Source organism: Nocardioides dokdonensis FR1436 (genome assembly GCF_001653335.1).
In the GTDB taxonomy this organism is placed as follows: domain Bacteria; phylum Actinomycetota; class Actinomycetes; order Propionibacteriales; family Nocardioidaceae; genus Nocardioides; species Nocardioides dokdonensis.
Map to the genome: position 1 here is coordinate 1 of NZ_CP015079.1, position 113,810 is coordinate 113,810.

The 113,810-nt window shown below is 72.5% G+C and carries 110 protein-coding genes, 1 tRNA gene and 1 pseudogene (1 of these 112 running past the window's edge); 34 read left to right on the forward strand and 78 right to left on the reverse strand.

Annotation, left to right across the window (positions count from 1 at the left end):
- Positions 1–682: 682 nt before the first annotated feature.
- Positions 683–859, forward strand: coding sequence for a hypothetical protein (locus I601_RS20965; RefSeq protein ID WP_157519769.1), 177 nt, complete (start codon positions 683–685; stop codon positions 857–859).
- Here I601_RS20965 and I601_RS00005 read toward each other — a convergent pair.
- From I601_RS00005 to I601_RS21940, 30 genes are all read right to left on the reverse strand, one after another.
- Complete coding sequence (locus I601_RS00005) at positions 856–1,215, reverse strand: M48 family metalloprotease (protein WP_169834642.1); 360 nt, start codon at positions 1,213–1,215, stop codon at positions 856–858. The two genes, I601_RS20965 and I601_RS00005, sit on opposite strands and share 4 nt — an antisense overlap.
- Positions 1,128–1,676 carry a hypothetical protein gene (locus I601_RS00010; RefSeq protein ID WP_068104868.1) on the reverse strand — a complete coding sequence of 183 codons (549 nt, stop codon included), beginning with the start codon at positions 1,674–1,676 and terminating at the stop codon, positions 1,128–1,130. Before I601_RS00010 ends, I601_RS00005 begins: the two co-directional genes overlap by 88 nt.
- 147 nt (positions 1,677–1,823) lie before the next feature.
- On the reverse strand, positions 1,824–2,177 hold the full coding sequence (locus tag I601_RS00015; RefSeq protein ID WP_068104871.1) for a hypothetical protein: 354 nt from the start codon (positions 2,175–2,177) through the stop codon (positions 1,824–1,826).
- 11 nt (positions 2,178–2,188) lie between these two features.
- Complete coding sequence (locus I601_RS00020; protein ID WP_237089500.1) at positions 2,189–2,887, reverse strand: hypothetical protein; 699 nt, start codon at positions 2,885–2,887, stop codon at positions 2,189–2,191.
- On the reverse strand, positions 2,884–4,362 hold the full coding sequence (locus I601_RS00025) for a type IV secretory system conjugative DNA transfer family protein (RefSeq protein ID WP_068104873.1): 1,479 nt from the start codon (positions 4,360–4,362) through the stop codon (positions 2,884–2,886). The genes I601_RS00020 and I601_RS00025 overlap by 4 nt, the downstream gene beginning before the upstream one ends.
- Complete coding sequence (locus I601_RS00030; RefSeq protein WP_157519771.1) at positions 4,359–4,964, reverse strand: hypothetical protein; 606 nt, start codon at positions 4,962–4,964, stop codon at positions 4,359–4,361. Before I601_RS00030 ends, I601_RS00025 begins: the two co-directional genes overlap by 4 nt.
- 76 nt (positions 4,965–5,040) lie before the next feature.
- The gene (locus tag I601_RS00035; RefSeq protein ID WP_068104876.1) at positions 5,041–8,184 is read right to left on the reverse strand and encodes a VldE C-terminal domain-containing protein; all 3,144 of its coding nucleotides are present in this window, start codon (positions 8,182–8,184) and stop codon (positions 5,041–5,043) included.
- A 21-nt stretch (positions 8,185–8,205) separates the two neighbouring features.
- Positions 8,206–9,753 (reverse strand): ATP-binding protein, encoded by a 1,548-nt coding sequence (locus tag I601_RS00040; protein WP_068104878.1) that lies wholly within the window; start codon positions 9,751–9,753, stop codon positions 8,206–8,208.
- Positions 9,753–11,258 (reverse strand): SCO6880 family protein, encoded by a 1,506-nt coding sequence (locus tag I601_RS00045; protein WP_068104879.1) that lies wholly within the window; start codon positions 11,256–11,258, stop codon positions 9,753–9,755. The genes I601_RS00040 and I601_RS00045 overlap by 1 nt, the downstream gene beginning before the upstream one ends.
- Positions 11,259–11,323: 65 nt before the next feature.
- A complete protein-coding gene (locus I601_RS00050) occupies positions 11,324–13,390 on the reverse strand; it encodes a type IV secretion system protein (protein WP_068104882.1) in 2,067 nt (688 codons plus the stop codon).
- The gene (locus I601_RS00055; RefSeq protein WP_068104883.1) at positions 13,387–14,184 is read right to left on the reverse strand and encodes a hypothetical protein; all 798 of its coding nucleotides are present in this window, start codon (positions 14,182–14,184) and stop codon (positions 13,387–13,389) included. The genes I601_RS00050 and I601_RS00055 overlap by 4 nt, the downstream gene beginning before the upstream one ends.
- Before the next feature lies 1 nt (position 14,185).
- On the reverse strand, positions 14,186–15,061 hold the full coding sequence (locus I601_RS00060; protein WP_068104884.1) for a hypothetical protein: 876 nt from the start codon (positions 15,059–15,061) through the stop codon (positions 14,186–14,188).
- Complete coding sequence (locus tag I601_RS00065; protein ID WP_237089504.1) at positions 15,061–15,345, reverse strand: hypothetical protein; 285 nt, start codon at positions 15,343–15,345, stop codon at positions 15,061–15,063. The genes I601_RS00060 and I601_RS00065 overlap by 1 nt, the downstream gene beginning before the upstream one ends.
- Before the next feature lie 47 nt (positions 15,346–15,392).
- Positions 15,393–16,241, reverse strand: coding sequence for a hypothetical protein (locus I601_RS00070; RefSeq protein ID WP_068104888.1), 849 nt, complete (start codon positions 16,239–16,241; stop codon positions 15,393–15,395).
- Complete coding sequence (locus tag I601_RS00075) at positions 16,238–16,456, reverse strand: hypothetical protein (protein ID WP_068104889.1); 219 nt, start codon at positions 16,454–16,456, stop codon at positions 16,238–16,240. Before I601_RS00075 ends, I601_RS00070 begins: the two co-directional genes overlap by 4 nt.
- A 61-nt stretch (positions 16,457–16,517) precedes the next feature.
- The gene (locus tag I601_RS00080) at positions 16,518–17,471 is read right to left on the reverse strand and encodes a hypothetical protein (protein ID WP_157519773.1); all 954 of its coding nucleotides are present in this window, start codon (positions 17,469–17,471) and stop codon (positions 16,518–16,520) included.
- Between the two features lie 527 nt (positions 17,472–17,998).
- Positions 17,999–18,877: a hypothetical protein gene (locus tag I601_RS00085; RefSeq protein ID WP_157519775.1), complete on the reverse strand. Its 879-nt coding sequence runs from the start codon at positions 18,875–18,877 to the stop codon at positions 17,999–18,001.
- A gap of 23 nt (positions 18,878–18,900) precedes the next feature.
- Positions 18,901–19,464: a hypothetical protein gene (locus tag I601_RS00090; protein WP_068104903.1), complete on the reverse strand. Its 564-nt coding sequence runs from the start codon at positions 19,462–19,464 to the stop codon at positions 18,901–18,903.
- The gene (locus tag I601_RS00095) at positions 19,461–19,736 is read right to left on the reverse strand and encodes a hypothetical protein (protein WP_068104906.1); all 276 of its coding nucleotides are present in this window, start codon (positions 19,734–19,736) and stop codon (positions 19,461–19,463) included. Before I601_RS00095 ends, I601_RS00090 begins: the two co-directional genes overlap by 4 nt.
- 22 nt (positions 19,737–19,758) lie before the next feature.
- The gene (locus tag I601_RS00100; protein WP_068104910.1) at positions 19,759–22,998 is read right to left on the reverse strand and encodes a LysM peptidoglycan-binding domain-containing protein; all 3,240 of its coding nucleotides are present in this window, start codon (positions 22,996–22,998) and stop codon (positions 19,759–19,761) included.
- Positions 22,995–23,429 (reverse strand): TadE/TadG family type IV pilus assembly protein, encoded by a 435-nt coding sequence (locus I601_RS00105; protein ID WP_237089505.1) that lies wholly within the window; start codon positions 23,427–23,429, stop codon positions 22,995–22,997. Before I601_RS00105 ends, I601_RS00100 begins: the two co-directional genes overlap by 4 nt.
- Positions 23,429–23,827, reverse strand: coding sequence for a TadE/TadG family type IV pilus assembly protein (locus I601_RS00110; RefSeq protein ID WP_237089506.1), 399 nt, complete (start codon positions 23,825–23,827; stop codon positions 23,429–23,431). Before I601_RS00110 ends, I601_RS00105 begins: the two co-directional genes overlap by 1 nt.
- 56 nt (positions 23,828–23,883) lie before the next feature.
- Positions 23,884–24,279 carry a TadE family protein gene (locus I601_RS00115; RefSeq protein WP_084526929.1) on the reverse strand — a complete coding sequence of 132 codons (396 nt, stop codon included), beginning with the start codon at positions 24,277–24,279 and terminating at the stop codon, positions 23,884–23,886.
- A gap of 8 nt (positions 24,280–24,287) precedes the next feature.
- Positions 24,288–24,494, reverse strand: a complete 207-nt coding sequence (locus I601_RS00120) for a hypothetical protein (protein ID WP_068104919.1) — start codon at positions 24,492–24,494, stop codon at positions 24,288–24,290.
- 55 nt (positions 24,495–24,549) lie between these two features.
- A complete protein-coding gene (locus I601_RS00125; protein ID WP_068104922.1) occupies positions 24,550–25,467 on the reverse strand; it encodes a type II secretion system F family protein in 918 nt (305 codons plus the stop codon).
- Positions 25,464–26,381 (reverse strand): type II secretion system F family protein, encoded by a 918-nt coding sequence (locus I601_RS00130; protein ID WP_068104925.1) that lies wholly within the window; start codon positions 26,379–26,381, stop codon positions 25,464–25,466. The genes I601_RS00125 and I601_RS00130 overlap by 4 nt, the downstream gene beginning before the upstream one ends.
- Complete coding sequence (locus I601_RS00135) at positions 26,378–28,078, reverse strand: CpaF family protein (RefSeq protein WP_084526933.1); 1,701 nt, start codon at positions 28,076–28,078, stop codon at positions 26,378–26,380. Before I601_RS00135 ends, I601_RS00130 begins: the two co-directional genes overlap by 4 nt.
- Positions 28,075–28,917 carry a CpaE/TadZ family protein gene (locus tag I601_RS00140; protein WP_068104928.1) on the reverse strand — a complete coding sequence of 281 codons (843 nt, stop codon included), beginning with the start codon at positions 28,915–28,917 and terminating at the stop codon, positions 28,075–28,077. Before I601_RS00140 ends, I601_RS00135 begins: the two co-directional genes overlap by 4 nt.
- Before the next feature lie 3 nt (positions 28,918–28,920).
- Complete coding sequence (locus tag I601_RS00145) at positions 28,921–29,478, reverse strand: SAF domain-containing protein (RefSeq protein ID WP_237089507.1); 558 nt, start codon at positions 29,476–29,478, stop codon at positions 28,921–28,923.
- A gap of 429 nt (positions 29,479–29,907) precedes the next feature.
- Positions 29,908–30,372: a helix-turn-helix domain-containing protein gene (locus tag I601_RS21940; protein ID WP_084526937.1), complete on the reverse strand. Its 465-nt coding sequence runs from the start codon at positions 30,370–30,372 to the stop codon at positions 29,908–29,910.
- 299 nt (positions 30,373–30,671) lie between these two features.
- Between I601_RS21940 and I601_RS20970 the strand changes: the two genes are divergently transcribed.
- From I601_RS20970 to I601_RS20980, 10 genes are all read left to right on the forward strand, one after another.
- On the forward strand, positions 30,672–31,016 hold the full coding sequence (locus I601_RS20970; RefSeq protein WP_068104934.1) for a hypothetical protein: 345 nt from the start codon (positions 30,672–30,674) through the stop codon (positions 31,014–31,016).
- Positions 31,017–31,083: 67 nt separating this feature from the next.
- The gene (locus tag I601_RS00155) at positions 31,084–32,373 is read left to right on the forward strand and encodes an ATP-binding protein (protein ID WP_068104937.1); all 1,290 of its coding nucleotides are present in this window, start codon (positions 31,084–31,086) and stop codon (positions 32,371–32,373) included.
- A gap of 395 nt (positions 32,374–32,768) precedes the next feature.
- Positions 32,769–33,176 (forward strand): hypothetical protein, encoded by a 408-nt coding sequence (locus I601_RS00160; protein WP_068104940.1) that lies wholly within the window; start codon positions 32,769–32,771, stop codon positions 33,174–33,176.
- A 134-nt stretch (positions 33,177–33,310) separates the two neighbouring features.
- Positions 33,311–33,478 (forward strand): hypothetical protein, encoded by a 168-nt coding sequence (locus I601_RS20975; protein ID WP_157519777.1) that lies wholly within the window; start codon positions 33,311–33,313, stop codon positions 33,476–33,478.
- On the forward strand, positions 33,475–34,188 hold the full coding sequence (locus tag I601_RS00165) for a hypothetical protein (protein WP_068104943.1): 714 nt from the start codon (positions 33,475–33,477) through the stop codon (positions 34,186–34,188). Before I601_RS20975 ends, I601_RS00165 begins: the two co-directional genes overlap by 4 nt.
- Before the next feature lie 14 nt (positions 34,189–34,202).
- Positions 34,203–35,141 carry a helix-turn-helix domain-containing protein gene (locus tag I601_RS00170; RefSeq protein WP_068104945.1) on the forward strand — a complete coding sequence of 313 codons (939 nt, stop codon included), beginning with the start codon at positions 34,203–34,205 and terminating at the stop codon, positions 35,139–35,141.
- On the forward strand, positions 35,138–35,662 hold the full coding sequence (locus I601_RS00175; RefSeq protein WP_068104948.1) for a thermonuclease family protein: 525 nt from the start codon (positions 35,138–35,140) through the stop codon (positions 35,660–35,662). The genes I601_RS00170 and I601_RS00175 overlap by 4 nt, the downstream gene beginning before the upstream one ends.
- 12 nt (positions 35,663–35,674) lie before the next feature.
- A complete protein-coding gene (locus I601_RS00180; RefSeq protein ID WP_068104950.1) occupies positions 35,675–36,127 on the forward strand; it encodes a hypothetical protein in 453 nt (150 codons plus the stop codon).
- Positions 36,128–36,257: 130 nt separating this feature from the next.
- Positions 36,258–36,488 carry a hypothetical protein gene (locus tag I601_RS00185; RefSeq protein ID WP_068104952.1) on the forward strand — a complete coding sequence of 77 codons (231 nt, stop codon included), beginning with the start codon at positions 36,258–36,260 and terminating at the stop codon, positions 36,486–36,488.
- Between the two features lie 9 nt (positions 36,489–36,497).
- Positions 36,498–36,659 carry a hypothetical protein gene (locus tag I601_RS20980; protein WP_157519779.1) on the forward strand — a complete coding sequence of 54 codons (162 nt, stop codon included), beginning with the start codon at positions 36,498–36,500 and terminating at the stop codon, positions 36,657–36,659.
- A gap of 35 nt (positions 36,660–36,694) precedes the next feature.
- Here I601_RS20980 and I601_RS00190 read toward each other — a convergent pair whose 3' ends face one another.
- Positions 36,695–37,549 (reverse strand): hypothetical protein, encoded by an 855-nt coding sequence (locus tag I601_RS00190; RefSeq protein WP_157519781.1) that lies wholly within the window; start codon positions 37,547–37,549, stop codon positions 36,695–36,697.
- A gap of 229 nt (positions 37,550–37,778) precedes the next feature.
- Between I601_RS00190 and I601_RS00195 the strand changes: the two genes are divergently transcribed.
- The 4 genes from I601_RS00195 (at position 37,779) to I601_RS00205 (ending at position 41,430) form a co-directional block, all read left to right on the forward strand.
- The gene (locus I601_RS00195; RefSeq protein WP_068104956.1) at positions 37,779–38,144 is read left to right on the forward strand and encodes a hypothetical protein; all 366 of its coding nucleotides are present in this window, start codon (positions 37,779–37,781) and stop codon (positions 38,142–38,144) included.
- Positions 38,134–39,705 (forward strand): hypothetical protein, encoded by a 1,572-nt coding sequence (locus I601_RS20985; RefSeq protein ID WP_068104959.1) that lies wholly within the window; start codon positions 38,134–38,136, stop codon positions 39,703–39,705. The genes I601_RS00195 and I601_RS20985 overlap by 11 nt, the downstream gene beginning before the upstream one ends.
- A 64-nt stretch (positions 39,706–39,769) precedes the next feature.
- A complete protein-coding gene (locus tag I601_RS21445) occupies positions 39,770–40,225 on the forward strand; it encodes a helix-turn-helix transcriptional regulator (protein ID WP_179948551.1) in 456 nt (151 codons plus the stop codon).
- Positions 40,226–40,251: 26 nt separating this feature from the next.
- Positions 40,252–41,430, forward strand: coding sequence for a tyrosine-type recombinase/integrase (locus I601_RS00205; RefSeq protein WP_068104960.1), 1,179 nt, complete (start codon positions 40,252–40,254; stop codon positions 41,428–41,430).
- Between the two features lie 186 nt (positions 41,431–41,616).
- Here I601_RS00205 and I601_RS00210 read toward each other — a convergent pair.
- The 6 genes from I601_RS00210 to I601_RS00235 all read right to left on the reverse strand — a co-directional run bounded on the left by I601_RS00210 (position 41,617) and on the right by I601_RS00235 (position 47,340).
- Positions 41,617–41,690, reverse strand: a tRNA-Met gene (locus tag I601_RS00210).
- 82 nt (positions 41,691–41,772) lie between these two features.
- On the reverse strand, positions 41,773–44,811 hold the full coding sequence (locus tag I601_RS00215; RefSeq protein ID WP_068104962.1) for a UPF0182 family membrane protein: 3,039 nt from the start codon (positions 44,809–44,811) through the stop codon (positions 41,773–41,775).
- A gap of 63 nt (positions 44,812–44,874) precedes the next feature.
- Positions 44,875–45,468, reverse strand: coding sequence for a PPA1309 family protein (locus I601_RS00220; RefSeq protein ID WP_218917724.1), 594 nt, complete (start codon positions 45,466–45,468; stop codon positions 44,875–44,877).
- Complete coding sequence (locus tag I601_RS00225) at positions 45,465–46,517, reverse strand: YlbL family protein (protein WP_068104964.1); 1,053 nt, start codon at positions 46,515–46,517, stop codon at positions 45,465–45,467. The genes I601_RS00220 and I601_RS00225 overlap by 4 nt, the downstream gene beginning before the upstream one ends.
- Before the next feature lie 70 nt (positions 46,518–46,587).
- The gene (locus tag I601_RS00230; RefSeq protein WP_068114038.1) at positions 46,588–46,818 is read right to left on the reverse strand and encodes a hypothetical protein; all 231 of its coding nucleotides are present in this window, start codon (positions 46,816–46,818) and stop codon (positions 46,588–46,590) included.
- A gap of 63 nt (positions 46,819–46,881) precedes the next feature.
- On the reverse strand, positions 46,882–47,340 hold the full coding sequence (locus tag I601_RS00235) for a molybdenum cofactor biosynthesis protein MoaE (RefSeq protein WP_068104967.1): 459 nt from the start codon (positions 47,338–47,340) through the stop codon (positions 46,882–46,884).
- A 64-nt stretch (positions 47,341–47,404) separates the two neighbouring features.
- Between I601_RS00235 and I601_RS00240 the strand changes: the two genes are divergently transcribed.
- Entirely contained in the window at positions 47,405–48,799 is a 1,395-nt protein-coding gene (locus tag I601_RS00240) for a zinc-dependent metalloprotease (RefSeq protein WP_068104968.1), read from the forward strand.
- Positions 48,796–49,413 (forward strand): NUDIX hydrolase, encoded by a 618-nt coding sequence (locus tag I601_RS00245; protein WP_084526947.1) that lies wholly within the window; start codon positions 48,796–48,798, stop codon positions 49,411–49,413. Before I601_RS00240 ends, I601_RS00245 begins: the two co-directional genes overlap by 4 nt.
- Here the strand turns inward: I601_RS00245 and I601_RS00250 are convergent.
- Together I601_RS00250 and I601_RS00255 are read right to left on the reverse strand one after the other, a co-directional pair.
- On the reverse strand, positions 49,347–49,934 hold the full coding sequence (locus I601_RS00250) for a M48 metallopeptidase family protein (RefSeq protein ID WP_084526949.1): 588 nt from the start codon (positions 49,932–49,934) through the stop codon (positions 49,347–49,349). The two genes, I601_RS00245 and I601_RS00250, sit on opposite strands and share 67 nt — an antisense overlap.
- Positions 49,935–49,944: 10 nt before the next feature.
- The gene (locus tag I601_RS00255; protein ID WP_068104969.1) at positions 49,945–50,997 is read right to left on the reverse strand and encodes a PHP domain-containing protein; all 1,053 of its coding nucleotides are present in this window, start codon (positions 50,995–50,997) and stop codon (positions 49,945–49,947) included.
- Positions 50,998–51,291: 294 nt separating this feature from the next.
- On the opposite strand from I601_RS00255, the gene I601_RS21295 reads away from it, so the two are divergent.
- Positions 51,292–51,450 carry a DUF5679 domain-containing protein gene (locus tag I601_RS21295; protein WP_011754982.1) on the forward strand — a complete coding sequence of 53 codons (159 nt, stop codon included), beginning with the start codon at positions 51,292–51,294 and terminating at the stop codon, positions 51,448–51,450.
- Positions 51,451–51,554: 104 nt separating this feature from the next.
- Positions 51,555–52,514, forward strand: coding sequence for a hypothetical protein (locus I601_RS00260; protein WP_068104972.1), 960 nt, complete (start codon positions 51,555–51,557; stop codon positions 52,512–52,514).
- A 4-nt stretch (positions 52,515–52,518) separates the two neighbouring features.
- Here the strand turns inward: I601_RS00260 and I601_RS21300 are convergent, their stop codons facing one another.
- From I601_RS21300 to I601_RS00280, 6 genes are all read right to left on the reverse strand, one after another.
- Entirely contained in the window at positions 52,519–52,680 is a 162-nt protein-coding gene (locus tag I601_RS21300; protein ID WP_169834643.1) for a hypothetical protein, read from the reverse strand.
- Positions 52,681–52,777: 97 nt separating this feature from the next.
- Positions 52,778–52,972, reverse strand: a complete 195-nt coding sequence (locus I601_RS00265) for a hypothetical protein (protein ID WP_068104974.1) — start codon at positions 52,970–52,972, stop codon at positions 52,778–52,780.
- Positions 52,973–53,006: 34 nt separating this feature from the next.
- Entirely contained in the window at positions 53,007–53,171 is a 165-nt protein-coding gene (locus I601_RS21305; RefSeq protein ID WP_169834644.1) for a hypothetical protein, read from the reverse strand.
- Positions 53,172–53,229: 58 nt separating this feature from the next.
- Entirely contained in the window at positions 53,230–53,544 is a 315-nt protein-coding gene (locus I601_RS00270) for a WhiB family transcriptional regulator (RefSeq protein ID WP_068104977.1), read from the reverse strand.
- 145 nt (positions 53,545–53,689) lie between these two features.
- Complete coding sequence (locus tag I601_RS00275; protein ID WP_068104979.1) at positions 53,690–53,890, reverse strand: hypothetical protein; 201 nt, start codon at positions 53,888–53,890, stop codon at positions 53,690–53,692.
- Between the two features lie 137 nt (positions 53,891–54,027).
- On the reverse strand, positions 54,028–56,070 hold the full coding sequence (locus I601_RS00280; RefSeq protein ID WP_068104982.1) for an ATP-dependent DNA helicase UvrD2: 2,043 nt from the start codon (positions 56,068–56,070) through the stop codon (positions 54,028–54,030).
- A gap of 80 nt (positions 56,071–56,150) precedes the next feature.
- Between I601_RS00280 and I601_RS00285 the strand changes: the two genes are divergently transcribed.
- Positions 56,151–56,438 (forward strand): mycoredoxin, encoded by a 288-nt coding sequence (locus tag I601_RS00285; RefSeq protein WP_068104986.1) that lies wholly within the window; start codon positions 56,151–56,153, stop codon positions 56,436–56,438.
- Between the two features lie 18 nt (positions 56,439–56,456).
- On the opposite strand, the gene nudC is transcribed toward I601_RS00285, so the two are convergent.
- Positions 56,457–57,365: an NAD(+) diphosphatase gene (nudC, locus tag I601_RS00290; protein WP_084526951.1), complete on the reverse strand. Its 909-nt coding sequence runs from the start codon at positions 57,363–57,365 to the stop codon at positions 56,457–56,459.
- Between the two features lie 54 nt (positions 57,366–57,419).
- On the opposite strand from nudC, the gene I601_RS00295 reads away from it, so the two are divergent.
- Positions 57,420–58,487, forward strand: coding sequence for an NAD(P)-binding domain-containing protein (locus tag I601_RS00295; protein ID WP_068104991.1), 1,068 nt, complete (start codon positions 57,420–57,422; stop codon positions 58,485–58,487).
- Here I601_RS00295 and I601_RS00300 read toward each other — a convergent pair.
- The 4 genes from I601_RS00300 to I601_RS00315 all read right to left on the reverse strand — a co-directional run bounded on the left by I601_RS00300 (position 58,472) and on the right by I601_RS00315 (position 68,827).
- The gene (locus I601_RS00300; protein WP_068104993.1) at positions 58,472–59,149 is read right to left on the reverse strand and encodes an SDR family oxidoreductase; all 678 of its coding nucleotides are present in this window, start codon (positions 59,147–59,149) and stop codon (positions 58,472–58,474) included. The two genes, I601_RS00295 and I601_RS00300, sit on opposite strands and share 16 nt — an antisense overlap.
- 9 nt (positions 59,150–59,158) lie before the next feature.
- Positions 59,159–62,401 carry an ATP-dependent DNA helicase gene (locus I601_RS00305; RefSeq protein WP_084526953.1) on the reverse strand — a complete coding sequence of 1,081 codons (3,243 nt, stop codon included), beginning with the start codon at positions 62,399–62,401 and terminating at the stop codon, positions 59,159–59,161.
- Positions 62,398–65,688: an ATP-dependent helicase gene (locus I601_RS00310; protein ID WP_068114049.1), complete on the reverse strand. Its 3,291-nt coding sequence runs from the start codon at positions 65,686–65,688 to the stop codon at positions 62,398–62,400. The genes I601_RS00305 and I601_RS00310 overlap by 4 nt, the downstream gene beginning before the upstream one ends.
- Before the next feature lie 157 nt (positions 65,689–65,845).
- A complete protein-coding gene (locus tag I601_RS00315; protein WP_157519783.1) occupies positions 65,846–68,827 on the reverse strand; it encodes a M14 family zinc carboxypeptidase in 2,982 nt (993 codons plus the stop codon).
- A gap of 224 nt (positions 68,828–69,051) precedes the next feature.
- On the opposite strand from I601_RS00315, the gene I601_RS00320 reads away from it, so the two are divergent.
- Positions 69,052–69,729 carry a TIGR00266 family protein gene (locus I601_RS00320; protein ID WP_068104997.1) on the forward strand — a complete coding sequence of 226 codons (678 nt, stop codon included), beginning with the start codon at positions 69,052–69,054 and terminating at the stop codon, positions 69,727–69,729.
- Between the two features lie 19 nt (positions 69,730–69,748).
- On the opposite strand, the gene I601_RS00325 is transcribed toward I601_RS00320, so the two are convergent.
- From I601_RS00325 to moeZ, 6 genes are all read right to left on the reverse strand, one after another.
- Positions 69,749–70,459, reverse strand: a complete 711-nt coding sequence (locus I601_RS00325) for a lysophospholipid acyltransferase family protein (RefSeq protein WP_237089508.1) — start codon at positions 70,457–70,459, stop codon at positions 69,749–69,751.
- Positions 70,460–70,496: 37 nt separating this feature from the next.
- Positions 70,497–71,321, reverse strand: coding sequence for a sulfotransferase family protein (locus I601_RS00330; protein ID WP_068104998.1), 825 nt, complete (start codon positions 71,319–71,321; stop codon positions 70,497–70,499).
- A 187-nt stretch (positions 71,322–71,508) separates the two neighbouring features.
- Positions 71,509–73,377: a SpoIIE family protein phosphatase gene (locus I601_RS00335; RefSeq protein ID WP_068105000.1), complete on the reverse strand. Its 1,869-nt coding sequence runs from the start codon at positions 73,375–73,377 to the stop codon at positions 71,509–71,511.
- Between the two features lie 11 nt (positions 73,378–73,388).
- Positions 73,389–74,303, reverse strand: coding sequence for a hypothetical protein (locus tag I601_RS00340; protein ID WP_218917725.1), 915 nt, complete (start codon positions 74,301–74,303; stop codon positions 73,389–73,391).
- A gap of 62 nt (positions 74,304–74,365) precedes the next feature.
- Complete coding sequence (locus tag I601_RS00345) at positions 74,366–75,247, reverse strand: serine protease family protein (RefSeq protein ID WP_068105001.1); 882 nt, start codon at positions 75,245–75,247, stop codon at positions 74,366–74,368.
- A 153-nt stretch (positions 75,248–75,400) separates the two neighbouring features.
- A complete protein-coding gene (gene moeZ / locus I601_RS00350; protein WP_068105003.1) occupies positions 75,401–76,603 on the reverse strand; it encodes an adenylyltransferase/sulfurtransferase MoeZ in 1,203 nt (400 codons plus the stop codon).
- 287 nt (positions 76,604–76,890) lie between these two features.
- On the opposite strand from moeZ, the gene I601_RS00355 reads away from it, so the two are divergent.
- Both I601_RS00355 and I601_RS00360 read left to right on the forward strand, forming a co-directional pair.
- Complete coding sequence (locus I601_RS00355; RefSeq protein WP_068105004.1) at positions 76,891–77,478, forward strand: TetR/AcrR family transcriptional regulator; 588 nt, start codon at positions 76,891–76,893, stop codon at positions 77,476–77,478.
- Between the two features lie 51 nt (positions 77,479–77,529).
- Positions 77,530–77,751 (forward strand): DUF3107 domain-containing protein, encoded by a 222-nt coding sequence (locus I601_RS00360; RefSeq protein WP_068105006.1) that lies wholly within the window; start codon positions 77,530–77,532, stop codon positions 77,749–77,751.
- A 30-nt stretch (positions 77,752–77,781) separates the two neighbouring features.
- Here the strand turns inward: I601_RS00360 and I601_RS00365 are convergent, their stop codons facing one another.
- Positions 77,782–78,507, reverse strand: coding sequence for a ferritin-like fold-containing protein (locus I601_RS00365; protein WP_068105007.1), 726 nt, complete (start codon positions 78,505–78,507; stop codon positions 77,782–77,784).
- Between the two features lie 203 nt (positions 78,508–78,710).
- Here I601_RS00365 and I601_RS00370 point away from each other — a divergent pair, with 203 nt between their 5' ends.
- Positions 78,711–80,186, forward strand: coding sequence for a DEAD/DEAH box helicase (locus tag I601_RS00370; RefSeq protein WP_068105008.1), 1,476 nt, complete (start codon positions 78,711–78,713; stop codon positions 80,184–80,186).
- 130 nt (positions 80,187–80,316) lie between these two features.
- On the opposite strand, the gene I601_RS00375 is transcribed toward I601_RS00370, so the two are convergent.
- Positions 80,317–80,961 (reverse strand): L,D-transpeptidase, encoded by a 645-nt coding sequence (locus tag I601_RS00375; protein ID WP_157519785.1) that lies wholly within the window; start codon positions 80,959–80,961, stop codon positions 80,317–80,319.
- 6 nt (positions 80,962–80,967) lie between these two features.
- Positions 80,968–81,759 carry a ParA family protein gene (locus I601_RS00380; RefSeq protein ID WP_068105013.1) on the reverse strand — a complete coding sequence of 264 codons (792 nt, stop codon included), beginning with the start codon at positions 81,757–81,759 and terminating at the stop codon, positions 80,968–80,970.
- Between the two features lie 61 nt (positions 81,760–81,820).
- Between I601_RS00380 and I601_RS00385 the strand changes: the two genes are divergently transcribed.
- A complete protein-coding gene (locus tag I601_RS00385; RefSeq protein ID WP_068105016.1) occupies positions 81,821–82,612 on the forward strand; it encodes an SDR family NAD(P)-dependent oxidoreductase in 792 nt (263 codons plus the stop codon).
- Positions 82,613–82,615: 3 nt separating this feature from the next.
- On the opposite strand, the gene I601_RS00390 is transcribed toward I601_RS00385, so the two are convergent.
- A complete protein-coding gene (locus tag I601_RS00390) occupies positions 82,616–83,488 on the reverse strand; it encodes a PHP domain-containing protein (protein ID WP_068105019.1) in 873 nt (290 codons plus the stop codon).
- Between the two features lie 37 nt (positions 83,489–83,525).
- Positions 83,526–84,164, reverse strand: coding sequence for a DUF6758 family protein (locus I601_RS00395; RefSeq protein ID WP_237089510.1), 639 nt, complete (start codon positions 84,162–84,164; stop codon positions 83,526–83,528).
- Positions 84,165–84,297: 133 nt separating this feature from the next.
- Between I601_RS00395 and I601_RS00400 the strand changes: the two genes are divergently transcribed.
- From I601_RS00400 to I601_RS00415, 4 genes and pseudogenes are all read left to right on the forward strand, one after another.
- Positions 84,298–84,981: a GAF and ANTAR domain-containing protein gene (locus tag I601_RS00400; RefSeq protein ID WP_068105022.1), complete on the forward strand. Its 684-nt coding sequence runs from the start codon at positions 84,298–84,300 to the stop codon at positions 84,979–84,981.
- Positions 84,982–85,076: 95 nt separating this feature from the next.
- Positions 85,077–85,970, forward strand: a pseudogene (locus I601_RS21945) (sensor histidine kinase); the annotation flags it as partial.
- A gap of 127 nt (positions 85,971–86,097) precedes the next feature.
- Positions 86,098–86,784 (forward strand): response regulator transcription factor, encoded by a 687-nt coding sequence (locus I601_RS00410; protein ID WP_068105029.1) that lies wholly within the window; start codon positions 86,098–86,100, stop codon positions 86,782–86,784.
- A gap of 102 nt (positions 86,785–86,886) precedes the next feature.
- Positions 86,887–88,293: an exopolysaccharide biosynthesis polyprenyl glycosylphosphotransferase gene (locus I601_RS00415; RefSeq protein WP_068105032.1), complete on the forward strand. Its 1,407-nt coding sequence runs from the start codon at positions 86,887–86,889 to the stop codon at positions 88,291–88,293.
- A 45-nt stretch (positions 88,294–88,338) separates the two neighbouring features.
- Here the strand turns inward: I601_RS00415 and I601_RS00420 are convergent, their stop codons facing one another.
- Both I601_RS00420 and I601_RS00425 read right to left on the reverse strand, forming a co-directional pair.
- Positions 88,339–88,995, reverse strand: coding sequence for a helix-turn-helix transcriptional regulator (locus I601_RS00420; RefSeq protein WP_068105034.1), 657 nt, complete (start codon positions 88,993–88,995; stop codon positions 88,339–88,341).
- Positions 88,996–89,218: 223 nt separating this feature from the next.
- Complete coding sequence (locus I601_RS00425) at positions 89,219–90,568, reverse strand: DUF4910 domain-containing protein (protein ID WP_237089511.1); 1,350 nt, start codon at positions 90,566–90,568, stop codon at positions 89,219–89,221.
- A 49-nt stretch (positions 90,569–90,617) separates the two neighbouring features.
- Between I601_RS00425 and rfbG the strand changes: the two genes are divergently transcribed.
- Positions 90,618–91,676 (forward strand): CDP-glucose 4,6-dehydratase, encoded by a 1,059-nt coding sequence (gene rfbG, locus I601_RS00430; protein WP_068105037.1) that lies wholly within the window; start codon positions 90,618–90,620, stop codon positions 91,674–91,676.
- On the opposite strand, the gene I601_RS00435 is transcribed toward rfbG, so the two are convergent.
- Positions 91,673–93,010, reverse strand: coding sequence for a glutamate-1-semialdehyde 2,1-aminomutase (locus tag I601_RS00435; RefSeq protein ID WP_068105041.1), 1,338 nt, complete (start codon positions 93,008–93,010; stop codon positions 91,673–91,675). The two genes, rfbG and I601_RS00435, sit on opposite strands and share 4 nt — an antisense overlap.
- On the reverse strand, positions 93,007–93,669 hold the full coding sequence (locus I601_RS00440) for a PIG-L deacetylase family protein (RefSeq protein WP_157519787.1): 663 nt from the start codon (positions 93,667–93,669) through the stop codon (positions 93,007–93,009). The genes I601_RS00435 and I601_RS00440 overlap by 4 nt, the downstream gene beginning before the upstream one ends.
- 170 nt (positions 93,670–93,839) lie before the next feature.
- On the opposite strand from I601_RS00440, the gene I601_RS00445 reads away from it, so the two are divergent.
- The gene (locus tag I601_RS00445) at positions 93,840–95,414 is read left to right on the forward strand and encodes a right-handed parallel beta-helix repeat-containing protein (protein WP_157519789.1); all 1,575 of its coding nucleotides are present in this window, start codon (positions 93,840–93,842) and stop codon (positions 95,412–95,414) included.
- A 25-nt stretch (positions 95,415–95,439) separates the two neighbouring features.
- Positions 95,440–95,886 (forward strand): SRPBCC family protein, encoded by a 447-nt coding sequence (locus I601_RS00450; protein ID WP_068105043.1) that lies wholly within the window; start codon positions 95,440–95,442, stop codon positions 95,884–95,886.
- 33 nt (positions 95,887–95,919) lie between these two features.
- Here the strand turns inward: I601_RS00450 and I601_RS00455 are convergent, their stop codons facing one another.
- Together I601_RS00455 and I601_RS00460 are read right to left on the reverse strand one after the other, a co-directional pair.
- Positions 95,920–96,750 carry a sugar phosphate nucleotidyltransferase gene (locus I601_RS00455; RefSeq protein WP_068105046.1) on the reverse strand — a complete coding sequence of 277 codons (831 nt, stop codon included), beginning with the start codon at positions 96,748–96,750 and terminating at the stop codon, positions 95,920–95,922.
- Between the two features lie 33 nt (positions 96,751–96,783).
- Positions 96,784–98,013: a class I SAM-dependent methyltransferase gene (locus I601_RS00460; protein ID WP_068105049.1), complete on the reverse strand. Its 1,230-nt coding sequence runs from the start codon at positions 98,011–98,013 to the stop codon at positions 96,784–96,786.
- A 165-nt stretch (positions 98,014–98,178) separates the two neighbouring features.
- Between I601_RS00460 and I601_RS00465 the strand changes: the two genes are divergently transcribed.
- The gene (locus I601_RS00465; protein WP_068105052.1) at positions 98,179–98,736 is read left to right on the forward strand and encodes a dTDP-4-dehydrorhamnose 3,5-epimerase family protein; all 558 of its coding nucleotides are present in this window, start codon (positions 98,179–98,181) and stop codon (positions 98,734–98,736) included.
- Here I601_RS00465 and I601_RS00470 read toward each other — a convergent pair.
- The 11 genes from I601_RS00470 to asnB all read right to left on the reverse strand — a co-directional run.
- Complete coding sequence (locus I601_RS00470; RefSeq protein ID WP_068105055.1) at positions 98,696–99,916, reverse strand: glycosyltransferase family 4 protein; 1,221 nt, start codon at positions 99,914–99,916, stop codon at positions 98,696–98,698. The two genes, I601_RS00465 and I601_RS00470, sit on opposite strands and share 41 nt — an antisense overlap.
- On the reverse strand, positions 99,900–101,219 hold the full coding sequence (locus I601_RS00475; RefSeq protein ID WP_068105057.1) for an MATE family efflux transporter: 1,320 nt from the start codon (positions 101,217–101,219) through the stop codon (positions 99,900–99,902). Before I601_RS00475 ends, I601_RS00470 begins: the two co-directional genes overlap by 17 nt.
- Positions 101,216–102,412, reverse strand: a complete 1,197-nt coding sequence (locus I601_RS00480; RefSeq protein ID WP_068105059.1) for a polysaccharide pyruvyl transferase family protein — start codon at positions 102,410–102,412, stop codon at positions 101,216–101,218. Before I601_RS00480 ends, I601_RS00475 begins: the two co-directional genes overlap by 4 nt.
- Positions 102,409–103,386, reverse strand: a complete 978-nt coding sequence (locus tag I601_RS00485; RefSeq protein WP_068105061.1) for a glycosyltransferase family 2 protein — start codon at positions 103,384–103,386, stop codon at positions 102,409–102,411. The genes I601_RS00480 and I601_RS00485 overlap by 4 nt, the downstream gene beginning before the upstream one ends.
- 3 nt (positions 103,387–103,389) lie before the next feature.
- Complete coding sequence (locus I601_RS00490) at positions 103,390–104,649, reverse strand: glycosyltransferase (protein ID WP_068105064.1); 1,260 nt, start codon at positions 104,647–104,649, stop codon at positions 103,390–103,392.
- The gene (locus I601_RS00495; RefSeq protein WP_157519791.1) at positions 104,646–105,860 is read right to left on the reverse strand and encodes an O-antigen ligase family protein; all 1,215 of its coding nucleotides are present in this window, start codon (positions 105,858–105,860) and stop codon (positions 104,646–104,648) included. Before I601_RS00495 ends, I601_RS00490 begins: the two co-directional genes overlap by 4 nt.
- Positions 105,857–107,458 (reverse strand): hypothetical protein, encoded by a 1,602-nt coding sequence (locus tag I601_RS00500; protein ID WP_068105066.1) that lies wholly within the window; start codon positions 107,456–107,458, stop codon positions 105,857–105,859. The genes I601_RS00495 and I601_RS00500 overlap by 4 nt, the downstream gene beginning before the upstream one ends.
- Positions 107,455–109,038, reverse strand: coding sequence for a hypothetical protein (locus I601_RS00505; RefSeq protein ID WP_068105068.1), 1,584 nt, complete (start codon positions 109,036–109,038; stop codon positions 107,455–107,457). The genes I601_RS00500 and I601_RS00505 overlap by 4 nt, the downstream gene beginning before the upstream one ends.
- Entirely contained in the window at positions 109,031–111,067 is a 2,037-nt protein-coding gene (locus I601_RS00510) for a heparinase II/III family protein (protein ID WP_084527936.1), read from the reverse strand. Before I601_RS00510 ends, I601_RS00505 begins: the two co-directional genes overlap by 8 nt.
- Positions 111,064–113,238 carry a bi-domain-containing oxidoreductase gene (locus tag I601_RS00515; protein WP_068105074.1) on the reverse strand — a complete coding sequence of 725 codons (2,175 nt, stop codon included), beginning with the start codon at positions 113,236–113,238 and terminating at the stop codon, positions 111,064–111,066. The genes I601_RS00510 and I601_RS00515 overlap by 4 nt, the downstream gene beginning before the upstream one ends.
- Before the next feature lie 69 nt (positions 113,239–113,307).
- Positions 113,308–113,810, reverse strand: the 3' portion of a protein-coding gene (gene asnB, locus I601_RS00520) for an asparagine synthase (glutamine-hydrolyzing) (RefSeq protein ID WP_068105077.1). The gene runs 1,408 nt beyond the window's last position; the window shows 503 of its 1,911 coding nt (coding positions 1,409–1,911); the start codon falls outside the window, past its right edge; the stop codon is at positions 113,308–113,310.

The window sequence follows — 113,810 nt, forward strand, 5'->3', positions numbered from 1 at the left end:
TGGCCCGCGAGCTCGACCCGCGCCTGCTCGAGCAGGGCGACTGGCCGGCCACCGCAGCGATGCTGCAGCAGGCCCACGAGCACGGTCACGACGTCGGCGCCGCCACCCGTGCCATCGTCGCCGAGAAGCCCCTGGGCGACAGCCCCGCACGCGACCTGCGCTACCGGATCGTCTCCCGTCTGGAGATCCCGATCGACACCGAGAGATCCCGGCGCCGACCACGTCGCAGGGAGCCGCGCGCGACCGGCAGGACGTCAACCGCCGCGGCCGCCGCGGCGCGGCACTCCGCGACGCTGACTGGACGGACTGTCCGGCTTCCGTCAGTAGTCTTGGGCGCCCACTCCCCCGGCCGATCAAGGTGTCATGTCTGCCACGAAGCGACCCCGGCGTGCGACGCGCGCTCAGGTGCGGCAGTTCCTTGCCGTCGCCGGCTACGCAGGTACCCCGCCGGACGAGCTGGTCGACGCGTAGGTAGATCTGGTGGGCGCCGCAGGGCGCCCCGGGCTGCCGCGGCACCGGCTGGCGGTGCATCTGACCGCCAGTCTCCGGGCTGGGTCGCCCCCGAATAGACGTCTTCGAGACAGGGTGGCGAGAGCAGCAGCAGGCGCGCGAAGAGGCCGCCGCCACCGCGCGGACCGCAGTCGATCGTGACGCCGAGCGGGCCAAGGCGTACGTCGCCGGCGTGTGGGAACGCACCGGCGCCGGCCCGACGTGGACCGAGCTCGGTGACGCGCTCGGCTGGGCGCCGGCCTTGCGGGAGCGGATCATCCGGACTCTCGCGCGTGAGGGAGTGCTGTCCTACAGCCCCGAGCCGCGGTCGCTGGCCGTGGCCGGTGGTGCCGGCGGCGTCGAGGGCTAGTCGGCCGCCTGGTCGACCAGGTGGCGGCGCATGGCGGCGAGCCGTGCCTGCGGCTCAGGGTGGGTGGCGAACCAGCGTCGCTCGAGCCGCGCCCACGCTCGGCCGAGACCACCATCAGGCAGCAGCCGGGCGACGTTGTCCTCGTAGAACCGCATCAGCTCGGCGGCCGCGTCCAGGTCACGCGTCAGGTCGACGGCGAACAGATCGGCGGCGATCTCCTCCCGCCGGTCGAAGGCGACGCGCAAGCCCAGGAACGCGACGGCGGCAGTCATCGTGGCCAGCATCGCCGGGCCGGCCAGCTGCGGCGCAGCCGCGAGCGCCGTGATCGTGAGGCCGCCGCCGGCGAGCACGAGCACCAGGTAGCCGAGCAGCCACGCGTAGTGCGCCGCGCCGAGGTCCGATCACGTCGGATGACGTGGGCGAGCTCGTGGGCAGCCAGGCTCTGCACCGCGGCACAGCTGAGCCCGGTGAGTGCGGCCCGTGCGAACACCACGGTGGCCGGGTGTCCCGCTCGGAAACGGGTCACCGCCAGTCCGCCGTCGCCCACGACGCGGTCCGCGTCGCCGGTAGGCGCACCGAGGATCGCGACGACGTCGGTGCCAGGCGCTGCGATGTCCGCGAGCTCCGCGACGGCCGCCATCGCCGCGGCGGCCCGCTGCTGCAGCGCCTGGTCGACCGGCTCGGCGCCGCGGCGGGTGCGCCAGCCCTCCGACCAGGCGACCAGGACCTTGGCCAGCGTCGCGACCACCAGGACGGCGCCACCCAGGTAGGCGATCGCCGCGACGATGAGGAGGGCGTAGGCCACGGGGTCGGGCATGGCTCTAGGCCTTGACGGCCGCAGTGGCGGGATCGCTCAGAATCGCTCGGAGACAACGCGCTGGCGCCACCGTGCCCGGTAGGCCGGGTTCCCGGTCTCTCAGCGGCGTTCTGAGGCCGATTCGCGCACCGGGTGCAGGCGTCGGCATCATCTCGACGCGGTGGGAGCGAGTCCCACATCGTGCGCCGGCGTCGTCGACACAGGCGCACGGTCCTCGGCCGCGCGGCCGCGGGCGGCTGTCGCGGGCTCCTCGAGGTCCTCGCTCGGCTCCACCAGCTGGCGGTGCTCCTCGGCGCTGGGGACGCCGTAGCGACGCTCGGCCATCGCCTCGACCTGCGCCACGGCGTTCCACACGTGTTCGCCGGAGCTGTGGGAGTAGCAGGCGTTGAGGTGCTCGCGCGCGTGGCCGAGCTCCTTCTTGCTCGAACGCGGGTGCTCGCCGAGGGCCTTGAGAGCGCGCTGCGCGCGACCGATGGCCTCGGAACGCTCCTTCGTCTGCATCGTTGCCTCTGTCATTCCCTCGGTCCCTTCTCAGTTCGGGTGCGCGGCTGCGCACCGAGCGGGTCGTCCTTGATCTCGCCGGTGTCCAGGTCGACCTCGACGAGACGCGGTCGACCGACCGGCTCGGGCTGCTCATACGCCCGTCGGCTGGCGGGCAGCGCGTCGACGTCGTGGGCGAAGGCGTTCTCGCGCCGCTGGGTGCTGGCCTCGCCCAGGTGCTCGTTGTGTCGCGGCTTGGCCGGCCAGTTCTTGTGCTCGTCGTCGCAGTGGGCCCGCAGCCTGTTCCGCATGCGGTCGGTGAAGCCGGGCAGGCAGTAGCGGTGCCACTCCTCGAGCGCGTCGCTGGTCATCGCCAGTCCGGCGCGGCGGCGCTGGTCGGCCAGCACCGCGATCTCGTGGACCAGGTGCGGGTGCAGTGGCCAGCAGCTGGGGATGAGCCCGGAGACGTCCCAGGTGTACTCGCGGTTGAGCCAAGCCACGACATCCTCGAGCCACTCCCACAGCTGGTGCCGCAGCTCGGGGTCCAGGCACATGGCCGGCTCCCAGGGCCGCGGCAGCAGGGCGTGGTTGCCCAGGACCTTCTTCTGCTCCTCGGTGCCGTTGATGGCGATGTGGAGCTCGCGGTAGGCCAGCCGGACCCGCTCGCCGGGCACGGGGAACGGGAACACCATCGGGCTGGGTGCGGCCCGTCGGGCCTGTTCGGTCGTCACAGCTCACTCCTTGTTGGTTCGGTCTCGTCGTCGACGAAGCCGAGGCGGCGCGCCTCGACGAGGGCGGCGGTGGCCCGGGCCTCGGGGGTGATGACCATGCGGCGGTCGTTGGTGAGCCGCGCGCGCAGCGTCCGCTGGTCGGCCAGGAGCCGCTCGCCGGCCTTGCCCTCCACGCAGCGGTGCAGCTTGGCGATGATCGGCTTGCCGTTCTCGGCGATCACCAGTGCCCGTCGCTCGGGGAGCTGGCGGACCTCCTCGGGACGCATGATGGGGATGTCGTCGCCGGAGAAGTTGCGGCTACCGCCGTTGAACCCCCCGGTGGAGTGGGTGACGCGACCGATGCGGACTGTTCCGAGCAGGTCGGAGATCTCCTGGTTGAACGCGACGTCCTTCGACCCGCCGAACATCACCAGGGTGTTGGTGAGCCCGAGCAGTGCCCGGGCCTCGTGCTCGCCGAAGATGCTGGTCAGCTGGGGACGAGTCTGGGCGGCCCAGATGAACGACAGGCCCAGGGCGCGCTCGTTGGCCATCCGGGTGCGCAGGGTCGGCAGCGGTGCGGTCGATGGCAGCTCGTCGAGCACCGAGACCAGCGGCGGGCACAGCCGGCCGCCCCACGGTGAGCTGTTGGCCAGCAGCAGCCCGGTGTCCAAGACGTGCTCGGCCACCGCGGTCATCAGCGGGCTGGCCGAGGCGTAGGGGTCTTCGCGGCCCAGGAGGTAGATGGTGCCGCGTCGACGGATCACGTCGGCCAGGTCGGTAGCCGGGTGCCCGTGGCTGGGGACGCAGCGGCGGCGGATGTCGGCCTGAAAGAACAACGACACCGCCTGCTGCACCGTGGTGATCGTGTTGCCGGCGGTGCGGTCGTCGCCGTTGAGCGCCCCGTGCAGCAGGCCGTGCCAGAACGGCTCGGCGTGCGGGTGCCGGCGCAGGATCTCCATCGGCTGGCTGGCCGCGGTCGGGTTCGCGACCCACTGCAGGACGTCCTCGAGGGTCTTCCCGGTCAGGGCCGCGGCGTGGAAGTAGCCCTGCAGCACCTTCGCCGACTCCGCGGCGTAGAACCGGGCGGCATCGTCCCCGGTGCCGCCGGTGATCGCACCCTTGACGGTGCCGGCGGTGAAGGCCTTGGCTCGCCGCTCGGCGACCTTGGGGTCCACACAGCCGGCGATCGGGTCCCAGATCAGCTCGTCGACGACGCCCTCGGCCAGCCCGAACGGGTCGAGGACCACGCACGGCCGGTCGTCGCGGGAGCGTTCGGTGAGGCTCAGCACCAGGTCCTCGACCTTCGTCAGGGTGACCAGGGCAGCGCCCGGGGCACTGAGCAGCGCCGGGGTGAGCAGGTCGAGGGTCTTGCCGGAGCCCTGCGGGCCAATGACGCCGGCGGTGCGGTCCCACGGCACCCACAGCTCGCCGCCACGCGGCTCGTGCGCGTCCCCGATGCGCCAGCCCACGTCCCACGGGTTAAACCTCAGCTTCATCGCTCCTCCTCCTTCGTCCGGCGGCCGTTCAGGAGCCACGGGCTGAGCCCGTGGCCGAGCTGCGGCCCGGTCTGTTCGGTGAGGTCGCCGGCGGTGCGCTGAACGGGTGCCCCCGTGGCGGTGGCGTGCTTGCCGTAGAGGTCGGGGCGGACGATGCCGGCGACCTTGCGCAGCCGAGTGACGCCCAGGATCTTCTCGGCCTCTGCGGCGGTGGCCATGCCGCGCATGCGTCCCGGGCCCCACCGCTGGTAGGCCCAGACGCCGACCCAGATGCTGGCGCTCAGCAGCGCGACCTCGGTCATCGCGAGGCTGACCCACACCAGGCCGCGGCCAGCCAGGCCGTCCGGTGTCGGTGTGGGCAGGCCGGCGTCGGCGTGCCCGCCGACCACGCCGGGGAGGCTGGTCCAGAAGGCGGTGCCGATCGGTGAGGGGAACGCGCCGGCGTTGGCGTCGGGCCAGGTCCAGCCGGCGCCGGTAAGTAGGTTCGCGACGGAGCGGCCCAGCTGGATGCCGATCACGACGACGAACAGGGCCGCCAGGGCCACGGCTACAGGGATCTCCCAGGTCCAGGGGTAGGGGTCGCGTCGTCGCTCTCGCTGCATTGGATTCCACCTCCAGGAATCGTGGGTGGTCGAAGTTCTGGCTGGTCACCTATGTGTCGGGAGGGCCCGGCAGCGATCACACAGACCGGCTCGACTTCGAGGCGTTTTCAGCCAGCCAGGTCGAGGGGTCGACGTTGTCGGGTCCGTAGATGGAGCCGTTCTCGAGGTGGACCTCGAAGTGAAGGTGGCACCCGGAGCCGTTTCCCTCCTTGCCGACCTCACCGATCGGCTCGCCGGCAGCGACGGTCTGGCCGCGGCTGACGGTGACGCTCTGCATGTGCGCGTACCAGGTGGTCAGAGAGCCGGCGCCGGTGGTGACCTTGACCAGCTGCTTGCCGGCCCAGCTCTGGCTGGTGTCGATCTCGATGGTGCCGGCGTGGGCGGCGTAGACGGTCGTGTCGCACGGGGCGGAGAAGTCGGTTCCGGTGTGCCAGTTGGTCCAGTAGGGGCCGGTGTCGTGCCAGTTCTTCCGGTCCGTTCCGATGTACTGCGCGGGAACCGGGTAGACCACCTCGTCGCAGGACGCGCCCTCGAGGCCGACCGGGGAGACCTGGGCGTTGGGGAGCACGTTGATGTGCGGGTGGTCCAGGTGGTTCGCGGTAGCCGAGCCTCGGTCCTCCATCGGCCGCCAGCCCTCGTCGGCTCGCGCGACCGACCAGATGCGCTGGTACCAGATGATGTAGTCGATCCCGAGCTCGCGGGCGTGGGCCTGGGCGTACGCCACGAGCGCGTCCCCCTGGGCCTTGCCGGCGGGAGTCAGCGGGACCATGAAGTCGGCCGCCAGGCCGGCCGGGTGGCCGTGGGGGTCGGTGGCGCTCTCGCGGTAGCCGCCGACGGTCTTGATGTCGAACATCGGGCCGAGGATGTTGACCAGCTGCGTCAGCTGCGGCTTGACCGGGCCGAGGTTGTAGTTGGTCTCGGTCGCCACCGCGCAGCCCGCGCTGCTGCCGGCGGTGGTGGCGGTCACCAGCGGGTGGTCAGCGATCTTGTTGGCCTGGGTGCTGTTGTCGACCTCGGCGCTGGCCCAGGTGAGGTTGGCGCCGTAGATGTGGTCGATCGGCGCGTCCTGCTTGGGCTTCTTGCAGGGCTCCGCTGATCCGCCGAAGGCGTTGCTCAGTTCAGGGGTCAGCGCGCAGTGTGAGGAGTTCTGGCCGTCCTTGCCGTCGTTGAAGTCGCCCAGGATCACCGCCGGGGTGCCGGTGCCGGCGAGCTCGGTCATGGTGGCCAGCTGGCGGCGCAGCGCCTCCTGGCGGTGCCCGGAGGCGTTCCCTTGCGTGTTGGCGGGGTTGTGGATGCTCCAGACCCAGATGACCTGCCCGGCGTTGACGCTGTCGGCCGCACCCGTCAGCTGGACGACCGGCATCCCGACGTCCTTGCCGTTGAAGTACGGGATCTGGACGAGGCGTGAGTCGGTCATCTGCCAGCTGCCGCGATCCCAGATCACCTTGTTCTGGGTGTTGCCGGTGGCCGGGTACATGCCCCACTTGGCCGAGTAGCGCTCAGCCAGGGCCTTGGCCTGGGGGCCATGGACCTCCTGGAGGCCGGCGATGGAGACGCCGGCGTTCTCGATCGCGCTGAGTGCCCCGGGCAGACGCTTGTCCCAGGTGGCGTACCCGGCCTTCTCGTTGCCGCCGCCCGCCTGGTTGTCGGTGTGGCCGGCGCCCAAGATGTTCAAGGTCCCGACGGTGATCGGGTTGACGGTGTCCTCGCAGTTGCTCGCGTTCGAGACCTCGCCGTCGACGCCTGGCAGGTCGGGTAGGTCGCCGCCGAGCAGCTCGGTGATGTCGCCGGCGACGCCCTCCCACTGGGCGTAGGCGTCGGGGAAGCCGGAGCGCTGCACAGCCTGGGCCGCCTGCGTGAGCGGCATGTCCTGCCAGCCGGGGATGTCGAGCAGGCCGGGGTTGCCGGTGTGCTGGGCCTTGCCGAAGAAGGCACGCGCGGCGAGGACGGGGTTGGTGACCTCAGCACGGCTCCCCCAGCCGGTCGAGGGACGCTGCTGGAACAGGCCGCCGGAGTCGCGGTCGCCGCCGGTGAGGTTGACCAGCTTGGACTCCTGGATCGCGGTGGCGATCGCGATCTGCAGCCCGTAGCGGGGAACCTGGAGGTCGCGGGCAACCTGGGCGATGGTGATCGCATTGCGGGCCTGCTCGGTGGTCAGGGTCGGGTAGCTGGAGGCGAACCGCAGCTGCATCAGCTGGGCGAGCACGTCGCCGGACGGGGGCTCGGCCGACGTCCTTGTGGTGTGGGCGGCGTTCACCACACCTTCGCTGGTGGCCGCGGTCGTGGGGGCGCTCTCGGGGCCGGCGCCGTTCATGGCGATGCGGGCGGCGATCCAGTGGTGGTCGGAGACCATGGTCCCGTCCCAGCCGCCCTCGAGCCGCACGCCCTGGTACTGGGGGAAGAAGATGAAGTCGACCGAGTGGTTGTGCCAGCCGTAGCCGGCGGCCTTCATCTTGGCGGCCGCCGTCCACGGGAGGTCGGTGTAGGAGGCGTGGGTGTTCATGTCGCCGCCGATGAGCACCGGGCCGTGGGTGGCCAGGGAGTTCCGCAGCTGCAGCAGGATGTCCATGCCGGCGCCGTACTGCTGGGGCCGGGTCAGCGGCGGGTTGCTGTGCTGGCGGGGGTACTTGTGCGGGTTGGTCATGTGGTGGGTCGAGATCACCGACACCACGGCGCCGTCGGCGCGCTCGAGGATCACCCAGGTGGCGAACCGATCCCAGGTGACCGGGCGGCCCTTGTAGTAGGTGTTGTCGTCGACGGCGAGGGTGACCCGGCCACCGTTGGCCTTGGACCAGGTGTCGCGCTTCCACAGCACGACGTTGCCCATCGAGTTGTTGTCGCCGGTGTGGTCGGCGACCCGGAACGCGTCGTAGCCGGGGGCGGCCGCCTCGATCTGCGCCAGGCTCCAGCCGCTGGCCTCGTTGAGGCTCACGAAGTCGGGGTTCGTCGACAGCACCCGGGGCATGGAGGCCCGGAAGCCGTCGAGACCGGAGCGGCGCGGGATGTTGGCCTGCGCCATGGTGACCTTGCCCTTGACCGGACCGCCCACGGGACCGTCGATGACACCGAGGTCGCCGAGCTCAGTGGGTGCGGTCTCGCTGGTCTGGGTGCGGCACTCGGCTGCCGCGGTCGTGGTCATGACCACCATCAGGGTGACGACGAACGGCAGGGCCATGAAGACGATCAGGACCGGCAGTCCGGCGAGGAGTAGCTTCTTCACGACAGGTCAGTCCCGAGCGCCTCAGCCGGCGGCCTCGATGGCCTCGTTGGTGTAGTAGAGCTTCTTCTCCAGCGGGTGGAGCACCGTCTGGACCTTGTAGGTGGCGTCTCCGACGCACCACAGCGCGCGGCCCTTGTCCTGCATCGCCCACCCGGAGACGAGGTCCTGGGCGATCGGGCCGAAGCCGAGCATCGAGTCGAGCTCGCGCGCGACGCGCGGCTTCTGCCCGCCGAGGATCTTGATGTCGGCCAGTTCGAGGAGGTCCTTGGCGATCATCGCGGCCTGGGAGTCGGCATCGCCGACCGAGAGCAGGTCGGAGGGCTTGTGGAGGTTGGCGAACTGGATGTCGCCGCCCTTGCCGGCCATGCCGCGCGAGAGCCGCAGGTCGGCGTCGAAGCTCATTACCGCGGAGACGCCGAGGCGCATCTGCTTCCAGACCTCGTCGCGCACGACGATGCGCAGGTCGCCGGGCTCGGCGATCTCGCGCAGCCCGCGGCCCCAGGAGTTCATGCACAGCAGCGCGATGCCCACGGCCTCGTCCCCGAGGCCGTCGAGCCGGGAGAGGCTGAACGACTGGATCGGGGCGCGCCAGTCGACCTCGATGTTGGTGAAGTCGTCGAAGAGGCCGGCCAGGGTGCCGGTGACCAGCTCACCGAGCGCGTTGCGCAGCAGCCGGGTCTGGTCGAGGAACTGGCGGGTGTTCCCGTACTCGCACGCCCGGACGAGTTCCTCGGTGGGGTTGCGCAGCAGGTCCCACAGCCGCGGGATGGTGGTCTCGGTGAGGATCGAGTTGCCGGCGGCGTAGCCGGTGAGGATCGCCAAGGCGTTGCGGACGACGTCGCTCTCGTCGGGCCCGAACGGCACTCGGCGCTGGTCGTCGAGCTTCATGCTGCCGACCAGGCCGCGGATCAGGACCAGCCAGCGCTTGAAGATGATCGTCGTGCGCCGTTGGGCTTCCTCGGCCGAGAGCTTCTCCCAGTCGTGGCCGAGCGGGCCCATGGCCAGGGGGTTGATTCGTGCCCAGAAGCCGGGGGCGATGACGAACGGCTCGACACCGAGCGCGCGGCACAGCGACTCGTACTCGTCCTTGGGGTCACCCAAGACCAGGGTGCGGTAGCCGAAGGGCATCATCCGGGTGCAGAACGCCTTGGTGGTGCCGGACTTGCCGGTGCCGGGCTTGGCGAACTGGAAGATGTTCGGGTTGGTCGCCGACACGTCGTCGCGCAGCACCCAGCCGAACGGGTCGCAGTAGAACGAGCCGCCGGAGAGCTGGTCGACGCCCATCTGCGCCCCGGTCGGCGGCAGGGCCGGCGCGGACACGAACGGCCAGAACACCGGTGCTTGGTCACTGGTCATCCGCCAGGCCTGCGCCGGGGCCGTGACGGGCGCCCAGCCGCGGCCGCGACGAGCTGCACCGCGGCGCGGGGCGTACTTGAAGATCCGGGGCTCCTTGGCCTCCGGGGCGAGCGGGGGGATCGTGGGCAGGTCGTGGCCGAAGTCGGACAACAAGGCCGCCATGTCCCTGCCTCGATCGGCGCCGCCGCGGTTCCGGCGGGTCGTGGTGGGCATCAGGCGTCTCCGCTCCGGGTCAGGCTCATCCCGACGGGGATGGTCGAGGCGGCGAAACCGACGTCCTGGGCCAGGTCGAGCCGCAGGGGCGCAAACCCGGCGCGTCGGATCGAGGCGTCCAGGCGACGGCCGAACTCGGTGATCCGCAGCGTCTTGGGAACCGTGACCGTGCACACCGCGTAAGGCCGGACCAGCGCGTTGCCGTGGGCCAGCTTGGCGTCCAGGCCGCGGGCCTTGTGGGCCTCGTCGCGCTGCTTGGCACGGGTCTTGCGGCCGAGCTTCTCGTTCATCCCCTCAGCCAGGTCTGCGGCCCACTCGGCGTTGCCGGACTGCCGGTCGGCCTTGGACTGGGACACGATCGGGAAGGAGACGACGAACGAGCGCCGCTCACCGGACTCGCTCGGGGTGAGGATCGGCGCCAGGGCGCCCATCGCCACGCCGCGGGTCGGGAGCTTGATGGTGGAACTGATCGAGTTCCACGCGTCGTGGCTGTAGTGCCGCACCGTCGCATCCGCGCCCGAGGGCCCGGCCAGCGCCCACGGGACGTCGGCGTTCACGCTCGGGTCCTTCTCCCGCATGGCGAGGGCCTCGACGATGCCGGCGCGATCGCCTGGGGCGAACCCGGTCCGGGACGCCAGGGCGAGCTCCGGCGAGGTGAGCCAGCGGACCGACGTCATCCCCATCGGGCCCCGCAGCTGGGCCTCGATCTCGGCCATGAGCAGGTAGAGCTCGCGGCAGCGGCCCTCGAAGCCGCCCCCGGACTCCTTGGCCGACCGGGCGATCCGGGTCTCCGGGACGACGATTGTCACGAACTGCTCGGTGCGCACCGACGCCTGCGTGAGGCCCACCGCGAGGTCGCTGTTGACGACCTCGGACAGCTGGGGGGCGTTGTCGCGGCGGTGCTTGTTGACCCACAGATCGCGCTCGGCGCCGTCCTCGGGGACGGTGCGGACCATGAACAGGATCTCGTCGACCTTCTCGGTGCGGCCGGCGACGTCGAGCAGCCCGGCCAGCGCCTCGCCGTAACGGCTGCGCTCCTCGGTGTCCTTCATGCCGATGCCGGGGTGGACGATCGAGGCGGTGACTGCCCAGGTCTTCGTCGCGTCATCGTGGATCACTCCGACCCGCTGCAGCTGGGAGCCGTGCGGCGGGCCGTCGTGGATCTTGATGCCCTGCAGCACCCCGGGGAGATCGGGGGTGTCGAGGTCCTCGGCGCGGCCCTCGGTGGCCTTGGCACGGAACGAGGTCCAGCCGAGCAGCCCGCCGACGGCGTACATCGTCGAGGCGAACACCCAGCCCGTGGCCGAGCGGCCCCGGACCGGGACGACGGTGATGGCCAGCAGGAACAGCCAGACCAGGGCGAACAGGAACGCAGAGAACCACGCTCCGCGGCTGATCGCCCAGAACGCCGGCAGGCTGGCCAGCGCCAGGAACATCAGCTGGCCTCCGGAGAGGCCGAAGAACCAGCCGATGCGGTCGCGCTGGTAGTCGGCGTAGATGGTCATCGTCGGTTTCCTTCCGGGTCACTGCATGTCGATTGGGGCTGGGGGCAGGTCGTGCGGCGCATCGGCTACACCGCCACCGGGGGGATCGCGCCGCCTGCTGCACCGGCTCCGCCGGCACCTCCGGCCGCTCCCCCGCCGCCACCCGCGGCCGGGGTCTTGGGCGCTGCTCCGGCACCACCGCCGCCCTGTCCGCCAGAGCCGCCGCCCTGCCCGCCCGAGCCGCCACCCGAGCCACCGCCGGGTCCGCCGCCGGTGGGCAGCGTCGGCGGGGTGGGCGGGGCAGGCGGGGCAGGCGGGGTCGGCAACGGCGAGTCGTCGTCCCCGCTGTTCTGCGAGCCCGGGTGCGTGCCGCTGCTCTGGTCGCCCGACTGGCCGCCGGACTGGCCGGACTGGCGGCCACCCATGTTGCTGAAGTCGGGTCCGTAGGTGCTCTGCCCGACGCCGGCCTGGTTGGTTTCGTCCGACATCAGGGACGTGGCCTTCGCTCCGGCGCTGCTGACCATCCCGAGCCCGGCAGCGAACGCCTGTCCGACCGGGCCGAAGCTGCCGAGGACGCCCTGGGTGGACTTGCTGAACCGGTCGCCCGTCGAGGCCTCGGCGCTCTGCTCACCCGACGAGCGACCGTTGCCGTCGGTGGTCGAGGCGGCCGACGAGCCGCCGCCGGCACCGCCGCCGCTCAGCAGCCCCTGGAGGCCGCCCTGGATGGCCATGCCCTGCCGGAACGACGCGCCGCTGGGGGTGCCGGGGTCGACGAAGGCCAGAAGCTTGAACAGCGCCAGCGGCGCGACGACGCTGATCAGGATCGTCATGACCGCCGGCAGGGCCGTGCCGAACGCCTTGGCGGTGCCGTCTGCGAGGTGGGCAGCGACGCCGTTGGCGAACTGCACGCCGATGCCCAGCACCATCACCATCAGCACCGGGGTGAACGCCGCGGCGTGGAACCAGCGCAGCGACTTCCAGAACCAGGAGCGGGTGAAGTCGGAGACCAACCCGGCCGCGGCGAGCGGGCCGGTGGCGACCAGGACCAGCAGCGAGGCCGCCCTCGCGAGGTAGACCAGGACGTGTCCGATCGCGGCCAGCCACAGGAAGATGCCGAGGAAAGCCAGCGCGGTGGCCACGCCGGCCTCGGTGATGTCGTCGACGCCGAGGCCGCCCAGGGGATCCCAGTCGGGCCAGGTCTGCACCTTGAGCAGCGACTTCATCAGCGCTTTCGTGATGGCGCCGCAGGCCGCGACGATCATGACGCAGTAGCCGAACCAGCAGGCGCAGACCAGGACGAACTGGCCGGCGCCGATGAACGCCCGCGCGAGGCCCTTGCCCTCGCGTTTGAAGGCCGCCGCGCCGAGCTGGATCATCGCCAAGATGACCACCAGGGCGAGCGCGAGCCAGAGGGTGAAGGCGTAGACGTCCTTACCGGGTCCGTCGTCGCTGAGGTCGGGGGTCAAGAACAGCTCGCTGAACGTGAGCACGATGCGCAGCACGAACAGGCCGGAGCTCCACACCGCGAGCATGGCTGCGGTCCAGGCATCGGCCGCCGCCTTGGCGATGACGTCCCCGATGTTCTCGAACGGGTTGGGGATGTCACCGAGGCCGGGGATGCCGGCGCCGAAGAGGTCCCCCACGTTCGGGAGTCCGGGGATGCCGGGCACCCCCGGGACGCCAGGGAGTCCGATCCCCGGGAGCCCGGCGTCGCAGATCGCGTCGAGCAGCCCACACCCGCTGACTCCCGGCACCACTCCCCCGACTCCCTTGGCGCAGTCGGTGAGGCTGGGGTTTTCCAGGCACTCCTGGACGCCCTCGACCTGGTTCTCGATCTCGTCCTTGACGCCACCGGCCGCGTCCTTGCCGCAGTCGACCGGGTCCTCCGCGCACTCGAGGGCGTCTCCGCCGATGTCGCACAGTTCGTCGGGACCAAGGCAGCCCATCTTGAGGGTGCGGGCCGGCAGCTGGCTGGTGGTCTCGACCGTGGCGACCTGCGCTGTGCTGGCCGCCGTGCTGGTCGCCGGCTCGGCCGCGGCGGCGGTTGGCGGCTGGATGGTCGTGGCGGCTCCGAGAAGCGTGGTGAGGACCAGGACCGCCAGGGCGTCGATGCCCAGCCTGGTGACCCGGTGGAAGAGGTCGGCGGTGCTCACTGGGGTGCTCCGTTGATCGGGATCCAGCCGGCCTGCTTGTACTCCGGAGTGCCCGGCGCGACCGCCTTGGGCTGTCCGGTGGAGACCAGGTGCTCGATGTCTGCGGTGCTGCCCTGGACCAGGCACCAGTCGCCCACGCCGTCGACCTCGAGCCACCGCATCAGCTGGGTGCCGGCGTAGAGGCCGTCGCTGACCTTGCCGTTGGCGGTGGTGAGGGTGACGTAGCTGAGCAGGTTCACCGCGTAGTAGCCGGTGTCGAGCTCCTCGAGGGTGTACGCGATCGGCGTCACCGCGTACGACGCGGGCGGGGGGACGTCCCCCTCCTTCGGGACGCCGGCTTGCTGGCGGCGCAGCGCGACAGCGTCGCGGGCGCGCTGCTCGAAGACGGCCGTGTCCTCGGGGTTGGCGTACAGGCCGGCGACGGCGGCGGCCTGGTCGTAGTCGAACCCGACCTGCGCCTTGGCGACCTCGACTTGCAGCGCGACCGCGCCCAGGTCGGTCTGGGGGAACCGGGTCGGGTAGCCGTCGACCTGGTCGGCGCCGGTCGGGATCACGACGCCGTCTGCGGGTGCGCTCTCCGGGGCGACCTGGTCGACCGAGACGTTCTGCCCCTGCTGCCCGGTCTGGCTCGAGGAGTCCCCGGATGTCTTGTCGGTTCCGCTGCTGTCATCGGTCCGGCCGCGCGCTCCGAGCCAGACGGCGGTCGCCACGAGGACGGCGATCGCCACCAGGACCCCCACGCGCAGCAGGGTCGTGCGGGACTCCCCCATCGAGTCGTTGATCCGGTTGCTCATCTCAGTGCTCCCCTTCCGTGTCGCCGGGGTGGGCGGGTTCGGTGGTGTGGTCGGTGGACCAGGTGCGCCAGCCGGCCTCGTGTGCCAGCTGGGTGCCGGGCCAGGTCGCGGGTGCGGGTGCCGGCGGGGCGCCGGGGGCGACCATCCAGCGGCCCCCGACCCACTGCATGCGCTCGCAGTGCGCGAAGGCGATCTGTCCTTCGGACTTGTAGGTGGCGCTGACCTTCATCAGCACGCAGACCGTCGCCCAGTCGGGGCCGTCGGTGCCCTTGACCAGCGCGGCGGCCGGCTCCAGGGTCACCGAGGCGCTGGGGTCCTTGACTTCGCCCATCCCGGTGCTGGAGAGGAACGCGCGGACGCTGGCGGTGATCCACCAGTCCTCCGCACGGACCCCACCGGGCAGGGCCCAGGCGTTGTAGACCTCCTCGGCGGTGCTCAGGCTCATCGACTGCAGCACCGCGAGGTCGATCTGGGCGAGCTGTCCGATCGCGCCCTCCGGGCTGTGCGGGAACCCGGTCATCACGAACGCGGGTCCGTTGACTCCGGTCCCGGTCGGGATTTTGATCTCCGGTGCCTTAGCGCTGGTGGTCTCGCCCGGGAAGGCGGCGCTCACGGGCACGGTCAGCATCGGCTCGGCCGCGATCTCATCGCGATGCGCGGCACCGCGGGCCACCGTCGAGCGCTCGGTCTCGCCGGTGGCCACGCCGGTGTTCGCGCTGGCCTCGTCACCGATGCCGGCGATCGCCAGGTAGACCGCGTAGGCGAGGCCGCCGAGCAGGAGCACAGCCACGGCGACGGCGGCGGCCAGGATGCCGAGCAGCCGGCGCCGGCTCCACTCGCTGGTGCCTTCTGCCTTCTTCGTGGCTGCGCGCCGCATCAGATGCAGCCCTTGCCGAGGATCCCGTTGAGCATCCCGGGCAGCACCAGGTAGGCGATCGCGCAGGCGAACACGACCACCACCGAGATCACGCCGACCTTGGAGGCGTGCGGCAGGGAGAACACTCGGCCGGCGATGATCGCGCCGATGGCGATGATGATGCCGAGACCGAACAGGACGATGACGCCCCACAGCACGTAGCTGGTGATCTCGTTGGTGGGGCCGACAGCACCCGGGGGCGCCTTCGGGCAGACGGCCGTCACGGTGGTTGCGGTTGCGGTCATGACGTCCATGGGTGGACTTCCTTTCTGGGTTGCTGACCCCGGGCGGGTCAGGCGCTTTCGCTGGTGTCGGTGGGCAGATGTGCGGGCTCGAGCAGCTGACGTGCTGCCGAGATCAGGGGGGCCGGGACGGGTCGGGAGTCCAGGCCGTTGACCGCGAGCTCGCGGTCCTCGGGGATCTCCACGCACCGGTCCGCGTCCAGGGCACGGCGGACGGCTGGGCCGCCGGCGTGCTCGAGGCCGCGCGGCCACTTCTTGCGGCGGGGCCCGCGGACGGCGAGGACGATCTGCTCTGGCTGCCAGTAGCCGGCCAGCAGGTCCATGGCGACCCCGGCGCGACGCATCCCGGGGACGGTGGCGGTGGTGACCAGGACGATCTGATCGGCGGCGCGGACGGCTTCGGCCAGCCAGCAGTCGGTGGCCAGCAGCTGGCCGGCCTCCCAGCCGACGTCGAGAATGGTCAGCTGGGTCTCGTTCTGTGCCTCGGTGGGCAGCGGGACCTCGTCGACGCCAGCGAGGACCTCGCTGGCGCGCTCGAGCAGGACGTGGTCGCGCTTGCCCTGACGCCAGTCGGTCGGGTGCAGGCCGAGCTCGGCGGTGCTCGCCGCGGCGAGTCCGGAGGCGGTGACCGAGCAGCACTCGATGACTCGGACCGGGGCGGCTGCCGCCAGGCCGGTGGCCAGGGCGACGGTGCTCGCGCCGACCGAGCCTGCGGACCCGATCACGGCGATGGTGTGCTCGCCGTCGGCCGGTGACCAGTTGTCCTCCGCGGCGGTGCCGCGGCCGCGGGGGCCCTTGCCGGCGCCGGGACCGGTGCGGAACTCGCCGGCGTTCAGTGCGTGCCAGGCGCGCTTGAGCTCGTCGATACCGACCGGGCGGCTCGGGGTCTGGGTGCTCACTGGGCCTCCCCGAGGGTGCCGCGGCGGAACTCGAGCGCGGCGCGGACCTCGGCCGGGGTCAGGGTCGCCAGCTGCGCCTTCGCGGCCTGGACTTCGTGCAGCTGGGCGACGCAGCCGGTCAGCTGCTCGATCGCCTCGATCTCGCGGCCGGCGATCGCGAACAGCTCGGCGATCTGCTCCGGCTTACGGGTCTCGCCGTCGTGGGTGTTTGTCATGGGCTTCACCACCTCCAGTCGCCTATGTGTCGCGGGGTGGCGCGAGCGATCACTTCCGGGCTTATTCGTCATGGCCGAACTTCCTCGGGGCGGCCGCGGCGAGGGCGCGCATGGAGCGAGAGCCGTGGCGACGGACGGTCGCCTCAGAGACCCCGATGCGGGGCGCGACCCGGCTGGACACCTCGTTGCTGAGCAGGCCGCCATACCCGCGCGCCAGCCTGCGGGTCTCGACTCGGTCGGCCTCCTCGACCAGGCACAGCAGCAGGTACCGGTCCGCGGGGCTGATCACCTTGTGGTCGCAGGCCCACGCGAGCAGCTCCAGGAGCTCCTCAGTGGCCGACGGCTCCTCCTGCTCGGGTCCGGCGTCGGCGAGGATCTCGGGGCGGTGGAACAGCGCGCCGGCGACCCGCTCGGTCGGCATCTCGGCCGAGTAGCCGGCACCGCCGTCGACGCTCGTCAGGTCGCCAGCCGAGAAGGACTCGACGAGGGTGGTGTTGGCCCAGGTGCGGTCGGCGCGGGAGACGTAGAAGAAGTCGCCGACCTCGCGGAGGACACCGACGCGGGTGTTGATCAAGATGTTGGCCGCGACCTTGCGGGTCCGGCGCCACTTGAAGCTGCGGACCTCGATCCACAGCTGGGAGGCCACGAGCTCGTCGACCCGCTCGACTGCTGACCAGGTGCCGGCCATCACCGGCTGGCTGTCGCGGAAGACCTCGCGTGGCGGGAGGGTGCTCAGCCAGCCCGCGAGCCGGCAGGCGCCGGGCAGCAGGCACTTGGCCAGAGCGGCCGCAGCGGCGATGTCGCCGCCGCCGTCGGGGGCCGCCAGCATGGCCAGCGCGAGGAGGACCGGGTCGGAGGTTTCGTGGTCCACCGTCGGAAGCCAGGAGCGGAGATCGTCGAAGTTGTCGACCACACCGAGGCGCGGATCGGCGGCCACCCAGGCCGGCCACTTCTGGCGGGCCTGGTCGAGCAGTTCGCTGTTGTCGTCGAGGCCGAGCTGGTCGCCCACACTCATCGCGCTCGCTCCTTTCGTCCGTGGCTGAGCACGGCAGAAAGATCGCGAGCAGGCGTCCCCGCATCCGTCCCCCCAAACCCCTGATTTCGAGGGGGGACGCCTGCTCGACGGGGATACGGTCGTTGCGTTTGCGCAGGTCAGAGAGGGGGGGACGCCCCCGCCCCCCGAAAAACAAAAAAGTTCCCGGCCGACCCTTGCGCGGCCTTCCTTCTCATGCGCGGTCGAGCGGCCCCGGACGGCAGTCGACGCGACGCCGGTCCGGCGCCGGCGCAGCCTCTCCCCGGCCTGGACGCCGTGAGTTTCTGGATCTCCTGCGCTGCTCGATCGGCCGTGCTCTACTAGGCGCCGAAGCCCCAGGTGACCCGAGACGCCTGGGGCTTTCCCCTTCGCAAAGGTGGCCCGCGCAGGCCGGATACTCGCCGCCGGCCAGGCTCGATCCGAGGCCCTTAGAACGAGAACAGGTCCCCGTCCTGCTCCGAGGACGGGGACCTGTCTCCTGTGGTCGCTGAGTGACTACCGACCACTCACTACGTCAGCACCTGGGCCTCACCGATGCGGATCGGCAGCGCGTCGGTGGTCAGGTCGAACTCGATGGTTCCGGACTGACCTCCGCCGGCCCACTCGACGACCCAGTGGCTCGTGGCGGTGACCTGGTAGGCCCCATCGGGCTGGTCCGTTGACATCTTCTCGTAGCGGTGCCCACACGTCGGCGAGTCCTGCTTGCCGTAGTGGTCGGCGTACGGGGTGCCCTTGCCTGTGCAGGTCACCGTGGTCCCGTCACCCATGTCCCAGACGATGCTGGAGACGCTGGCGGTGGCACTGACCGACACCGACCCCTCGCTGGCCGATGCAGTGATCGGGCCGAACGTGTCGTCCGTCGGGCTGTCGACCCACATCCACACCGGGAGCCCGACAAGGCCAACCCGGTTCGGACCCGATTCGGGGACGATGCCGATCTGGATGGGATCCAGGTCCATCGAGGCGATCGCGCGCTGAGCGAGCACCACAGGGTCGATGGTGACTACTTCGCCGGTCTGCACCCACGTGTACTCCCAGGACGATCCGGGCGGCGGGAAGTAGCAGACGTGCCAGGCGCCATCTTCCTTCGTCTGGCCCGCGGGCGGCTGAAGATCTTCGCCCAGCTCACCAGCCGAAGGTCCGATCCAGCACTCGTGAAGGCTGCTCCACACCGACCCTCCGGGGCCGGTGCACGGAATCTCTCTCCCGTTGTAGTTGCAGGTGGAGGAGCCGCCGGTGTCGCCCCCGTCACCGCCGTTGCCGCCGTTGCCGCCACCATCCTCCTCGTCCTCACAGACGACCTCGCCCGTCTCCTCGTCGACGTCGCAGCCATCAGCGTTGGCCGCGGGTGCCATTGCGACCACGACCACGAACGACGCGCCGAGCATCGCCAGCAGAGCGATGATGCGCCTTAGCATGACTCCTCCCACAGGAGGTCAGATTCGGTCACCTTCCACGTGCCCTTGTCCTTGACGAGGGTGTACTTGACGGGCGCTGGGTTGCGGAGAGGGTTGCCTTCAGGAGTGGTGTAGTCGGGCGTCCGCACCTTGCCCTTCACCTTCACGGTTACTCCTGAACGGTCCTCGCAGTCCGTGATCTCGATCGAGCTGCCGCGGTTTCGCGGCTCCCCGAGCGTGTGGACGTAGCTGCCGGTCTTCGTGACGTCGGCAATCTTCATGTCGACGACCGCTTCCTGCAGCTCAAGAAACTCCTCACCCGTCGCGACCGGGTTGAGGGCCTTGAAGTCGATCGTCCGCTTCCGGTGGGCCAGGTCCCTCACCTCGAGGTACTTCGTCAGCTGGGCCGCCGCCTTCTCCTCCGGTGTCTTCGGAGTCGGCGTGCTGGTGGGTGTCGGCGAGGGGGACTGGCTCGGGGTCTCCTGGACCGTGGGCTCGGTGTCGTCGCCGCCGCAGCCCGTCAGGGTCAGTGCGAGGGCGAGGGCCCCTCCCCCGAGTGCGGAGTGGTGCTTCCTCATGTGGTGTCTCCTCCTGTGGTGGGCGACGCCATGACTGACCGCTGGCTGACGTCGTTGGCAATGTGCTCGAGGTGTTCTTCGGCTGCGTCGACGAGCTCGGCCAGCGAGCCGTTGTCGGCGGGGTCGATCCCGAACTTCTTGTCGGCGTTGTAGAGCGTGCGGATGGTGTCGCGCACGAACACGGGCCGCGCGACGCGGCGGGCGTCGAGATCGGGGCGGTCGCCGCCGGCCGCGACGTATCGGCCGGTGAGTTCCTGGTCGAACGTTGTCATGTGCTGGTGCTCCCTTCCCGAGTCAGCTCGCGAGCCAGCCGTGTGTACGGATGATGGTCTTCGTGCGCTCCGACAATTCCATGGGTGCGTCGCCGTCGTCGGACCGGTTGCAGATCTCTTCGCGCAGGATCCGGTCGGCCTCGAGCTGGTCGCCCTCGGCCTTCATGACGTGGGCAAGGCACAGTCGGGTGCTCTCGCCGTCGGGGTCTGCGCGGTTGGCGACGTAGGCGGCGGAGCGGGCCTTGATCAGGTCGCCGGCCGCGAGAGCCTCGGTGACGACGATGAGGGCGACGTCGGCGATCCACCCGCCCGCCATGAGGTCGACGCGGTCAGGCTCGTTGGCGAGCCATGCCCACCCTTCCTCGCGCAGCTGGCTGAACGGCTGGGCCTCCCCGACGAGCTCGAGCGCAGTGCAGAGGTCGGCGACACCCTCGGCGCCGCCTCGACTCTGCCCGCGCTTGCGGAGGCGGATGAACAGGTCCAGGTCGACGAGCAGGCCGTCGTCGACCTGGTAGACGTTGACCCCGGTGAGCTTGGCGGCCGGCGCCTTGTCCGCGTAGGGCAGGTGGTCCTCGCCGGTGCGGGGGTTAGGACCGAGCCAGTCGCGGACGACGTTGGTGTAGTCGCGCACCTTGCCGTCGGAGATGGAGAAGGCCTCGCGGATCTGCTCGCGGGTGGCGCCGTGCTTGCGGTGCAGGGCGAGGAACGCCAGGAGCTCGGTGAAGTAGGGCTTGCGCTTGGCGAGTGCCTTGCCGTGGGTGCGTGCGGTGACCGGGCCGAGCATGGTGAGCCGCGGGCGGTCGCAGTTGGGCGAGAACCAGTCGGCGATGTCCTGGTCGAGAGTGGGGTCCTTCTCCTCGACCTCGGCGCGGACGTGGGCTGGCACCTTCGGCGCCAGGGCCTCGAGGTCCTCCTGCACGATCGCGCTCTCGCGGATGTACTCCTCGTCCTCGCCCTCGAGCAGAGAGGACAGCGGCTCGTCGACGGCTCCCTCGGGGGTGTTGCGGGGCAGGGTGTACTCGCGACGCAGAGCTCCGGAGGAGTCGGTGTAGGCCTCCCAGCCGTCGGTGGCGGTCTCGTCCACGGGCGTGTCGACGTACTCCGGGGTCTCGCTCTGGGCGTAGACCAGAGCGCAGCCGCGGGCTTCGTCGCTGGTCAGGCCAACGGCGATGAGGTTGAGGCCGACGTGCTCGAGGACGACGCGACCAGTGTTGGTCATGTGCAGCACCGCGCCCGGCGTGTTCGGGCGTTCGCCGGCAACGACGATGGAGGTCGCGGACTGGCCGACGTGATCGTTGACCAGCTGCAGCAGCTGCTCGAGGTCGTCGGGGTCTCCGGCTGCGGCGTCGAGGAGCAGCATCCTGGCGGGCCAGGTGTCGTCGTCGACGCTGCCGGTGCGGGCCGTGGACACGTCAGTGTCGTGTCGCTTCGCCCGGTCGACCGTGGTCACCGCGGCGGCGAGGATCTCCGCGGTCGCGGGCGTCCCGGCCGCACCGGTCGGGTAGTAGGTGATCCGCTCGTCCATGGCGACGGTCTCCTCGGCCACGCCGATGCAGTCGACCTGGACGCGGCGCGACCACGGGTTGACGGCCAGCTGAGCAGCGAGGTGGCGGGCGAAGTCGCGGCCGTAGGTGGGGTCGCCGCTGATGGTCAGCGTGGAGAGCTCCTCGCAGTTCAGCAGCCAGGTCTCGCCGGCGTCGCTCATGCCGATTGTGGCCAGCAGCGGGTAGGGCGGCTCGACGTTGCCGGTGTCGGGGCCGAGGTCCTCCACCGCGGTGTCCGTGCTGACGTGCCAGTGGGTCTGGTCGGGGCTACCCACCCAGGGACCCGGGACGGCGGCCGGGGCGCTCAGGTGCAGCGTCAGCTTGCCCTTCGCGAGCTCGACGGCCGCCAGCGGCGGCATCGTGGTGCCCTGGGCGCCCACGGCGGCCGCGAGGCGCCTCAGGGCCTCGTCGGCGAACTCCACGGTGGCGGCCGCGGCGGCACCGGTCGCGTTCAGCGTCATCTCCACCGGCGCCAGCTCGGGCGGCGGGGCGGCGATCGCTCGACCCGGCGGCCGGTTCCGGTAGGCAGAGCGCCGACGGGAGCGCAGCGCCATCAGCAGTGCCCCGGACAGCAGCACGCCCCCGCCGGTGAGACCGGCGAGGACCCAGGGCGCCTCGAGGATCGAGTCGTCGGCTTCGTCGACCTGGTCGACGTCGGCGGCCGGCGCCGTCGGCTCCTCGGCCTGCGGGACCTCGGGCGCGGCAGTCTCCGGGGCCTCGGTCTCGGGGACCGGCGGCGTCTCCTCGGCCGGCGGGTCGACCGGCTGCTGCTCGGTCTTGGGTTCGGCGGGGGTCTCGGGCTTGTCCTCGCGAGGCTGCGGCTGCTGCTGCCGGTCGCCGTGATCGGCAGGTGCCTGGGCTTCGGGGATGTTGAGCTGCCAGCCGACGTCGATCATGTCGGGGTCGGCGAGGTGGGCCCCGCCGGGCTGGGTGATGCCGGTGGAGGCCTTGTAGATCTCCGGCCACCGGTCGGCGTCGCCGAGCTCGTCCTGGGCGATGTCGCTGAGCGTGTCGTTGGGCTGCACGGTGTAGGCGTGCGCCGGCGCTCCGCCGGCCGGGGCGGGCAGCTTGAGCACCCAGCCAGGCTCGAGGAAGCTGGGCCGGGAGCCGAGGAGGTCGCGGTTAAGCTCGGCGATCTCCCTATAGCGCGCGCCGTCACCGAAGTGGTCCTCAGCGATCGACCACAGGCTCTCCCCCGGCTTGACCGAGTGATCGACCGTCGCGCGCTCCTGCTTCGCCTCGACCTTCACCCCGTGCTGGGCAGGCGTCTGGTCCACGGTCCCAGCCTGGACATGGCCCACCGCCGCCGGCGCAGACGCGGCGGCGGGGCCGGCGTTGGCAGCCTGCGCGGCGATCGGCGCTGCGATGAACAGCAGGGCAGCGAGTCCGACCAGTCCGTGGGCCGCGGCCTGCGGGCGACCCAGACCCGGCAGCTTGGGCGCCTCGACCCTGCGGAGCCGGGCGATGGTCTCCACCACCAGGGCGAGGGTCATGAAGGCCCACGCGACCCAGCCGACCACCTTGAACAGGCCCAGGACCAGGGTGCCGTCGTCGGGTGCGAGGAGTGCGTCCTTGACACTCTCCCAGCTCGGCGCCTGGTCGGGGATCGGGTTGGCTCCGATCGCCAGGAAGAGGGCCGGCAGACCGAGGATGAGGCCGAGGACGGCGACCGTGGCGAGGAGCCCGGTCAGCCGCTGGCGCAGGGTGGGCGTAGTCATCGTTCGATGCCTCCTTGAGCGCGGATGAGCCGTGCAGACGCCTCCCCGGTGACCCTCATCGAGTCCAGCCCGATGATCCCGAGGAACTTGCTGTCGTAGGTGTCGGTGGTGCGCACGATCAGGGTGTCGCCGTTGACGACGGTGACGCTGCCCTCCACGCCGGCGGCGTTGAGGTAGCCCTGCGCGGCGGACTTGGCGGCGTTGATGTCGACGCGGAGCTCCTCGCCGCGGATGGCGGTCGAGCCCTGGACCTCCTGGGCGCCGGTGCGGGCGGCCTGGGCCGCAGCACTGCGGGCCTGCTGCTGGGCGTGCACCTTGCCGCCGACGTCGACGGTCATCCCGACCAGGATGATCATCACCAGTGACGCGGTGGCGAACCAGACGCTGATGGCGCCGCGCTCGTCGCGTTGTCGTCGGACCGGGTGCCTCATCATCGGCGCTCCCGGTAGGCGTCGACGGGGCTGCTCGCGGTTGCGGTGATCGTGCGGGTGCCGGGTACGCCGGGGATGCTCAGGTCCGACAGGTTGACCGTGCAGGTCACCGTGACGTCCACCTGGGCGGTGTTCCCGATCGGTGCGTTGAACGCCGCAGCGTTGACCGTGATGTTCGTGCTGGTGCAGCGCACGTCCTGGTCGTGCAGGCTGCTTGCGGCCGAGGACCTGCCTGCGGCGATCGCCTCGCTCTGGGTTCGCTCGATCGAGGCTGCCCGTGCTGCCTCGTACGCGGCTGCTTCCACGGACTGCTTGGCGATCTCGACGCGGCCGCCGAGGACAATCATCGCCACAAACAGCCCGAAGGCCGGGACGCCGATCGCGGCCTCGATGGCCACCGACCCGCGCTCGTCCCGGCTGCGGTTGAAGGCGCGTGCCCAGATGCCCTGCCCCATCATTCGGTGAGTCTCTCGACCGGGACGCTGGCGCTCTGGCGGACGGTCACGTGCCAGCCGGGGATCACGCTCATGGACTTGCCGGTGACGGTGATCGTGGCCGTTGTCGTGGTCCGTGCCCCGGAGACGCTGGTCGACGTCATCACGTCGGATCCGCCGGCGTCCCGGAGGAAGCCGTTCGCGGCCGCCACTCCGGACTCACGGCTGCCGTTCTCGCTGCCCGCCTCGCGTGCGCCCTCCTGCGCGGCCGCGAGCGCTACTTCGCGGGCGTGGTAGTACAGCGCGCCCTGGACACCGAGGAACATCACCAGGAAGAGCGCCGGCATCAGGAAGACCATCTGGATGGCCACTGAGCCGCGCTCGTCCCGGCGTCGGCGGCGAGAGCTGGAGAACATGGACGGACCTACTTGATCTTTCCGGCCTCACTGGTCACGAACGCCCTGATCGCGGCGACGACGATGCCGACGATGAGGATGACCGCGCCGGCCCAGATGACCTGCTCGATCGTGACCGAGCCGCGCTCGTCGCGTCGGTGCTCGACGATGCGGTCCTCCATGCTGGCGATCACGGCGAGGGCCGTCACCTGGAGGGTGATGAAGAGCTTCAACATCGGGTTGTTCCTTTCTGGGTGGTGGAGTTCGGGTGTCCGGGGATTGACGTCGGTGTTAGGTCGCGAATCGGAGCATCGACGGAGTGACGAGGATCGCCATGAAGACGATGCCGAGCAGGCTGGCGGGGATGTACATGCGCTCGGAGACGGCGTTGGCCTTCCCGAGTTCGGCGCTGAGCATCGCCGAGCGGAGTGCGGCGGCGCGGGCGCGGAGGTTGTTGTAGATCTGGGCGCCGTCCTGGCCGGACTGCTGCATGATGTCGGCGAGGTCGTCGAGCTCGGGGACGCCGAGGTCATCGGCGAGCGCGTGCAGGGAGTCCCAGGGGGCGCGGGTCATGTAGCGGGCGCGGCGCAGCTCGCTCTCGATCCGCTTGAACACCCAGGTGTCGCCGACCTCGGCCGCGGAGCGCAGCGCCTGCTGACCGCTGGAGCCGTCGCGGACTCCGGTGGCGACCATGTCGATGTAGGCGCCCAGGGCCCGGCTGAACTCGATGCGGGCCTTTTTGGCGTCGTCAGTGGCGTTGTAGTTGGGCATGAACCAGAACAGTGCGGCGAGCCCGAGCGACCCGAAGGTGGGGATCGCGAACGGGAGCGGAAGCCCGATCAGTGCGAAGAACGCCGCGAACAGCGGCGGCATCGCCAGGCCGAGCAGCGCCCAGACGACCTTCTCGCCGTAGAACCTGGTCTCGCTGATCTGGAGGATGGCCAGGTCCTTGCGGGGCGTGTGTGCCCACGCTCCCCCGGGCAGGTTCTTGATCGCCCACACGCCGATCCGGTCGACGAGCGATCCGGATTCGGTGCTCTCCTGGACGTCGAGCGGGCCGGCGCTGCGGCGGGGCACGACGTGGCCGGGCGAGAGCCGGTCCAGGGCGTCGGTGAGGTCGGGGTCGGACGGGGCCATGCGCCATACGAGCAGGGCAACGGCGAGCCCGAGGAGGGTGCCGCTGGCGAGCGCGAGCTGGAGGCCGGTCATGCGAGTGCTCCTTCCCTCTCCCCGTGCGCCGCTCGGTGCGCGTTGCGGGCCTGGAGGTCGAGGAAGCGCGGGAGCGGCTTGGCGACCGCCATCCGGCGCATCCACAGCAGCGTGGCCACGTAGGCAGTCAGCAAGACGGCGAGGATGACTTGGCCGAGCGGGCTGCCGTACGGCTCGATGTAGTCGCCGGTGAGGGCGAGCATGCCCAGGACGCCGAGGGTGATCACGGTGACCGTGCGGGCGGTGGTGCGCGGCTTGGCCTGGTCGGCGGCGATCTGGCGGCGGGCGCGCACGTCGGCGGCGACGGTCTCCGCGAGCGCGTCCAGCGCCTTGGCCAGGCCGGCCTGCCCGCGCCCGCTGGCGGCGAGGATCAGCTGGCTGGCCACCACGTCGCCGGTGGAGTCGTTGAGGTCCTCGGCGAAGGCGCGCAGCACGTCCTCGGTGGTGGCGGTATTGTTCCAGAGCCGGGAGACCATCAGGCCGACCTCGCGCTCGATGGGCGCCGGCACCGACTGCAGCGACTTGATGAGACCCGAGCGCAGCGACTGTCCGGCGGTGAGCTTGCCGGACAGTGACCGGGTCCACTCCTCGAGCGCCTCGAGCTTCTCGATGCTCGCGGCCGCTGGCGGGGGCGTAAGCAGCAGTGGGATGCCGACGATCGCGGCCGGGACGAGCACGATCGCGATCACCCAGCCGGTCAGCAACGCGACCAGGAGGCCGGCGACGGCGCCGCCGATGACCAGCATCCGGGTGCGCGGGTTGAGCCGGGCGAACCAGCCACCCGCCCGGCCGAACGGGGTGAGGGTCCGGGCGGGCCGCGGCGGCTTGGGGGGTGCGGGGATCAGGGCGTAGACCATGCCGATCAGGCCGATGACGATGAGCGCACCGAAGACGGCGGGCAGGAAGGCGGTCATGATGTCGCCACCCCCGGGTTTGCCTGGGACTCGGCCTTGTACGCCTCGAGGTCGAACCCGTGGCGGGCGAGCTCCTGGGCGAGGAAGTTGTCGAGCTTCCCGGTGGCGACGGCCTGGCCGAGCTGGTTCGGGGCGAAGATCGGGGTGGTCGCATACCCGCGGGCCGCGTCGATGCTGGGCTGGACGACCAGGACCTCCTCGACCCAGCGGTGCTTGCGGAAGGTGCCGTCGCCGTTGGGGACGACCTCGGAGCGCAGGTACATCACGATGTCGATGGCGGCGGCGAGCTTGCTGATCGCGAGCTCGCGGGTGACCTGCGGGCCCTTCTCCATGGCGCAGGAGACGAGCTTCTCGATGGTGTGCTCAGCGCTGCGGGCGTGGGTGGTGCTGATCGAGCCCGGGCCGGACTCCATGGCCTTGAGCATGTTCCAGACCTCCGGACCGCGGACCTCGCCGACGATCTGGCGGGCGAGGTTGAACCGGAAGGAGTGGTGGATGGCCTCCTCGAGGCTGAACTCACCGGCCTGGCGACCGTCGATGCCGACCTCGCCGGATCCGGGCCGGTGCTCCCAGGCGTGGACGATCTTGTGCCGGTCGACCAGCTCGTGCAGGTGCAGCTCGAACTCGGTCTCGAAGGTGCCGATCATCTCCCAGGGCGGGATGCACGAGCACAGGGCGCGGACCCAGGTGGTCTTGCCCGAGCCCTGGACGCCGGAGACGACGATGCTCTTGCCGGCGCGGACGCAGGCGGCGAGGAAGTCGGCCAGGACCGCGCCGCACGCCTTGCGGTCGTAGACCATCTCGTCCATCGACACCTCGCGCATCCCGTGCCGGCGGATCACCACCGAGGTGTAGGCCATCACCCAGGAGCCGGCCGCGAGCCGGGCGCCGCCGGGCAGGCGCAGGTCCAGGTGCGGACGCGCTTCGGTGAAGGGCCGGTTCTGCCGGGAGCCGAGGTCGGCGAGGAACTCGCGCAGCTCGTCCTCGGAGTCGGCGATCGGGGCGGCCTCGACCAGGGTGCCGTCGACGAGCTCCAGCCACACGGCGCACTCCGGGCCGCGGGCGATGACGATGATGTTCTCCACGTCCTCGCGCTCGACCAGCGGCTGCAGCCGGCCGAGACCGAACAGCGCGGCCTTGAGGGCGGCCTTGAGGGCGGCCTCCTGCTGGCGGCTCCACGGTGGCCGGCCGGTTGAGACGAGGGTCTCGGCCTCGGACTTGATGAACTCCTCGATGACGTCGAGGCCCATCTGTTCGCGGTCCTCGTCGGTGACCCGGCCGCCTTCCTTGTCGAGCCGGGCGGTCAGCCGGGAGGAGATCTCGGCCCGGTACTGGGCGATGAGCTCCCAGTCCAGCTCGACCTCCCCCACGTCGGCGCCGTCGTAGTAGTTGGTGGCGGCGATCGCGTGAGGCTGGTCGTCGGAGCTGGCGACGAGTGGGCGCAGCGTGAAGTCCGAGCGGGTACGGCCCGGCTGCTGGTCCTCGCTGGTCCAGGAACCGGCGAAGATCGGCAGCGACGTCGGGTCGTGGTCCTCGCTGGTCGGCGCCGGCGGCGGGGGCGGCTGGTTCCCGTTGGTGCCGCGGCCGCGGGCGAACGGGGAGCGCGGGCTGCGGTCTGCGTGTCGCGCCGCGAGCCATTCGTCGGCGCGGAGCGGCTCGCGGTCCTGGGCTTCGGGCTGGTGTCCGTTGTTGCTCATGCTCGGCCTCCGATCGGGTGGGCGAGGGCGGCCTGGTTGGAGGTGAGGACGGAGTGGATCAGGGAGACTGCGGTGCGGTAGCTGCGCACCAGGTCGGAGGACTCGAACTTGCGCGGCTTGCGGGCGCCATGGGAGTAGACCTCCGCGGCCTCGGGATCCCAGCCCACCGATGCTGTGACGGAGATCTGGAGCGCCTTGGCGATGTGGCGCGGCGTGTAGGGACGCACCCGCGGGACGCCCGTGGGCGTCGCCGGCCACCGGCGGTCCTCGTCGACGAGAAGGAGGCCCAGTCGCGAGAGGCCACCGACGGCGGCGAACTGGTCGCGCAGCATCTTGGCCCACGAGCGTGCTCCAGCCAGCGCGGGCAGCGAGCTGCGGGTGACCAGCAGGGTCAGGTCGGAGGCAGCGACGAGCGGCTGCGGCCACCCCGCGAGACCGAGCCGGCCGGCGTCGACGATGACGTCTTGGCCGTTGCGGTCCAGCGCGCGCAGCTGCTCGGCGAGCGGCTCCCACAGCGGCAGCAGGCTCGGGGCCTGCTCGTGGGCGCGAATGCCAGGCAGGAACCAGGGCGCGCGCTCGGCCGGGGGCTCGGGGTCCAGCAGCAGCGCCTCGCGAGGGAGGGCGGCGGCCAGTGTCCCCTCGCGCAGCGCGAGGGCGAGGTTGATCAGCCCGCCGGTGGGTTCCTGGGTGCCGCGGAAGTAGCCGGCGAAGACCGCGGAGGAACCGGTCGGGTCGGCGTCGACCAGGAGCACAGGACGGTGCCAGTTGAGGGTGAGTCCCAGCGCGGTGGTGGAGACGCCGGGCGCACCGCTGGCCGAGGCGAGGACGATCAGCGCCATCGCTCAGCGCTCCCGAGTGTCCAGGACCAGTGCGACCCGCCCGGTTGCGGCGCGGGCGGCCAGGTCGGCGGCGTCGCCTTCGGGGACAGAGACGTCGACCACGGTCTCGCCGGTCTCCTGTACGCGGCTAACAGCAACGACGACTGCCTCGACCGTGACCGGATCCTCGTTGGTGACCTCGCCCTGGTCGCCGGGCGTGGTGACGATCCGGACGGCGTCACCGGCATAGAGCGGCTCGGACGGCATCTGCGCGGGGGTGAGGCTGATGCCCACCAAGGATTCCCCCTCCCCCGGCACCAGGCTGTCGGTGGTGGCCTCCTCGGTGAGCAGGGTGCCGGCCCACAGGTCGACGGCGGCGCGGCTGCCCTCGAGCTCGGCCTTCTGGCTCCCGGCGACCGGGCTCAGTGCCGGGTCGACGCTGACCCGCACCACTGAGAGGTCACCGGCCTCGATGGTCTCGCCGCGCTTGATGTCCTGGCTGACCACGAGGACCTCTTGCGTGTCGTTGATGGAGGTGAAGGCGAACGCGGTGCCTAGCGCGCCCGCGGCGACAAGGGCCACACAGAGTGCGAACACCCATGGTCTGCGGCGCTGCTTGGGTCGTGGTCGTGGACTGTTGTTGAGTGTGGGCATGGGACGGCTGGTGGGGGTTGCCTCGCCTGACAGGCCTTGAGCGGTGTTCTGTGACATGGATCCCGAGTCCTCTCGTGTCTCGATCACCTACGTGTCAAGACGGGCCCGGAGCGATCAGCGCGAGCCCAACTCGATAGTGACACACTAGTGCATTCCTATCGAGAGTCTCGTTATCCACAGGTGACCGCTTCCGAGATGCCATCGCCCAGTCCTGACCGGAGGGTCGCGCGGCTCAATCCCCCCGATGGGACCGAGCATCAACGCCTCCAAACGATCCGGAGTCCATGGGACCACAAAATCGTCCGGGTCTCCCGGAACAAATTCTCACCTGTGGATAAGGGTCAAACCCGCCTGCGCCTACGAACTCGGTCGGGCCGAGGCTGTTCCGCTGCGCCGGCGTTGCCGTTGCGCCTCATGGAATGCTGCGACAACCAGTTCGACGGACTCCCCGAGTGCGCGGGTTAGCGCTTCGAGCGACTGTGGTGCAGGGAGTCGGGTCCAGCGCCCTTGCTCCCAGGCGTAATAGGTCGGCACAGCCACGTTCACGGACGTGGCGAGTTCGGGAACGGTGAGCCCTGCCTGCAGGCGCAGCGCTCGGAGATCGGGGACATCACCTTCGAGGTGAATTAGCCGCAGCGCCGGGATGTCGAGGGCATTGGCGAGTCTGACCAGGAAGTCGGGGCGCGGAGATGACGTGCCCAACTCCCAGCGAGAGATGCGCTCACCCCCGGCCGCTCCCACCAGACGCGCCAACTCATGCTGAGTCAACCCCGCTTCCTCGCGAGCAGCCCTCAACGCGTTGGGATCGATTCCGGAGGCCATCGCCGACGAACACTAGCGGTGCCGATCCTCTGCGGGACAGGTCAGTCTGGGCTGCCCCGGACCGACGACCTGGGACCGCGGAGCCCGTCCGTCTCACTCAGCGATGGCGCCGCTCGCGACGCGGACACTCCTCGCCGCATGGCCAATGACCTTGGGCCCGACATCGCGCCCAGCCTCGGTGTCATACAGGGCCGTGAGTTCTCCCGCGCTATGGCCGTCGGATTCCCCTCGTGTCGCAGATCGGGCTGATCGCTTACCAACCTCCTTCGCACCTAGGTGACCAGAAAGCGAGGTGGACCATGAGCACTTCCCGAGCCGAGAACCCGGTCCCCGGTGTCGTCACCTTCACCGCCCGCGGAGACGCCGCCCTCGATCGTCTGACCGACGCCCTGGTGGCCGAGTGCGACGGCTCCCCAGGGGGCATCGCCGACATCCTCGAGCGGGTCCTGGATGCCGACGTCGAGGACCTAGTCGAATGCCTCAGCGAGACGACCGAGCCGCACGCCGATCGACCTGGCCGCGGCGTCGACGAGGTCGATTCCGCAGGCGAGAGCCTCGACGATGCCGCCCGCCGTCGACTCGGAGCGCGCACGCCAGGCGCTGCCAGCACGCCTGGAACACGCAGCTTTAACGTGGGGCGGTGATCCCGATCGACGGCATACACTTCGTTACACAAGCCCGCTGTGTAACAGAATGTATAGGAGACCTCTGATGCTGCCCAACCCCTACGCCCCGGGCGAACTGCCGCGGGTCCTGGCCGGGAGGGAACAACAGCAAGACAGGATCAGAGGCTACCTGAGCCGGATCGGCACCTACGGCGAGATGGGCGGCCCGCTCTTGGTGTTCCTGGGCCCGCGCGGGGTTGGGAAGACGTCCCTGCTGCGCGAGGCGCAGCGTGACGCCGAGGAGCACGGGTTCATCACCGCATGGGTGGCATGCCGGCGCAACGCGCCGTTCCTTCCCGACCTGGTCAGTCGCGTCGGAAAGGCCGTCGAATCCGCGGACATCCTCCCCCGAGCCGAGAAGGGCACCTGGAAGCTTCGCCTGGAGAACATCGGCCTGGAGTTCGGGCTGCCGAGCGTGGTGAAGGTGAGCGCGATGGCGGCCGCCGACCGCTCCGAGGCTGAGGCACCTCCACGAGGGGCCCAGATCTCGGCGATGGAGGACCTCCTGCACGAGACCAGCTCCCAGATCCGTGCACGCGGTGGCGCTGGACTCGTGGTCTTCGTCGACGAGCTGCACGCGGCCACCCGCGATGACCTCGCGGTCCTGCTCAACGCGATGCAGAACTTGGCTGGACGGCGCGAGGACAACCCCCTCGCCATCATCGGCGCCGGCCTGCCCTCGACACCGGGAGTCCTGGTCAACGCTGCCACCTTCGGGGAGCGCAGCACCTTCCTCACGCTTCCCCGACTCGAGCCGGCCGCAGCGGCCGCCGCCGTGGCCGAGCCGGCCGCAGAGCTAGGCGTGACCTGGACGCCCGCCTCGCTGCAGACGGTAGCGGCCGAGGCCCAAGGATTCCCGTACCTGCTGCAGGTCCTCGCGCACGCGACGTGGGAGGTGGCCAAGCCCTCAGGAACCGGTGACGTGCTCGACGTCGACCAGGTGCGGTCCGGCCTGCCGCTGGCCGATGATCAGCTGAGCTCCATGTACGCCGCCCGGTGGGCGGCCGCGACCGAACTGGAGAAGCAGATCATGTCCGTGATGGCGCAGGCCGGCACTCCAACGGTGACGCGGGCAGAGATCGCCGCGGCGCTCGGCCGGCCCACGCAGGCTCTGGGTGTTCCGCGTGAGCGCCTGATCGACAAGGGCATCATCGAGCCCGCCAGTCGCGGCGAGGTCCGGTTCACGATGCCTGGCTTCGACCGCTACATCCGCGAGACCCTGGCCACCGGAGCACCCTCGCCCGCCGACCCGGCACCCGGCAGTCTCGGTGCCGGCCGCCGCCCGCGTGAACTCCCGCCCGCCTCCGAGGGCGGCCCCGACGCGCCGCGGCGTTAGAGCTCACGGCAAGCCTGCCGACGTAGGACCGCCTCGAGCTCGTCGACGTCGCCGAGTGGCATCGGGGACGCGACGTGGGCGGAGGTCGTCGAGCAGCTCGTCGACGTCGCCGTCCTCCAGCTGCGGTGCGCTGTAGGCGTTCCACTTCCCCACCGCGTCGGCGAGTCGGCGGTAGGCCTCGACGTCGGCCGCAGCGTTGACCAAGCGGCCACCGCCAGTGCCACTCGCCTTGCGATCAAGGCGGCCTGGTCGTCCATGGCCGCTCAGTCTCCCGCTGGAGACCCCGGAGGGAACCCCTGCGGTTATCCACAGCCCGCCGCCGGCGGCCGAGCGTACGCCGGCGAGATCCGCGAGACTCAGGCCAGCGAGACCGCTCGGCAGGAAGGACAACCTTGGTGGACGACAACGACCAGCTCGAGGCGAGCGGGCACGCGACGGCGGCACGCCGACACGTCTACGGCTTCAACCGCGCCACGATGTGGGCGCGCGACCAGATCCCGGCCGAGACCTCCGACGAGCTCGCGGAGTTCGCCGACCTCGCGGCCGCGCTGCCCCAGGCGTTCTCGCAGCTGTCGAGCACGCTCGAGCAGGCATTGGCCGACCAGGTGCTCAGCATGGACGCGATGACCGACGAATCCGACCCCGCCATGGCGATCGGCGTCGCGCGTCTCCACCTGGAGGAGGCCCGCGGACTCGCGGTCGACCTCCACAAGCACCTGAACGCCGCCCGCAACGCCACGGCGCACATCATCAGCGAGGGCGTCGACGACGGGCAGGAGTCGATGCCCTGGGACCAACCCTGACCTGGTGGTCCCCGGCCCTCGGTGACCCGCGGCGCCTGAGGCCCGCGAGATTTCTTCGCGCTCGGTGATCGCCCGAGCGGGTCGACCTTCCTTTGGTGACTGAGACATAACCCCGGTCAACCAAGGAGCTGCCCGTGAGCACGCCCACCGATTCTCCCTCCGCCGCGGCCGACCGTGACCCGGTTCAGGAGGCCGGCGACCACCTCGAGCGGGCACTGGCGGCTCTCGACCGCCTTCGCGAGGTCCTGCCCCCGTCGAGCATTACGCCCCCGTCCGACACGGGAGGCGGCGAGCCGGCATGACCACCGACACCGCTCTGCAAGCCGCAGACGCAGTCTTCATGGCCGAGCAGGCCGTGGGACGCGCCCGCCGGGTCGTCGACGAGCTCCACACCACGATCAACTCCGCGCTCCGGGTTCTCGATGACGCCGAGCTCGACTCTGCGAAGGCCCGCCTCAGCGACCGCGGTGACTACTACCTCGAGGCCGCCGGCGAGCACTTGAGCCGCCTGCAGCGGCGCTGCAGCGACAACGCCGAGCTGGTCGACGAACTCACAAGACACCTGGAGCGTGCATCGCAGGCGATCGCCGATGCCCACGATCTCCTCCAAGACGCCGACACCTCCGATCCTGAGCTCGCCAGCGAGGTCGCGCAGTTGAAGCCACGCCTCGCCGTCGTGGGCGAGATGATTGACCTTGCCAAGCCGATGGCCCGGTTGACCGCTCAGCACGTCGACAGCGCGCAGCTGGCGGCCCAGCACGTGACTCCGCCGTCGCTGCTGGAACCGGTCACCCTCGAGCGGAGCATCGCGACGGCCGGCAAGGAGCTCGGCCGCGCCGATGAGGACGTGCGCCTGCTCGAGAACGTCGTCAACCACGCCGCGGCCAACGCCCGGCAGTCGGCCGGCATCGCCAGCGAGATCACCGACAACGCCCGCCGGCGTATGGCCGAGCAGGGCCGTGGCCAGGTTCCTCGCCAGGCGGCCCCGGCCGGCGGGTCGCTGGCGCGGTAGGCGGGAGGACGGGCATGGACTTCGATCAGGGCGGCCGCCAGCTGGCTGGCCTCGTCCTCGATGCCGCCGGCCGCAGGCAGCACGACCAGGTCGCCGACCTGATCGCGCCGCTGGACGCCGACCAGCTGCGGTCGCTGGTGACGGTCCTGGCCGTCCAGGTCGACCAGACCATGCCGTCGGCGCCGGCAACCGGCCCGGCTGCGGTGTGCGAGCTGGCCATCAACGCGGCTGCACCGATGTTCGGCACCACGCCGGAGGCGATCCTGAGCGCCGAGCGCAGCCGTCCGGTCAGCGACGCCCGCGCCGTGGCCATGACCGCCGCCCGCGAGGTCGGCCTGTCCCTGCCGGCGATCGCCGAGCACTTCAACAAGGACCACGGTTCGGTGATCCATGCCGTGCGCCGCACCGCCGAGCGACCCCGGCTGGCCGACGCCGCGGCCCGGGTCAGTGAGCACGTCAACGACCGCTACACCGCCCGGCTCTCCAGCCCCGAGGCCACGGTGGTCAGCCTCCACCAGGATCCGCCGGCGTCGACCTTCGAGCCTGATGGCCCGGTCGAGCATGCAGTCGTGGCGGCCGCGGAGGCCTTCGGCACCACGCCGGAGGTCCTCCTGGGTACGGACCGCAGCCGGGCGGCAGCGGACGCCCGTGCGGTGGCGATGACGGCGGCCCGCATCCACGGGCACAGCCTGCCGACGATCGCGCGTCACTTCGACCGCGACCACACGACCGTGCTCCACGCGACCCGGCGCATCGAGAAGACCCCACCGCTGCGCGACCTCGCCGCGAAGATCGCCGGCGAGCTCCCCGAGGAGCCGGCCGACGCCGGCACGAGCGTGGCAGACGGCGTCGAGCAGATCCCCGAGCCCGGCTACCGCTCCCCCGGCGCCCGGGCGCAGGAGCGCGCGGTTCCCGTCGCCGGCGAGCGTCCGCAGTTGAGGGTCGCCCGGTGAAGGCCCTCATCGGCCTCGCCGGCGTGGCGATCGCCGTGCTCACCGCCGGCGGCATCAAGGCAGCCCTCCCCCGCGCTCCCACGGGCCCCGACCCATCGGAGGGCAAGGCCACCCAGGTCCGGGTGACGGCCGTGGTCGACGGTGACACGCTCCGCGTCGAGGACCTCGGCGGCCGCGAGCTCGGCCGAGTCCGCCTGCTCGGCATCGACGCCCCCGAAGTCGCCCACCCGCCGGCGCCGGAGGAGTGCTACGCCGACCAGGCAACAGACCTGCTCGTGGAGCTCGCGCCGGTCGGCAGCACCGTCCAGCTGGTCACCGACAGCGACCAGCCCGACCGCGACCGGTACGACCGGCTGCTGCGATACGTCGACCACGCCGGCGTCGACGTGGCCCACGAGCTCCTGGCCCGCGGCGCCGTACGCCGCTACGAGGCTGCTCAGGACCTTGCCCGCGAGGAGTCGTACTCCGCGGCCGCCGCCGATGCCCAGGACGCCGATAGCGGTCTGAGGGGCACCTGCTGAGGGACGGCCGGGATGGACGACGAGCAGCTGATGACGGCCGCGAAGACGCTGGCCCGGTGGTGCTACAGCCGCGGCGTCGACGAGCGAGTTCTCGGCTGCAGGGCGCTGCTGCTCAAAGCGGCGGTCGACCAGGCGTTCGGCCGGCCGGCGCCGGCACACCTCGAGCACGCGCTGTGGGAACAGGTCGCCACGCTGCTGCGCCAGCGGCGCGACTGGGACCGCGACCACCAGGTGACTCCCCCGCCGCCCGCGGCGTGTCTGCCCTGCGCCGTGGCGGTTGACGAGTGCCCCGCCCACGCCGGACGGCGCTGTCGTGCCTGCGGTGGCCACCTGCACCGCATCGTCGTAGACGAGGGCTTCGATACCCATCCGTGCTGCGACCGCCCGGGCGGGACCGGTTCCCACGGCGTCCTCGAGCACGCGGCACAGATGCTGGGCGCCACGCTGCTGGCCCAGCCGGCCTGAGCACCGGCAGTGCCCCGCGACTTTCCAATCCAGTCGGGCCGCGGTGATCGCCCGGGCCCTTGGTCCGCACATAGGTGACCAGGAGGACCGGCGGAGCCGGTGCCGGTCCACGGAATCCATGGGAGTTCACATGAGTGACGCCGCTCGCGAGGAAGCCGCGCTCGAGGAGGAGGCGCGACAGCGCGCCGAGGAGATCAGGGCCAGCGGGGAAGCAGCTGCCCAGGCCGCGGACGCCGACACCGGCCCCTCCCCCGACGCCGAGATCGCACTGGTCCACCAGTCCGGTCGCCAGCACGACCACACCGACACCGCCGCCTACCAGCGGCCTCAGCTCGGCCGCCGCGGCGGCCCGCGCCGATAGGAGGCCCCGATGGCTACCGCACTCGCGCCGACAACCGGATCCTCGACCGTCCGCTGGGTCGACTGCTCACACAAGCTGGGGTCGCTGCCCTGCATGAACCACAAGCCGCACGAGGGCGACGGCCGCGGCTGCGTGCACCACTCCACGTCCGGCTTCCAGGACGACGAGTAGCCCGCCACCGGCCGCCGCACCGCCAGAGAACAGCCTCAGCCGTGCACCAGGTGAAGCCGCGGCCGCTGAGGCTGCTCGACGGCCGTCTCCAGGCGCTGCATCCGCTCGAGGGTCATCGGGTGCCCGTAGCGACGCAGCAGACCTGCCAGCACGGGACCGAGGCCGAGCGAGAGCACGAACTGGTCCGCCTCGGCCTCCGCGTATAGCTCGATCCGCCGGCCGGCCGCCGGCACCAGATAGGTCAGCGCGATGACTGTGCCCCCGAGCAAACCGGCCCAGGCCCGGTCCTCGACGACCGACTGCACCACGCAGATCACCCCCACGACGCCGCGCAGCGTCCAGGCCAACCGCGTGAACGGAAGCCAGGCGAAGGCCCGGCCGACGCCGCGGAACGTCGCCACCAGCATCCGCCACGGCGTCATCGCCGCGAGCACGGCCAGCTCCAGCCGCGGCCGGATCGCCTGGCGCCGACCGACCGCATGAGCCAGCGCGGCGGCCGCCTCCGCGCCGGTCACACCGCCGCGGTACGTCGCCTCGACCAGCCCAGGGCTGACCACAACGGTGCGCCGGCCGATCGCCACCGCCACCGGGGTGCTCGGTCGCTGGATCCGGCGCACGAACAGCGCACCGACGTCGACACCGCGGCAGCCCAGCTCGGCCAGCACCGGCGCCATCACCCGGAGCTCCGCCTCCGTCGCCGGCCGCGACCTGGTCAACGCTGCGACCGCAGGCTCCTGCAGTTGGCCCAGCGCCAGCGCGACCAGCACGCCGCCCGCAGCCATGAACGCCACGAGGCCCAGCGCCGGCGGGAGCAGGGCGCACACCACCACGGTGAGGACGAAGCTCACCAGCAGTGCCGGCGCCAGCGTCACGGCTCTCAACACGGTCATCGGGAACCTCATCTCGACCCTCCTCCATCTAGCAGCACTAGTGCGGGTCTCTTGACTTTGCTCGCGGTGATCGTCCGGCAACCACCGAACGACATAGGCGAACGAGACCAGTTTGTGCCCAGGTGCCGACAGCACCCCGAGTTATCCACAGCCCGCCGCTCGGCGCTGCGGGCCGCGGCCGGGACGTGGGTTCATGGGCCAGACCGACCTCCGGCTGAAAGGAACACCCGTGGACACCCTCAACGCTGACGGCACCTGGGACCGCCTCGGCTCGATCGCCCAGCTGCTGCACCAGGCCGCTGCCCAGGTGTGGAGCGACGCCGACGAGGCCGCCCCCGACTCCCCGCTCCACGACCTCGGGCTGGGTGTCTACCTCGCGCACTCCCAGGCCAGCGCCCTGCTGCCCGACGACTACGAGCTGCCCGACATCGACCCGCTCCCTGACCTCGAGGAGCGGACGCCGCTGCAGCTGCTCAACGAGGCCGAGGAGCTGACCCGCCCGCTACCGCTGCACCAGGCCGACCTGGTCCACGGCTGGCAGCTGGTCCTCGACCTGTGCGACCTCATCCGGGAAGCCCGCGGCCTTGGCTACTGACCTGCGCCTGGCGTACGCCGACATCGACGAGGAGCTCTTCGACGTCGACCAGATCCCGGTGACCTCGCGCGACGTACGCAGCGTCGGCGAGATGCTCTTCGCCGTCGACTACCTGGCTCGCCAGCTGCTCATGGACGTCGCCGGCGATGATGCCGGCACGCTCCTGCGGAGCTGGCCGACGATGGTCGCGGCCGCGGAGGACCTGTGGGCCTCGCTACCGGGTCGCCTGCCTGGCGTCGACGAGCGCGATCGGCCCATCACCAGCCTGGCGGCGCAGGCCTCGACCATCGAGTCCAGCCTGTCCGGCCGGAAGGCCTGGCCAGGTCCGGGACCGACCAACCCCCGCGTCGACCAGATGACCCAGACCCTGCTCAACGCTGCGGCTCTGGTACGCCGGTACGGCGCCGAGGTCCCTCACGAGCGGACCGAGGCCCACCGCGACCTCGAGGCAGCCCGGACCAGGATCATGCACGGTCTCTACCTGACCGCCCACGCCGTCAACGTCGCCCTGCACGCCAACGGCCGCGACCGCGTCAACGAGGCCCGTGGGTCGGGCCGCCGAGTCCAGCTGGCCCAGCACCACTCCCCCTACGCGATCGCACCCACCGGGGTCTGGGTCGATCGGATGTCGGCGTGCGAGAACACCGCACGCAGCTACCTGACCGACCGGTTCGCCCAAGCCCTCGCCGGCGAGGCGATCCGGCCGGTCGACGACCCCGGCCGCCTTGCGCAGGCCCTGGCCAGCTGGGACATCGAGTCCCACCGCGCGCTGGCAGGCGACCTCGAACCGTCCAACATCCTGCTCATCACCCGTACCCAGGGACTCATCGCCGGCGCCAGCATGGTGCTGGTCGACGCGGCCGCCGCCGCCGGCATCCTCGAGCCCTCGGACCGCCTGGTCCCCGCGATCGCCGAAGCAGGGCGCTCCTGGAGCAACCTGGCCAGCCGCTGGGGCGACCTCGCCCCCCCGGGCGCCCGCCTCGAGGAGCCCTTGGCACGCGCGGCCGCGGAGGTCCGCGCCGCGTACCGCCAGATCACCCACGACGCCACCACCCTCGCGACACCAGAGGTCATCGCCACCCGGCGAGGACTCCCCCAGGTCACCGTGGCGACACTGCGTGCGATCGGGGCAGGCTCCGAGCTCGCGCACGTCATCGCCGAGAAGGCCGACACCCCCAACCTCACCGGCCCAGCTCGAGCCCTATCCCGCCGAGCGCACAACGACGTCGCGGCCGGCCTGGCCACCCCGCCGACCGAGGGCGACGTCGTCTGGGTCTCCCCCGCCGACATCCTCGCCCGACGCGCCGTCACGGTGCCGCAGCCCGTACGGGAAGCCTTGCGTTCGGCGAGTACGGCAACCGCGTCCGCGGCATCCACCGCGGCATCCTCTGCCATGCTCGCGCACTCCAACGGCAGTAGCCATCGCCACGCTTGGCTCTCGGCAGCGGACAACGCGCAACATGGCGGCCACTGCACCCCAGCATCTTCGCCGGACCACGGCATGCCATGCAGAAAGTCTGCGGGCATTGATCGCTCAGCACCTGTCGGACCACTTAGGTGACCATCAGACACCAGGTGGGCTGCGACCACCGAGATCCACCACCGCAGGTCGGAGGAGACACGAGATGGAAACGGTGAAGGAGACCCTCAGCGTCGGCGGCCGCCGACCGCTAGCTGCTCAGGAGAGCGAACGCATCCTTGAGGATGTCGTCACAGACATGAGCGAACACGCCACGCCGCCTTCCGACGAGCCCCTCCCGACAGAACGCCGCCGGCTCGCACTCACCCCTGCCACGATGAACATTGCGCAAGCGGCTGCCTACATCGGGATCGCGAAGTCGACGCTCTATACCTGGCGCACGCGACGCCCGGGGTTCGGACCACGCGCGGTGAAGGCGGGCGGTGCACTGCGGTACCGCCGTTCGGATCTTGATGCTTGGATCGAGGCCCACGCCGAGACACTGGATCTCGAAGCGGAAATGGACATCGACGACAACGGCCGGGGCTCGAGGGGTGACCACCTAGCAACATCCAGCACGCTAGGTTCCATGTCGCGACGGTCCCGTCCACGGCGTCGGTAGCGCTCAGACCTCAAGAAGGAACGCCCATGGCTCGCCCCCCGCTGCCCATCGGAACATTCGGGACCATCACGACGAAGGAGGTGCGTCCCGGCGTGTATCGCGCGCGAACGCGCTTCCGCGACTTCGACGGCGTCACGCGCGAAATCAAGGGGACCGGTCGAAGCGCCGCCGCCGCAGTACGAGAACTCAAAGTCAAGATCGCCGACCGAAGCGCCCCATCCGGTGACCTCATCGGCCCCGACATGCGAATCAGCCAAGTGGCCGACATCTGGCTCTCGCTGTATCGCGCCGAACAGCGCTCCGAGGCAACTACCGCGAACGAGTACCAACGCATCATCGAAAACGTCATCAATCCAGCCATCGGCAACATTCGCCTGCGCGAGGCAACAGCTGGGCGCCTGGAACGGCTCATCAGGTCGCAGGACTCCCACAGCCGCCGAAAGAAGACCAAGACGGTCCTCAAGATGATGTTCGACGCCGCGGTTATCGACGATGCGCTCCCGGCCAACCCGGTCTCCTCCACATCTCGGCTTCGAGGGCAGAAGAAGGACGTCCAAGCGCTCTCGGTGGAGGATCTCAATGCCGTCCGCTCTGCTGTAGACGCCTGGATGACCAAAAAGCGACCCGGTCCAAAGCCGAACCAGGACATGCCCGACATCGTTGACCTGCTGCTCGCCACGGGCTGCCGGATCGGAGAAGTGCTCGCGATCCGATGGACAGACATCGACTTGAGTGCGACCCCGCCGACGGTGTCAATCAGTGGCACGATCAAGACGGAGACGGGAAAGGGCACGTACCGGAAGCCCAAGCCGAAGTCGGACGCTTCAAAACGCACCATCGCGCTGCCGCCGTTTGCTGTCGATGTTCTGATGAGGCGGCGTATCGAGCAACGACCAAATCACTACAACGCGGTCTTCGCCACCCGTAACGGCACCTGGCACCAGGTCGGCAACATCGAGCGGCGGTGGCGCACGATCCGAGCAGACACAGGCTTCGACTGGGTGACGCCACACACGTTCCGCAAGACCGTCGCGACCTTGATCGACCGCCTGGTCGACTCGGACACCGCAGCCCGCGTCCTGGGCCACTCCTCAGATGCGATCACCAAAGAGTTCTACATCGAGAAGGACAGGACCACACCTGACGTGACGCACATCCTTCAGTCCTTCGCCGGCAAGGCCACGACGACCCCATCAGACGACTGACGTCCTCGGGGTGTTTCGAGCCACCAGCCCTGCATCTGCTTGGCCCCAACGCCGGCCCCAACTCGGTATCAGAGTGGGTCACCCGCGCGAAGGTTTCTGGGACATAAACGCGACATAAGGCAATGTGACTCAAGAAGCCAAGTGGCCCCCGATCTGCGTTTCCGCAGGTCAGGGGCCACTTTCTTGTAGCGGGGGCAGGATTTGAACCTGCGACCTCTGGGTTATGAGCCCAGCGAGCTACCGAGCTGCTCCACCCCGCGTCGGTGAATCAGACACTACACACAGCGCCGGGCCCATCCAAATCAGATGGGCCCGGCGCGGGTGTGATGTGCGGCGCGTCACTCAGCCGCCGCTGGAGTCCTCGGTCGGGCTGTCGCTCGGCGCGTCGGTGGAGCCGTCGCCGGCCCCCTCCCCCGCGCTGCTCCCGGAGCCGGCGCTCGAGAGCTCGAGCGCCTGACCGATGAGGTCCTGGGCCTCCTTGACGCTGTCCTGGTAGGCGCCCAGGTCGCCGTCGGCGAAGGCCTTGTCGGCAGCCTCGAACGCGGCCTCGGCCTGCGCGAGCAGGTCGTCGATCTGCTCGCTGACAGGACCACTCGGGGCCTCGGGGTCCGTCTGACCGCCCTGGTCCCCCTTGTCACCCTTGCCGCCACCGGTGCCGCTGGTGTCGGGAGTGATGCCGGAGGAGCGGATCAGGTCCTCCAGCGAGTCGCGCAGCGTGGTGCCGAGCCCGATGTTGTCGCCGTACTTGGTCAGCACGTAGCGCAGGATCGGGAAGCTGGCGTCCGACAGCTCACGCAGCGCGTAGACCGGCTGCACGTACATCAGCCCGTCGTTGACCGGCAGCGTCAGCAGGTTGCCCCGCAGCACACGGGCACCCGAGCGGTTGAACTGGGCCAGCGCGTCGGCGACGTCCTGGTCGGAGGAGAACTGGTTGGCCACCAGGGCCGGGCCCGGGGTCTGCTCGTTGGGCAGCTGGAGCACGCTCATGTCGCCGTACTCGTCGCTGGCCGCGTCGGAGTTCACCGACACGAACGAGGCCAGGTTGTTCTTCTTGTAGGGCACGTAGACCGAGGTCAGCGCGAACTTCTCGTCGTTGCCCGCCACCAGCGGGTTGTCCACGAACACCCGGTACGGCGGCTGGAACGTGCCGCTGACGTCGGGGTCCTCGGGCACCTCCCAGCGGTCGTTGCTCTGGTACCAGTCACCGGGGTCGGTGACGTGGTAGCGGGCGAACTGGTAGCGCTGCACCTTGAAGAGGTCCTCGGGGTAGCGCAGGTGGTCCAGCAGCTCGTCCGAGATCTCCTCGCGGGGCTCCACGGTGCCCGGGAAGGCCCCCTGCCACGCCTTGAGGATCGGGTCCTCGGTGTCCCACTCGTAGAGGGTCACCTGGCCGGTGTAGGCGTCGACCGTCGCCTTGACCGCGTTGCGCATGTAGTTGATCTCGTCGGTCGGCAGCGTCTGGAGACCGGTGGTCTCCGTGGCGAGCGCGTCGTCGGTCATCTCGTCGAAGGACTCCCGCTCCGAACCGGGGTAGCGGTCGGTGACGGTGTAGCCGTCGACGATCCACAGGATCCGGCCGTCGACGACCGCCGGGTAGGGGTCGGAGTCGACGGTCAGCCACGGCGCGGCCTTCTCGACGCGCTGGCTGGGGTTGCGGTCGTAGAGCACCTTGGACCCGGAGTTCACCCGGTCGGAGAGCAGGAAGTTCGGCTCCCCGAACTTGATGGCGAACATCAGCTTGTTGAAGACGCTGCCCACCGGCGCGTCGCCGTCGCCCGTGAAGGTCGTGAGCGTCGAGTCGTCCTCGGAGCCGACGGTCGGCAGGTTGAGCTCGATGTCCTCGTCGCCCTCCTCGGCCTTGCCGACCACGGAGTACGTCGGGCTCTGCTCGCCGTAGTAGACCTGCTGCTCGAACCCGCCGGTGGCGTCCTGCAGGTCCTGCTCGCTGGACTGGGTGCCCTGCGCCCACTCGATGCCGACGTCCTCTCCGGAGTCGGCCTCGGTGTCGATCTGCTCGGAGTCGGTGCGGTCGCGCTGGTTGGCGTAGGCGGCGATGATGCCGTTGCCGTGGGTGTAGACCGTGGCGAGGTTCGACCAGTTCTGGTCGGGCACGCCCGCGGGGTTCAGCTCGCGCACCCCCAGGACCAGGGCTCGCTCGGTGCCGTCGATGTCGTAGCGGTCCACGTCGAGGACGTCGGCCACGGAGTAGTAGGACCGCACCTGCTGGGTCTGCTCGAAGGCCGGGCGGACCACCTGCGGGTCGACCAGCGGGATCGACTTGGTCTCGCCGTCCAGCTGGGCCAGCGACGAGCCGAGCGTCGCATCGGGTGTGTACTGCTCGACTTCCACGTCGGTGAGGTCGTACGCCGCCCTGGTCGCCTCGATGTTGCGCGCTATGTAGTCACGCTCGCGGTTCGGCTCCGAGGGGTTGACCTGGAACTGCTGGACGATGCCCGGCCAGATGACGCCGAGCAGGATCGCCGAGAGCGCCAGCAGGGCGATGCCCACCGAGGGCAGCATCCAGGTGCGGCGCCACACGTTGAGGAAGAACAGCACCGCACAGATGATCGAGATGCCCAGCAGGATGTTCTTCGCCGGCAGCACCGCGTTGTCGTCGGTGTAGGTGATGCCGGTGATCAACCCTCCTGCCTGGCTGACCAGGTCGAAGCGGTCCAGCCAGTAGTCGGCACCCTTGGCCAGCACGAACAGGCCGAGCAGGAGCGAGAGCTGCGCCTGCGCGGCCCCGCTCATCCGGTCGCCGGGCGTCTGCAGCGAGATGCCGCCGTACAGGTAGTGGGTCAGCGCCGCGGCGAGCAGCGAGACGACGAAGACCGCCATCGCGAAGTCGACCATGAAGTGCAGCCAGGGCAGGTCGAACACGAAGAAGCCGATGTCGCGGCCGAACTGGGCGTCCTCGGTGCCGAAGTCGCTGCCGTTGCGCCACAGCAGGTAGGTGCGCCAGGCGCCGGCGCCCGAGGTGCCGGAGAAGACTGCCAGCACGGCGGCGATGCCGAGCACCACCCAGCGCCGGATCGGGCTGATCGCGTCGCGGTAGCGCCCCATCCCGTTGGCGTCGGGCATGCCCACGAACATCGGCCGCAGCCGGTAGGCCACCATCACGTTCACCGCCACGACGACGGCCATCACCAGGCCGAACACCGCGAACAGCGCCACCCGGGTCCACAGCATCGTCGAGAAGACGCTGCCGAAGCCACCGGAGCGGTACCACATGCGGTCGGTGTAGAAGCCGGAGAAGGTGGTCAGCCCGAAGAACAGCGCGATCAGCACTCCAGCGGTGATCACGAGGGCGCGTGAGCGCCCGTTCGTCGCGGGGGCCTGGGGGGCGGGTGCCGGCGGCTCGGGGCCGAGGGTCTCGCTCACGGGTGGTGCCTCTCGTCGGTACTGCCGGGGCTGCTGGGGTTGCTGGGGCTCATCGGTGCTCGGCTACTGCTCGTCGGTCAGGGTGGCGGCCAGCAGCTCCAGGAGCGCGGGCACCAGGTCGGCACCGCCCACCACCTTCGTGTCGTCGTCGTGGCTGCGGAAGCGCATGGCGCAGTACGTCGACCCCTCACGGGTCACGCCGGCCACCATCCGCAGCTCCTGGCGCGCCGGGTGCTCCCGGGCGTACGCCGCCGCCTCGTCGGGGTCCTCGGGGATCTCGGGGTCCGCCTCGGGGGGCAGCACGAGGCGCTCGACCACCGCGGCGCAGCCGGTGACCTGGCCGGGCCAGGCGATGGTCTCCAGCACCCGCTCGAGCTGCTGCCCGGGGTCGAGCTGGTCCTGCTCGATGGGGGTCAGCGAGCCCTGCTCCGACGACGCGTCGAGTCCCATCGCCGAGGCCAGCGCCGGCTCGTGCACGACGAGCTGGGCGGTGTCGACGAGGGCGTAGAGCCGGGCGGGCTGGTCCCAGCCGCCCTGGCTGGCGTGCTGCTCGATCTCGAGCACCGCCGCGGCGAGCGCGGGGTCGACGTCGAGGTCGGCGAGCTGGTTCTCCGGCACAGCGGGTTCGTTCAGGTCCTCGTCCACGGGCTCGTTCATGACTCCTCACAGCTGGGCAGGTCGGTCTCGGGGTCGGCGGCCCAGGCCTGGACCGCCTCCAGGGCGCTCTCGAACGTGTCGGCGCGCACGAGGCGGGGGCTGCCGTCGTCGACGCCGAGGGCCTCGTCGCAGTCGTCGGGGGGCACCAGGAACAGCTCGGCGCCGTCGCGCTCGGCCCCGGCGATCTTCTGCTGGATGCCGCCGATCGGCCCGACCGCACCCTCGAGGTCCAGCGTGCCGGTGCCGGCGACCGTGCCGCCACCGGTCAGCGACCCCTCGGTCAGCGTGTCGTAGATGCCGAGCGCGAACATCAGTCCGGCGCTGGGCCCCCCGATGTTGGGGTCGATGTTGACCGAGACCTGGAACGGGTAGCGGAAACCCTGTCCGGGTGTGAACCCGACGCGCTGCACGCCGTCGTCGGGGTCCTTCTCCGGCGTCAGCTCGACGTCCTGCTTCCTGCCGTCCCGCTCGACCGTCAGCGTCACCGACCCGCCGGCGGGGGTGTCCCTGATCGCCTCGACCAGCATGTCGCCGGAGTCGACCTTCGCCCCGTCGACGCGCAGCACGACGTCGCGCACCTCGAGCTCGCCGTCGGCCGGGCTGTCCGGCACCACGTAGGCCACCTGCAGCGCCGGCTCGACGTCGTAGTCGAGCTCGCGCAGCGCATTGGCGATCGCGACGTCCTGCGAGGTCACCATCGAGACGGCGCCCTGGCGCTCGTCCTCCTCGGCCGTGACGTCGTCGGGGTGCACGTAGTCGTAGGGCAGCACGGCCTCGTCGCCGTCGAACCAGGCCCACATCAGCTCGGGCAGCGACAGCCTGCGACCCACCGGGCTGACGCTGACCGTGGTCAGGCGCAGCTCGCCGGTGTCGCGGTAGGTCTTGATCCCGCGGACCTGGATCGTCTCGGAGCCGTCGGGCTGGTCGAGCACGTCCACGGTCGGGCCGGGCTGGTAGGTCGCGTAGGGCAGCGAGGTGAACCACGCGGCCACGAAGAGCCCGAGGACCAACGGTACCGCCAGCAGGGCGGCGATCAGGCGCTGGCTCATGGCCTCACCTTCTCATCACCCGCCAACTCGGCGAGCAGGTGACCGGACGCTCCTGCGCCGCGTGCGCGGCTCAGGAGGCCTTGCGGGCCCGCGACGGGCGTACGGCGATGCCGGTGCTGCGGTCCCGCTCCGGGCGTGGGGCGGCGTAGCGCAGCGGGGTCTCGCGGGCCATGCCGCGCGCCAGCCGGCGCACCATCACCTCGCGATCGACCGCGCGGGGGTCGCGGCCCACCCAGCCGACCCAGCACATCGCCGCGACGGTCACCAGGACCGGCGGCACGAGCCAGAGCAGGATCTCCACGTCGCCACGGTAGGCAGCGGGCGGCCCGCCGAGCGGCTGCCACGCCGGGCCGGCACCCACCGATCAGGGCGTGCCGACCCACTCGTCGTCGCCGTCGGTGAAGCGCTGGTGCTTCCAGATGGGGACCTCGGCCTTGAGGGTGTCGATCAGGTCCCGGGAGGCGTCGAAGGCCTGGCCACGGTGACCGGCGACGGTGGCGACGACGACCGCGATGTCGCCGATGGCCAGCGACCCGGTGCGGTGCACCGCGGCGACGCCGTGGACGTCGTGGTCGGCGGCGACCCGCTCGCACACCTCGCGCAGCCGGGCCAGCGCGGTGGGGTGGGCGGAGTAGTCGAGACCGACCACGCCCTTGCCACCGTCGTGGTCACGCACCCGGCCCACGAAGAGGGTCAGTCCGCCGGCGGCGTCGTCGTCGAGCGAGGCGAGCACCTCCTCGACGTCCAGCGGGGTCTCGCGCAGGTCGACGAGACGGACGACGGGGGGTCCTGGACGGGCCGGAGGCGGTGCGCTGCTGCTCACGGGGGCAGCCTACGTCCGTCCGGCCGGCCCTGGTCGCCTTGCCGCCGCGGCGTAACCTGGCGCCATGAGCGACAACCCCGGAGACGGCGACGACGAGCAGCAGAACCCCTTCAAGGGCACGCCGTTCGAGCACCTCTTCGGTGCCGGCGGACTGGGCGGTCCCGGGGGTCCGGGCGGCCCCGGCGGCCAGATGCCCGACCTCAGCCAGCTCTTCGGCGGCCAGATGCCGGACCTGGGCCAGATCCTCGGCCAGATCCAGTCCCTGATGCAGCCCTACGACGGGCCGGTGAACTGGACCCTGGCGGTCGACACGGCGCGCAAGACCGTCGCCCAGCAGCCCGACCCGAGCCCGACGCAGCGGCAGAAGGACGCCGTCTCCGACGCGCTGGGCCTGGCCGACCACTGGCTCGACACCGCCACCGACCTGCCCTCGGCGATCACCAGCACCGCCGCGTGGAGCCGAGCCGAGTGGGTCGAGGGCACCGCCGACGTCTGGCGCGGCCTGGTCGAGCCGGTCGCCGCCCAGTCGGTGCAGTCGATCTCGGCCGCGCTGCCCGACGATGCGCAGGCCATGTCCGGCCCGCTGGTCGGCATGCTCGGCACGTTCATCGGTTCGATGATGGGCAGCCAGACCGGTTCCGGCATCGGCACCCTGGCCTCGGAGGTCCTCAGCGTCTCCGACGTCGGTCTGCCCCTCGCGCCCGCCGGCCGCGCCGCCCTGCTGCCGGCCAACATCGAGGCGTTCACCGAGGGCCTCGACGTGGGCTACGACGACGTGCTGCTCTACCTGGCGCTGCGCGAGGCCGCCCACCAGCGCCTCTACGGCAGCGTGCCGTGGCTGCGAGAGCACGTGCTCGGCGCGGTGCGCGACTACGGCCGCGGCGTCGACATCAACGTGGAAGCCATGCAGGCGCGCATCGAGGAGCAGATGCGGGGGCTGGACCCCTCGAACCCCGAGGCGATGGCCCAGCTGCTCCAGGGCGGGCTCTTCGACCTGCCCAAGTCGCCGATGCAGGAGGCCGCGCTGCAACGCCTCGAGGTCGTGCTCGCCCTCGTCGAGGGGTGGGTCGACGAGGTCGTCGGGCAGGCCACCGAGGCCCGGATGCCCAACGCCGCCCGGCTCCAGGAGGCCGTACGCCGCCGCCGCGCGGCCGGCGGCCCCGCGGAGGAGACCTTCGCGGCGCTGGTCGGCCTCGAGCTGCGCCCGCGCCGCCTGCGCGACGCCTCCACCCTGTGGGGCTCGCTGCGCAGCCGCCAGGGGGCCGAGGCCCGCGACGGGGTGTGGATGCACCCCGACCTGCTGCCCACCTCCGCGGACCTCGACGACCCGCTGGGCTTCCGCGACGACGCCACCGCGCCGGAGGCGCTCAGCGACGAGGACTTCGACGCCGAGCTGTCCAAGCTGCTCGGCGGTGGGCCCGACGACACCGACACCGACACCGACACCGACACCGAGTGAGCCTGCACGCCGACGCACTGGGGGTGCTCGAGGCCTGGGCCGCCCCCGACGCCGCGCAGGACGCCCTGCGCGAGCGGTACGTCACCCACCTGCGCACCCACCCGGACGGCGTGCGCCGGGAGGGTCGGCCCGACCACCTGACCGCCAGCACCCTCGTGCTCAGCGAGGACGGGCAGCAGGTGCTGCTCACCTTGCACGCCAAGGCGCGACGCTGGTTCCAGCTCGGTGGGCACTGCGAGGACGGTGACCCGACCCTGGCCGCAGCCGCGCTGCGCGAGGCGAGCGAGGAGTCCGCGCTGCGCGGGCTGCGGCTCGACCCGCGACCGGTGCAGCTCAGCGCGCACCCGGTGCCGTTCTGCGGCGGGACGCCCGAACGGCCCGTGCAGCACCTCGACGTCCGCTTCCTGGCGGTGGCCGTCGCCGGCGAGCAGCACGCCGTGAGCGAGGAGTCGCTCGACGTGCGCTGGTGGCCGGCCGACGCGCTGCCCGACCCCGAGCCGGACCTGGTCGCGCTCGTATCGCTGGCCCGCGCCCGGTGGGGCGGGACTCAGTCGATCTCGTCGCTTCCCTCGGCCGGACCGCCTCGGGCGGCGTCCGACCAGCCCTGCAGGTAACCCTTGGCCCGCTCGGCCTGCGGGTAGTTGTCCACCCAGGCCCAGAACCGGTCGTTGTGCTGGGTCTCGACCAGGTGGGCCAGCTCGTGGACGAGGACGTAGTCGACCACCCACTGCGGCATCTGCTGCAGCCGCACCGAGAGCCGGATGGTGCGGTCCCCCGGTGTGCAGGATCCCCATCGCGAGGACTGGTTCTCCACCCACCGCACCGACTCGGGCACCGCGAGGCCACCGAGGAAGCGGTCGGAGAGGCTGCGGGCCCGGCGCACGAGGTCCTCGTCGCTGCGCCGGCGGCGCTGCTCGGAGCGCTCGATGCGCGCGACCATCGTGCGCACCCACTCGGCCTCCTCGGCGCGGCTCAGCGAGGCCGGGACCAGCACCACGATCCGCTCGCCGTCTCGGTACGCCGACACCGTGCGGCGCCGGCGCGTCGAGCGTCGTACCTCGACCTCAGGAGGGCAGGCGGACCCCGTCCGCGGGCGCGGGTCGTCGTCGGGCCGGGAGTCCGGCAGGACCGCCATGCCCGGCAGGCTAACCCTTGACCCAGGCCAGCAGGTGCTCCTTGGACCAGGTGTTGACGATCCGTTCCGCCCCGATCCCGGCCGCTGCCGCCCGCTCGGCGCCGTAGGCGAGGAAGTCGAGCTGCCCCGGGGCGTGCGCGTCGGAGTCGATGGCGAACACGCAGCCGAGGTCCCGCGCCAGCTCCAGCAGGCGGGTCGGCGGGTCACGGCGCTCGGGTCGGGAGTTGATCTCCACGGCCGTGCCCGACTCGGCGCACGCCTCGAAGACGGCCCGGGCGTCGAAGGCCGACTCGGCGCGGGTGCCGCGACCGCCGGTGACCAGCCGGCCGGTGCAGTGCCCGAGGACGTCGACGCGCGGGTTGCGCACCGCGGCGAGCATCCGCCGGGTCATCGCGTCGGCGTCCATCTGGAGCTTCGAGTGCACGCTGGCGACCCGGACGTCGAGCCGGTCGAGCATGTCGTCGCTCTGGTCGAGGCTCCCGTCGTCGAGGATGTCGACCTCGATGCCCTTGAGCAGCGTGAACCCCGCCCCGGAGAGCCCGGCCAGGTGGTCGTTGACGGCGTCGACGACGTCGAGCTGGCGCGCCAGCCGCTCGGCCGAGAGCCCGCGAGCGATCTTCAGCCGCGGCGAGTGGTCGGTCAGCACCTGGTACTCCCGCCCCAGCTCGATCGCGCTGAAGGCCATCTCCTCGATCGGCGAACCGCCGTCGGACCAGTCCGAGTGCGAGTGCAGGTCGCCGCGCAGCAGGGCGTGCAGCTCCTCACCGCCCTCGACGAGCGGGCCGCCGTGCTCGGCCTCGGCGCGCGCGAGCCGCTCCGGCAGCTCGCCCCGCACCGCCTGCTCGACCACCTTCGCGGTGCTGGCACCCACGCCCTCGATCCGGCGCAGCGTGCCGTCGGCGACCGCCGCGGCCACCGCGTCCTCGCCCAGCGGCAGGATCGCCGCCGCGGCGGCCCGGAACGCCTTGACCTTGTAGGTGTCCTGGCGGCCCCGCTCGAGCAGGAACGCGATGCGGCGCAGCGCGGCCACCGGGCCACCGTCGTAGGACTCGTGCTCGGCCACGCTGCTCCTCGGAACGGGTCGTCCTCCTCCACAGGCGGTGGAGGAGCGTCGGTGCTGGTCAGAGCAGCGTACGACGTCAGGTCGGGCGCAGTTGTCCACAGGCCTGTCCCCCGCTCCCCCGCGTGTCCTCCACCGATATCCACGGTTTCGACCGCGTTGTCCACAGGCCTGTCCACAGGCGCGGCGGCGCCGGTGCCGTAGGGTCGTCCCGGTCCACTGGCACCCGCCGCGGACACCGGCGGGCAGCACCACCCCCGCTGTGAGGACCCGAGAGAGACAAGCAAGGAGGCCGTCATGGCGGAGACCTGGAGCGGCGAGTTCTACTGCGTGAAGTGCAAGGAGAAGCGCGAGGCGGAGGGCGAGGTCAAGGTGAACGACAAGGGCACCCGCATGGCCAAGGCCGTGTGCCCCGTCTGCGGCACCAACCTCAACCGCATCCTCGGCAAGGCCTGAGCCACACCCGGCACTCCTGGTGGCGGCCCCGGACCTCGGTCCGGGGCCGTCGCCGTCTGTGGAGACCGGGTGCATCCGGGGCCCGGACTGGGTAGGAGGACGTCATGAGCGCCCCGCCACCGCCGCCCCTCGCCCCCGCCCTGCCCGGGCGGCCACGTCTCCTGCCCGGGGCCGGGGTCTACCGCCGCGACGACCGGCACCTCCAGGTCGGTCTGGGGGCGCCGCGCCGGGTGGTCCTCGAGGACCACCCCGAGGTGCGCGCGCTCCTGCGGGCGCTGGAGTCGCCCGACCCCCGCGCCGACGTCCCGCAGCGGGACCTCGCCCGGGGCGCGCGGGCCCTGACGGCGCTGGCCGCCGCGGGGCTGCTCGTCGACGCGGGCGACCTCGAGAGCTGCCTGACCGCCGCGCGGGCCGGCGGCGGGCTGGACGACGCCGGCGTGGCGGCGGCCTTCTGCGAGGCCCCCGTCGACGCCGTACGCCGCCTCCGCGTGCGCGGCGAGGCGAGGGTCCAGGTGCTGGCCGCACCCGGGCTGCACGCCGAGGTGGTGTCCCTGCTGCGGGACTGCGGGATCGGCCTGTGCGCCACCGGCCCGGGCCGGGGCCGGGCGCACGAGGACCCGACCCTGGTGCTGGTCGTCGGCCCCGAGCCCGACCGCGAGCTCGTCGACGAGCTGGTGCGCGAGCAGGTGCCGCACCTGCTGGTCACCGCGCAGCTGGAGTCCTACCTGCTCGGCCCGTTCGTGGTGCCCGGACGCACCGCCTGCCTGCGCTGCCTCGACGCGCACGCCGGGGACCGCGATCCCCGGCGAGCGGTGGTGCTGGCCCAGCACGCGCACCGGGCCGGCCCGGCTCCGGGCGCGCTCGCACCGGAGCCGAGCGACCCCGCGCTGCGGCACCTGGCGGTCGCCTGGGCGGTCCGCGACGTGGTGCGTCACCTCGACGGTGAACGGCCCTCGACCTGGTCGGCGACGATCGGGCTCGGCCCGGACCTCGCCCCGACCGCCGAGCCGCGGCTGCGCCACCCCCACTGCGGGTGCGCGTGGGACGTGCTGGCGACCGGCTGAGGCCTCACCACCACTCGGAGTCGAGCTTGCCCTCCATCGCGCGCAGGTGCTCTCGCGAGCACTCGTCGCAGAACGTGCGGGTGCGGCCGCGCTCCACCGCGGTGGACCAGGTCAGGCTCGCCGCGGCGTCGTCCTCCGCACGTCCGCAGAAGTCACAGGTGCGCATCCACCCACCCTAGGCATGCCGACAACCGGGCGCGAGGTCTCTCGCGCCCGGTTGCCGGGTGGGTGTTGATCTTCAGGGCTGGCCTGCAGGGGCTGATCTACAGGGCTCGGGCCAGGGCCAGGCGCGCCTGCTGCGCGGCGGACTCGGCCTTGCGGCTCAGGCGCTGCGCCCGGGCGAGCTGGTAGCCGCGACGACGTGACTGCGCCTCTCCCAGGCGCGCGGCCATTTGTACGCGTGCCAGGTTCTCGTGCATCAAGTTCATGATCGTGCTCCGGTTCGTGGTCGTGGTCATGGTGTCTCTGTCTTCCGTGACGAGGTGGTGGCGCTCAGAGCGCCCGGGCGAACGCGATGCTGGCCTGCTCGGCTGCCCGCTCGGCCCGCCGGGTGTACCGGCGTGCGCGGGCCAGCTCATGGCCTCGTCGTCGTTGCCCTGCCTCGTCGAGCCGGGCGCTGATGCGCGCCGCGGCGAGGGTGTCTGGCTGGTAGCTCATGGGGTGCTCTCTCACTGGTCTGGGTGGTGGAGGTGGTGCGGGACGGTGGTGCGGGTGCTCAGGCGGCCTGCTCGTTCTTGCGGGGCCGGCCCCGGGGGCGCTTGCGCGGGATGACGACGCCTTGCAGGAAGAGCTCGCCGCCCCACACGCCCCAGGGCTCGCGGCGTTCGAGGGCGCCGGCCAGGCACAGCTGTCGGACCGGGCAGTCCAGGCAGAGCGCCTTGGCGAGCTCGACGTCGCGAGGGGACTCGGCGAACCAGAGCTCGGGGCCGGCGGCCCGGCACGGCATCTGGTCCTCCGCGGCCCGCTCGGCCTGGTCGTGCAGCTGGCCCAGGCTGGGTTCGGCGGTGCGGTCGAGAACGCTGGTGGTCATGGATGTCACCTCCTTGTCGACCTGGTAGCGGGTGGGAACTGATCGCCGTGGGTCACGGCGGGAGTGGGGGGACCGCTGGGCAAACACAAAGGCCGCGGATCCCGGTTTCGGGTTCCGCGGCCTGGAGGCTCATCGACGACTGCTCTCAGCAGGTCGGTGGTCTCCAGACAGGGTTCCCCGGGACGGTGGCATCGATGCGTGCCGGCGCCTCGACGCCACGGCCACCCAGGTCGGCACCGAAGACGGTGTGGCGAGCGGAGGTGGGCACAGCGGTGCCGTAGGCGCGCGAGGGCGCGGCAGTCGTCGCGGCGGTCATGGCCGTCGTCGCGATCTGGATGCTGAACATGTGCTCCACCTCCTCGAAGTCTCGTGCGCGGGCCTCGTCAGGGCCCGGTGCGCTGTGTGCTGCTAGGTAAACTAGTCGCCCCTCGTTGTCATGGGCAAACCATTTAATAGGTATTTCTGAACTTTTCTCCGGAGCGCTCAGCCGATGACGGCGAGCACGTCCTCGCCGTAGCGCTCGAGCTTCTGGCGGCCGATGCCGCTGATGCGCAGCAGCGCCTCCTGGCTCTGCGGCTTCGCCTCGGCGATCAGCTCGAGGGTGAGGTCGGGGAAGACCACGAACGCAGGCACGCTGTCCTGTGCGGCACGCTCCTTGCGCCACTCACGCAGGCGCTCGAACAGCGCCTCGTCGTAGGAGGCCGGGCAGTCCGCGCAGCGCGCCCGCTTCTTGTCGGCCGGCGTGTGCAGCGGGGTCCCGCACTCGCGGCACGTCATCGCACGGCCGGAGCGCGTCGAGCCGGCGGGCTTGGGCCGCGCCTCCTCGGGCAGCAGCGGGTCGAGGAAGCGCGAGGGCTTGCGCGAGCCTCGTCCGCCCGGGTTGCGCGCCAGCGACCACGAGCACGACAGCTCGAGGCGGGCACGCGTCATCCCGACGTAGAGGAGACGGCGCTCCTCCTCCACCGCCGCCGGGGTGTCGGCGTAGGTGATCGGCAGCGTGCCGTCCTGCAAGCCGCACAGGAACACGTGGTCCCACTCGAGACCCTTCGCGGCGTGGAAGGTGGCCAGGGTGACGCCCTCGGCCACCGGGGCGTGCTGCTCGGCGACCCGACGGTCGAGGTCGTCGACGAAGGCACCGGCCGGGTCGTCCTGGTCCTTGCCCTCCCCCGCGGCGAACTCCTCGGCCTGGTCGACCAGCGCCTGCCAGGACTCCCAGCGGTCGCGGGTCTGACCGCGCCCGGTCGGCGGCACGGAGGTCCACCCCATGCCCGCCAACGTCGAGCGCACCAGCTCCACGAGCTCCTCGCCCTGGCCGCTGCGCGCCGCGCCGCGGATGCGGGTCACGGCCTCGCGCACCTCCGGGCGGTCGAAGAAGCGCGCCGCACCGCGCACGATGTAGGGGATCTTGCGCGCCGACAGCGCCTCCTCGAAGGTCTCGGACTGCGCGTTGATGCGGAACAGGATCGCGACCTCACCCATCGAGCTGCCGGCCTCGCGCAGCTCGAGGATGCGGGCGGCCACGGCCTCGGCCTCGGACACCTCGTCGGGCGCCGAGCGGAAGTCGACCGCGCGGCCCGAGGGGCGCTGGGAACGCAGCGACACGCTGGTGGTCGTCGAACCGGCGAGCAGGCTGTTGGCGGCCGCGACCACCTCGGGTGTGGAGCGGTAGTTGCGCACCAGCTCCACCGACGTGGTCCCGGCGTGCTTGGTCGGGAAGTCACGCAGGTAGTCGGCGTTGGCGCCGGCGAAGGAGTAGATCGTCTGGGCCGGGTCCCCGACGACGCAGAGCTCGTCGCGCCCGCCGAGCCACAGGTCGAGCAGCGCCGACTGCAGCGGCGAGACGTCCTGGAACTCGTCGACCACGAAGTACTTGTACTGCCGGCGCACCTGCGCGGCCACCCGCTCGTCGTCGGCGAGCATGCCGGCGGTCAGCAGCAGGATGTCCTCCATGTCCATCCGACCCTCGCCGCGCTTGACCTCCTCGTAGCTGCCGAAGATCCGCGCGACAGTCTCGGCGTCGTGGCCGGTGACGCTGCGGCCGCGGCGCGTGGCCTCCTTCGCGTAGTCGTCGGGGTGGACGTTGCTGACCTTGGCCCACTCGACCTCGGAGGCCAGGTCGCGCAACAGGGCCTGGTCGGCGCGGACCCGCTGCCGACGGGCGGCGCCGACGAGCAGCGGGATCTTCGACTCGATCAGCCGGGGCAGCTCGGTGCCGTGCACGTGCGGCCAGAAGTAGCGCAGCTGGCGCAGGGCCGCGGCGTGGAAGGTGCGGGCCTGGACCGCGCCGGTGCCCATCGTGCGCAGCCGTTGGCGCATCTCGCCCGCGGCGCGGGTCGTGAAGGTGACGGCGAGCACCTCGGTAGGCGAGTAGACGCCGGTGGCCACGCCGTAGGCGATGCGGTGGGTGATCGCGCGGGTCTTGCCGGTCCCGGCTCCGGCCAGCACCCGCACGGGGCCCCGCAGGGCTTCTGCCACCTGGCGCTGCTCGGGGTCGAGCGCGGAGAGCAGGGCATCGGCATCGGGCATGGGGTGGGAACAACTCCGGGGTGGGGGTGGTTGGCTTCAGGGACCGCACCCACCCTAGATGCCGGAGGCGACAGCCCGACATGAGCACCGAAGCCCCTGTGGAGACCACCCCGAACAGCCCGTCCGGCGGGTTCACCATGTACAGCACTCCGTGGTGCGGCTACTGCCACCGCCTGAAGTCGCAGCTGGACCGCGAGGGCATCCCGTTCACGATCGTCGACATCGAGCAGGACCCGGCCGCCGTCGAGATCGTCGAGAAGGCCAACAACGGCAACCAGACCGTCCCGACGCTGGTGTTCGCCGACGGCGCCGCGCTGACCAACCCCTCGCTGGTGCAGGTCAAGGAGAAGCTGGCCGCGCTGGCCTGACCGGGCTCACTACTGGGCTCACCACTGGCCGGGGAGCGGCCCGCCGTACCAGTGCTCGACCAGCGACCGGCTGATGGAGACCCCGCCGGGCAGCACCAGGGTCCCGGCCTCGGCCTGCTCGCGCATCTCGGCGCGGGTGAACCAGCGCGCGTCCTCGAGCTCGTCGTGGTCGACCTGGATCTCGGTGCTGGTGGCCAGCGCGGAGAAGCCGACCATCAGGCTCCCCGGCAGCGGCCACGGCTGGTTGCCGAAGTAGGTGACGTCGCCGACGTGCACCCCGGTCTCCTCGAGCACCTCACGGCGCACGGCGTCCTCCAGGCTCTCCCCCGGCTCGCAGAACCCGGCCAGGGTCGAGAAGCGCCCCTCGAGCCAGATGCTCTGCCGACCCAGGAGACAGCGCTCGTCGTCGCTGCCGGGCTCCCCGGCGGTGACGACCATGATCACGGCCGGGTCGGTGCGGGGGAACTGCGACGTGCCGCACTGGATGCACACCAGCTCGTGCCCGGACTTGCGCGGTTCGAGCGCCCCGGCGCAGCGCGGGCAGAAGCGGGTCACGAAGAGCCACTCGGCCAGCCCCAGGGCGTGGAAGACCAGCGGCGCGTAGGCCAGTGCGTCGTCGGCCAGCGAGGGCAGCAGTCCACGCAGCGGCATCCAGCCGTCCCCGGAGCGCGACACGTCGGCGCCGGTCACGACGGCGAACCACGCGTGCCCGTGCCACTCCCCGAGCAGCACCCGCAGCCCCTCGGGCGCCTCGGCGGGCGGAACCCAGTCGACCCGACCGTCGCGGGGACGGATCCGCGTGCCTGAGACCACGAGGACCCGACTGTCCGGATCGGCCCAGCGTTCGTCGAGCCAGGCGTCGTCGGTGCGGTGCCACGCGGAACGGTCGTGGGGGTCGGCGGACATCTGCTCGTGCGGGAAGCTCACGCCGCCGACCGTAGCGCGCGGAACAGCAGGGGGCGCGGTCGGTGTTCCTCCGACGTGGAGGTCTGGGACAGCATCGTGATCGGCGCCGGGCAGGCGGGCCTGTCCGCCTCGTTCCACCTCGCGCGGCGCGGTGTCGACCACCTCGTGCTCGACGCCGACGCGGCGCCCGGTGGCGCGTGGCAGCACCGGTGGGACTCGCTGAGCATGCACGACGTCCACGGCGTGCACGAGCTGCCCGACGAGGACCGCCAGCAGCCGGGGCCGACGCTCCCCCGCCGCGAGGCGGCCAACCGGGCCGTGCCGGCGTACTTCGCGGCGTACGAGCGGCGCCACGACCTGCCCGTGCTGCGTCCGGTCCGGGTCGACCGGGTCACCGACGGGCCCGGCGCGCTGCTGAGCGTGCACGCTCAGGAGCGCACCTGGCTGACGCGCACGCTGGTCAACGCCACCGGCACCTGGTCGCAGCCCTACGTGCCGGCCTACCCGGGTGCCCACGACTTCGCCGGTCCGCAGGTGCACACCCGCGACTACCCCGGCGCCGAGGCCTTCCGTGGTCTGCGCACCGTGGTGGTCGGCGGGGGCGCCTCGGCCGTGCAGCTGCTCGGCGAGATCGCCCTGGTCACCGACACGCTGTGGGTCACCCGGCGGCCACCGCTATGGCGCACCGACGACTTCACCCCCGAGGTCGGCCGAGCGGCCGTCGCCCTCGTCCACGACCGCGTGCGCCGGGGCCTGCCGCCCGCCAGCGTGGTCGGCGTGACCGGCCTGGCGCTGCGCGAGCAGGAGCGCGCGGCGCAGGAGCTCGGCGCCTACCGCCGCCTGCCGATGTTCGCCTCCCTCGAGCGCGACGGCGTGCGCTGGGACGACGGATCCTTCGAGCCGGCCCAGGCCGTCGTCTGGGCCACCGGCTTCCGGCCCGCGGTCCGGCACCTGGCGCCGCTGCGCCTGCGCAGCGGGCTCGGGGGCATCCAGCTCGACGCCCACGGCACCACCGCGGTCGAGGACCCCCGCGTGCAGCTCGTCGGGTACGGCCCCTCGGCCAGCACCATCGGCGCCAACCGGGCCGGGCGGTTCGCGGCGCGTGGGGTGTCCCGGGCCCTCGTGCCTCACACCGACGGGTAGGAGACCTCCGAGCGCCAGTCGGCCTCGTCCTGGCGGGAGGCGTCGAGGATCGCGGCCGCGACGGCGTCGTGGCTGAACGTGCCCTCCCGGGCCAGGGCGCCGCGCACGGTGACCGAGACCGCGCGGACGCCCTCGGGGGCGAGGGTGGCGTCGAGGGAGTGCACGAGGTTGCGCACCCCTGCCTTCTGCACGCCCAGGGACGCGGCGACGGGCGAGGGCTGGTCGGCGGCCATGGACCCGGTGACGGTGACCCGCGCGCCGCGGACGAGGTAGGGGTGGGCGGCCTGGACGGCGGTGAGCAGCGAGCCCACCCCGAGACGGACGTCCTCGAGCAGCTCCTCGACGCCCAGGTGCAGCGGATCTGCCTCCCGGTAGGCGCTGGGGTTGACGTGCAGCAGGTCGATGCGACCGAACCGCTCCCCCAGCCCCGCCACGGCCTGCGCGCCGGCGACGGGGTCCGTCAGGTCGGCGATCCGGCGTTCGACCCGGGCAGGCACCAGCGTGGCGGCCAGGTCCGCGAGCGCGTGCTCGTCGAGACCGACGAGACCCACCTGCCACCCCTCTGCGGCACAGCGGCGCGCCAGCGAGCCGCTGACCCCGGGGCCGGCTCCGACCACCACGACGACCTGGGCGCCGGACTGCGTACTGGGCTGGATGTCCATGCCGCGACCCTACGACCCGGCCAGCAGGTGCTCGAGCTGCTCGCGACCCGGCAGGTCCTCCGGCTCGATGAGGGTGCCGCTGCGCACGTAGTAGAAGGCGGTGCGCACCTGCTCGACCGGCACACCCTCCAGCTCGGCCCAGGCGGTGCGGTAGATCGCGAGCTGGAGCGGGTCGGCGTCGGTCCCGCGGTTGGTCTTCCAGTCCACCAGCAGGAAGGACCCGTCCGGGTCCTGGTAGACCGCGTCGATGCGACCGCGCACCACCTGGCCCGCCAGGACCAGCGAGAACGGCGCCTCCACCCGGTGGGGCACCCGGGTCGCGAAGGGGCCGGTCTCGAACGTCCGCACGAGGTCGGCGAGGTCGGCGTCGTCGTCGATCCCGGCGTCGCCGCGCCCCGGCAGGTCGTCGAGGTCGAAGAGGTCCTGCTGCCCGAAGCGGGCCTCCACCCAGGCGTGGAAGCGGGTGCCGAAGCGGGCCGCGGACGACGGCGGGCGCGGCATCGGGCGGGCCAGCTCCCGGGCGAAGGCCTCGGGGTCGTCGCGCAGCCGCGAGAGCGCGGTCGCCGACAGGCTGCTGGGCAGCACCACCTCGATCTCGTCGGAGCGGTCGCGGCGGGCCTCGGCGAGCAACCGGTCGAGCTCGGCGTCCCACTCCGCCACCCGGGCCCCGTCGATCACGTCGAGGTCCTCGTCGGGGGCGCCGGGCTCCGCCGCCCGGACGCGGGCCGCCGCCTCGAGCCGACGCGCGGTCTCGAGGCCCGTGGTGGTGCTCGGCCACGGTCGCGACGGGTCGACGGCGTCGTAGGGGTTGGCGTCGCCCTTGACCGGCCGTTCGCGCCAGACGGGCACCTCCACCCCCCACTCCTCGAGCTGCTCCTTGATCGTGCGCTGGTAGTCCGAGGGCCCGAACGGGGTGCTGCGCTCGGTCCAGCAGTACGACGTCACGGCGAGGCGGTGCGCAGCCCGGGTCAGGGCGACGTACCCCAGCCGGAGCTCCTCCTCGGCGTCGTGGGCCCGGGTGGCGGTGCGGTAGGCGTCGAGCGCCTGCTTGTCGTGGCCCTCGAGCTGCGGCTGGTCGGGCGCGTCGCCGCGCAGCGGGGCCGGCAGCACCGCCGGCGAGGAGGTCCACAGGGTGCGCGAGCGGTTGGAGGGGAACCTGGTCTCGCAGGTGCCGACCAGGAACACCGCGTCCCACTCCAAGCCCTTGGAGCGGTGCACGGTGAGCAGCTTGACCGAGTCGGCCAGCGTCGGGGTGGCCAGGTCGAGGCCGTTGCCCTGGTCGTCCTCGGCGGTCAGGTAGGCCAGCAGCGCGGCCAGCGAGACCTCGCCGTCGACGGCCTGGAAGTCCGCGACGGCCTTGACGAACAGGTCGAGGTTGTCGCGCCGGGCCCCGGCCGCGGAGCTGACGGCGGAGGCCAGCTCGACGTCGGTGCCGGTGACGTCGATGATGCGCCGCACCACGTCGAGCAGCGGCTCGCTCACGGTGGTGCGCAGCAGCCGCAGCTCGCCGGCCAGCAGCGCGAAGCGCTCGAGGGCCTCCGCGGAGTAGGGCAGCTCGCCGGGGTCGGCGAGGGCGTCGTCGAGGGAGGGCACCTCGGCCGGGTCGATGCCGTCGGCGATGGCAACCAGCTGCTCGGCGACCCCGGGGTGCTCCACCCGGCCGCTGACACCGGCGATCTCGCGGGCCCGCTGGGCCAGGAGGCGCAGGTCGCGCGGTCCCACCGCCCATCGTGGACCGGTCAGCAGCGTCAGCAGCGCCTCGTTGGCGGTGACGTCGTGCAGCAGCGTCAGCACCGCGACCACCTCGGCCACCTCGGGCAGGCGCAGCAGCCCGGAGAGCCCGACGATCTCCACCGGGACGCCGGCCCCGGTGAGCGCGTCGAAGACGTCGGCGGCGTGGCTGTTGTCGCGGGTCAGCACCCCGATGTCGGACCAGTCGCCGCCGCGCTCGTGGGTGGCGTGCACCTGGGCGACGAGCCAGGCCAGCTCGTCGGCGTGTGTCTCGTGCACACCGACCTCGACCACGCCGGGCGCCGCCCCGGGGGCGGGTTCGAGCGGCGCGACCTGGCGGTACTTCTCGAGCAGCGGGCCGGCCAGGCGGTTGGCGACGTCGAGGATGCGGGTGTCGGAGCGCCGGTTGACCGTCAGCGGGTAGGTCGGCACCTGCTCCTGCGGCGTCGCCGCCGGGAACCCGTCGGCGAAGTTGAGGATGTTGGAGACCGAGGCGCCGCGCCAGCCGTAGATCGCCTGGTTCGGGTCGCCGACGGCGGTCACGGCGTGCCCGCGCCCGCCCGCCGCGTCGGGGCCGGAGAAGAGTCGGCTGAGCATGATCGCCTGCGCCACCGAGGTGTCCTGGTACTCGTCGAGCAGCACCACCTTGAACTTGGCGCGCTCCGCGGCCCCGACGCCGGGCTGCTGGCTGGCCAGCCGCGCGCCGAGCTCGATCTGGTCGGAGAAGTCCATCAGGCCCAGGTCGGCCTTGAGCCGTCGGTAGCCACCGACGAGGCCGAGCAGCTCGGCGCGCCGGTCGAGGGCGTTCATGGCCTTCTCCAACGGCTCGCAGTAGGTCTTGCGGCACTTGCCGGCCTGCTCCTCGGCCAGCGCTTGGCCGAAGCCGCGCCGGGCATCGGCGTCCACGCGGCGTACGTCGTCGGCGGTGACGAGGTGCTCGCTCATCGCCCCGTCGAGGGCCAGCAGGTTCTGGATCACGGTCGGCGGGTGGTCGGAGAGCAACCGCACGTCCCCGCTCCACCCGGCCACGACCCGGGCGCCGAGCTGGTAGCGCGCCGCGTCGGTGATCACGCGGGTGTCGGGCTCATGGCCGATGAGCAGACCGTGCTCGGACAGCAGGTTGGCGGCGTAGGCGTTGTAGGTGAGCACGGTCGGCTCGAGGGTGTCGTCGGGCGCCTCCTCGTCGGGGCCCGGCGGCGGCCCCGGGCGCTCGGGGTCGTCGAGCACGCCCGCGGTGCGCAGCGCCTCGCGGATGCGGTGGCGCAGCTCGCTGGCCGCCTTGGTGGTGAAGGTCAGGCCGAGCACCTCGTCGGGACGCACCTGTCCGGTCAGCACGAGGTGGACCACCCGCGCCGCCATCAGCGTCGTCTTGCCCGACCCGGCGCCGGCGACGACGACCGCGGGCTGCAGGGGCGCCGAGATGGCCGCCCACTGCTGCGGGCTGGGGGCGTACGCCGTGCGCATCGCCCGCTGGAGGTCCTCCGGGCCGTCGATGCGCACGGGCTCGAACGGGATGCTCATCGGGACACCACCGCTCCCGCGGACTTGATCGGACACACCGGCACGAACGGGCAGTCGCGGCAGTGCTGGCCGGCGACCGCCGGGAACGACTCGCGGCGCAGCAGCACCGCGGCCTGCTGCAGGCGACGACGCAGGTCGTCGCGCGCCGGTCCGTCGTCGGGCTGGACCTCCTGGGCCTGCACCTTCGCCGAGTCGGAGCCGTCCTCGATGCCCAGCTGCACCAGCTCGGCTCCCCCGGACGCGCCCGGCCCCCCGGTGAGCGGCTCGACGATCTCGTCGACGGCGCCACGGTCGACGGCGAGCTGGTAGACGCCGAGCTGGAGGTGCTGCTGGACCGACTTCTGGCTGGGCGCGTTGCGGCCGGTCTTCAGGTCCACCACGATCACCCGCCCGTCGTGGTCGAGCTCGACCCGGTCGGCGTACCCGGTCAGGCGGACCCGTTCGCCGTCCGGCAGGTCGATCACGGTGGAGAAGTGCGACTCGGTGCCGACGAGGCGTCGCGTGCCCGCGTGGTGCCAGCGCAGGAAGCGGGCCAGCGCGGTGCGCACCCGCTCGTGCTCGCGCAGCTTGGACCAGGGGGTCCGGAACTCGAGGCGGTCCCAGACCTCGTCGACACAGTCCATCAGCACGTCGACGTCGTCGGGCCCGGCCACCAGGTCGCCCGAGGAGACGCACTCGGCCACCGCGTGCACCATCTGGCCGAGGTTGGCCGACTGGTGCGAGCGGACCACGCCGCCGGCCTCCTTGGCCAGGAACCACTGCATCGGGCAGACCCCGACGGCCTCGAGGAGGCTCGCCGAGATCGGCACGGGCTGGTCGGGGTCCCGGACCGGCTGCTCGGACAGGGAGGCGGCGCGGGTGCCCCACCAGCTGGCCGGGTCGGCCTGGGGCACCAGCTGGCGCGCGCTGCGCCCGCTGCCGGCGTACTCGCCCGCGAGGCGGCGCAACCGGCGGGCGGCGGCGTCGCGCAGCGGCTCGCTGGTGTTCGGGTCGGCCAGGGTGCGTCGCAGCTCGGCCACCAGCCCGTCCATCGACAACGGGCGTCGGGGTCGCCCGACCACGGCCTCCACGCTGACCCCGAGCTCGTCGAGGAAGCGCGACGGCTGCTCGCCGTCGTCGTCGGGCGAGCGGACGGCGGTGACCACCAGGCGCTGGCGCGCGCGGGTGCAGGCGACGTAGAACAGCCGCCGCTCCTCGAGCAGCAGCTCGCGGGTCGAGACCGGCGGCACCAGCCCGTCGGCGCCGATCCGGTCGGCCTGCAGCAGCGTGGAGCGCCGACGCAGGTCGGGCCAGGCGTCCTGCTGCACGTGCGCGACCACGACCAGGCGCCACTCCAGGCCCTTGGAGCGGTGCGCGGTGAGCAGCCGCACCGACGAGCCCCGGGCCCCGCGGTCGGCCAACGTGTCGGCGGGGATCTGCTGCGCCCCGAGCGTGGCGAGGAACGCGCGCACCCCCAGGTGGTCGCGCTGCTCCTCCGCACGCGCGGCCACCTCGAAGAGCGCCACGACCGAGTCGAGGTCACGGTGCGCGCGACGCGCAGCCCCGCCCCCGGACTCCACGCCCCGGCGCAGCCGGGCCGGCCAGCCCGAGCCCGACCACAGCGCCCACAGCAGCTCCTCGGCCGAGGACCCGGCGCGCAACGCCGCGCGGGTGCTGGCCAGCAGCCCGGCCAGTGCCCGGGCCCGGTCGAGCTCGGGCGCCTCGGCGCCGCCGGGCAGCCCGTCGAGCACCGCGGTGTCGACCACCGCCTCGCGCAGCAGCTCGCGCGAGGGCCGCGCCGTGCGCTCCTCGGCGTGGGCGCGCTCCTTCTCGCGGGTGCGCAGCCGGCGCGCCAAGCGGCGTACGTCGCCGGCGTCGAGGCCGCCGAGCGGCCCGGTCAGCATCGCCTCGGCACGCTCGACGGTGATCTGCTCGTGCTCCGGGGCGGCGGCGCCCCCCTCGCTGTCGGCGAGGTCGAGGGTGACCACGGCGCGCAGCGCGTCGAGCAGCGGCAGCACCGCGGGATCGCGGACCAGCGGCACCTCGTCGCTGGCGACCTCGACCGGCACGCCGGCCGCCCCCAGGGCGCGGCGCAGCGCCGGGATCGAGTTGCGCCCCGAGCGCACCAGCACGGCCATGTCGTCCCAGTCGATGCCGTCCTCGAGGTGGGCGCGGCGCAGCAGGTCGGCGAGGTGCTCGGCCTCGGCCCGCTCGGTGTCGAAGGTGCGCACGAGCACCCGGCCCTCGCCCAGCGACCCGGCCTCGGCCCGCGGGCGCAGGAACGCCTCGCGCGCCCCCTCGTCGATGGTGCCGGGCAGCCCGAGCCGACCGGCGATGCGCTGCGAGGCCACCAGCAGCCGCGGGCCGAAGCGCCGCGTCGTCCGCAGCGCCACCACGGGGGCCGGCCGGGAGTCGGCCCGGGGGAAGACGGTCGGGAACTCCAGGATGCCGCGCACCTCGGCGCCGCGGAAGCCGTAGATGGACTGGTGCGGGTCGCCGACCACGACGAGGTTGCGGCCGTCGCCGGCCAGCGCCTGCAGCAGCGCGACCTGACCGGGATCGGTGTCCTGGTACTCGTCGACGAAGACGTGGCGCCACCGCGCGCGCAGCCGCTCGCGGTGCAGCTCGGCCTCGATCGTGGCGCGCCGGATCAGGTCGGCGTAGTCGGTGGCGCCCTGGGCGTCGAGGTTGGTGAGGTAGGAGTCGAGGAACAGCCCAGCGGCGACCAGCTCGGGCGCGTCGTGCTCGCGCCCGAGCGTCGCCAGGGACTCCCCGTCGAGGCCCTTCTCGCGGGCCCGGGACAGCACGGCGTGCACCTCGCGGGCGAAGCCGCGGGTGCCCAGCGCGTGGTCGAGCGAGGAGGGCCAGCGCACCGACTCCGGGGTGGTGGCGAGCAGCTCGCGCAGCACGACGTCCGACTCGGGGGCCGAGAGCAGCCGCAGCGGGGCCTCGTAGAGCTCGGCCGGCGACAGCTCCCGCAGCAGGGCGTAGGCGAAGGAGTGGAAGGTCATGCTCGGCGCCGCGGACATCGTGCGACCCAGCCGCGCGGTGACCCGGTCGCGCAGCTGCTCGGCGGCCTTGCGCGAGAAGGTCAGCGCCAGCACCTCCTCGGGACGCGCGCCGTCCTCGATGCGCCGCGCGATCGCCTCGACCAGCGTCGTGGTCTTGCCGGTGCCGGGCCCGGCCAGCACCAGCAGCGGCCCCTCGGCGTGGTCGACGACGCGCTGCTGGTCCTCGTCGAGGCGCGGACCGTCGGCGCGCCCACCGACGGGGGCCTGCGGGCGGACGAGCCGGTACGTCGAGGGCATGGACGCCATTCGACCACCCGGCGCCGACACCTCGGCGGGCGCCGGGGCGGTCCGGGTGCCGTGGGCACGCCGGACGGGCCCGCCCGGCAGGAGCTGCCAAGCGGGCCCGTCGTCGATCAGGCGTCGTGCAGCGGGCGTTCACCCGCGCTCCGGGTGCTCACCCCAGGCGCAGCACGACCGGTGCGGAGGCGCTGCGCGTGGCGACGTCGTCGCCCTTGCGCACGGCCTTCAGCTTGTGCCGGCCGGTGCCCAGGCGCAGGGTCACCTTGACGGTGCCGTCGTCGCCGTCCGCGATCTCGAGGACCTCGACCCGGGTGCCCTTGTCCTTGACGAGCACGGTGCCGGTGCCCGGCTCACCGTCGACCTCGACGGTGACGGTCACCTTGGCCTTGCGCTTGTTCTTGGCCTGCGCCTCGAGCGTGGTCGTCGAGGTGCCGCGGGTCTCGCCCTCGGGGGCGACGACGGCCTCACCGGCCGGCGCGGCCCACATCAGCGCCCGAGCCGCCTGGCTCAGCCCGCCCTTGGGGTGGGTGCGGAAGAAGACCGAGGTGCCGAAGACCATCGACCTGGCGCCGGTCTCGGCGTCCACCGAGGAGACCACCGAGGCCTTGCCGGCTGCGAAGTCCGGACCGTTGGTGGCGTTGGTGGCCCGCCAGTGACCGGCCAGGTACGGGTTCTCGGCGTCGTAGGTCTGCTCGACCGAGACGTCCTCACCGAGGTCGGTGAAGGAGTAGGCCGGGTAGATGAAGGCGTGGTCCTGCGCGTAGGGGGCGAGCACCGACCCCTCCGGGGTGTCGACGGCGACGATGCCGTTGCCGTTGCCGTTGCCACTCACGACCGTGCCGCTCATCAGCCCGAAGGACACCGCGGCCTCGAAGCCGCGGTTGGTGCGACCCAGCAGGGCGCCACCCTCGTCGACGAAGGACTGCACGGCGGCGCGGGCCACCGAGTCGGCGCCGGGGCTGAAGGTGGAGGCCACCCACAGCACGTCGACGTCGTCCATCAGGGTCGGGTCGGACTCCAGGCTGCTGCTGCTGAGCTGGACCAGGTCGTCGAAGCCGAGCTCGGTCAGCGAGAGCCGGTCGTCCTGGGTGCCGACGTAGCCGATCGTCAGGTCGCTGAGGGCGGTGGTCTCCTCGTCGTCGAGGGCGTCGAGGTCGGCCTCGCTCGCGGGCTCGAGCACGATGCCGTGCTCACGGGCCACCGCGGCAGCGGCGGCGAAGTCGTCGGCGCCGATGACGACGGAGCCGTCAGCCAGCATCGAGACCGGCACGCTGTCCTCGAGCAGCGCGTTGAGCGCCTGGAAGTCCACGACCCCCGCGACGTCGAAGGTGGTCAGGCCCGGTCGCGACGGCACGGAGGTGGCGTCGGTCGGGGCGCTCACCGGGGTCGTGGCGCCCAGCGGGGCCCCGGTGACCAGGCCGACCTTGTCGACGTCGGCGCCCCAGAGGTAGCTGTAGCTCCACGCCGAGACGTCGTACATCGACGGCACCTTCGACGAGATGTCGTCGCCGAGGTCGAGCAGGCTGTTGGCCAGGCCTCGCAGGGGCTGGTGCATGTCGACGACGTAGGAGCCGGCCGGGTAGGTCGTGCCCCCGACCGTGGTGGCGGCGTCGAGCGTGGCGACCTCGATCTCGTGCATCAGCAGCTGCTCGACCAACGAGGTCGCGTCGCGCGCCGAGCGCTGGCCCTTGCCCACCGGGATCACGTAGGCGCGCGGCATGGTCACCGGCTCCTGGTCGTCGACGACGTCCCACAGCGCCTTCCACTGCGACGGCCCGGGCACCGAGGCGATGTTCTCCGTGGTCACGCTCGTCTTGGCCTCGCCGTCCACGCCGCGACGGAAGGTCTCGATCTGGTTCTCGACCATCTCGCGGGCCGCGACCGGGTCGTTGAGGTAGTCGACCATGCTGAGGATGGTCTGGTAGGCGACCGCGGTGTTGACCTCGGCGCGCTCCGGGGTCTGGCGACCACCGCTGGCGCCCCGGGTCAGGGGCAGCTCGACCGTGGTGGTCGCGGCGCCGTAGAACGCGGCGTACTGCGCGGTGAAGATCGGCGGGAAGTCGTCCCAGCCCGACGGGGTGTCGCGGTAGGGGATCTTGATGTGGGCGGTCGCCTCGTCGGTGACCTCGGAGACGATCTCGCCGGTCCCGACGTTGCGGTAGGTGTTGCCGGGGATCGCGGCGTCGACGACGTCCTGCTCCACCTTGAGGGCCAGGGCGTAGTTGTGCGGCAGGATCAGGTCGAACTCGTAGTTCGAGCCGTGCGGCGGGCCGGCGGGCTCGATCTGCAGCACCCGCGTGTAGCCGTGGAAGTCCGCGGCGTAGATCGCCTGGACCGCCTGGGCGGTGCGGATGAAGGACCTCGTCTCCGGGGTCTGGTTGGTGATCAGGTCGCGGTTGGGGTCCAGGCCCACGGCGGTGGCCCGGGTCGCGTTGGTGCGCCCGTCGGGGTTGAGCGACGGCGAGAAGTAGAGCCGGTTGTTGCGCAGGATGCTGCCGACCTCCGACATCGGCGCCGTGGCCAGGTACTCGATGTACTGCATCGCAGCATCGGTGCCCTCCCACTCGTTGCCGTGGATGTTGTTGCTCATCCACACGGGGGTCTTGTACTGGGTGAGCAGCGTGCTGTCGGCCGCGGCGGCGGTGGGGTCGTTCTTGATCTTGTCGCGCCAGGCCGTCTGCTGAGCGGTGTCCTGCTCGCGCTCGGGCGCGGTGACGGTGACCAGGTAGAGGTCCCGCCCCTCGGTGGACTGCCCCACGACCTGGGCGGAGACGCGATCGCTCTTGCCCATCAGCTCCATGAGCTTGGGCGCGATCTCGGGGTGCCCCATGAGGTCGGCGGTGTCGGCGGCGTCGTCGGGGTTGTCACGGTAGAGCCGCAGTGCCGGCTGGTAGGGGTACGACGTGGGCATGTCGATCGGGTCGCCGGCCACCGCGGTCTCCGCGGCGCGCTTGACGACCGCGGCCGTCGTGGGCTCCTCGACCCGGTTCACGGTGCCCGGGCCGCGCCCGGGAGTTTCGTCGGCGCGGGCCGGGGACGACGGTTCGGCCGCTGCAGGCAGTCCGGTCCCGGCCAGGGCCGCGGTGGCAGCGAGCGCCAGGCCCAAGGGGCCGACCAGCGCGCGTGATGTCCTCACAGGTGTGCTCACTTCTCTTCGGGGGACGCCACCCATCGGCATCCCAGACGCTCACCCTGACCGAAGGAAGGTGCGTTGAGAAGGTACGAAACGAGAAGTTAATCAACTGTCTCATCCCCTGGCAAAAACTCTTGCGGACCAAGCGGGTCCAGGGTAAGGACGGATCTCGAACGGATTCCCCGGGTACCCGGGGAATCCGCAGGATCCAGGACTAGGTTGCTGGCATGCAGACCGAGGTCCTCTTCAGCCCCGCCTACGCCACCGCCCGCCTGACCCTGGCCGCCGGGGAGTCGGTGCGGGCCGAGTCCGGCGCGATGCTGGCCATGTCGCCCGGCATCAGCATGGAGACGTCCACGCAGGGCGGGGTGCTCAAGGGGCTCAAGCGCTCCCTGCTCGGCGGCGAGTCGTTCTTCATGAACACCTTCACCGCCCAGCAGGACGGCGCCGAGATGTACCTGGCGCCGTCCCTGCCCGGTGACGTCGTGTCCTGGCCGCTGGACGGCCAGCTGTTCGTCACCTCGGGCTCCTACCTGGCCGCGTCCTCGGGCGTCGAGATCGACACCAGGTGGGGCGGTGGCACCCGGTTCTTCTCCGGTGAGGGCCTGTTCATGCTCCGCCTGGCCGGCCGCGGCGAGGTGGTGCTGTCCTCGTACGGCGCCATCCACCACATCGACCTCGCCCCGGGCCAGACCTGGACCGTCGACACCGGGCACATGGTCGCCTGGACCGAGGGCGTGCAGTACGCCGTGCGCAAGGTCGGCGGCTGGAGGTCGACGCTGTTCTCGGGCGAGGGCCTGGTCTGCGACCTGACCGGGCCCGGTCGGATCTACCTGCAGACCCGCAGCCAGGACGCCTTCCTGTCCTGGCTCATCCCCCAGCTGCCCAAGCCCAGCAGCAGCTGAGCGATCGGGCCCACGTCGCTCAGACGGGGCCGCGCTCGTTGTAGACCCCGGCCTCGGGCTGGCCGCTGAGGGCGGCGATCGCGGCCATCACCTCGTCGGTCAGCTGCCGGCGCGCCCGCCCGGCGGGCATGTCCTCGAAGCGGGCCCCCGGGAGCACGGGCGCACCGAAGCGGACGGTGACCCGCACCGGGCGCGGGAAGCGCGCGCCGACGGGCTGGAGCCGGTCGGTGCCGACCAGCCCGACCGGGACGACCGGGACCCCGGCGGTGAGCGCCAGGTGCGCCACGCCGGTGCGGCCGCGGTAGAGCCGGCCGTCGCGCGAGCGGGATCCCTCGGGGTAGAGCCCGAAGGCGTCGCCGCGGGCGAGCACCTCCAGCGCCGTGTCGAGGCTGCCCCGCGCCGCCCGCGGGTCGTCGCGGTCGACCGGGAGCATCCCCAGGCCCTCGAACCAGGCGCGTTGGGCCGCTCCGCGCAGCCCCGTGCCGGTGAAGTAGTCGGACTTGGCCAGGAACGCCACCTGGCGTGGCACCACGACCGGGATCACCACCGAGTCGACGAACGAGAGGTGGTTGCTGGCCAGCAGCACCCCGCCGGTGGCCGGCACGTGGTGCAGACCCTCGACGTGCGGTCGCCCCAGCGTCCGGAGCACCGGGGGCACCACGGTGTGGAGGGTCCGGTACATCCACTCGCTGGTGCGCCCGCTGGTGCGGTCGCTGCTCGGGTCGCTCACCCGCCCAGTGTGCTGGTTACCGACCGGTCCACCGCTCTCACGGGCGCAGGCCGGCCTTGCGGGCCAGCTTCTCCGCGACCTCGCCCGGGGTCACCTCGTCGGCCAGCAGCCGGCTGGTGGTCCACCCCGAGGTGTCGAGACCGGAGGACGCGCTGAAGGCGCGGTGGTCGTCGGCGAACCGGTCGCGCAGCACCGCGATGTCGTCGGCGGTGGGCGCCTCGGCCTCGAAGTCCGTGCTCGAGGCGCTGCGGGCCAGCGGCTCGAAGCGCTTCTTGTACGGCGGCAGCCCCAGGCGGGCGACGAGGTCCTCGGCGGTCTCGTGCTGCGCCTTGACCATCTGGTGGAAGTCGACGACGTGCACCTGCTCGCTCGGGAAGATCGAGTGCACCCGGGCCAGCTGGGCGCCGTAGAAGCCGCGTGCCACGACGGTGCGGGTGCGCAGGCCCTTGTCGTCCCAGCCCTCGGGGCGGGTGCCGACCCAGGACGGGTCGTAGGGGATGCGCACCGACTCGGCGAAGGTGATCCGCTCCTCGGCCGGCAGCCGGCGGGTCCAGTTCATCACCCAGTGCGAGAAGGCGCGCTCGATCGGGTCGCGGAAGCAGAAGATCAGCGGTACGTCGGGGTTCCAGGCGTGGATGCGTTCCAGCGCCCCCGGCCAGAACAGGTACGACGGCGTCGCGTCGACGCCCATCGTCGCCTTCGACCGGGCCGCGCGCAGCGCGACGTGGTAGTCGCTGAGGTCCGGGCGCTGCCAGTCGCGGGTGTCGTCGTCGAAGAAGTGCCACTCCTTCTGCGGGGCGCGTGTGATGTGCTGGTGGCTGACGAGGACCCGGTAGAGGGTGCTCGTGGCCGCCTTCTGCACGCCCCCGAGGATCAGTCCGATGGGGACGGTGCCGTGGGGTGCCTGCTCGGCCTCGGGACCAGGAATCGTGTGCCTCCTCGCAGCGCGTCCGGGGCCTCCCGGACGGTTGGCGAGCATACGGCAGGGACGGCCCCGCGCGTGGGGACGGGCGCCGGGTCAGGCGTCGGGCCGGTCGTCGGGCCGGTCCTCAGGTGCGGGCGCGCAGCACCAGCAGGACCAGGTCGTCCTCGACGACCCCGACCTCGCCGAGCAGGTGGTCGCACAGCGCCTCGGGGTCCGCGCCTCCCCAGCCGGCCAGCGCACCGACCAGCCAGGCCAGGCCCTCGTCGAGGCCGGCGCCGCGGCGCTCCACCAGGCCGTCGGTGTAGAGCAGCAGGGTGTCGCCGGGACGCAGCCGCAGCCGGTGGTCGCTGCGGGGCGTGTCGGGGTCCAGGCCCAGGAGCAGGTCCGGCGTCTCCTCCAGCAGCCGCACCGTGCCGTCGGCCTCGATCACCAGCGGCGGCGGGTGCCCCGCGTTGCTCCAGTGCAGCAGCTGGCCGTCGGGGCCACCGTCCTCGACCACGGCCAGGACCGCGGTGGCGACCTCGCCGACCCCGAGCCCGGCCATCGCCCGGTCCAGGTCGCTGAGCACCCGGGCGGGCAGCGCCAGACGGGCGCTGTAGGCCACGCCGCGGGTGAGGTTGCGCAGCTGGCCCATCGCGGCGGCCGCGACCTGGTCGTGGCCGGCGACGTCCCCGACCATCACCGCCACGGCACCGTCGGGCAGCACGTAGGCGTCGTACCAGTCGCCCCCGACGCGGGCCTTCTCCGACGCCGGTTGGTAGCGCACCGCGACCTCGAGGGTCGGCCCGTGCGCCGGGCGGGTCAGCAGGCTGCGCTGCAGCGCCTCGGAGATCTGCCGGTCGGCCTCGCGGGCGGCCAGCACCTGCAGGCCCTGCCGCAGGGTGCCGGCGAGCGAGCGCAGGAAGTCCACGTAGTCCTCGTCGAGGGCGAGCTGGTCGCTGAGCCGCAGGACGAGGTGCTGCTGGGGCGCCCTGGGGTCGGAGGTCGGGAGCGCGAAGCGGGCGCGGGCCCCCTCCCCCGGGCGCGCGACGCCCTCGAGCGTGAACGCGTCGCGCAGCGCCCCCGGCTCCAGGTCGACCTGCGCGAGGTCCTGCGGGTCGGCCCGGAGCTCCTGCAGCGCCAGCTCGACCAGGGCGGCGGCGCTCGAGGCCTGCGACAGGTTCTGTCCCAGGCGCGTCAGGACCTGCAGGCGTCGGCGAGCCACCACCTGGCGGGTGGTCTCGGTGACGATGTCGACGATGCCCTCGACGCCACCGTCGGGCGCGCGGACCGGCGAGTAGGAGTAGGTGAAGTAGCACTCCTCGAGGAAGCCGGAGCGCTGCAGCGGGACCAGCGCGTCGACGGTCCACGTGGGCTCGCCGGAGGCCAGGACGCCGTGCAGCATCGGGCTGATCTGGTCCCAGACCTCGGGGAAGACGTCCGCCGAGCGCGACCCGAGCGCGCTGGGGTGCTTGTCGGCGATCAGCTCGACGAAGGCCTCGTTGTAGAGCAGCACGAGGTCGGGCCCCCACAGCAGCGCCATCGCGAAGCGCGTGTCGAGCGCCATCGCCAGGGTGCTGCGCAGCCGGGGGCTCCAGGACGCCGGCGCGCCGAGGCAGGTGCGCGCCCAGTCGACCTCCTCGTACGCCGCGCGCAGGGTGCCGGCCAGCTCGAAGAGCGGGTCCCTGCTCGGGTCAGGCAGGGGTGGGCGCGGCTCGAAGAACGCAGCGCCGAGGTCGACCGACCCGGACGGGCGCAGCGCGGTGCCCTCCTCCAGGTAGGCCTGCCGTGCCTCGGCGTCGTGGCTGGGCGGCAGCGAGCCGTCGGCGCGCACCACGCGCCACCACGCGACGGCGGCGCCGTGGGTGGCCATCACGTTGCCGACCCGGCGCGGTCCGTAGCGGCCCACGGCCTCGGCGATGGCGCCGTACGTCGTCACGCGCCCCCGCGGCACCTGCTCCACGCAGGCGAGCACGTCCTCGACGTACCGCTCGGGATCCTCTGGGTGCCGCACGCGGCCAGAACCTACCCCAGCGGGAGTGCCGAGAACGGCTCGGTGCCGCTCGCCAGGCGCAGGCCGGGGATGCCGGAGTGCCGGCGGGCGAAGTCCAGCTCGGAGGCCAGGTCGCCGACGCCGTTGGACAGCGGCAGCGGGGCGAGGGCCACGGTGGACAGGGTGCCGAACGCGGCGCCGTCGGCGTCGAGGAACCCGCTGCCGGAGTCCCCGGGGATGCCCGGGGTCAGCGTGTAGACGTCCCAGCTCCAGTCGCCGGACCCGCCGAGGGAGAACCCGTACTTCGGGGAGAGCAGCGCGGTGGGGCGCAGGCTGGACTGTCCGTAGCTGTAGACCGGCGAGCCGGCGGGGGCGCCGGTGCGCGAGAGCCCGGTCGGGCCGCCGAAGAACGGCACGGTGGGGTTGACCCGGTCGACGTGGCGGCGCTGCACCTTGACCAGCGCGAAGTCGTTGTAGTCGCAGGTGTCGGCGTCGGTGGTGCCCAGCCGCGCCATCGTGTCCCAGGAGGAGTAGGCCAGGCGGCCCCGACCCACGATGGTCCCGTTGGAGGCGAGGTTGCCGCCTCGGGCGAACTTCACCGTGGTCCCGCGCGGCAGCGTGTCCGTGGTGCACCCGCTGGTGTCGGTGGCCTCCCCCAGGCCGGCGCAGTGGGCGGCGTACCCGACGTAGACGCGGCCGCGCTTGTCGGTGAAGACGAAGTTGGCGGTGCACTGCGCGCCGTCCGTGTACATCTGCACGCCCGGGGTGATGGTCGCCGCCGCGACCGGCGCCCAGCGGTCGTGCCGGCCCGCGGGAGCGGCCTGCGCCTCGGCGCCCAGCGGCCCCACGAGGGCGGCCACGAGGGCCAGCGCCGTCACGACGAGCAGCAGGACGGGGGCAGGGGCCGGCGCCGTGCGGGCACGGGCGGTCCAGGATCGGGTGCGCATGCCCCCTCAACGACCGACGCCCCCGCTCGGCTACGCGAGCGGGGGCGTCGAGCTGATCAGGTTCAGAGCAGGGGCGAGAAGGGCTCCGTGCCCAGGGCCAGCTCGAGACCCGCGATGCCGGAGTGCTGCTGCGCGAACGCCAGCTCCCGGTCGAGGTCGCCGATGTTGTTGGAGGCCGGCAGCGGGGCCAGGCCCAGGGTGGACAGCGTGCCGATGGCCTCGCCGTCCTCGCTGACGAACGCCGAGCCGGAGTCGCCGGGCACGCCCGGGGTCACGGTGTAGAGCGGGTGGCTCCAGCCGTCGTCGCCGGCGCTGTCACCGAGGCTGATGCCGGTGTGGGGCGAGAGCGGCTCGAGGCCGGCGCGCAGGCTGGAGTTGCCGTAGGTGTAGACCCGGTCGCCTGCAGCGGTGCCGTCGGTGTCGATGCCGGTCGGGCCGCCCCAGAACGGGATGCTCGGGTTGACCTTGTCGACGTCGGCGGCGTCCACCTTGACCAGCGCGAAGTCGTTGTAGGCGCAGGCGTTCTCGTCGGTGGTGCCGATGTCGCGCATGGTGCGCCACGAGGAGTAGACCAGCTCGCCGGTGCCGATCGTGGTGCCGGAGCTCAGCAGGCTGCCGCCCTCGGCGAAGTCGACCTTGGTGCCCAGCGGGAGCGAGTCGTTGAGGCAGCCGTTGGTGTCGGTGGCCGCGCCCATGCCGGCACAGTGGGCGGCGTAGCCGACGTAGACGTTGGCGGCGCCGTCGGTGAAGACGAAGTTGGAGGTGCACTGGGCGCCGTCGGTGTACATCTGGGTGCCCGGGGTGATCGCGGCTTCGTCGGCCGGCGCCCAGCTGGGCGCCGCGACGGCGGGGGCCGACGTGGCGGCGGCGGTGCCGAGGCCCGCGGCGGCGAGCACGGCGAGCGCGCTGGTGGTGCGACGGATGGTCGAGCTGGCGGTCTTCATCGGTGCGATGTCCTCCTGGTCGGGGTGGGTGACCTGTCCGAGACGCAGGTCACTTCCTCCCCCGACAACGAGCGACCCCCCGAACGGGTTACGCCCGAGTAGTCACAACGGACTACCCGGGCGCAACGATCGCTCAGGGCGAGGTGGAACGCGTCAGTACGACGGCTGGCTCGGGTCGATCTGGTTCACCCAGGCCACCACGCCGCCGCCGACGTGCACGCTGTCGTCGAACCCGGCGCCCTTGAGGACCGCCAGGGCCTCGGCCGAGCGCACGCCGGACTTGCAGTGCAGGACGATTTGCTCGTCCGCCGGCATCTGCTCGAGCGCGTTGCCGTTGAGGAACTCGCCCTTGGGGATCAGCACCGAGCCGGGGATCTTGTTGATCTCGTACTCGTTGACCTCGCGCACGTCGACCAGCGTGAACTTCCGGGTGCCGGCCTCGCGCTCCTTCAGCATCTGCTCGAGCTGGGTGACCGAGATGGTCGACCCGGCCGCGGCGTCGGCGGCGTCCTCGGAGATCGCGCCGCAGAAGGCGTCGTAGTCGATGAGCCCGGTGACGTCGGCGTTCGGGCCGCACAGCCGGCAGTCGGGGTCCTTGCGGACCTTGAGCTTGCGCCACTCCAGCTCGAGGGCGTCGTAGATGACCAGCTGACCGATGGCCGGCTCACCGGCACCCATGATCAGCTTGATGGCCTCGTTGACCTGGATCGAGCCGATCTGCGCGCACAGCACGCCCAGCACGCCGCCCTCGGCGCAGCTGGGGACCATGCCCGGCGGCGGGGGCTCGGGGTACAGGCAGCGGTAGCAGGGCGCCTCGTCGGACATCGACGGCGCGAACACCGACGCCTGGCCGTCGAAGCGGTAGATCGAGCCCCAGACGTAGGGGATCCCGAGGAAGTAGGCGGCGTCGTTGACCATGTAGCGGGTCGCGAAGTTGTCGGTGCCGTCGACGATCAGGTCGTAGCCGCGGAAGACGTCCATCACGTTGTCGTTGTCGAGCCGCGTCTCGTGCAGCACGACCTCGACGTAGGGGTTCGCCTCGGCGATCGACTCCTTGGCCGAGACCGCCTTGGACTTCCCGATGTCGGACTGGGTGTGGATGATCTGGCGCTGCAGGTTCGACTCGTCGACCTCGTCGAACTCGGCGATCCCGATCGTGCCGACCCCGGCGGCGGCCAGGTAGAGGAGCGCGGGGCTGCCGAGCCCACCGGCACCGATGACGAGCACCTTGGCGTTCTTCATCCGCTTCTGACCCGTCATGCCCACGTCGGGGATGATCAGGTGGCGGCTGTAGCGGCGTACCTCGTCGACGGACAGCTCGGCTGCCGGCTCGACGAGTGCGGGGTAGGTCGTCACTGCTGGGCTCCTCGGTCGGTTCGCAGGGTGTGGTGGTCCTAACAGCCGGGCACCTGGTCCTGTTCCCTGCGGCGTCGCTCCATCGTGGCCGTCGCGGCGCTCCCATCCTGCGGCGTCCCGTCATCCGGACCGTCCCTACCGCGGGGTAGGCTCACGCCGCACGATCCCAGACCACCCCTCCGGACGATCCCGGACGACCCCCGAGGAGAGCAGTCGTGGCAGCTGGCCAGTACGACATCGGGGTAGGGGCGGACGCGCCCGCGAGCGCCCGACCACGCGGGGCCCGGATGCCGCGCCGCGAGCGCCGTGCCCAGCTGCTCGAGTCCGCGCTCGGCGTCTTCGTCGCCTCCGGCTACCACGCCGCCGCGATGGACGACATCGCCGAGCGGGCCGGCGTCTCCAAGCCGGTGCTCTACCAGCACTTCCCCGGCAAGATGGACCTCTACCTGGCCCTGCTGGACACCTCCTGCGACCAGGTCATCGACAACTGCCGCGACGCGCTGGCCTCCACCCAGGACAACAAGCAGCGCGTGGCGGCGACCATGGACGTCTTCTACGACTACGTCGCCAACGACAACGGCGCCTTCCGCCTGGTCTTCGAGTCCGACCTCACCAACGAGGTCGCGGTGCGCCAGATGGTCGACCGGGTGACCAACGAGTGCGCCGCGATGATCGCCGAGGTCATCCGCGAGGACACGGGCCTGCCCGACGAGGCATCCCGGCTGCTGGCGGTCTCCCTGGTGGGAATGGCCCAGGTCAGTGCGCGGTTCTGGCTCAACGACACCGCTGGCATCGACCGCTCCGACGCGGCCGCGCTGATCGCCGGTCTGGCCTGGCGCGGGATCCGTGGCTACCCCAAGGCCGACGAGCACTGATCCAGCAGCACCCCGAGCAACCCCCAGCAGCACCCAACATGAGGAGGACCCGTGGAGGTCAAGATCGGCATCCAGCAGGCGCAGCGCGAGCTCAGCGTCGAGACCGACGAGACGCCCGAGAAGGTGCAGCAGCAGATCGCCGAGGTCGTGGAGTCCGGCGGCGTGCTGACCCTGACCGACACCAAGGGCCGCACCGTGCTGGTCCCCGCCGCCAAGCTCGCCTACGTCGAGCTCGGCACCTCGACGGTCGGCACCGTCGGCTTCCGCAGCTGAGGACCACGCCGAGCGCGTGAGCGGGCCGGTTCAGGCGTCGAGGCCGAGCTCGCTCATCCGCTCGGTGTGCCGCTCGGTGAGCCGGGTGAACAACCGTCCCAGCGCCGCCAGGTCGAGCCCCGGGCGGTCCACTCCCCCGGCCAGCAGCGCCGACAGTGCCTCGCGCTCGGCAGCGACCCGCTGCGCCTGGATCAGGGCCTCACCCATCAGCCGGCGCCCCCACAGCGCGAGCCGACCTCCGAGCCGGTGGTCACTCGCGATGCCGGCCCGCACCCGGTCCACCACGAAGGCGGCGTGCGTGCTCTCCTCCAGCGAGGAGAGCACCAGCTCGCGGGTGCCGGCGTCGAGGTAGGCCGCGATCTCGCGGTAGAAGTCGTCGGCGAGACCGTCCCCGACGTAGGCCTTGATGAGCCCCTCGTACCAGTCCGAGGGGGCGGTGTGCTCGTGGAAGAGGTCCAGGGCGCTGCGGAACGGCGCCATCGCCACGAAGGGGTCGCCACCCAGCTCACGGATGCGCCGGTGCAGCGGCTCCACCCGGTCGATCTCACCGGCCGCCATCCGCGCGATCGCGACCTTGTCCTCCAGCGTGGGCGCCAGCTTGGCGTCCTCGGCGAGCCGCTCGAAGGCCGAGATCTCGCCGTAGGCGAGGACTCCGAGCAGGTCGACGACGGCCTCGCGGTAGGCCGGGTCGGCCAGCGCGATCTCGGCCTCGTGGGCCCGCGAGGCGGGCGTGTCGCCGCCCTGGGATTCAGTCATGCGCGCACCCTACCGATACCCTGGGCCCATCGACTGCTGTGCCGGTGCCGCCACGCGCGGGCACCCGGGCACGGCGCCGAGGCGGGAAACCACCCGCCAGCATGTGCGCGGCAGACGCGCCAGCGAGCTCTCGCAGTCCGCCCGGTCCGCCGCTCCGAGCCATACGGCCCACCGCGGCTGACGACGAAAGCAGAGCACTCAACGTGACCACCTTCCGCGACCTGGGGGTCCTCCCCGGGATCTGCGACGCGCTCGAGCGCGCCGGCATCACCACACCCTTCGCCATCCAGGAGATGACCCTCTCCGTCGCCCTGCAGGGCACCGACCTCATCGGCCAGGCCCGCACGGGCACCGGCAAGACCCTCGCCTTCGGCATCCCGGTGCTGCAGCGCAGCGTCACGCTCAGCGACCCGGCGTACGCCGACATCCCGCAGGGCAAGCCGCAGGCGCTCATCGTGGCCCCGACCCGCGAGCTGGCCCTGCAGGTCTCCAACGACCTCGCCGTGGCCAGCAAGGACCTCGGCCTGCGGGTGCTCACCGTCTACGGCGGCGTGGGCTACGAGCCGCAGCTGGAGGCCCTGCAGACCGGCGTCGACGTCGTCGTCGGCACCCCCGGGCGCCTCATCGACCTCGCCCACCGCGGCGCCCTCGACCTGGGCCACGTGCACGCGCTGGTCCTGGACGAGGCCGACGAGATGCTGGACCTGGGCTTCCTGCCCGACGTCGAGCGGATCTTGAAGATGACGCCGGCGACGCGCCAGACCATGCTGTTCTCGGCCACGATGCCCTCCGCGATCGTCGCGCTGGCGCGCACCCACATGCGCACGCCGATGAACATCCGCGCGGAGTCGTCGTACGAGAACGCGACCGTGCCGCTCACGGCGCAGTTCATCTACCAGGCCCACGACCTCGACAAGCCCGAGATCATCGGCCGCATCCTCCAGGCCAAGGACGCCGAGAAGATCATCGTCTTCACGCGCACCAAGCGTCAGAGCCAGCGCATCGCCGACGACCTGTCCGAGCGCGGCTTCGCGGCCAGCCCGCTGCACGGCGACATGGCGCAGGTGGCTCGTGAGAAGGCGCTGACGAAGTTCCGCGAGGACAAGGTCCGGGTGCTCGTCGCCACCGACGTCGCGGCCCGCGGCATCGACGTGCGCGGTGTCTCGCACGTCATCAACTACACCTGCCCCGAGGACGACAAGACCTACGTCCACCGCATCGGGCGCACCGGCCGCGCGGGCGCCACCGGCATCGCGATCACCTTCGTGGACTGGGCCGACCTGCACCGCTGGAAGATGATCAACAAGACCCTCGACCTGCCCTTCGACTCCCCGCAGGAGACCTACTCGACCTCCGAGCACCTCTTCTCGGACCAGGGCATCCCCGCCGGCACCAAGGGCCGCATCGTGCCCGAGGCGCCGCGCGAGCCCCGCGCCAACCGTGAGGGCGGCCGCGACGGCGGCCGCGACGGGGGCCAGCGCCCCTCCCGCGACCGCAACCGCGACCGCACCCGCAGCCGCTCCGGCGAGGTGGTGGCCGAGGTCAGCACCAACGACGCCGGCGAGAAGGTGGAGAAGCCCGTCGAGGGCGAGGCCACCGGCTCGGGCGCTCCCCGTCGCCGCCGCCGTCGCCGCTCCGGTGGCGGGCAGGGCGGCCAGCCCGCCAGCACCGACGCCTGACCCACACCGCGAGTCGGCCCGGATCTCTCACTGAGTCGGCCTGAAATGACCGCAGGCCCTGAGCCTGCAGGTCACTTCGGGCCGGCTCGGTGGTCTATCTGGGCCGGGTGGGCGGGATATCTGGGCCGGGTCAGGGGACGACGACGACGGTGGTGCCCAGGGGTGCGAAGGCCCACAGGGCCTTGGCGTCGGACCGCTTCTGACGGATGCACCCGTGCGACTGCGGGGTGCCGAGGTCGGCGACGCGCTGGACCGGCGCGCCGTCGTCGATCGGGATGTCGTGGAAGCCGATGGCGGCACCGGACGGACCGCGGGTGAAGCGCACGAACCACTTCATGGTCCCGGAGTCGTCGATGCCCCAGGCGTCCTCGGAGCGCGAGAAGACCTCGTAGCTGCCCGGCTGCAGGTTGTCGCCCAGGCTGCCCGAGACCAGGTACGTCGCCACCGCGGCCTCGTCGGCGTCCACCAGCCAGACCCGCTGGTCGGCCTGGGCGAACACGATGCGACGCCCCTCGCCGGACCCGGCCGGGGCCGGCGCCGGCACGGTCGGCTCGACCGAGACGGCCCGGACGACGGGCTGCGGTGCGGGGACGAGCGCACCACGCGGCGCCGGGTCGCGGGCGACCTCCACCGCCGAGGCGTCCCCGACGTCCTCGCCCGGCAGCAGGCCGACCCCGCCGAGGACGGCCACGCCCGTGACCACCAGGGCGGCGCCGAGCGAGGCGGCCCGGCCGCGCCGCAACCGCGGCCCGGGCTCGAGACGGTGACGCGCCACGACCGGCTACCGCTTCGTCGTCTGCCGGCTGCGCGGACGCTGGGAGCGCAGCACCAGGTTGGCGGCCGCTTCGCGGTAGGCCTTCGCACCCTTGCTGTTGCGGCTCGTGGCCAGGATCGAGCGGCCGGCGGCCGGCGCCTCGGCGAACTTGATGGTCTTGGGGATCGGCGGCTCGACGACCTCGAGGTCGTAGGTCTCGGAGATCGTGTCGAGCACGGTGCGCGCGTGGTTGGTGCGGCCGTCGTAGAGCGTGGGCAGCACGCCCCACACCTCGAGGTCGCGGTTGGTGAAGCGGCGCACGTCGTGCACGGTGTCGAGCAGCTGGCCCACGCCCCGGTGCGACAGGGTCTCGCACTGCAGCGGGACCAGGACCCCGTCGGCGGCGGTCAGCGCGGCCACGGTGAGCACGCCCAGCGAGGGCGGGCAATCCAGGATCACCCAGTCGTAGGTGTCGCCGAGGTCCTCGATGACGCCCTTGACGACGTGCTCGCGGCCGGTGCGGGTGAGCAGGTCGGCCTCGGCCCGCGCCAGCTCGATCGTCGCCGGGAGCAGGGCCACCCCGTCCTCGGTCGAGATGATCACGTCGGCGGCGTCGACGCCGCGGGTGAGGACGTGGTGCACGGACGTCTCGAGGTCCTCGGGGTCGATGCCGAGGGAGAACGTCAGGCACGCCTGCGGGTCCAGGTCGACCAGCAGGACGGAGTGGCCGAGCTCGACGAGCGCGGCGCCGAGGGAGGCCACGGACGTGGTCTTGGCGACGCCGCCCTTCTGGTTGGCGACGGCGAGTGTGGTGGTCATCGCGCCTCATCATGCCGGACTCGGGGCCGCGCCGGGCACTTCCCTCTGTTGTACTGCTGCCATGTCCCGCACCTCGAGCCACGACGGCTCCCGCCGACCGCGTGCCCTGATCACCGGACCCACCGCCGGCATCGGTCACAGCTTCGCCGTCCAGCTCGCCGAGCGCGGCCACGACCTGGTCCTGGTCGCGCGCGACGAGCAGCGCCTGGGCCAGGTCGCCGACGACCTGCGCACCCGCTTCGGCGTGGAGGTGGAGGTGCTGCCCGCCGACCTGGCCGACCGCGAGCAGCTGCACCGGGTCGAGCTCCGTCTCCAGGACCGGTCCGCACCGGTCGACCTGCTGGTCAACAACGCCGGCTTCGGGCTCAAGGGCCGGTTCCTCGACAACGACGTCGACGCCGAGACCGCGATGCTCGACGTCCTCGTGACCGCGGTGATGCGGCTGATGCACGCCGCGCTGGGCCCGATGGTGGAGCGCGGCGGCGGCGAGATCCTCAACGTCTCCAGCGTGGCGTCCTTCCTGCCCCGCGGCTCCTACTCGGCGGCCAAGGCCTACGTGAACAAGCTCGGGGAGTGGGCGGCGGCGGAGTACGGCCCGCAGGGCGTGACCGTGACGACGCTGTGCCCCGGCTTCGTGCGCACCGAGTTCCACGAGCGCATGGACGTCAGCCAGGAGTCGGCGCCCGACTTCCTGTGGCTCGACGCCGACGACCTGGTGCGCACGGCGCTCGCCGACCTCGCGAAGGGGAAGGTGTTCTCGATCCCGAGCGCGCGCTACAAGGTCATCACGGGTGCCGCCAGGCTGGTCCCCGGCGGCCTGCTCCAGCGGCTGCAGGGTCTCGGCCGGAAGTAGCGCTCAGACCGGGCCGGGCGCGTCGCGCCCGGAGGCCAGCGCTGCGGCGGCGGCCAGGTCGAGCAGCCGCTCGAGCTGTTCCGGGGCCGTGGTGTGGCACCCCAGGTCGTGGTCGACCTTGCCGTCGCCGTGGTGGTCGCTGGAGCCGGTGACGACCAGGTCGAGCTCGCGCGCGATCCCGCGCAGCCGCTCCCGGGCGGCGGGAGAGTGGTCCTGGTGGTCCACCTCGATCCCGGCGAGGCCCAGCCCGGCCAGCTCCGCGAGCGCCCGGCCGTCCGGGGACTCGTCGTGCCGGCGCCCCCACACGTGCGCCACCACGGAGACACCTCCCGCCGCGGCGACCAGGCCGATCATGTCCCGCAGCGGCGCGGCGTACCGGTCGACGTACCCCGGGCGGCCGGGGCTCAGGAGCCGGTCGAAGGCCTCGGTGCGGTCGGCGACCACGCCGAGCGCCACCAGGGCGTCGGCGACGTGCGGGCGGCCGCTGGCGGCGCTGTGGCCCGAGACCCGGGCCACGTCGGCCTCGGTCAACGAGATCCCGGCCCCGCGCAGGCCCTCGAGGATGCCCGGCACCCGCGACCTGCGGCCCTCCAGGATGCGCTCGAGCTCCGCGGCCAGCGGCGGGTACGACGGGTCGGGCAGGTAGGCGAGCAGGTGCACGCCCTGCCCGTCGAAGCGGGTGCTGATCTCCATCCCCCGGACCAGGCGCAGCCCCGCGGCGCTCGCGGCACCGGCGGCCTCGTCCCAGCCTGCAGCGGTGTCGTGGTCGGTCAGCGCGAGCACGTCGAGGTCGGCCGCCACCGCGGCGTGCACCAGCTCGGCCGGCGACTGGGTGCCGTCGCTGGCGCGCGAGTGGGTGTGGAGGTCGATGCGCACGCGGCCACCCTAGGCGGGCGCGCCGACGCACTCGCGTTCACCAGGTCGGCGCAGGACCGCTGAAGGGCAGCTCGACGACGACCGGGCCGACCTCGGAGACGTCGCGCAGGATCCACTCGTCGCGCAGCAGCAGGACGGCCGCCGCCGGGCGCACCACGATCCACAACCAGCGCCCGTGCGCCTCACCGGCGAGCACCGACCGGTCCCACTCCCCCGGCGCCGCGCTGGTCGACACCGTCCACAGCGCCACCGGCTGCCGCTCCAGGCGCACCCGCACCTCCGACGGCCCCACGCCCACCTCGCGGCCGGGATCGGCGTGCCCGGTGCCGGCGACCCGCGCGGCGAACCCGGTGCCCGGCTCCTCGCTGACCACGTGCACGTCGACCGGCCCGTCGAGCGCGCTGCTGCCGCTGACACAGGTCATGGTGGCGACCACGCCCTCGTCCTGACCGACCGCGGCGAAGTCGGTGACGCTCCAGCCCGGGCTCAGCGGCCAGGGCAGGAACGTCGGGAACGGCTTGCTGCGCAGCAGGTGCTCGGCGAACCCGTCGTACGACGCCTCGTCGGGACGCCACAGCGCCGCCACCGGCCCGTGCTCGGGGCACGACCACAGGGGGGAACCGTCACCGATCGGGGCGACCGGCGCGGGGCAGCGGGGGCAGGCGGCGCGCAGCACGAGTCCACGGTGACGAGTGGACCCCAGCGCGTCAAGCCCCGTCCAGGGCGCTATCGCTGGGCTCCGGCTTGTGGCACAGTGAAACGGCCGGGGGGCCGCGCCGCATCCCGTGCATGTCCCTGGAGGAGGCGACGTGACGGACGAGAGCGTCGACGCTCTCGCGCAGGCCATCAGGGCCAGCGACGGCCTGGACGAGGCGTGCAGGTGCCTGCTCGGCGCCGCCCTGCAGATGTTGCAGGCCGATGTGGCTGGCCTGCTGACCTGGAGGGGCGACGGTGCCCCGGAGCGCTTCGCCAGCTCCGACGACGCGGAGATCGCCGCCCTCTGGTCCCACCCGGGCGGACCGGCCCACGAGGTGCGTGCGCTCAGCGGCGACCGGGTCGTCGTCCCCGACCTGGCAGCGGAGGAGCGGTGGCCGCAGTGGGCCCGGGCGCTCACGGACGCCGGCTACCGGGCGATGCAGGTGATCGTCCTGCCGAGCCTGGCCCACCGCCCCCTGGCCCTGGACCTGTACGCCCGCCGACCCGGCGCCTTCGACTCCAACGAGCGGGACCGCGCCGTCGACTGCGTGCGCCTGGCGGCCCTGCTCCTGACCATGGTCGAGCAGGTGGAGGACCTGCGCGCGGCGCTGCAGTCCCGCGCCCTGATCGCCCAGGCGCAGGGCTTGTTCATGGAACGCTTCACACTGACCTCGGAGCAGGCGATGGCCTACCTGCGCCGGCTCTCCCAGCACCAGCAGGTCAAGGTGCGCGTCCTGGCGCAGCAGGTCGTCGACGTCTCGGATGCCCGTCCGCAGGACGAGGTCTCGAGACCATGACGACCACCGCTGCTCACAGCCGCCGAGATTTCACGCTGGTATCACGATGCGGTACCTCGTCTGTGGCCGACTTGTGGGCAGGACGGGAGGCCTACATGAGCGACAGCGAGCACGCTCCACACCTGGACGAGGACCCGGCGGCGACCGGGCGGGGGAGGACACCCCGGCGTGAACACGTGCCGGTGGGTGCCGCGCTGGTCGCCGTCGGGGTCCTGGGTCTCCTCGTGGCCTCGGTGCTGCTGAGCCGGGCCGGGAGCCCGCTCGCCACCCCGGCCCAGGGGCTGGTGCTGGTCACGCTGCTGGTGCTCCTGGTGGCCTGGGAGCACGCTCGCGTCGTGCACCGGCTCACGCACAGCGAGCTGGTCCGGGCCCGCTCCCAGGTGCACGAGACCGAGCGCCGGCTCGACGAGGACGAGGACACCCTGCACGAGCTGCGCACCGCGCTCGCGGGCCTGCTGCTCAGCGAGCGCCTGCTGCAGGAGCACGGTGACACCCTCGAGGAGGCGACCCGCGCCAGGCTCGAGGAGCTGCGGGCGCGCGACCTCGACCGGATCGACGCCCTGCTGGCGCACGGACTGCCCGCCTCCGCGCCCGACCTCGACGTCCCGGCCCCGCCGCCCGACCCGGCCGGTCACGAGCTGGCGCTCGGACCGGTGGTCGACAGCGCGGTGGCCGCCGCCCGCCTGCGCGGGCAGCGCGTGGCCTGGTCCGGCTGTGCGCAGCAGGTGCTGGGCCACCACCACCACATCGGTGACATCGGCGAGATCCTCGACATCCTGCTGAGCAACGCGGCCCGGCACGCACCGGGTGCGCCGGTCGAGGTCGACGTACGCCGGGCCGGGTCCCGCGTGCTCGTCCGCGTGCACGACGAGGGCCCCGGGGTCGCTGCGGACCTCCGGACGTCGCTCTTCCAGCGGGGCGCCAAGGCGGCCACCTCGCCGGGCGCCGGGATCGGCCTGAGCCTGGCCCGACGGCTGGCCGCCCGCTGCGGTGGCGAGCTCCACCTGGAGGACCGGCACCCCGGTTGCACCTTCACCCTGACGCTCGAGTCGGCTCCTGCCGACACCCCACACCCGCTGCTCGACCCGTCCCCCTGTCCCAGGAGGAGCCCAGCCCATGCCACGTGCACTCGGCCTGACCCGCGTAGCCGTCGTCGAGGACCACCTCCTCTTCGCCGAGTCCCTCGAGGTGGCGCTCACGCTGGAGGGACACGACGTGCACCGCATCGAGGTGCCCGTCCAGACCGTGGTCCCTGCCGGCTGGCTGCTCACCGCGCTGCTGCGGGTGCGGCCCCGGGTGGTGCTGCTGGACCTGGACCTCGGCAGCGCCGGCCCCGGGACCCGCTTCATCGAGCCGCTGGTGCGCTCCCGGGCTGCCGTGGTGGTGGTCACCGGCGACACCCGGGAGGCCGTGTGGGGCGAGTGCCTGCGCCGCGGCGCCCGAGCGGTGCTGGAGAAGACGGCGTCCCTGAACACCATCCTGGCCACGATCCGCCTGATCGGCGACGGACGCCCGGTGATGAGTCGTGAGGAGCGCGAGCGGCTGATGCTGGTCTACCACCAGGAGAAGCAGGAGCTGCAGGACGTGCGCGCCCGGCTGGCCCGGTTGACGCCTCGTGAGCGGGAGGTGCTGCACTGCCTCATGGAGGGCACGACCGTACGGGAGATCGCCCGCGCGTCGTTCGTCTCCGAGGCCACGGTGCGCACCCAGGTCAAGTCGATCCTGGCCAAGCTCGAGGTGTGCTCGCAGCTCGCCGCCGTCGGCCTGGCCCACCGGGTGCAGACCCGGCTCGTCTCGCACTGAGCACTCCCCCACCGGCTTACCGCATTCGCGGCATGCCACGCACCGGCTCGGCTCCTAGATTGGCTGCACGGGGCCAGGAGCCGGTGCGAGGTGGGGGGGAACATGAGCGCCTTCGCTTTCCGCAGCCCGCACGTCGCGCCCGAGGTGGAGCACCAGCCCACGCACGCGGCCGTGCCGGTACGACGACGCAGGTGGCAGCTGCTGCTCGCGGCCGACGCGCTGGGTGCGACCGTCGCCGGCTGGATGCTGCTGCCCGGCGACCTGGTGCCCGGACCGACGCTGATCGTCGCGTTCGCCCTGGTGTGGATCGTGCTGCTCGGCGCGGCGCGGAGCTACGACCCCCGTCCCGTGCCCACCCGTGGCGACCTGGCCCGCTTCGCCCTGGCCGGCATCCACCTGGTGGCGGTCGGCGGGGTGCTGAACGGCATCACCACCCTCACCCTGCCCTCCGACGACCTGGTCGCCGCGTCCGCCGCGGTCGTGGTCGGCAGCGGGGGGATGCGCTACGCCTCGTCGCTGCGCTCCCCCCGGCCGACCCGGGTGGTCCTGGTGGGCCACCGCCGCCCGGTCCGACGGCTCGTGGACGAGCTGCAGGCCAGCGCCCAGGTCGTCGTGGTCGGCGTGTGCGTCGCCGGTCCCAAGGGCTGCTCCGGCTTCGTCCTGCCCACCGCCCCGGGGTTCACCTCGGTCGCGGCACTGGCCCGGACCCACCAGGCGGACTGCGTGGTGGCCCTGCCCTGCCGCCACCTCGACCCGACCTCCCTGCGCCGCCTGGGCTGGCTCCTCGAGCGCGACCAGGTCGACCTGCTCATCGGTCCGGGTCTGCACGGCGTCGACTCGGGCCGGGCCGCACTGCGACGCACCGGCGACCTGTCCCTCCTCTACGTGCGCCACGCCGACCTGACGGGACCCCGACGCGTCGTCAAGCAGCTGTGGGAGCGCGGCGCCAGCGCCGCGGCCCTGATGGTGCTGGCACCGCTGCTGCTCGTCCTCGCCGTGCTCGTGCGTCTCGAGTCGCCGGGCCCGGCGTTCTTCCACCAGCCCCGGGTGGGCCGCGACGGCGCGGTGTTCTCCATCCACAAGCTGCGCACCATGCACGTGGACGCCGAGGAGCAGAAGGACGCGCTGCACGCCAGCAACGACAGCGACGGCGTGCTCTTCAAGATGCGTCAGGACCCCCGCGTGACCCGGCTCGGCAGGTGGCTGCGGAGGACCTCGCTCGACGAGCTCCCCCAGCTGATCAACGTGGTGCGCGGCGAGATGGCCCTGGTCGGGCCCCGGCCCCCGCTGCCGGGCGAGGTCACCGCCTACGACGAGGACGCGATGCGCCGGCTCGCGGTGCGTCCGGGCATCACCGGGCTGTGGCAGGTCTCCGGGCGCTCGGACCTGCCCTGGGCCGCCACCGTCCGGCTGGACTCGCGCTACGTCGACAACTGGAGCCTGCGCCTGGACGCCTGGATCCTGCTGCGCACCGTGCCCGCGGTGCTGCGCAGCCGCGGCGCGTACTGAGCCCGGTCCGGCAACGCCGGCGAGCCGTCAGGGCCGTCAGGGCCGTCAGGGCCGTTCGGGCTGCTCGGACCAGCGCTGGAACTGGGCGACGGCGGCGAGCTGGGAGCTGACCCCGAGCTTGCGCAGCACCGCCTTGACCTGGCTGCGCACGGTGCCCTCCCGGACCCCGGTGAGCTCCGCGATCTCGCGGACCGACAACCCGTCGTGCAGCAGCGCCAGCACCGAGTGCTCGCGAGGGCTCAGCGTGGCCATCCGCAGGCGTTGGTCCTCCTGCTCCACACGGCGCAGCCGCCACTCCTCCTCCAGCTGGTCCCGGTCGGGCCACGCGGCCCGGGCCCGGCCCAGCACCAGGTCGGCGAGCCGGGCCACGAGGTCGTCCAGGGCGACCGAGCTGGGCACGACGCCGGTGGCGCCGCTGTCCACGAGCTCGCTCCAGCCCGGGTCGGCGGGCTCCTCCACGAGCAGCAGCCACGGCAGCGGCAGGCGTCCGAGCAGGCCGGCGGCCTCGCGCTGCTCCGGTCCGAGGAAGTCCCCGACGACCAGGCCCGCTCCCACCTGCCACCCCACCAACCGCTGGCGGGTGATGCTGTCGGAGGCGCGCCCGGTCCAGGCCGGGACGACCACCTCGACGCCTCGGCTCTCCAAGGCGACCCGGACCGCGTCCGCGACCAGGTGCTGACCCGAGATGAACAGGATCCGCACGCGTTCCGATGTGGCTCCCAGCACGACGCGGGAGCCCTCAGGACTCATGGCCGACCCCGTACCGGGCGGGCAGGCATCTCCACGCACACGCACCTCCCGCTCGTCCGCGCCGCTCAGGGTCGGGCGACGGGCCGGGCCCACACGACCCGTGGCCAGAGCCTAGGAACCCGGTGCGGGGCTCCCGCGGGCACACGGGCGAAGATGCCCAATAGTGGTGAGCGGGTCAGTCGTCGTCCGGCTCGAGCGCCAGGAGACCCGCTCCGAGCAGGTCCTCGGCCGCGCGGTGCAGGTCCCGCACCGGGACCCCCGACACCTCGGCCACCTCGACCAACGAGGTCGCCCCGTCCGCGCTCGCGAGCAGCCACAGCATCGCCATCACGGCCGCCGTGGCGCTCTTGCCGCCGGTCGTGGGGTACAGGCCCCGGCGACCGAGCTGGGGTTCGCCGTAGGGGCTCAGGTTGCGGTAGGTGCGGTCGTGCTGCAGCGCCTCGAGCACCTCCAGCACCGCGTCGTACGACGCCACGAGCTCGTCGTCGGTGACGAACCCGAGGTCGTCGGCGGAGGTGTGGTACTCCGGGTACTCGCCGTGCGGGGTCCGGGAGATCCGGCCCACCGGCAGGTCGAAGCCGAGGGCGTTGTACTGCCGCTCGTCGTAGCCGTACGGCGAGTAGTCGCGCACCTCGCCGCCACGGTCGCGCACGACGAGCTCGGCAGCGCGGTCGACCGGCCGGGCACCGCGCCGGGTCCGCTTGTAGACCAGCGGGCCGGGGCCGCCGAGGCCGGTGAGCACCAGGCCGTGCCGGATCCGCTCCAGCCCGGCCGGGTTGCGGCTGAGCCAGGTGATCGAGCCGATCGTGCCCGGCGCCAGCACGAGGCGGACGCCGAGCCGGCGCGGCCGCTCGGCGAGCGTGCGGACGAGCTCGGCGGCCACGCTGAGCCCGGAGAGGTTGTCGTTGGCCAGCGACGGGTGGCACAGGTGGGCCGAGAGCAGGATCTCGCCCTCCTCGCTGCCGGGCAGGAAGATCTCGCCGTACGTCAGCGAGCCCGGGGTGAGCGTGGAGTCCACGACGACCTCGAAGGGCCCCAGCCGGGCCGCCTCCTCCAGCTCCGCCACCCGGCGGTGCGGCAGGCAGAAGCCCCAGGTCCGGGCGTAGTAGGTCGTGCGGTACGGGATCCAGTCGGGGTGCTCGGGCAGCGTGTGCAGGTGCGGTCGCAGCTCCTCGAGGGTCATCGTGGCGCGCACGGGCACCGAGTAGCTGACCAGGTGCAGCGTGTGGTCGGCCAGGTCGACGAGGCGGCGCCCGGTGGCGTCGGCGATGTGCGCGCCGCGGACGTTCCACTCCTCGTTGACGACCCAGTCGTGGACCTGCGTGCCCGAGGGCACCTCGTGCCGCACGAGCTCCACCCCGGCCGGGAGGTCCTGCTCGATCACGTCGAGGGTGGCGCGCACGCCGTCACCGGTGATGGAGCGGCACAGCGGGTAGAGACGCTCCATGCGGGCGCGGATGCGTCGCCGCCGGTCAGCGCCGGAGGCCACCCCCTGGGGGTCGTCGACGTCGTCGTCGTCCACCACGGTCCCAGACTAAGGTGCAACGACGACCAGCGCAGGAGGTTCATCGGCCATGGATGCGGCTCACTGGAAGGACCGGGACGTCTTCGTCACCGGACACACCGGCTTCAAGGGCGCCTGGCTGTGCGAGCTGCTGCGCCAGCTCGGGGCCCGGGTGCACGGCTACGCGCTGCCGACCCCGGAGCACTTCCTCTACGCCCGGGCCCGCGCGGGCGAGCAACTGGCCGGCGACCACGTCGGGGACATCCGCGACACCGCGGCCCTGACGCAGGCGCTCGAGCGCTCCGGGGCCGGTGTGGTGCTGCACCTGGCCGCGCAGTCGGTGGTGCGGGAGTCCTACCGGGACCCCCGGGAGACCTTCTCGACCAACGTCGAGGGCACCTTGTCGGTGCTCGAGGCGGTGCGCGCCGTGCCGCGGGTGAGCAGCTGCGTGGTCGTGACCACCGACAAGGTCTACCGCAACAACGAGTGGCACTGGGGCTACCGGGAGCCGGAGCCCCTCGGGGGCGACGACCCGTACAGCGCGAGCAAGGCCTGTGCGGAGCTGCTGACCCACTCCATGACCACGTCCTTCCCGCGCGACGGGCTCGGGATCGCGACGGCCCGGGCCGGCAACGTCGTCGGGGGCGGCGACGCGACCGCCGACGCGCTGGTGCCCGAGCTCGTCTCCCGCTTCGCGGCGGGCGAGCCGGCCCAGCTGCGCCGACCCGACGCCGTACGCCCCTGGCAGCACGTCCTCGAACCGCTCAGCGGCTACCTGACCGTGGCCGAGCACCTGCCCGGGCGGGCCCATGACCGGGGCTGGAACTTCGGACCCGTCGCCGCGGACGCGCTGAGCGTCGCGGAGGTCGCCGACCTGATGGCCGAGCAGTGGGGCGAGGGGGCGAGCTGGACCGACACCGGTGACGCCGGACCGCACGAGGCCGGTCTGCTGATGCTGGACTCGACGCTGGCGCGCACCGAGCTGGGCTGGCGACCGGTGCTGCGGGCCCGCGAGGCAGTCCGCGCGACGGTGGAGTGGGAGCGCTCGGTGCGCGGCGGCGAGGACCCCCGCGACGCCACCCGACGCCAAGTGGGCGCCTACCTGGAGGCACACCGGGCCGGCTGCTAGGAGATCCTGCGGGGCGCGGCGTGCTCACGCAGCGCCGGCGCCACGGGCCGGCCCTCGAGCAGGCCCTCGACCCCACCCCGCTCCAGCGCCTGCGCGTAGACCGGCAGCGCGCGGCGCACCGCCTCGACGGTGAGGTCGAGATCGGCGTCGGTGTGAGCGGCCGAGATCACGAAGGACTGGCCCAGCACCCCGTGGCGCAGCAGCTCCTGCAGGAACAGCGTGCGGAACGCCTGGGAGGGACGGCAGTCGCGGTCCAGGGTGGCGAACAGCAGCGACACCGGGGGGCCCAGCACCCGCACGTGGTCGTCCAGCCCCACGGCGGCCACCTCGCCACGGACGGCCTCGGCCAGGCGCTGGCCCAGTGCGGTCATCTCGGCGACGACGTCGCGCCGCTCGTACTCGTCGTCCACGGCCAGGTACGCCGCCAGCCCCCCGGTCTCGGGGCCGTGGGTGGTCGAGACCAGGAACACCCGCGAGTCGTCGGTGCGCAGGCCCCCGCGCTCCATCAGCTCGCGGCGACCGGCCAGCGCCGCGATCGGGAACCCGTTGCCCAGCGCCTTGCCCCAGCACGACAGGTCCGGCCGGACGCCGTAGACGTGCTGCGCACCGTGGCGTGACCAGCGCATGCCGCAGATGATCTCGTCGAAGACGAGCACGAAGCCGTCCTGGTCGGCCAACCGGCGCAGGCCGGCGAGGAAGCCCGGTTCCGGCTCCGCCGTCGACGAGGCCGCCTCCAGGATCACGCAGGCGACCTGGCCGGGGTGCGCGTCGAGCACCGTCCGCAGCGAGTCCAGGTCGTTGTAGTCGAACCCGACGGTGCAGGCCCGGTGCTCGGCGGGGACCCCGCCGGGCATCGCGGTCGAGCCGATGAACCAGTCGTCGGTGGAGAAGAACGGCTGGCTGCGGCAGATCGCCACCAGCGGCCGGCCGGTGGCGGCCCGGGCGAGGCGCACCGCGGCGGTGGTGACGTCGGAGCCGTTCTTGGCGAACTTGACCATGTCGGCCCCGGGCACCTGCGCGAGGAACCGCTCGGCCGCACGCAGCTCCCACACCGACGGACGGGTGAAGCTCACCCCGTCACCGATCGCGTCGCGCACCGCCTCTACGACCGGCGCGTAGCCGTGCCCGAGCGTGACCGAGCGCAGGCCCATGCCGTACTCCACGAAGGTGTTGCCGTCGAGGTCCTCGACCCGGGCGCCGGCACCGCGCACGATGACCGGCGCCATGTGCTCGGGGTACTGGTCGCTGCCCCGGGCGTAGGTGTGCGCGCCGCCGGGCACCAGCTCGTGCAGCCGCGCCTGCGCCCGTGCCGAGGCGCTGAAGTCGCGGCTCACGACCGGCTCCGCAGCACGGGGTCCAGCAGCACCTTCGAGGCGACGAAGCCCTCGGCGTAGCGGCTGCGGCACTCCATCCCCCGCAGGCGCATCAGGCCCAGGAACATCTCCTCGTCCCACCAGTCGCGGGAGCGTTGGCTGGAGAAGCACTCGTCGAGGACCTCGAACTTGCCTCGCGCGGTCGCCTCGTCCAGGGCGACGAAGTGGCTGGGCGAGGCCATGTCGCCGTCCCACTTGGGGATCTCGTAGTGCAGCACGAGCGCATCGCGCCACACGGTGCTGGCCAGCCCACCGACGAGGCGGTGGTCCTGGTGGGCGTCGTCGACGCGCGGCGCCAGCACGATGTCGGGGAGCCGGTGGGCAGGCTGGTCGGCGGCGAAGTCCTCGAGCGCCTGCTTGAGCGCCTCCCAGCTGCCCGGCAGCCGACCGTCCTCGAGCCCGCCACCGTGGACCCGGCTCCCGGGGAAGAGCCGAGCCATCGCGGACCGGGACTCCTCCAACCGGTGGGCGGTGCCCGTCAGCACCAGCGCGGAGACGTCCACGTCGCCGCGCTGGGCCAGGCGCAGCAAGGTGCCCCCGCAGCCGATCTCGATGTCGTCGGGGTGCGCCCCCAGGCACACCACCGTCAGCGGTCCCGCGCCGATGCTCAGCTCCAGCACGTCGTTCCTCCCCCCGGTCGCGCGTCCCCTGACGTCGATGGTGGGTGGCGAGCAGCCCGTGCGGGGCCGCACCGGCGAGCGGTCACCACAATGGGGTAACTCGTCCTGGTGAGGAGCGCGAGCCGCCCGGTCCCCGTCCTACGGTGGTCGAGCCGCTCGAGAGGAGAGCCGTGCGCGTCCCCATCCCGAGAGACCGTGTCCACGTCCGGCCCCTCGTCGTGCTGGGCCTGGCCGCCGTGGTCCTCGCGACGCTGGGCGCCCTGCGGGGTCTGCCGCCGACCGCCGACGACGCGGACGGCAGCCCGCGCGCCGCCGGCGCCGTGGGCGCGGTCTCGCCGACCGCCCCGCCCGCGCCGATCTGCGGCTCCCGCGGGCTGCAGGGGCCGGCGCAGCCCCCTGCGGAGGCGGTGGTGGTGCGCCCCACCGACAACCTGCCGCTCGTGGTGAGCCAGTCACCGCCCGGCACGACGTTCTGGCTGGCAGCCGGCGTCCACCGCCTCGGCCTCACGGCCTACGACTCGGTGCGCCCGCACGACGGCGACCGCTTCGTCGGCGCACCCGGCGCGGTGCTCGACGGCGACGGCACCAACCTCTACGCCTTCACCGGCGACGCCGCGGACGTCACCGTCTCCCACCTGACCATCGAGCGCTTCGGGCAGACCACCGACAACCGCAACCAGGGCGTGGTCAACCACGACAGCGCGCCCGGGTGGGTGGTCGAGCACAACACGGTGCGCCTCAACGGCGGCGCCGGGGTGTTCCTCGGCACCGGCTCGGTCGTGCGGCACAACTGCCTGGACCGCAACGGCCAGTACGGCTTCAGCGCCTTCCTGCCCGCCGGCCCGAAGGACGTCGTGCTGCACCACAACGAGATCAGCGGCAACAACACCGCCGGGTGGGAGGAGCGGGTGGACGGGTGCGGCTGCACCGGCGGCGGCAAGTTCTGGGCGACCGACGGGGCCGACATCACCGACAACTGGGTGCACCACAACGCGGGCCCCGGCCTGTGGGCCGACAACAACAACACCGGCTTCACGATCAGCGGGAACCTCATCGAGCACAACGACTCCGAGGGGCTGATGTACGAGACCAGCTACAACGCCGCGGTGGTGGGCAACACCTTCGTCGGCAACGGCACGGTCAAGGGCCCCCGCAACCCCGGCTTCCCCACCCCGGCGGTCTACATCTCCGAGTCCGGCGGCGACCCGCGGGCCGGCGACCGGCACAGCGACGAGCTGCTGATCGCCGACAACCTCTTCATCGACAACTGGGGCGGGGTGGTCGCCTGGGAGAACGCCGACCGGTACGCCGGATCGCCGGCGAACCCCACGGCCGACACGACGCTCGTCAACCCCGACGTCGCGACCTTCGACGCCTGCGCCGACCCCGACCTCATCGGCACGCAGCCCTACTACGACGACTGCCGCTGGAAGGCCCAGCACGTCCACGTGCGCGACAACCGGTTCGACTTCGACCCGGCTGCGCTCGGCGAGCGCTGCACCCCCGCGAACATCTGTGGCGTCAGCGGGGTGTTCTCGAACTTCGGCACCTTCCCCCCGCACTCACCGTTCCAGGGCCTGGTCGTCGAGCAGGCGGTGACCCACGACCAGGACAACCGCTGGTGGGACAACTCCTACCGCGGCCCGTGGTCCTTCATGGCGATGGAGGCCGGACCGCTGATCTCGTGGGAGGACTGGACCGGGGACCCCTTCGACCAGGACGCCGGCAGCAGCTTCGCCGGCTGAGGAACCACCACCAGAAGGAGCAGCCATGACCGACACCGAGGACCTGCGGATCGAACGCACCCTGGACGCCCCCATCGAGCTGGTCTGGGCGATGTGGACAGAGACCGAGCACTTCGCCGGCTGGTACGGCCCCACCGGGGCGACGATCCCGCGCGCCGAGATGGACGTCCGGGTGGGTGGGCGTCGCCGCATCGACATGGAGGTGGAGACCCCGGGTGGCCCGATGACGATGGCCTTCGTCGGCGAGTACCACGAGGTCGACGCACCGACCCGGCTCGTCTACTCCGAGAGCATGGCCGACGGGGCCGGCGCACCCGGCGAGACCTCCGTCGTGGTCGAGCTCACCGGCCTCGGGGACCGCACCCGCATGGTCCTGACCCACGTCGGCGTGGCGCCGGACTCACCGGGGGCGCAGGGGTGGGCGATGGCCCTCGACAAGCTCGCAGCACGGCTCGCCGCTCTCCCCGGCTGACGGGCGGGCTGACGGGCTGACGGGCGGGGTTCCTCAGATCGCGAGCGGGGTGACGACCGGGGTGATCTGGCCACCCGGCAGCACCGGGCGCTCGCGCCACAGCGCCCACGGGCTGATCCCGTGGCGGTACTGGTGCTCGAGGGCCGAGCGCTCCTTGAGCGTGTCCATCGGCGCCCAGAATCCGTCGTAGCGCACCGCGCGGACGCGACCGTCCCGGGCGGCGCGCACGCAGCCGTCCATGACCAGGTCGTCGCCCTCCTCGAGGTAGTCGAAGATCCCCTGGCGCAGCACGAAGTAGCCGCCGTTGATGCACAGCGACATGTCGGCGACGGGCACCAGCCCCGCGACTTGCCCGTCGGCGTCCAGGTCGACCACGTGGAAGGAGTCCTGCGGCTTCACGGCGAGCATCTGGGCCACGGCATCGGTCTGCTCGAACTGTGCCACCAGCTCGTCCATCGGGGCATCGGTGAGCACGTCGCCGTAGTTGGCCAGGAAGATGCCGTCGTCCTCGAGGTAGGGCCGCACCCGACGCAGCCGTTCCCCGATCGCGGTCTCCATCCCGGTGTCGACGAACGTGATGGTCCACTCGCTGATGTCGGTGCTGAGCATCTCGATGTACGAGCCGCCCTTGGTGAGCACGAAGTCGTTGGAGGCGGTCTCCTGGTAGTTCAGGAAGTAGTCCTTGACCGCCTGGGCGCCGTGGCCCAGGCAGAGCACGAACTCGGTGTGCCCGAAGTAGGCGTAGTAGCGCATCACGTGCCAGAGCACCGGCCGACTGCCGATCGGCATCATCGGCTTGGGCAGGGACTGGTTGTCGGCGCGCATCCTCATCCCCAGACCACCGCAGAACAGGACCACCTTCATGACTGAGCTCCCCTCATCCTCTTGCTTGCTCTCTCAGATGACCTCGAGCCGGGGCAGCGCGACGACCAGCCGCCCACCCCAGGCCCGCACGTGCTCCAGCTGCGCGCTGATCTCCTTGCGCAGGTTCCACGGCATGATCACGACGTAGTCCGGCCGCGCCTCGTCGAGCGCCTCGACCGGCAGCACCGGGATGTGGGTGCCGGGCAGGAACATGCCGTGCTTGTAGGGGTTGCGGTCGACGGCGAAGGACAGCAGGTCCGCGCGCACCCCGCAGTAGTTGAGCAGGGTGTTCCCCTTGCCGGGGGCGCCGTACGCCGCCACGGTGAGTCCGGCGCGTCGGCAGCTGATGAGGAACTCCACGAAGTCGTCACGCACCTGGGACACGGCCCGTGCGAAGCCGGCGTGGCCGGCCAGCGTGTGGAGGCCGGCCCGCTCCTCGGCCGCGAGCACCCGGGCCACGGCCGCGCTCGGCGCGGGCGCCGTCTCGGCGAGCGCCGACCAGGTGCGCAGCGAGCCGCCGTGCGTGGGCAGCTCGTCCACGTCGACGACCACGAGGCCCGCCGAGGCCAGGACCCGCTGGGTCGTCAGCAGGGACAGGTAGGAGTAGTGCTCGTGGTAGATCGTGTCGAACTCGTTGCCCTCGACCAGCCGCAGCAGGTGCGGGATCTCGATGCTCACCCGGCCGTCGTCCGCGACCAGCTCACGCAGGCCGCGGCTGAAGTCGACGATGTCGGGCACGTGGGCGAAGACGTTGTTGGCCACCACCAGGTCGGCGCGGCCGTGGGTCTCCGCGACCTTGCGGCCGGTCTCCTCCCCGAGGAAGAGCACCTCGGTGGCCACCCCCCGGTCCTCCGCGACCGCCGCGACGTTGGCGGCCGGCTCGATGCCCAGGGACCGGATGCCGCGCGCCAGCGTGTGCTGGAGGAGGTAGCCGTCGTTGCTGGCCACCTCCACGACGAAGGAGTCGCCGTCCAGGCCGAGGCGCTCGATCGCCGACTCGACGAACCGCTCGCAGTGGCGCACCCAGGAGTCGCTGTAGGAGGAGAAGTAGGCGTACTGGGTGAAGATGTCCTCCGCCGGGATGTAGGCCGGCAGCTGCACGAGCAGGCACTCGTCGCAGACCCGGACGTGCAGGGGGTAGAAGACCTCCGCCGCATCGAGTGCCTCCGCAGGCACGTAACTCTCGCAGGGCGGTGACATGCCCAGGTCCACGAAGGTGGTGCTCAGCCCTGCTCCGCACAGCCGGCAACGTCGCTCTCCCATGCCCTGTCCTCACTCTCGGCGTCGGCACCCACGTTGGGTGCTGGTGGACCGCGGGCCGCGGAGGCAAGCGCTATTTACCGCAATTTCGTGAGGCCCCGGACACCGGCGCTGGGGCAGCGTCGGACGCGGCGGACCACGAGGGCCGCACGACGACGGGGGCAGGTCATGCAGGTGGAGCGGGCACGGTTCGACGGGGTGCTCGTCTTCACCCCCCAGCCCCTGCACGACGACCGTGGCCTCTTCGTGCGCACCTACGACGCCGACGTGGCCGGCGAGCACGGGCTGCGACCCGAGACGTTCCTCCAGGACAGCCTGTCGCGCACGCACCGCGGCGTCGTGCGGGGCCTGCACCTGCGCACGGGCCGCGGCGAGGCCAAGCTGGTGCGCTGCTCCCACGGGGCCCTCTTCGACGTCGTGGTCGACCTGCGGCCGGGCTCGTCGACCTTCGGGCAGTGGGAGGGCTTCGAGCTCACCGGCGAGAGCCAGCGCTCGGTCTACATCCCGGCCGGCTGCGCGCACGGCTTCCAGTCGCTCACCGAGCCGGCCGACACGTCGTACCGGATCGACCGCCGGCACGACCCGGCCGAGTCCCTGACGTTCGCCCACGACGACCCCGAGCTCGGTGTGCAGTGGCCGCTGCCCGTCGTCGGGCTCTCGGCCGCGGACCGCGCGGCCCCGCCGCTCAGCGAGGTGCGACACCTGCTCGGCGCCGCGGCACGCTAGCCAGGAAGTCCAGCAGCCGGGGGCACTGGACGTCGGTCGCGAACACCTGCTCGGCGCGGCTGCGGGCGCTGCGACCCATCCTGCTGCGTCCCACCTCGTCGTCCAGCACCGCCAGCAGGACGTCGGCCGCGGCCTCGGGGTCGTCGAGCGGCCAGTAGCGCCCGTCGAGGCCGTCGCGCACCACCTCGGGCACACCGCCCACCGGCGCGGCCAGGACCGGCACCCCTGCGGCCATCGCCTCGACCAGGACGATCCCGAAGGACTCCATCCGCGAGGTGTGGCAGTAGACCCGGTGCTGCGGGACCAGGCGCGCCACGTCGTCGCGGTGCCCCACGAAGCGGACGTCCGGGGCCAGGCCCAGCCTCCGCGCCTGCTGCTCCAGCGCGCCGCGCTGCGGGCCGTCGCCGACCACGGTGAGGGTGCAGCGGCGCCCGCGACGGCGCGCCGCTGCCAGCACGTCGAGCAGGTAGGCCTGGTTCTTGCGCGGCTCCAGCGAGCCCACCGTCACCAGGTCGGCCTCGATGCCCTGCCCGGCCCCGGGCCCACACCCGGCCGAGGCCTCGCCGACCGGCACGCAGTTGGGCACCACCACGGACGGCACCCCGGCCACCGCCGGGATCCGCTCCAGGCAGTCGCGCCGGCTGGACTCGGAGACGTAGACGATCCCGTCGAGACGCGGCAGCACCCGGGCCTCGAGCGCGCGGATGGCGGCGAAGAGCCGTCCCTGCGCGGCGATGTCGCCCTTGGCGGCCCACTCGTCGGCCTCGGAGACGTTGAAGTGGGCGGCCATCACGACCGGCTGCGCGCCCCGCACCGCCAGCGCCGCCTCCGCGGAGGGCGGGCACTGGGCGTAGACGACCTGCGCCCGCCCGGCCCCCCGGAGCGTCTGCGCGAGCGCGCGCCGCAGGAAGCGGGCGTGCCACTCGCGGTACCACCACACGCTCCCGGCGCTGCTCACCGGCGTGATCACCCTGCGCACCGCGAAGACCGGCCGCACCAGCGCCGAGCCCGCGTCGAAGGGGTTCACGACCCGCACCGGCGAGGCGGTCCCGTCCTGGTGCTCCACGAGGGTGCGCACGTGGGTCTGCACCCCGGAGCCACCCTGGCGCCGCATCAGCGTCGCGACGACCACCTCGCGGCCGCCGGCGTCGTACGCCGCCTCCTCACGCGACGCGGCCATCGAGCTCGCGCTCCACCGGCTCGGAGGGGTCCTCGTTGACGAACTGCGCCCGTCGGACCGCGTGGTGCAGCGCGAGCCACCACGCCACGGCTCCGAGGCCGGCCGCGGCAGCGGTGCCCCACACCATGCCCAGCGCCCCCGCGGTGGCCGCGCCCGCTGTGCCGAGCACCGCGTAGAGCGTGGTCACGAGCACCTGCATCCGCAGGGTCAGATCGGCCCGACCCAGCGCCCGCAGGCCCGCGGAGGGACCGACGTGCAGGCAGCCCGCGGTGGCGCTGAGGACCACCGCGGGGAGCAGCAGGTGCGCGCCCGGCCACACCTCGCCGAGCAGCACCTGGCCCGCCCCGTGCGGGAGGATCAGGAAGATCGTGAGCCCCCACAGCAGCGCCAGGCCCGCCAAGCCGGCGCTGAGGGCACGGCACAGGCGCTCGAGGGCGGTGCGTCCCCCGGCCAGGGAACGCACGGTCTCCGGGACGGCGACCTGGGCGATGCCCATCAGGAGGCTGGCCACCGGGCCGATCAGCATCTGGGCGCCCCGGACGGCACCCAGCGCCCCGAGCCCGCTGACCAGGGCGACGACGAGGGACGTGACCTGCTGGCCGACGCCCAGGGTGATGTTCTCGCCCAGGAACCGCACGCCGAGATCGCGCTGCTCGCGCCACCACTGCGGCACCAGCCGCAGGTCCGGCAGCACCCCGGCCTGCCAGGACCCGAACACGGCGGCGATCCCCGCGCTGAGACCGAAGGCCACGATCGCCCAGCCGATGCCGTCGAGCCCGAGGGGTGCGCCCGCGGGCAGCAGCACCAGCAGACCGATCCCCCAGACCGCGTCGTTGAGGCACGCCTTGCCCCCCTCCCCGGCGGCGAAGAAGGCGTAGCGCCAGCTGTCCTGCAGCGCCAGCGCGGGCAGGCACATCGACAGCGCGACGAACGCGGTGCCGCCCTCACCGCTCACCTCGGCCATCAGCACCAGGCCGCCGGCGAGGCACGCCGCAGCCCCGAGCACCCCGACCAGCAGGGCGGTGGCGCTCGCTGCCGCGGTCGCCGCCCGCCAGGTGTCGCGCTCGACGCCGCTGCAGCGCACCATCAGTGGATCGGTGGCCAGCCCGCGGGCGGCCTGCAGCACGATCGCGTAGGTCACGAGCACCAGACCCAGGGCACCGAGGCTCTGCGCCCCCAGCGTGGTGGCCACGAAGACGCCCAGCAGGAAGTTCTTCGCGCTCGAGACGCCCTGGTCGGCCACACCCCAGCTGAGCCTGCCCAGGGTCCGGGCCACGGCACCCCGGCCGGGCGCCGCGCTCACCGGACCACCTCGGGCACGAGCCCGAGGACCTCGCGCGACAGCGCCTCGAGCTGCGCGGCCAGCAGCGGGTCCAGCGCGTCGCGACGACGCTCGATCAGCCCGCGCAGCCCGTCGAGGTCGGCGTGCACCGCGTCGACCTGGACGACCAGCCGCTCGGGGTCCAGGTGCCGGATGTCGTGGGTGAGCCTCTCGAGCCCCACCTGCGCCAGGAGCTCGCGGTGCTTGGCGGCGTAGGCGAGCGCGACGGCCGGGGTGCCGCAGCGCAGCGCGCAGACGACGTTGTGGTAGCGCGAGGCCACCACCACCTCGACCGAGGCCACGGCCGCCATCAGCTCCCCGGGGGTGCTCACCGACACCAGGCTCAGCCGGTCGGGATCGCTCGGCACCGCGGCCAGGAGGCGTCGGGCCACGGGCACGTCGTCGGCGTCGCCGACCAGCAGCCGCACCCGGTAGCCCCGCTCCAGCAGCCGCCGCACGAGCGCGACCAGCCGATCGGCGTACGCCGCGTGCAGCCGCTCGGCCTGCCCGCGGTCGCCGTTGGAGCCGGACCAGGCCATCACCCCCAGCCCGACGGTGCCCGACGTCGGCGCCGGGCGCCCGGCCCGGGGCAGACCCAGCACGAGGTCGGGGTAGACGCTGTCGCCGGGTGGCAGCCCCATCCGGACCATCTCCTCGCGCGAGTGCTCGTCGCGGAACGAGCGGTAGTGGGCCAGGCGCGCAGCACCGACCAGGAGCACCCGGTGCACCCGCTGCGGGACGGCGTCGGCACCCACCCCGACGAGGGCGACCCGGGTGCCCCACACCCGACCGCTGAGGGCCATCACCAGCAACGTCCAGGGCATCTGCCAGGACCGCTCGTGCAGCGTCGACTCCAGCGTGCCCATCCCGGGCACGATCACCACGTCGTGCCGGCGCACCCAGGCGCTGATCCGCCAGGCGTCCGTCACGATCCCGCGCAGCACGCGCCCCGCGGCCGTGCCACCCCGAGGCTGCCGGTGCAGGTCGACCGCATCGAGCCCGTAGCGCTCGCGGACCGCGACGGCCCCCGAGCACATGGCGTCCAGCCGGGCGTCCGGGACCGTGCGGCGCAGGTGGGCGAGGACGACCTCGAGGCTGGCGTCGTTGCCGATGTTGCCGGAACCGAGCCGGCCCAGCAGCCCGACCCTGATCGCCCCTCCGGCATCGCCGCTCATCCCGGGACGCCCTGCCCGACCACCACGCGACGGGCCAGGTCGCGCCGGTCGGCCGCGACGTCGTACTCCTCGGCCGGCACGCCGATGGACCGGCCCGTGACCCGGCGCCGGGCGCGCGAGAGCGCCCACCGGACCAGGTGGCGCTCGCACTCACGCCGCTCGGCCGGGGTCAGGGGTGCGTGCCGCAGCGCCGCTGCGTAGGCCCAGACGAGCTCGCCGACCAGTCGGGCCGTCGGGTGCCGCCAGCCCTGGGCCCGGCGCGGGTCGAGCCCGGCACACCACTCGCGGATCGTCGTGTCGTCGTTCGACAGCCGGTCGGCGTGGTGGCGGCGGAAGTAGAGCCAGTCCGGCACCTGCACGAAGCGCCCCCGCAGGGCGAGGTCGGTGACGAAGACCTGGTCGGCGCGGTAGTAGCTGCCGTGTGGGGGCACCTGGCGCAGCACGTCGGTGCGCACCACCCCGTAGAAGTCGTCGGCCCGGATCGCGCCGGGCATGTCGTCACCGTCGAACAGCATGCTGCGCAGCCGCTCGGGGGCGCGGCGCGCCGCGGTGCAGAGCGGGTACTCGTGCGCCTGGGTCACGGTGCCGTCCTCGTCGACCGCCGCCGTCCACGAGTGGGCGAGGACGGCGTCGGGGTGCTGGTCGAGGAGGCGGACGCACTGCTCGACCAGGTCGGCGGCGTAGAGGTCGTCGGCCGAGGCCCACTTGAACAGCTCGCCGCGGGCCCGGCGCAGCACCACGTCGTGGTTGGCCGCGGCGCCGACGTTGCGCGGCAGCCGCTCGTAGCGCACCCGCTCGTCACGGACGGCGTAGCGCCGGCAGATGTCGTCGGTGCCGTCGGTCGAGGCGTTGCTGGAGATGACGACCTCGAGGTCCTCGTAGGTCTGGCCGAGCAGGGCGTCGAGCGACTGCGCGAGGTAGTCCTCGCCGTTGTAGACCGGGAGCCCGATGCTGACCCGGGGGCAGGCGCTCATCGCTCAGCCCTCCCCTGCCAGGGGGGTACCGGGTTCGACCTGGGTGTGGACCAGAGGTGCATCGGGCTGCCTTCCTGCGGGGTGGTCGAGGGCGAAGCGGTAGATGGTGAGCAGCTGGGTGAGGTTGCGCTCGGGCGAGAACCGTCGTGCCCAGGTCGTGCGTGCCCGGGCACCCAGCGCGAGGTAGTGCTCCGGCGCCCGGTCGACGCCGGCGAGCACCCGGGCCAGGTCGTCGGCGCTGCCGGGGGCGAACAGCGCCCCGTCCCAGCCGTCGCGCACCAGCTCGGGGAAGGAGCCGCGTGCCGGGGCGACCGGGGCCACCCCGTGGGCCATGGCCTCGATGGCCACGAGACCGAAGACCTCCTCCCACGCCGACGGCACGACGGCCACCAGCGCCCGGTCCAGGAGCGCAGCCACCGCGCCCGGGTCGAGGTTGCCGACCACCGAGACGCTCGGGCGGGACGCACCCCAGGCCCGGACCTCGGGCTCGAGCGGACCGCTGCCCGCGACCACGAGACGCAGCCGCGAGCCGGGCCGAGCCGCGAGGTGCCGCTCCCAGCCCTGCATCAGCAGCCGGATGCCCTTGGCCTCGTCCAACCGGCCCAGGTGCACCACCAGGTGCTCCCGCGGCTGGCGCGGGCCTGACGGGGCGCGCACGAAGTTCGGCTTGACGAACACGCGGTCCGGCGGCAGCCCCAGTCCGCGCAGCAGGGTGCGCTGCGAGGAGCTGATCAGCACGTACGCCGCCACCAGCTGCTGCCAGGCCCGCCGGTTGACCAGCAGCCCGGCGGCCACCGGGAGCGTCGCGGCACGGGAGCCGCGGTAGCAGCCGTGCCTCAACCCCGGGGCGACCTGCCCGTCGGCACACTCGTGGCACGGCCGGCCCGCGCGGTAGAAGTCCCCGCTGGCGCAGAGGAGCTTGTAGTTGTGCACGGTGGCCACCACCGGCACCCCCGCGTCGCGGCAGGCCAGCAGCACCGAGGCGCTGAGCAAGGGGAACGTGTTGTGCACGTGGACGACGTCGGCGCGGGTGGCCCGGATCCGCTCGACCAGCTCGGCCCGGACCGCTGCGTTGCGCACGCTGAGCAGGGGCAGCATCGCCTGGCGCGCCACGGGCCACCCGCCGATGTCGTCGCTGCGTCGCTCGAAGGCCTCCACCTCGTGGCCGGCCTCGCGCAGCAGCGACGTCTCCTGGTCGACCACCCGGTTCTCACCGCTGGGCGCGGCCGAGCGGTAGCGCCCGTGCACCACCACGATCCTCACGACGCCTCCTCCCGTCGTTCGGGCATCAGCAGCGCGGCCGCCACCGCCAGGTCGAGCACGTAGGCGGACGGCGCCCCGAGGCCGGTCTCGGTGATGGAGGCGACGGTGCAGTAGGCCACCAGGAACAGCGCGATCGCCCGCTGCGGACCCCGGACGTGGACCAGGGCCGTCAGCAGCAGGAGCAGCAGCACGGCGCCCTGCATCCCGACCCCGAACCAGCCCTGGTCGACGTAGGTGGCCACCCAGCTGCTGTCGATCGGCAGGCCGTCGAAGGACTGGTTGGACAACCCCCACCCGAAGAGGTCCTCGATCCAGGGCCGGTCGATCTCGGCCACGGCGCTCCACACGTTCGTGCGTCCGGTGAGCCGGTTCGCCTCCTCGGCCGACTGGCCGCGCAGCAACCACACGGTGAGCGGCGAGGCGAAGACCACGGCCACGAGCGCCCCGGTCGCGACCGACACCGCGACCGTGCGGCGTACGCGGACGTGGCCGAGGAACAGGCTCGCGGACGCCACGGCCATCCCGATCACCACCGCGAGCAGGGCGGTCCGCGTGTGGGCGGCCACCAGGGGCAGGAACGAGAACACGACCATCAGCGCCGCGTGCCGCCCCACCACGACCCGGCACATCCACAGCAGCAGGGACGTGCCCAGCAGCACCGCGGCGTAGTGGGCGACCTGGGTCGGCGGGATCGGCCAGATGACACCCGAGAGCCGGCCCTGGAAGGCGAAGGCGAGTCCCGGGGAGAGCAGCGCCCCCAGGTAGACGGTCCCGAGGATCACCGAGAGACAGATCCGGTGGCAGCGCAGGAGCAGCAGGTCGCGGCGCCCGAAGAACGGGCTGAGCAGCCACAGCACCAGGATGAACAGCACCATCCGGCCGGCCCGGAAGGTCGCGGAGGCGAAGAACTCGGCGTAGAGGCTGGCGGCGGTGGCGCCGACCGCGAGCAGGGTGAGCAGCACCAGGAACAGCTGGGGGCGCACCACACCACGCCGGTTGGCCACCACCACCAGGAGCAGCGCCAGGGGCAGCGCGCCCTGGGTGAGCAGCTTGGCCAGCGAACCCGGGATCGGGACCACGGTCTGGGTGTCGGCGAAGGTGAGCACGTTGAGGAACAGCGCCCCCCACACCAGCCCGACGACGACCCGGCGGTTGCGGCCGCGCTGGCCTGCGTCGGGCCGGACCAGCCCGGGGCGCACCGCGACGCTCACCGTCCCCACCGCCCGGTGGCGCGGCCAGGAGCGCTGGCGTCGTCCTCGGGCTGCTCGGCCCGACCCAGGCTCTCGTCGTGGCGGTCGGCCCCGACCATCAGCACGAAGGGCAGGCTGAGCCCGGCGACGCGGACCAGCTCCGCGGTGGTGCGCAGCCGTTCGGCGGTGGACCGGCCGGCGGTGACCACCAGCACCATCTGGTCCGCCCACGCGGGCAGGTGCTCGAGCCCGACGGCCGGGTCGGTGTCGACCACGGTGAGCACCACCTCGGCGGACTCCCACGCCTCACGGACGGCTCCCTGGCGCAGCAGTCCCGTCGTCGCGACCCGCGACGGCGAGCCGGAAGGACCCACCGAGCGCAGCGGCACCCCGACGGGGCGCACGACCTCGGGTGCCGGCTGGTCGACGTCGTGGACCACGGCGGCCCACTGACCGGGCACGACGTGCTCCAGACGTCCCCGCTCGGTCAGGTCGACGACGAGCACCCGGCGCCCGTGGAGGGCCTGCTCGACAGCGAACGCACTCGCCACCGTGACGGTCTCCGCGGCGCTCTGGACCGAGCCCAGGCCCAGCCGCACCGGCACTCCCGGCTCGGGCTCGGTGACGACGCCCAGGGTCTCGACCAGCCGGTCCAGCGCCGCCTGACGACGACGACCGGACCACGCCAGCCCGGGCAGCCGGCCGGGGAGACGGCCCACGCTGCACCGCACGGAGGTGCCCAGCGCGAGCGCCACGTCCTCGCGCCGGCGCAACCGCTGGGACAGCAGGGCCGCGAGCAGCACCCAGCCCACACCGACGGACCCACCCACGATCAGGCCCGCGGCGGTGTTCAGCGCCGTGGTCCGCAGCGCGGACCGACCCACCACCAGGCTGGTCGGATCCAGCACCCCGCTGGCTCCGATCACCGCGCCGGTGGTGATGCGGGTCCGCTCGATCTCCTGCTCCAGCTCACTGATCTGGGCGGCGACCTGCGCGCGCCTGGTGAGCACCTCGGACGCCTGGGCCTGCGCCTGCCGGCCACTGCTGCTGAGCACCTCGTACTGGGCGGTGAAGGTCGTGGCCTGCTTGCCCAGCTCCTCGAGCCGCGCCTGGTAGCGGTCGATCTGCGCATCGGCCTGGAGCTCCATGGTCTCGCGCCGGAAGGCCAGGAACGCCTTGCTCAGGGCTCCGGTGCGACGCACCGCCTCCTCCGGGTCGGGGCCCTGGGCCTCCACCACCAGCACGGTGGTGGTGGCCACCGTCACCGTGACCGAGCCCTGGAGCTGCTCCGGCTGCAGGTCCAGGCCCAGGTCGTCGATGACCCTGCTCGCGACCGTGCGGGTGCGCAGGAGGCTGACGTCGGTGTTCATGGCCATCGAGGGGTCGGCCCCGACCGGTTGGGCCAGCAGCAGCGTCACCGTCGCCGAGCTGCTGCTGGGCAGGACCACGGCAGCCGCAGCCCCCAGGACCATGCCCAGCACGGCGACCCCGACCCAGGCCCGCCACCGGCGTCGCAGGGCGTGACGCAGGAAGTGCAGGCTCACCAGGCCGGGACCGGCCTCGTCGAGCTCGGGCTGCTCGGGCCGTTCCGCCTCCACCAGCCACGCGGACGTCCTCATGGCGCCACCCCTCCTCGCAGGCCGGATCTCACCGGGCGCCCGCCCTCGGCCAGGCTCAGCCCGGTCAGTCGGGCGGGCAGGTGCGGCTCACGGACCCGGTCGGGCTGCAGCCGGCGACCCGTCGTGCGGTCGAGACGGTCCGGGTCGAGCACCACGAGACCGGCCACGACGACGTCGGCCTCGTCGACGCTGACCGCCACGCGGGCCAGCTCGACCGCGGTCGCGGTGCCGGCCGAGACCGCCACGACCCCGTGCGTGCCGGGCGGCAGCACGACCTGCCCGGGGGCGGCGCGGTCGATCACCACCATCAGCAGCGTCAGGTCGGCGGGGGCCTCGTCCCGGGTCGGACGGTTGATCCACAGCCGGCTGCGGACCTCGTGCTCGGGGTGCACCCGCGCACAGGCGGCCCACAGACCGGCCGCCGAGTCGTGGCCGCGGTGCGGCACCAGGCGGGTGCTCACGCCGGCCCCTGCGGCGTACGACGCCAGCTGCGGCCCGAGCGCCAGCGCGCCCGGGTCGTCGGAGAGGCTCACGACCGCGATCTCCACGGGGGCCCGGGCGACGTCGTCCTTGTCGTGGGTCTGACCGAGCGGGAAGTCGGCGGGCAGCACGTGGCGCAGCGTCTGGCGCAGCGCCCAGGCGTCCACCGTGCCCGGCTCGTAGCGTCCCAGCAGGGTCCGCCACCCGGCGACGGTGCGCGCCGGTCGGGACACCACGGAGGCCAGGACGGCGCTGCCCAGGGCGTCGGCGATCTCGTCGCGGTAGCGCAGCCGGCGGTCGCGGCGGGCGAACCCGACGAGGACCATCCCCAGCAGGACCACGCCGGCCACCAGCCCGAGCGCCCCGGCGACGAGGCGGCGCACCAGCAGACCGGGGCTGCGGGGCGGCGAGGCCTTCTGGATGAGGGAGGCGGTGTCCCGACCCACGTCGGCCGAGGCGGCCTCGGCGACCTGGTCGATCTGCAGCACCAGGCTGGCCTGCTGGGCGGTGAGCTGGGCCAGCGCGGCCGACATCGCCTTCTCGGCGGCCGATCCGTACGGCTCGTCGTCGCGGCGGTCCGTGGTGGTCCGGATGTCGCGGTCGACGGTGCGCAGGCTCTTGCGCAGCGCCTCCAGCCGGGCCTCACGGCCGGCCTGTGCCGCGTTGCGCAGCCGGGCCGCGGCACTGCCGACGTAGCGCAGCTCGGCGGCGGCCGCCTCCTGCGCCATCGCCTGGGCCAGCTCCGCGTCGGTGTGCCGGGCGGTGAAGCGGAGCACGTCGGGCGTCGAGGCGCTGACCGTGACGTGCTGGGCCATCTTCGCGAGAGGCAGCTCGGGGCTGAGCCGCAGTCCGGCCTCGCCCAGGACCAGGTCGCTCGTGGCGACACGCACCTCGGTCTCGGCGTCACGCTCGGCACGACCCACGCCCGAGTCAGAGGCGAGCGGGAGCAGCACCATGCTCGTGCTGGTGTGCACCGGCGGGCGCCAGGTCGCCAGCGCCACTCCCGCGACGGCCCCCAGCAGCGCAGCCACCGCCAGCAGCCTGAGGTGGCGCCGCAGCACCGACCACACGACCCTCAGGTCGAGTGCTTGCTCAGCCATGTCCCACTCCAGTCCCGCTCGTGCCGAGCGTCTCGGTCGCCCCCATGAGGAGACAGGTGTGCAGCGCCAGCCGGCCCCGGACCAGGCCCCTGCCGACGAGCGTGGTGCTGGGGCAGCGTCGCCCCAGGCCCGCGGAGTACCACCCCAGCGGCGGGTCGCTCTCGCCCTGGTGGGCGGTCCACTCGAGTGCGTCCGGCAGCTGCAGGAGAGCCGTCACCCGGCCGCCGCCGTCCGGAGCGGGCCACCCGAGCCGGGCGAGCGGGCCCTCCAGGCGTACGTCGACGTCGGGGCCGAGGTGGAAGGACGACCGCACCGGGTGCGCCCGGGTGGACGTCACCTCGTCCAGGACCTGCAGCCTCCCCGAGCGACGCTCGAGCGTCACCGTCCGGCTGTGCCGCAGCCCCGCGTCCAGGCGCGCGTACCCGCTGTGGTGCGCCGACCAGACCTGCCGGTCCAGGTCGCCGACCTCGGCGCGGTCCACGTAGGTCCGGGCGTGCGAGGTCCACAGGAACGGGCCGCCCGGCACCGACTGGTCGCAGCCGTCGACCTCGATGGTGTTGTGCGCCGCGGTGGAGCGGAAGTAGTGCCGCCACTGCGGCTCCCCGTGGTAGCAGTAGGTGCCGGGGTCGGCGAGGACGTCGACGCCGTCGTGGCGGACCTCCAGCGACAGCGCGTCGGCGTGGGCGTGGGCGGCCAGGGAGCCGAAGCCGTGCGGTCCCCCGTCGACGCGGCACCAGATCTCGGGACGCTCGTGCTGCGGCGTGCGCAGGAGGGCCAGCCCCGCGTCCGGGAACAGGTCGGGGCGCCGGGACGCGCGCTCAGGGGCGGCCGCGACCGGGCCCAGGAGGCCGCCGGCCAGCGTGCCGACCACACCGCCGTGGCGTCGCGGCCACCAGGGCAGCGCGCCCACGACGGCCCGGCCCAGTCCCAGCAGCTGCTCCCAGGCGTCCTCGGCCGGATCGGTGAGCAGCAGACCGCGCCCCTCGTCGCCGTCGCCGTGCCGTGGGCCGGCGCCGGCGCAGTCGAGGACCGCCGCTGCGGCGTCCACGCAGGACGCCAGTCGAGCGGGGTCCGGGCCGTCCGCCGGGTGCCCGGCCGCACGTGCCTCCACGGCTGCGAGCAGCGCCAGCTCGGTGACGAAGCGGTGGTAGTCGCCGGCCTGCTCGCGGTTGAGCCCGCTGGGGAAGGTGTTGGTGCCGAGGTGCCGGCGCAGCTGCTCACCGGCCTCGACCCGCCACCGGTCGCTCTCCGCGAACCAGGGGAAGGAGCAGGCCGCCACCAGCCTGCCCGCGGCCTCGGCGACGGCGTGGTTGTTCGCCGAGCTGCCCCGGCTGGGGAAGTCGGCCAGGTGCTCCTGGTGCCAACGGATCTGGCGCAGCGCCGTCTCGTCCTCCTCGAACAGCGCGCGCACCCCCGGCCAGTCGTCGAGCAGGCGACGCACCCAGACCCACGAGACCAGCCGTACGCCGAGCTCGATGCCACTGATCCAGTGCACGCCTGCCAGGACCGGGTTGGCCGCCCACCAGGAGCGCAGCTGTCGGGCCACCGCGGTGGCGTACTCCTCCTCGCCGGTGAGCCAGTAGGCGCAGGCGAGCACCGAGAGGTGGTGGTGGCGCGAGAGCTCCCAGACGAGCTTGACGTTGCCGGTGACGGACTCGTCGCGGTGGTCGATCCGGAAGGCCAGGGCGCTCTGCGGCGCGCGGGTGCCCGACGAGGGGTCGAGGAACCAGTCGGGGTCGCGCAGGTCGGTGCGCTCGGTGCCCAGCGTGCTCCACCGACCTGCGAGGAGCTCGTCCGCCGACCGGGTCACCGCCGCGGCGTCGTGCGGCAGCACGCGCTCCCGGACGCCGGCCGGCACGGGTGAGGGGAAGCGGCGCACGGTCCGCAGCCCCTCGGCCGGTCCGGCCGTGCGCGCCGTGCGGCCGTGGGCCAGCACTGCGCGGCGGGCCTCGTCGCCGACCCGGGAGACGACCTCCCGGGTCGACATCCGGGTCAGCCGCCGGGCGTACCAGGACAGGGACGTGCTCACGGCGCCACCCCCGCCACCGTCAGGGTGGTGCGGGTCGTCGTGAGCAGCGACCACGGGTCGATCGGCATCTCGGCCCCGGTGCGCACCGCCGTCACGAACGCCGCCATCGCGGCCCGGTGACCCTTGTCGGGGCCGCCCCGGGACCGCCGTACGTCGTGCCCGCGCGGGGTCCAGGTGCTGGCCCGGGTGAAGTTGTCGAGGTGGGCGCTGCGTCCCCCGCCGTGGACGTCGAGGCTCTCCTTGCCGAAGCGGTGCGAGCCGCCGGTGGCGTAGGTGAGGGTGCCCAGCGACCCTCGGGAGAAGCGCAGCAGCACCGACACCTCCTGGCCGTCGGCGCCGTGCTGGGCCACGACCTGGACCGGCTCGTCCTCGGCCCAGGCGCTCAGGGTGTCGATGAAGTGACCGCCCTCGCCCAGGAACCGGGACCCCTCGGCCTCGTCGAGGTACCAGCTGCCGGCCGCGAGCCGACCGGCGTTGACCAGGTAGCGCATGCTCAGCGGCTCCTCGGCCGGGCCGAAGCGTCGACGCAGGTCGCAGAGCAGGGGCGCGAAGCGGCGGTTGAAGCCGACCATCAGCCGGTCGTTGCCCGTGCGCACCATGGTCTCCTCGACCCGCGAGAGCTCGTCCTCGGTGAGGGCGAGGGGCTTCTCCACGTACACCGCCTTCCCGCTCTCCAGCGCGGCGCAGACCAGGTCGGCGTGGGTGCGGTGCCGGGTCACGATCACCACCGCGTCGAGGCTGTCGTCCTCGAGGACCTCGCGGGAGTCGGTGCCGGCGCTGGCGAACCCGAAGGCGCGCTGGGCGTTGACGCTGGTCAGGGACCTGCTGGTGGCGACGCGCACCAGCTCGGCCGTGGGGTCCTTGGCGAGTCCCGGCAGCAGGAGTGCCGAGGCGTGGCTGCCCGCCCCGATGAAGCCCAGCCGCACCGCCCCCGCGCCCGCTCTCCGCGTGCCGGGTCGAGCGCCGGACCGGGTGTCGGGGCGGACGCTGGGACGGGCGCTGGGATGGGCGCTGGGGCTGGAGGGGACCGGGTCGTCGGACACCGGGTACTCGAGGAGGAAGCCGATCCCGCTCGCGCCGCCGACCCGCAGACGCTCGTAGACCTGGGGCGCCTCGGTCACCGGGTCGATGCTCGAGACCAGCGGTCCCAGGTCGAGGGCGCCCTGGGCGAGCAGGTCCAGGAAGCACTCGATGTTGCGGTGCTCGGTCCAGCGCACGTAGCCGGCGGGGTAGTCGACCCCGTCGAGCTCGTAGCGGTCGTCGTAGCGACCCGGCCCGTAGGACCGGGAGAACCGGACGTCGAGCTCCTTCTCGTAGTAGGCGTTCCACGGCAGGTCCAGGCGGGTCTTGCCGATGTCGACGACCCGCGCCCGGTCGCGGGCCAGCCGGGCGGCCAGCTCCACCGGGCCGTTGCTCGCGCCCCCGGCGGCCAGGAAGACGTGGTCGGCGCCCCGGCCCTGGGTGCTGGCGCGCAGCAGCCCCTCCAGGCGGGCGACCCCCTCGGGATCGGGGCCGGCACAGCCGGCGGCCCCCCCGTCCTCGGCCAACCGGCAGCGGTCCTCGACCGTGTCCACCCCGACGACGTGCACGCCGGCGTGCACGAGGAGCCGGACGAGCAGCTGCCCGACCAGACCGAGCCCGATGACGCACGCGGTCTCCCCCAGCTGGACCTCACCCCGGCGCAGGCCCTGCATCGCGATGGCGCCCACCGTGGCGAACGCGGCGTGCTGGGGCAGCACCCCGTCGGGCACCGGCACGCACAGGTTGCGCGGCACCCAGTTGACCTCGGCGTGCAGCGCGAACTCGTTGCCGGCCGCCGCCACCCGGTCGCCCACCTCGAACCCCTGCACCCCGGCCCCGACCTCCACGACGACACCGCTGAGGGAGTAGCCCAGGGGCGTCCAGCTGTCGAGGCGGGTCCGGGTCTTGCGGTAGGTCGCGACGGCACCCTGCTGGGCGACCGCGTCGACCACCTGGCGCACCTGGTCGGGCCGGGCGCGGGCCTTGGCGAGCAGCGACATCCGGGCCTCGGAGACCTTCATCAGCTCGGTGCCCGTCGAGATGAGCGAGTACGACGTCCGCACCAGCACGCCGCCGGGACGGCAGGCCGGCTCCGGTGCGTCCAGCACCGTGAGCTCACCCGACCGGTAGTTCTGCGCGACGTGCCACATCGTTCCCCCCGTTGGTCCTGTTGGTCCTGCTGCTTGTGCTGCTTGTGCTGCTCGTGCTGCTTCTGTCGATCAGGCGCCGACGCCGGCGGCGCGGGCGTTGCGGTACCACAGCTCCAGGCTCAGCAGCTGCCAGATCTGCTGGGACCGGTCGTGGCGTCCGGTGCGTTGGTCCCGCACCAGCGCAGCCAGTGGTCCCGCGCGCAGGAAGCCGGTCCCCACCAGCTCGCCCGCCAGCAGGACGTCGTCGATGAGCGGACGCAGGTCGTGGGTGGTCCAGGCCCGCAGCGGCGCCCCGAAGGAGGCCTTGGGCCGGTCGACGATCTCGTCGGGCAGCCAGGCCCGGGCCACGGCCTTGAGCCCCGCCTTCTGCACCCGGCCCTCGATCTTCGCGCGCTGCTGGGGCGCGAACGCCGCCGCGAAGACCTCGACGTCGACGAACGGCACCCGCACCTCGGTGGAGGCGGCCATCGAGGCCCGGTCGGTGTAGGTGAGGTTCAGCCCCGGCAGGAACATCCGCGAGTCGGCCAGGCACATCCGCTCGAGGTGCTCCTCGAGGTCGGTGTCCTCATAGG

Coding starts and splice junctions, on each gene's coding strand:
- I601_RS00010 (WP_068104868.1), bottom strand. CDS start 1,676: ATGCCCGACCCCGTGGCCTACGCCCTCCTCATCGTCGCGGCGATCGCC.
- I601_RS00015 (WP_068104871.1), bottom strand. CDS start 2,177: ATGCAGACGAAGGAGCGTTCCGAGGCCATCGGTCGCGCGCAGCGCGCT.
- I601_RS00025 (WP_068104873.1), bottom strand. CDS start 4,362: ATGAAGCTGAGGTTTAACCCGTGGGACGTGGGCTGGCGCATCGGGGAC.
- I601_RS00030 (WP_157519771.1), bottom strand. CDS start 4,964: ATGCAGCGAGAGCGACGACGCGACCCCTACCCCTGGACCTGGGAGATC.
- I601_RS00040 (WP_068104878.1), bottom strand. CDS start 9,753: ATGCCCACCACGACCCGCCGGAACCGCGGCGGCGCCGATCGAGGCAGG.
- I601_RS00045 (WP_068104879.1), bottom strand. CDS start 11,258: ATGACCATCTACGCCGACTACCAGCGCGACCGCATCGGCTGGTTCTTC.
- I601_RS00055 (WP_068104883.1), bottom strand. CDS start 14,184: ATGAGCAACCGGATCAACGACTCGATGGGGGAGTCCCGCACGACCCTG.
- I601_RS00060 (WP_068104884.1), bottom strand. CDS start 15,061: ATGCGGCGCGCAGCCACGAAGAAGGCAGAAGGCACCAGCGAGTGGAGC.
- I601_RS00065 (WP_237089504.1), bottom strand. CDS start 15,345: ATGACCGCAACCGCAACCACCGTGACGGCCGTCTGCCCGAAGGCGCCC.
- I601_RS00075 (WP_068104889.1), bottom strand. CDS start 16,456: ATGACAAACACCCACGACGGCGAGACCCGTAAGCCGGAGCAGATCGCC.
- I601_RS00080 (WP_157519773.1), bottom strand. CDS start 17,471: ATGAGTGTGGGCGACCAGCTCGGCCTCGACGACAACAGCGAACTGCTC.
- I601_RS00085 (WP_157519775.1), bottom strand. CDS start 18,877: ATGCTCGGCGCGTCGTTCGTGGTCGTGGTCGCAATGGCACCCGCGGCC.
- I601_RS00090 (WP_068104903.1), bottom strand. CDS start 19,464: ATGAGGAAGCACCACTCCGCACTCGGGGGAGGGGCCCTCGCCCTCGCA.
- I601_RS00095 (WP_068104906.1), bottom strand. CDS start 19,736: ATGACAACGTTCGACCAGGAACTCACCGGCCGATACGTCGCGGCCGGC.
- I601_RS00100 (WP_068104910.1), bottom strand. CDS start 22,998: ATGACTACGCCCACCCTGCGCCAGCGGCTGACCGGGCTCCTCGCCACG.
- I601_RS00105 (WP_237089505.1), bottom strand. CDS start 23,429: ATGAGGCACCCGGTCCGACGACAACGCGACGAGCGCGGCGCCATCAGC.
- I601_RS00115 (WP_084526929.1), bottom strand. CDS start 24,279: ATGTTCTCCAGCTCTCGCCGCCGACGCCGGGACGAGCGCGGCTCAGTG.
- I601_RS00120 (WP_068104919.1), bottom strand. CDS start 24,494: ATGTTGAAGCTCTTCATCACCCTCCAGGTGACGGCCCTCGCCGTGATC.
- I601_RS00125 (WP_068104922.1), bottom strand. CDS start 25,467: ATGACCGGCCTCCAGCTCGCGCTCGCCAGCGGCACCCTCCTCGGGCTC.
- I601_RS00130 (WP_068104925.1), bottom strand. CDS start 26,381: ATGACCGCCTTCCTGCCCGCCGTCTTCGGTGCGCTCATCGTCATCGGC.
- I601_RS00135 (WP_084526933.1), bottom strand. CDS start 28,078: ATGAGCAACAACGGACACCAGCCCGAAGCCCAGGACCGCGAGCCGCTC.
- I601_RS00140 (WP_068104928.1), bottom strand. CDS start 28,917: ATGGCGCTGATCGTCCTCGCCTCGGCCAGCGGTGCGCCCGGCGTCTCC.
- I601_RS21940 (WP_084526937.1), bottom strand. CDS start 30,372: ATGGCCTCCGGAATCGATCCCAACGCGTTGAGGGCTGCTCGCGAGGAA.
- I601_RS20970 (WP_068104934.1), top strand. CDS start 30,672: ATGAGCACTTCCCGAGCCGAGAACCCGGTCCCCGGTGTCGTCACCTTC.
- I601_RS00155 (WP_068104937.1), top strand. CDS start 31,084: ATGCTGCCCAACCCCTACGCCCCGGGCGAACTGCCGCGGGTCCTGGCC.
- I601_RS00165 (WP_068104943.1), top strand. CDS start 33,475: ATGACCACCGACACCGCTCTGCAAGCCGCAGACGCAGTCTTCATGGCC.
- I601_RS00170 (WP_068104945.1), top strand. CDS start 34,203: ATGGACTTCGATCAGGGCGGCCGCCAGCTGGCTGGCCTCGTCCTCGAT.
- I601_RS00180 (WP_068104950.1), top strand. CDS start 35,675: ATGGACGACGAGCAGCTGATGACGGCCGCGAAGACGCTGGCCCGGTGG.
- I601_RS00185 (WP_068104952.1), top strand. CDS start 36,258: ATGAGTGACGCCGCTCGCGAGGAAGCCGCGCTCGAGGAGGAGGCGCGA.
- I601_RS20980 (WP_157519779.1), top strand. CDS start 36,498: ATGGCTACCGCACTCGCGCCGACAACCGGATCCTCGACCGTCCGCTGG.
- I601_RS00190 (WP_157519781.1), bottom strand. CDS start 37,549: ATGACCGTGTTGAGAGCCGTGACGCTGGCGCCGGCACTGCTGGTGAGC.
- I601_RS21445 (WP_179948551.1), top strand. CDS start 39,770: ATGGAAACGGTGAAGGAGACCCTCAGCGTCGGCGGCCGCCGACCGCTA.
- I601_RS00205 (WP_068104960.1), top strand. CDS start 40,252: ATGGCTCGCCCCCCGCTGCCCATCGGAACATTCGGGACCATCACGACG.
- I601_RS00220 (WP_218917724.1), bottom strand. CDS start 45,468: ATGAACGAGCCCGTGGACGAGGACCTGAACGAACCCGCTGTGCCGGAG.
- I601_RS00225 (WP_068104964.1), bottom strand. CDS start 46,517: ATGAGCCAGCGCCTGATCGCCGCCCTGCTGGCGGTACCGTTGGTCCTC.
- I601_RS00240 (WP_068104968.1), top strand. CDS start 47,405: ATGAGCGACAACCCCGGAGACGGCGACGACGAGCAGCAGAACCCCTTC.
- I601_RS00250 (WP_084526949.1), bottom strand. CDS start 49,934: ATGGCGGTCCTGCCGGACTCCCGGCCCGACGACGACCCGCGCCCGCGG.
- I601_RS21295 (WP_011754982.1), top strand. CDS start 51,292: ATGGCGGAGACCTGGAGCGGCGAGTTCTACTGCGTGAAGTGCAAGGAG.
- I601_RS00260 (WP_068104972.1), top strand. CDS start 51,555: ATGAGCGCCCCGCCACCGCCGCCCCTCGCCCCCGCCCTGCCCGGGCGG.
- I601_RS21300 (WP_169834643.1), bottom strand. CDS start 52,680: ATGCGCACCTGTGACTTCTGCGGACGTGCGGAGGACGACGCCGCGGCG.
- I601_RS00265 (WP_068104974.1), bottom strand. CDS start 52,972: ATGACCACGACCACGAACCGGAGCACGATCATGAACTTGATGCACGAG.
- I601_RS21305 (WP_169834644.1), bottom strand. CDS start 53,171: ATGAGCTACCAGCCAGACACCCTCGCCGCGGCGCGCATCAGCGCCCGG.
- I601_RS00270 (WP_068104977.1), bottom strand. CDS start 53,544: ATGACCACCAGCGTTCTCGACCGCACCGCCGAACCCAGCCTGGGCCAG.
- I601_RS00275 (WP_068104979.1), bottom strand. CDS start 53,890: ATGTTCAGCATCCAGATCGCGACGACGGCCATGACCGCCGCGACGACT.
- I601_RS00280 (WP_068104982.1), bottom strand. CDS start 56,070: ATGCCCGATGCCGATGCCCTGCTCTCCGCGCTCGACCCCGAGCAGCGC.
- I601_RS00285 (WP_068104986.1), top strand. CDS start 56,151: ATGAGCACCGAAGCCCCTGTGGAGACCACCCCGAACAGCCCGTCCGGC.
- I601_RS00300 (WP_068104993.1), bottom strand. CDS start 59,149: ATGGACATCCAGCCCAGTACGCAGTCCGGCGCCCAGGTCGTCGTGGTG.
- I601_RS00305 (WP_084526953.1), bottom strand. CDS start 62,401: ATGAGCATCCCGTTCGAGCCCGTGCGCATCGACGGCCCGGAGGACCTC.
- I601_RS00310 (WP_068114049.1), bottom strand. CDS start 65,688: ATGCCCTCGACGTACCGGCTCGTCCGCCCGCAGGCCCCCGTCGGTGGG.
- I601_RS00320 (WP_068104997.1), top strand. CDS start 69,052: ATGCAGACCGAGGTCCTCTTCAGCCCCGCCTACGCCACCGCCCGCCTG.
- I601_RS00340 (WP_218917725.1), bottom strand. CDS start 74,303: ATGCGCACCCGATCCTGGACCGCCCGTGCCCGCACGGCGCCGGCCCCT.
- I601_RS00345 (WP_068105001.1), bottom strand. CDS start 75,247: ATGAAGACCGCCAGCTCGACCATCCGTCGCACCACCAGCGCGCTCGCC.
- I601_RS00355 (WP_068105004.1), top strand. CDS start 76,891: ATGCCGCGCCGCGAGCGCCGTGCCCAGCTGCTCGAGTCCGCGCTCGGC.
- I601_RS00365 (WP_068105007.1), bottom strand. CDS start 78,507: ATGACTGAATCCCAGGGCGGCGACACGCCCGCCTCGCGGGCCCACGAG.
- I601_RS00380 (WP_068105013.1), bottom strand. CDS start 81,759: ATGACCACCACACTCGCCGTCGCCAACCAGAAGGGCGGCGTCGCCAAG.
- I601_RS00385 (WP_068105016.1), top strand. CDS start 81,821: ATGTCCCGCACCTCGAGCCACGACGGCTCCCGCCGACCGCGTGCCCTG.
- I601_RS00410 (WP_068105029.1), top strand. CDS start 86,098: ATGCCACGTGCACTCGGCCTGACCCGCGTAGCCGTCGTCGAGGACCAC.
- I601_RS00415 (WP_068105032.1), top strand. CDS start 86,887: ATGAGCGCCTTCGCTTTCCGCAGCCCGCACGTCGCGCCCGAGGTGGAG.
- rfbG (WP_068105037.1), top strand. CDS start 90,618: ATGGATGCGGCTCACTGGAAGGACCGGGACGTCTTCGTCACCGGACAC.
- I601_RS00450 (WP_068105043.1), top strand. CDS start 95,440: ATGACCGACACCGAGGACCTGCGGATCGAACGCACCCTGGACGCCCCC.
- I601_RS00455 (WP_068105046.1), bottom strand. CDS start 96,750: ATGAAGGTGGTCCTGTTCTGCGGTGGTCTGGGGATGAGGATGCGCGCC.
- I601_RS00460 (WP_068105049.1), bottom strand. CDS start 98,013: ATGGGAGAGCGACGTTGCCGGCTGTGCGGAGCAGGGCTGAGCACCACC.
- I601_RS00465 (WP_068105052.1), top strand. CDS start 98,179: ATGCAGGTGGAGCGGGCACGGTTCGACGGGGTGCTCGTCTTCACCCCC.
- I601_RS00470 (WP_068105055.1), bottom strand. CDS start 99,916: ATGGCCGCGTCGCGTGAGGAGGCGGCGTACGACGCCGGCGGCCGCGAG.
- I601_RS00480 (WP_068105059.1), bottom strand. CDS start 102,412: ATGAGCGGCGATGCCGGAGGGGCGATCAGGGTCGGGCTGCTGGGCCGG.
- I601_RS00485 (WP_068105061.1), bottom strand. CDS start 103,386: ATGAGCGCCTGCCCCCGGGTCAGCATCGGGCTCCCGGTCTACAACGGC.
- I601_RS00500 (WP_068105066.1), bottom strand. CDS start 107,458: ATGAGGACGTCCGCGTGGCTGGTGGAGGCGGAACGGCCCGAGCAGCCC.
- I601_RS00505 (WP_068105068.1), bottom strand. CDS start 109,038: ATGGCTGAGCAAGCACTCGACCTGAGGGTCGTGTGGTCGGTGCTGCGG.
- I601_RS00515 (WP_068105074.1), bottom strand. CDS start 113,238: ATGTGGCACGTCGCGCAGAACTACCGGTCGGGTGAGCTCACGGTGCTG.